The sequence below is a fragment of the Tateyamaria omphalii genome (genome assembly GCF_014651375.1).
GTDB classification, from domain to species: domain Bacteria; phylum Pseudomonadota; class Alphaproteobacteria; order Rhodobacterales; family Rhodobacteraceae; genus Tateyamaria; species Tateyamaria omphalii.
In genome coordinates this window covers 344,816-460,158 of record NZ_BMWT01000004.1, presented here as the reverse complement: position 1 = coordinate 460,158, position 115,343 = coordinate 344,816, and the positions used below count along the sequence as shown (strand labels likewise).

At 56.8% G+C, this 115,343-nt stretch carries 109 protein-coding genes, 2 tRNA genes and 2 pseudogenes (2 of these 113 running past the window's edge); 45 read left to right on the top strand and 68 right to left on the bottom strand.

Annotated features, from left to right (window positions below; all coding sequences use genetic code 11):
• From IE087_RS16190 to IE087_RS16180, 3 genes are all read left to right on the top strand, one after another.
• Positions 1-3,637, top strand: the 3' portion of a protein-coding gene (locus IE087_RS16190; protein WP_189370396.1) for a beta strand repeat-containing protein. Its footprint begins 74 nt before the window's first position; 3,637 of the gene's 3,711 nt are visible here — the last part of the coding sequence; the start codon falls outside the window, past its left edge; its stop codon occupies positions 3,635-3,637.
• 63 nt (positions 3,638-3,700) lie between these two features.
• Complete coding sequence (locus tag IE087_RS16185) at positions 3,701-5,449, top strand: type I secretion system permease/ATPase (protein ID WP_189370395.1); 1,749 nt, start codon at positions 3,701-3,703, stop codon at positions 5,447-5,449.
• Positions 5,446-6,816: an HlyD family type I secretion periplasmic adaptor subunit gene (locus IE087_RS16180; RefSeq protein ID WP_189370394.1), complete on the top strand. Its 1,371-nt coding sequence runs from the start codon at positions 5,446-5,448 to the stop codon at positions 6,814-6,816. The genes IE087_RS16185 and IE087_RS16180 overlap by 4 nt, the downstream gene beginning before the upstream one ends.
• A 12-nt stretch (positions 6,817-6,828) precedes the next feature.
• On the opposite strand, the gene IE087_RS16175 is transcribed toward IE087_RS16180, so the two are convergent.
• Positions 6,829-7,749: a LysR family transcriptional regulator gene (locus IE087_RS16175; protein WP_189370393.1), complete on the bottom strand. Its 921-nt coding sequence runs from the start codon at positions 7,747-7,749 to the stop codon at positions 6,829-6,831.
• Positions 7,750-8,006: 257 nt separating this feature from the next.
• On the opposite strand from IE087_RS16175, the gene IE087_RS16170 reads away from it, so the two are divergent.
• Together IE087_RS16170 and IE087_RS16165 are read left to right on the top strand one after the other, a co-directional pair.
• Positions 8,007-8,372: a MerR family transcriptional regulator gene (locus IE087_RS16170; protein ID WP_189370392.1), complete on the top strand. Its 366-nt coding sequence runs from the start codon at positions 8,007-8,009 to the stop codon at positions 8,370-8,372.
• Positions 8,369-9,079 (top strand): transporter substrate-binding domain-containing protein, encoded by a 711-nt coding sequence (locus IE087_RS16165; RefSeq protein ID WP_189370391.1) that lies wholly within the window; start codon positions 8,369-8,371, stop codon positions 9,077-9,079. The genes IE087_RS16170 and IE087_RS16165 overlap by 4 nt, the downstream gene beginning before the upstream one ends.
• A gap of 182 nt (positions 9,080-9,261) precedes the next feature.
• Here the strand turns inward: IE087_RS16165 and rplA are convergent, their stop codons facing one another.
• The 7 genes from rplA to IE087_RS16130 all read right to left on the bottom strand — a co-directional run bounded on the left by rplA (position 9,262) and on the right by IE087_RS16130 (position 14,305).
• Positions 9,262-9,960, bottom strand: coding sequence for a 50S ribosomal protein L1 (gene rplA / locus IE087_RS16160; RefSeq protein WP_189370390.1), 699 nt, complete (start codon positions 9,958-9,960; stop codon positions 9,262-9,264).
• A 1-nt stretch (position 9,961) separates the two neighbouring features.
• Positions 9,962-10,387: a 50S ribosomal protein L11 gene (gene rplK, locus IE087_RS16155; RefSeq protein WP_189370389.1), complete on the bottom strand. Its 426-nt coding sequence runs from the start codon at positions 10,385-10,387 to the stop codon at positions 9,962-9,964.
• A gap of 188 nt (positions 10,388-10,575) precedes the next feature.
• Positions 10,576-11,727, bottom strand: a complete 1,152-nt coding sequence (locus IE087_RS16150; protein WP_189370388.1) for an OmpA family protein — start codon at positions 11,725-11,727, stop codon at positions 10,576-10,578.
• 204 nt (positions 11,728-11,931) lie between these two features.
• Positions 11,932-12,432 (bottom strand): GNAT family N-acetyltransferase, encoded by a 501-nt coding sequence (locus tag IE087_RS16145; protein WP_189370387.1) that lies wholly within the window; start codon positions 12,430-12,432, stop codon positions 11,932-11,934.
• A complete protein-coding gene (locus IE087_RS16140; RefSeq protein ID WP_189370386.1) occupies positions 12,425-12,892 on the bottom strand; it encodes a DUF2948 family protein in 468 nt (155 codons plus the stop codon). The genes IE087_RS16145 and IE087_RS16140 overlap by 8 nt, the downstream gene beginning before the upstream one ends.
• The gene (murA, locus tag IE087_RS16135; RefSeq protein WP_189370385.1) at positions 12,892-14,163 is read right to left on the bottom strand and encodes a UDP-N-acetylglucosamine 1-carboxyvinyltransferase; all 1,272 of its coding nucleotides are present in this window, start codon (positions 14,161-14,163) and stop codon (positions 12,892-12,894) included. The genes IE087_RS16140 and murA overlap by 1 nt, the downstream gene beginning before the upstream one ends.
• Entirely contained in the window at positions 14,156-14,305 is a 150-nt protein-coding gene (locus tag IE087_RS16130; protein WP_189370384.1) for a hypothetical protein, read from the bottom strand. Before IE087_RS16130 ends, murA begins: the two co-directional genes overlap by 8 nt.
• Positions 14,306-14,389: 84 nt before the next feature.
• On the opposite strand from IE087_RS16130, the gene IE087_RS16125 reads away from it, so the two are divergent.
• Positions 14,390-14,464: transfer RNA gene (locus IE087_RS16125), tRNA-Thr, on the top strand.
• 484 nt (positions 14,465-14,948) lie between these two features.
• Here the strand turns inward: IE087_RS16125 and nusG are convergent.
• From nusG to cuyA, 8 genes are all read right to left on the bottom strand, one after another.
• On the bottom strand, positions 14,949-15,482 hold the full coding sequence (nusG, locus tag IE087_RS16120) for a transcription termination/antitermination protein NusG (protein WP_039689781.1): 534 nt from the start codon (positions 15,480-15,482) through the stop codon (positions 14,949-14,951).
• Positions 15,483-15,649: 167 nt separating this feature from the next.
• The gene (gene secE, locus IE087_RS16115) at positions 15,650-15,847 is read right to left on the bottom strand and encodes a preprotein translocase subunit SecE (RefSeq protein WP_189370383.1); all 198 of its coding nucleotides are present in this window, start codon (positions 15,845-15,847) and stop codon (positions 15,650-15,652) included.
• 103 nt (positions 15,848-15,950) lie between these two features.
• Positions 15,951-16,634 (bottom strand): hypothetical protein, encoded by a 684-nt coding sequence (locus IE087_RS16110; RefSeq protein ID WP_189370382.1) that lies wholly within the window; start codon positions 16,632-16,634, stop codon positions 15,951-15,953.
• A 391-nt stretch (positions 16,635-17,025) separates the two neighbouring features.
• Complete coding sequence (locus tag IE087_RS16105; protein WP_189370381.1) at positions 17,026-17,748, bottom strand: alpha/beta fold hydrolase; 723 nt, start codon at positions 17,746-17,748, stop codon at positions 17,026-17,028.
• The gene (locus tag IE087_RS16100; RefSeq protein ID WP_189370380.1) at positions 17,745-19,286 is read right to left on the bottom strand and encodes an ABC transporter permease; all 1,542 of its coding nucleotides are present in this window, start codon (positions 19,284-19,286) and stop codon (positions 17,745-17,747) included. Before IE087_RS16100 ends, IE087_RS16105 begins: the two co-directional genes overlap by 4 nt.
• Positions 19,283-20,338: a quaternary amine ABC transporter ATP-binding protein gene (locus IE087_RS16095; protein ID WP_189370379.1), complete on the bottom strand. Its 1,056-nt coding sequence runs from the start codon at positions 20,336-20,338 to the stop codon at positions 19,283-19,285. Before IE087_RS16095 ends, IE087_RS16100 begins: the two co-directional genes overlap by 4 nt.
• A 62-nt stretch (positions 20,339-20,400) precedes the next feature.
• Entirely contained in the window at positions 20,401-21,360 is a 960-nt protein-coding gene (locus IE087_RS16090; RefSeq protein ID WP_189370378.1) for an ABC transporter substrate-binding protein, read from the bottom strand.
• 21 nt (positions 21,361-21,381) lie between these two features.
• A complete protein-coding gene (gene cuyA, locus IE087_RS16085) occupies positions 21,382-22,407 on the bottom strand; it encodes a D-cysteate sulfo-lyase (protein WP_189370458.1) in 1,026 nt (341 codons plus the stop codon).
• A gap of 190 nt (positions 22,408-22,597) precedes the next feature.
• Here cuyA and IE087_RS16080 point away from each other — a divergent pair, with 190 nt between their 5' ends.
• A complete protein-coding gene (locus IE087_RS16080) occupies positions 22,598-23,557 on the top strand; it encodes a LysR family transcriptional regulator (protein ID WP_189370377.1) in 960 nt (319 codons plus the stop codon).
• A gap of 238 nt (positions 23,558-23,795) precedes the next feature.
• Positions 23,796-27,059 (top strand): serine hydrolase, encoded by a 3,264-nt coding sequence (locus IE087_RS16075; RefSeq protein ID WP_189370376.1) that lies wholly within the window; start codon positions 23,796-23,798, stop codon positions 27,057-27,059.
• 19 nt (positions 27,060-27,078) lie between these two features.
• On the opposite strand, the gene IE087_RS16070 is transcribed toward IE087_RS16075, so the two are convergent.
• From IE087_RS16070 to IE087_RS16060, 3 genes are read right to left on the bottom strand one after another with little or no spacing between them, the layout of a single operon-like run.
• Complete coding sequence (locus IE087_RS16070; protein ID WP_189370375.1) at positions 27,079-28,134, bottom strand: YeeE/YedE family protein; 1,056 nt, start codon at positions 28,132-28,134, stop codon at positions 27,079-27,081.
• A gap of 42 nt (positions 28,135-28,176) precedes the next feature.
• A complete protein-coding gene (locus IE087_RS16065; RefSeq protein WP_189370374.1) occupies positions 28,177-28,551 on the bottom strand; it encodes an ArsR/SmtB family transcription factor in 375 nt (124 codons plus the stop codon).
• An 18-nt stretch (positions 28,552-28,569) separates the two neighbouring features.
• Complete coding sequence (locus tag IE087_RS16060; protein WP_229801415.1) at positions 28,570-28,938, bottom strand: thioredoxin fold domain-containing protein; 369 nt, start codon at positions 28,936-28,938, stop codon at positions 28,570-28,572.
• 80 nt (positions 28,939-29,018) lie between these two features.
• Here IE087_RS16060 and IE087_RS16055 point away from each other — a divergent pair, with 80 nt between their 5' ends.
• The 13 genes from IE087_RS16055 to hemA all read left to right on the top strand — a co-directional run bounded on the left by IE087_RS16055 (position 29,019) and on the right by hemA (position 40,730).
• Positions 29,019-29,759 carry a cytochrome c biogenesis CcdA family protein gene (locus IE087_RS16055; RefSeq protein ID WP_189370373.1) on the top strand — a complete coding sequence of 247 codons (741 nt, stop codon included), beginning with the start codon at positions 29,019-29,021 and terminating at the stop codon, positions 29,757-29,759.
• A gap of 15 nt (positions 29,760-29,774) precedes the next feature.
• Positions 29,775-30,335 carry a thioredoxin family protein gene (locus tag IE087_RS16050; protein ID WP_189370372.1) on the top strand — a complete coding sequence of 187 codons (561 nt, stop codon included), beginning with the start codon at positions 29,775-29,777 and terminating at the stop codon, positions 30,333-30,335.
• A 154-nt stretch (positions 30,336-30,489) separates the two neighbouring features.
• Positions 30,490-30,945, top strand: coding sequence for a sulfur oxidation c-type cytochrome SoxX (soxX, locus tag IE087_RS16045; RefSeq protein WP_189370371.1), 456 nt, complete (start codon positions 30,490-30,492; stop codon positions 30,943-30,945).
• 24 nt (positions 30,946-30,969) lie between these two features.
• Entirely contained in the window at positions 30,970-31,392 is a 423-nt protein-coding gene (soxY, locus tag IE087_RS16040; RefSeq protein WP_189370370.1) for a thiosulfate oxidation carrier protein SoxY, read from the top strand.
• Positions 31,393-31,416: 24 nt separating this feature from the next.
• Positions 31,417-31,746, top strand: a complete 330-nt coding sequence (soxZ, locus tag IE087_RS16035; protein WP_189370369.1) for a thiosulfate oxidation carrier complex protein SoxZ — start codon at positions 31,417-31,419, stop codon at positions 31,744-31,746.
• A gap of 54 nt (positions 31,747-31,800) precedes the next feature.
• Positions 31,801-32,631: a sulfur oxidation c-type cytochrome SoxA gene (soxA, locus tag IE087_RS16030; RefSeq protein WP_189370368.1), complete on the top strand. Its 831-nt coding sequence runs from the start codon at positions 31,801-31,803 to the stop codon at positions 32,629-32,631.
• 91 nt (positions 32,632-32,722) lie between these two features.
• Positions 32,723-34,423 carry a thiosulfohydrolase SoxB gene (soxB, locus tag IE087_RS16025; protein WP_189370367.1) on the top strand — a complete coding sequence of 567 codons (1,701 nt, stop codon included), beginning with the start codon at positions 32,723-32,725 and terminating at the stop codon, positions 34,421-34,423.
• An 18-nt stretch (positions 34,424-34,441) separates the two neighbouring features.
• Entirely contained in the window at positions 34,442-35,704 is a 1,263-nt protein-coding gene (gene soxC, locus IE087_RS16020; protein ID WP_189370366.1) for a sulfite dehydrogenase, read from the top strand.
• Positions 35,688-36,998: a c-type cytochrome gene (locus IE087_RS16015; protein ID WP_189370365.1), complete on the top strand. Its 1,311-nt coding sequence runs from the start codon at positions 35,688-35,690 to the stop codon at positions 36,996-36,998. The genes soxC and IE087_RS16015 overlap by 17 nt, the downstream gene beginning before the upstream one ends.
• The gene (locus tag IE087_RS16010) at positions 36,995-37,699 is read left to right on the top strand and encodes a c-type cytochrome (protein WP_189370364.1); all 705 of its coding nucleotides are present in this window, start codon (positions 36,995-36,997) and stop codon (positions 37,697-37,699) included. The genes IE087_RS16015 and IE087_RS16010 overlap by 4 nt, the downstream gene beginning before the upstream one ends.
• 22 nt (positions 37,700-37,721) lie before the next feature.
• A complete protein-coding gene (locus IE087_RS16005) occupies positions 37,722-38,990 on the top strand; it encodes an NAD(P)/FAD-dependent oxidoreductase (RefSeq protein WP_189370363.1) in 1,269 nt (422 codons plus the stop codon).
• Positions 38,991-39,069: 79 nt separating this feature from the next.
• Complete coding sequence (locus tag IE087_RS16000) at positions 39,070-39,501, top strand: DUF302 domain-containing protein (RefSeq protein WP_189370362.1); 432 nt, start codon at positions 39,070-39,072, stop codon at positions 39,499-39,501.
• Positions 39,501-40,730 (top strand): 5-aminolevulinate synthase, encoded by a 1,230-nt coding sequence (hemA, locus tag IE087_RS15995; protein ID WP_189370361.1) that lies wholly within the window; start codon positions 39,501-39,503, stop codon positions 40,728-40,730. The genes IE087_RS16000 and hemA overlap by 1 nt, the downstream gene beginning before the upstream one ends.
• A gap of 4 nt (positions 40,731-40,734) precedes the next feature.
• On the opposite strand, the gene IE087_RS15990 is transcribed toward hemA, so the two are convergent.
• From IE087_RS15990 to IE087_RS15980, 3 genes are all read right to left on the bottom strand, one after another.
• Complete coding sequence (locus IE087_RS15990; protein WP_189370360.1) at positions 40,735-41,796, bottom strand: YeeE/YedE family protein; 1,062 nt, start codon at positions 41,794-41,796, stop codon at positions 40,735-40,737.
• Between the two features lie 83 nt (positions 41,797-41,879).
• Positions 41,880-42,824 (bottom strand): MBL fold metallo-hydrolase, encoded by a 945-nt coding sequence (locus tag IE087_RS15985; protein ID WP_189370359.1) that lies wholly within the window; start codon positions 42,822-42,824, stop codon positions 41,880-41,882.
• A complete protein-coding gene (locus IE087_RS15980; RefSeq protein ID WP_189370358.1) occupies positions 42,821-43,735 on the bottom strand; it encodes an MBL fold metallo-hydrolase in 915 nt (304 codons plus the stop codon). The genes IE087_RS15985 and IE087_RS15980 overlap by 4 nt, the downstream gene beginning before the upstream one ends.
• A gap of 418 nt (positions 43,736-44,153) precedes the next feature.
• On the opposite strand from IE087_RS15980, the gene IE087_RS15975 reads away from it, so the two are divergent.
• From IE087_RS15975 to IE087_RS15955, 5 genes are all read left to right on the top strand, one after another.
• Positions 44,154-44,555: a hypothetical protein gene (locus IE087_RS15975; protein WP_189370357.1), complete on the top strand. Its 402-nt coding sequence runs from the start codon at positions 44,154-44,156 to the stop codon at positions 44,553-44,555.
• Between the two features lie 167 nt (positions 44,556-44,722).
• Entirely contained in the window at positions 44,723-45,736 is a 1,014-nt protein-coding gene (locus tag IE087_RS15970; RefSeq protein ID WP_189370356.1) for a Hint domain-containing protein, read from the top strand.
• A gap of 333 nt (positions 45,737-46,069) precedes the next feature.
• On the top strand, positions 46,070-46,633 hold the full coding sequence (locus tag IE087_RS15965; RefSeq protein WP_229801426.1) for a GAF domain-containing protein: 564 nt from the start codon (positions 46,070-46,072) through the stop codon (positions 46,631-46,633).
• A 151-nt stretch (positions 46,634-46,784) separates the two neighbouring features.
• Entirely contained in the window at positions 46,785-49,154 is a 2,370-nt protein-coding gene (locus IE087_RS15960) for a sensor histidine kinase (RefSeq protein WP_189370354.1), read from the top strand.
• 70 nt (positions 49,155-49,224) lie between these two features.
• Positions 49,225-49,854, top strand: coding sequence for a response regulator transcription factor (locus IE087_RS15955; RefSeq protein WP_189370353.1), 630 nt, complete (start codon positions 49,225-49,227; stop codon positions 49,852-49,854).
• Positions 49,855-49,931: 77 nt separating this feature from the next.
• On the opposite strand, the gene IE087_RS15950 is transcribed toward IE087_RS15955, so the two are convergent.
• On the bottom strand, positions 49,932-51,281 hold the full coding sequence (locus IE087_RS15950; RefSeq protein ID WP_189370352.1) for an aminotransferase class III-fold pyridoxal phosphate-dependent enzyme: 1,350 nt from the start codon (positions 51,279-51,281) through the stop codon (positions 49,932-49,934).
• Positions 51,282-51,476: 195 nt separating this feature from the next.
• Between IE087_RS15950 and IE087_RS15945 the strand changes: the two genes are divergently transcribed.
• From IE087_RS15945 to IE087_RS15935, 3 genes are read left to right on the top strand one after another with little or no spacing between them, the layout of a single operon-like run.
• Positions 51,477-52,484, top strand: coding sequence for an ABC transporter substrate-binding protein (locus IE087_RS15945; protein WP_189370351.1), 1,008 nt, complete (start codon positions 51,477-51,479; stop codon positions 52,482-52,484).
• Positions 52,485-52,503: 19 nt separating this feature from the next.
• Entirely contained in the window at positions 52,504-53,286 is a 783-nt protein-coding gene (locus IE087_RS15940; RefSeq protein ID WP_189370350.1) for an ABC transporter ATP-binding protein, read from the top strand.
• The gene (locus tag IE087_RS15935) at positions 53,283-54,044 is read left to right on the top strand and encodes an ABC transporter permease (protein ID WP_189370349.1); all 762 of its coding nucleotides are present in this window, start codon (positions 53,283-53,285) and stop codon (positions 54,042-54,044) included. Before IE087_RS15940 ends, IE087_RS15935 begins: the two co-directional genes overlap by 4 nt.
• Positions 54,045-54,110: 66 nt before the next feature.
• Here IE087_RS15935 and IE087_RS15930 read toward each other — a convergent pair whose 3' ends face one another.
• Genes IE087_RS15930 through puuE form a run of 3 tightly spaced genes read right to left on the bottom strand, consistent with a single transcriptional unit; the run spans position 54,111 to position 56,816 of the window.
• Positions 54,111-54,602, bottom strand: a complete 492-nt coding sequence (locus IE087_RS15930; protein WP_189370348.1) for an ureidoglycolate lyase — start codon at positions 54,600-54,602, stop codon at positions 54,111-54,113.
• Complete coding sequence (locus IE087_RS15925) at positions 54,589-55,398, bottom strand: bifunctional allantoicase/(S)-ureidoglycine aminohydrolase (RefSeq protein ID WP_189370347.1); 810 nt, start codon at positions 55,396-55,398, stop codon at positions 54,589-54,591. Before IE087_RS15925 ends, IE087_RS15930 begins: the two co-directional genes overlap by 14 nt.
• On the bottom strand, positions 55,395-56,816 hold the full coding sequence (puuE, locus tag IE087_RS15920; RefSeq protein ID WP_189370346.1) for an allantoinase PuuE: 1,422 nt from the start codon (positions 56,814-56,816) through the stop codon (positions 55,395-55,397). Before puuE ends, IE087_RS15925 begins: the two co-directional genes overlap by 4 nt.
• 62 nt (positions 56,817-56,878) lie before the next feature.
• Here puuE and uraH point away from each other — a divergent pair, with 62 nt between their 5' ends.
• Positions 56,879-57,238 carry a hydroxyisourate hydrolase gene (uraH, locus tag IE087_RS15915; RefSeq protein WP_189370345.1) on the top strand — a complete coding sequence of 120 codons (360 nt, stop codon included), beginning with the start codon at positions 56,879-56,881 and terminating at the stop codon, positions 57,236-57,238.
• Between the two features lie 1,009 nt (positions 57,239-58,247).
• On the opposite strand, the gene IE087_RS15905 is transcribed toward uraH, so the two are convergent.
• Genes IE087_RS15905 through IE087_RS15875 form a run of 7 tightly spaced genes read right to left on the bottom strand, consistent with a single transcriptional unit; the run spans position 58,248 to position 67,014 of the window.
• Positions 58,248-58,985, bottom strand: a complete 738-nt coding sequence (locus IE087_RS15905; RefSeq protein ID WP_189370343.1) for an amino acid ABC transporter ATP-binding protein — start codon at positions 58,983-58,985, stop codon at positions 58,248-58,250.
• A gap of 16 nt (positions 58,986-59,001) precedes the next feature.
• The gene (locus IE087_RS15900) at positions 59,002-59,346 is read right to left on the bottom strand and encodes a RidA family protein (RefSeq protein WP_189370342.1); all 345 of its coding nucleotides are present in this window, start codon (positions 59,344-59,346) and stop codon (positions 59,002-59,004) included.
• Positions 59,347-59,349: 3 nt separating this feature from the next.
• On the bottom strand, positions 59,350-61,251 hold the full coding sequence (locus IE087_RS15895) for a propionyl-CoA synthetase (protein ID WP_189370341.1): 1,902 nt from the start codon (positions 61,249-61,251) through the stop codon (positions 59,350-59,352).
• Positions 61,248-61,994 carry an SDR family NAD(P)-dependent oxidoreductase gene (locus IE087_RS15890; protein WP_189370340.1) on the bottom strand — a complete coding sequence of 249 codons (747 nt, stop codon included), beginning with the start codon at positions 61,992-61,994 and terminating at the stop codon, positions 61,248-61,250. Before IE087_RS15890 ends, IE087_RS15895 begins: the two co-directional genes overlap by 4 nt.
• Before the next feature lie 11 nt (positions 61,995-62,005).
• Complete coding sequence (locus IE087_RS15885; protein WP_189370339.1) at positions 62,006-63,652, bottom strand: hydantoinase B/oxoprolinase family protein; 1,647 nt, start codon at positions 63,650-63,652, stop codon at positions 62,006-62,008.
• Complete coding sequence (locus tag IE087_RS15880) at positions 63,649-65,736, bottom strand: hydantoinase/oxoprolinase family protein (RefSeq protein ID WP_189370338.1); 2,088 nt, start codon at positions 65,734-65,736, stop codon at positions 63,649-63,651. Before IE087_RS15880 ends, IE087_RS15885 begins: the two co-directional genes overlap by 4 nt.
• A 3-nt stretch (positions 65,737-65,739) precedes the next feature.
• The gene (locus IE087_RS15875) at positions 65,740-67,014 is read right to left on the bottom strand and encodes an NAD(P)/FAD-dependent oxidoreductase (RefSeq protein ID WP_189370337.1); all 1,275 of its coding nucleotides are present in this window, start codon (positions 67,012-67,014) and stop codon (positions 65,740-65,742) included.
• 116 nt (positions 67,015-67,130) lie between these two features.
• On the opposite strand from IE087_RS15875, the gene IE087_RS15870 reads away from it, so the two are divergent.
• Complete coding sequence (locus IE087_RS15870) at positions 67,131-67,532, top strand: rhodanese-like domain-containing protein (RefSeq protein WP_189370336.1); 402 nt, start codon at positions 67,131-67,133, stop codon at positions 67,530-67,532.
• 3 nt (positions 67,533-67,535) lie between these two features.
• Here IE087_RS15870 and IE087_RS15865 read toward each other — a convergent pair whose 3' ends face one another.
• Positions 67,536-68,315: an IclR family transcriptional regulator gene (locus IE087_RS15865; RefSeq protein WP_268244650.1), complete on the bottom strand. Its 780-nt coding sequence runs from the start codon at positions 68,313-68,315 to the stop codon at positions 67,536-67,538.
• Positions 68,316-68,332: 17 nt separating this feature from the next.
• The gene (locus IE087_RS15860) at positions 68,333-70,612 is read right to left on the bottom strand and encodes a molybdopterin-dependent oxidoreductase (protein WP_189370335.1); all 2,280 of its coding nucleotides are present in this window, start codon (positions 70,610-70,612) and stop codon (positions 68,333-68,335) included.
• Positions 70,613-70,742: 130 nt separating this feature from the next.
• Here IE087_RS15860 and metC point away from each other — a divergent pair, with 130 nt between their 5' ends.
• The 4 genes from metC to IE087_RS23570 all read left to right on the top strand — a co-directional run bounded on the left by metC (position 70,743) and on the right by IE087_RS23570 (position 73,297).
• A complete protein-coding gene (metC, locus tag IE087_RS15855) occupies positions 70,743-71,918 on the top strand; it encodes a cystathionine beta-lyase (protein ID WP_189370334.1) in 1,176 nt (391 codons plus the stop codon).
• Positions 71,919-71,933: 15 nt separating this feature from the next.
• Positions 71,934-72,572, top strand: a complete 639-nt coding sequence (locus tag IE087_RS15850) for a VOC family protein (protein WP_189370333.1) — start codon at positions 71,934-71,936, stop codon at positions 72,570-72,572.
• Between the two features lie 18 nt (positions 72,573-72,590).
• Positions 72,591-72,821 (top strand): hypothetical protein, encoded by a 231-nt coding sequence (locus tag IE087_RS23575; RefSeq protein ID WP_229801413.1) that lies wholly within the window; start codon positions 72,591-72,593, stop codon positions 72,819-72,821.
• Between the two features lie 320 nt (positions 72,822-73,141).
• The gene (locus tag IE087_RS23570; protein ID WP_229801412.1) at positions 73,142-73,297 is read left to right on the top strand and encodes a hypothetical protein; all 156 of its coding nucleotides are present in this window, start codon (positions 73,142-73,144) and stop codon (positions 73,295-73,297) included.
• Positions 73,298-73,328: 31 nt separating this feature from the next.
• On the opposite strand, the gene IE087_RS15840 is transcribed toward IE087_RS23570, so the two are convergent.
• From IE087_RS15840 to IE087_RS23565, 4 genes and pseudogenes are all read right to left on the bottom strand, one after another.
• Positions 73,329-74,417, bottom strand: coding sequence for an amino acid ABC transporter permease (locus IE087_RS15840; RefSeq protein ID WP_189370332.1), 1,089 nt, complete (start codon positions 74,415-74,417; stop codon positions 73,329-73,331).
• A 1-nt stretch (position 74,418) separates the two neighbouring features.
• Positions 74,419-75,555, bottom strand: a complete 1,137-nt coding sequence (locus tag IE087_RS15835; protein ID WP_189370331.1) for an ABC transporter permease subunit — start codon at positions 75,553-75,555, stop codon at positions 74,419-74,421.
• A gap of 65 nt (positions 75,556-75,620) precedes the next feature.
• Complete coding sequence (locus IE087_RS15830) at positions 75,621-76,655, bottom strand: amino acid ABC transporter substrate-binding protein (RefSeq protein ID WP_189370330.1); 1,035 nt, start codon at positions 76,653-76,655, stop codon at positions 75,621-75,623.
• A gap of 173 nt (positions 76,656-76,828) precedes the next feature.
• Positions 76,829-77,511, bottom strand: a pseudogene (locus tag IE087_RS23565) (integrase core domain-containing protein); the annotation flags it as partial.
• Positions 77,512-77,634: 123 nt separating this feature from the next.
• Here IE087_RS23565 and IE087_RS15820 point away from each other — a divergent pair.
• Complete coding sequence (locus tag IE087_RS15820) at positions 77,635-77,826, top strand: hypothetical protein (protein ID WP_189370329.1); 192 nt, start codon at positions 77,635-77,637, stop codon at positions 77,824-77,826.
• A 97-nt stretch (positions 77,827-77,923) separates the two neighbouring features.
• Here IE087_RS15820 and IE087_RS15815 read toward each other — a convergent pair whose 3' ends face one another.
• The 5 genes from IE087_RS15815 to IE087_RS15795 all read right to left on the bottom strand — a co-directional run bounded on the left by IE087_RS15815 (position 77,924) and on the right by IE087_RS15795 (position 82,106).
• Entirely contained in the window at positions 77,924-78,379 is a 456-nt protein-coding gene (locus IE087_RS15815) for a carboxymuconolactone decarboxylase family protein (RefSeq protein WP_189370328.1), read from the bottom strand.
• Positions 78,380-78,504: 125 nt separating this feature from the next.
• Positions 78,505-79,290 carry an HD domain-containing protein gene (locus IE087_RS15810; protein ID WP_189370327.1) on the bottom strand — a complete coding sequence of 262 codons (786 nt, stop codon included), beginning with the start codon at positions 79,288-79,290 and terminating at the stop codon, positions 78,505-78,507.
• A 47-nt stretch (positions 79,291-79,337) separates the two neighbouring features.
• Positions 79,338-79,850, bottom strand: a complete 513-nt coding sequence (locus IE087_RS15805) for an RrF2 family transcriptional regulator (RefSeq protein WP_189370326.1) — start codon at positions 79,848-79,850, stop codon at positions 79,338-79,340.
• Positions 79,851-80,595: 745 nt separating this feature from the next.
• A complete protein-coding gene (locus IE087_RS15800; RefSeq protein ID WP_189370325.1) occupies positions 80,596-81,225 on the bottom strand; it encodes a LysE family translocator in 630 nt (209 codons plus the stop codon).
• 287 nt (positions 81,226-81,512) lie between these two features.
• Entirely contained in the window at positions 81,513-82,106 is a 594-nt protein-coding gene (locus IE087_RS15795; protein WP_189370324.1) for an NAD(P)H-dependent oxidoreductase, read from the bottom strand.
• Between the two features lie 97 nt (positions 82,107-82,203).
• Here IE087_RS15795 and IE087_RS15790 point away from each other — a divergent pair, with 97 nt between their 5' ends.
• The gene (locus tag IE087_RS15790) at positions 82,204-82,782 is read left to right on the top strand and encodes a TetR/AcrR family transcriptional regulator (protein WP_189370323.1); all 579 of its coding nucleotides are present in this window, start codon (positions 82,204-82,206) and stop codon (positions 82,780-82,782) included.
• 359 nt (positions 82,783-83,141) lie between these two features.
• On the opposite strand, the gene IE087_RS15785 is transcribed toward IE087_RS15790, so the two are convergent.
• Positions 83,142-83,597 (bottom strand): VOC family protein, encoded by a 456-nt coding sequence (locus tag IE087_RS15785; RefSeq protein WP_189370322.1) that lies wholly within the window; start codon positions 83,595-83,597, stop codon positions 83,142-83,144.
• Positions 83,598-84,092: 495 nt separating this feature from the next.
• Here IE087_RS15785 and IE087_RS15780 point away from each other — a divergent pair, with 495 nt between their 5' ends.
• Positions 84,093-88,067, top strand: a complete 3,975-nt coding sequence (locus IE087_RS15780; RefSeq protein ID WP_189370321.1) for an ExeM/NucH family extracellular endonuclease — start codon at positions 84,093-84,095, stop codon at positions 88,065-88,067.
• A gap of 506 nt (positions 88,068-88,573) precedes the next feature.
• On the opposite strand, the gene IE087_RS15775 is transcribed toward IE087_RS15780, so the two are convergent.
• The 10 genes from IE087_RS15775 to IE087_RS15730 all read right to left on the bottom strand — a co-directional run bounded on the left by IE087_RS15775 (position 88,574) and on the right by IE087_RS15730 (position 99,613).
• Positions 88,574-89,716 carry a PrpF domain-containing protein gene (locus IE087_RS15775; protein WP_189370320.1) on the bottom strand — a complete coding sequence of 381 codons (1,143 nt, stop codon included), beginning with the start codon at positions 89,714-89,716 and terminating at the stop codon, positions 88,574-88,576.
• A gap of 70 nt (positions 89,717-89,786) precedes the next feature.
• Positions 89,787-90,008, bottom strand: a complete 222-nt coding sequence (locus tag IE087_RS15770; RefSeq protein ID WP_189370319.1) for a hypothetical protein — start codon at positions 90,006-90,008, stop codon at positions 89,787-89,789.
• Positions 90,009-90,968, bottom strand: a complete 960-nt coding sequence (locus IE087_RS15765; protein ID WP_189370318.1) for a beta-ketoacyl-[acyl-carrier-protein] synthase family protein — start codon at positions 90,966-90,968, stop codon at positions 90,009-90,011. It lies immediately after the preceding gene.
• A gap of 23 nt (positions 90,969-90,991) precedes the next feature.
• The gene (locus tag IE087_RS15760; protein WP_229801425.1) at positions 90,992-93,157 is read right to left on the bottom strand and encodes an AMP-binding protein; all 2,166 of its coding nucleotides are present in this window, start codon (positions 93,155-93,157) and stop codon (positions 90,992-90,994) included.
• Positions 93,158-93,237: 80 nt separating this feature from the next.
• Positions 93,238-94,170, bottom strand: coding sequence for a DMT family transporter (locus tag IE087_RS15755; protein WP_268244649.1), 933 nt, complete (start codon positions 94,168-94,170; stop codon positions 93,238-93,240).
• A 54-nt stretch (positions 94,171-94,224) separates the two neighbouring features.
• Positions 94,225-95,199: a TauD/TfdA family dioxygenase gene (locus tag IE087_RS15750; protein WP_189370315.1), complete on the bottom strand. Its 975-nt coding sequence runs from the start codon at positions 95,197-95,199 to the stop codon at positions 94,225-94,227.
• Entirely contained in the window at positions 95,186-95,737 is a 552-nt protein-coding gene (locus tag IE087_RS23790; protein ID WP_373296521.1) for an alpha/beta hydrolase, read from the bottom strand. Before IE087_RS23790 ends, IE087_RS15750 begins: the two co-directional genes overlap by 14 nt.
• Before the next feature lie 58 nt (positions 95,738-95,795).
• Positions 95,796-96,557, bottom strand: coding sequence for a class I SAM-dependent methyltransferase (locus IE087_RS15740; RefSeq protein WP_189370313.1), 762 nt, complete (start codon positions 96,555-96,557; stop codon positions 95,796-95,798).
• Positions 96,541-98,229, bottom strand: coding sequence for an asparagine synthetase B family protein (locus IE087_RS15735; RefSeq protein ID WP_189370312.1), 1,689 nt, complete (start codon positions 98,227-98,229; stop codon positions 96,541-96,543). Before IE087_RS15735 ends, IE087_RS15740 begins: the two co-directional genes overlap by 17 nt.
• Before the next feature lie 4 nt (positions 98,230-98,233).
• Positions 98,234-99,613: a LeuA family protein gene (locus IE087_RS15730; protein WP_189370311.1), complete on the bottom strand. Its 1,380-nt coding sequence runs from the start codon at positions 99,611-99,613 to the stop codon at positions 98,234-98,236.
• Positions 99,614-99,842: 229 nt separating this feature from the next.
• Here IE087_RS15730 and IE087_RS23555 point away from each other — a divergent pair.
• The 3 genes and pseudogenes from IE087_RS23555 to IE087_RS15720 form a co-directional block, all read left to right on the top strand.
• A pseudogene (locus tag IE087_RS23555) lies at positions 99,843-100,502 on the top strand (IS3 family transposase); the annotation flags it as partial.
• 144 nt (positions 100,503-100,646) lie between these two features.
• Positions 100,647-100,967, top strand: a complete 321-nt coding sequence (locus IE087_RS15725) for a YciI family protein (protein WP_189370310.1) — start codon at positions 100,647-100,649, stop codon at positions 100,965-100,967.
• 156 nt (positions 100,968-101,123) lie between these two features.
• Entirely contained in the window at positions 101,124-101,270 is a 147-nt protein-coding gene (locus IE087_RS15720; RefSeq protein WP_189370309.1) for a hypothetical protein, read from the top strand.
• Between the two features lie 213 nt (positions 101,271-101,483).
• Here the strand turns inward: IE087_RS15720 and IE087_RS15715 are convergent.
• The 6 genes from IE087_RS15715 to IE087_RS15690 all read right to left on the bottom strand — a co-directional run bounded on the left by IE087_RS15715 (position 101,484) and on the right by IE087_RS15690 (position 104,586).
• A tRNA-Phe gene (locus tag IE087_RS15715) sits at positions 101,484-101,558 on the bottom strand.
• 81 nt (positions 101,559-101,639) lie between these two features.
• On the bottom strand, positions 101,640-101,810 hold the full coding sequence (locus tag IE087_RS15710) for a DNA gyrase inhibitor YacG (RefSeq protein WP_189370308.1): 171 nt from the start codon (positions 101,808-101,810) through the stop codon (positions 101,640-101,642).
• Positions 101,807-102,829 (bottom strand): ribonuclease E/G, encoded by a 1,023-nt coding sequence (locus IE087_RS15705; protein WP_189370307.1) that lies wholly within the window; start codon positions 102,827-102,829, stop codon positions 101,807-101,809. The genes IE087_RS15710 and IE087_RS15705 overlap by 4 nt, the downstream gene beginning before the upstream one ends.
• Positions 102,826-103,395: a Maf family protein gene (locus IE087_RS15700; protein ID WP_189370306.1), complete on the bottom strand. Its 570-nt coding sequence runs from the start codon at positions 103,393-103,395 to the stop codon at positions 102,826-102,828. The genes IE087_RS15705 and IE087_RS15700 overlap by 4 nt, the downstream gene beginning before the upstream one ends.
• A 9-nt stretch (positions 103,396-103,404) precedes the next feature.
• A complete protein-coding gene (gene infA / locus IE087_RS15695) occupies positions 103,405-103,623 on the bottom strand; it encodes a translation initiation factor IF-1 (RefSeq protein ID WP_005978431.1) in 219 nt (72 codons plus the stop codon).
• A gap of 81 nt (positions 103,624-103,704) precedes the next feature.
• Positions 103,705-104,586 carry a carbon-nitrogen hydrolase family protein gene (locus tag IE087_RS15690; RefSeq protein ID WP_189370305.1) on the bottom strand — a complete coding sequence of 294 codons (882 nt, stop codon included), beginning with the start codon at positions 104,584-104,586 and terminating at the stop codon, positions 103,705-103,707.
• Positions 104,587-104,733: 147 nt separating this feature from the next.
• Between IE087_RS15690 and IE087_RS15685 the strand changes: the two genes are divergently transcribed.
• Both IE087_RS15685 and IE087_RS15680 read left to right on the top strand, forming a co-directional pair.
• Complete coding sequence (locus IE087_RS15685; protein WP_189370304.1) at positions 104,734-105,696, top strand: LysR family transcriptional regulator; 963 nt, start codon at positions 104,734-104,736, stop codon at positions 105,694-105,696.
• A gap of 60 nt (positions 105,697-105,756) precedes the next feature.
• Positions 105,757-106,455 (top strand): NAD-dependent deacylase, encoded by a 699-nt coding sequence (locus tag IE087_RS15680; RefSeq protein ID WP_189370303.1) that lies wholly within the window; start codon positions 105,757-105,759, stop codon positions 106,453-106,455.
• A 23-nt stretch (positions 106,456-106,478) separates the two neighbouring features.
• On the opposite strand, the gene IE087_RS15675 is transcribed toward IE087_RS15680, so the two are convergent.
• The 4 genes from IE087_RS15675 to meaB all read right to left on the bottom strand — a co-directional run bounded on the left by IE087_RS15675 (position 106,479) and on the right by meaB (position 108,886).
• Positions 106,479-106,952 (bottom strand): copper chaperone PCu(A)C, encoded by a 474-nt coding sequence (locus IE087_RS15675; RefSeq protein ID WP_189370302.1) that lies wholly within the window; start codon positions 106,950-106,952, stop codon positions 106,479-106,481.
• 15 nt (positions 106,953-106,967) lie between these two features.
• The gene (locus tag IE087_RS15670; RefSeq protein WP_189370301.1) at positions 106,968-107,336 is read right to left on the bottom strand and encodes a hypothetical protein; all 369 of its coding nucleotides are present in this window, start codon (positions 107,334-107,336) and stop codon (positions 106,968-106,970) included.
• A gap of 144 nt (positions 107,337-107,480) precedes the next feature.
• Positions 107,481-107,768, bottom strand: coding sequence for a 50S ribosomal protein L28 (rpmB, locus tag IE087_RS15665; protein ID WP_189370300.1), 288 nt, complete (start codon positions 107,766-107,768; stop codon positions 107,481-107,483).
• A 104-nt stretch (positions 107,769-107,872) separates the two neighbouring features.
• Positions 107,873-108,886: a methylmalonyl Co-A mutase-associated GTPase MeaB gene (gene meaB, locus IE087_RS15660; protein ID WP_189370299.1), complete on the bottom strand. Its 1,014-nt coding sequence runs from the start codon at positions 108,884-108,886 to the stop codon at positions 107,873-107,875.
• Positions 108,887-108,961: 75 nt separating this feature from the next.
• Between meaB and hrpB the strand changes: the two genes are divergently transcribed.
• Positions 108,962-111,361 (top strand): ATP-dependent helicase HrpB, encoded by a 2,400-nt coding sequence (hrpB, locus tag IE087_RS15655; protein ID WP_189370298.1) that lies wholly within the window; start codon positions 108,962-108,964, stop codon positions 111,359-111,361.
• 12 nt (positions 111,362-111,373) lie between these two features.
• Here hrpB and IE087_RS15650 read toward each other — a convergent pair whose 3' ends face one another.
• The 3 genes from IE087_RS15650 to IE087_RS15640 all read right to left on the bottom strand — a co-directional run bounded on the left by IE087_RS15650 (position 111,374) and on the right by IE087_RS15640 (position 114,515).
• The gene (locus tag IE087_RS15650) at positions 111,374-112,357 is read right to left on the bottom strand and encodes a 2-dehydropantoate 2-reductase (RefSeq protein ID WP_189370297.1); all 984 of its coding nucleotides are present in this window, start codon (positions 112,355-112,357) and stop codon (positions 111,374-111,376) included.
• Between the two features lie 4 nt (positions 112,358-112,361).
• Complete coding sequence (argF, locus tag IE087_RS15645) at positions 112,362-113,267, bottom strand: ornithine carbamoyltransferase (RefSeq protein WP_189370296.1); 906 nt, start codon at positions 113,265-113,267, stop codon at positions 112,362-112,364.
• A 75-nt stretch (positions 113,268-113,342) separates the two neighbouring features.
• Positions 113,343-114,515 carry an aspartate aminotransferase family protein gene (locus IE087_RS15640; protein WP_189370295.1) on the bottom strand — a complete coding sequence of 391 codons (1,173 nt, stop codon included), beginning with the start codon at positions 114,513-114,515 and terminating at the stop codon, positions 113,343-113,345.
• A gap of 248 nt (positions 114,516-114,763) precedes the next feature.
• Here IE087_RS15640 and IE087_RS15635 point away from each other — a divergent pair, with 248 nt between their 5' ends.
• Positions 114,764-115,343, top strand: partial view of a DMT family transporter gene (locus IE087_RS15635; RefSeq protein WP_189370294.1) — the 5' portion only. Its footprint extends 326 nt past the window's final position; only the first 580 of its 906 coding nucleotides appear in the window; it begins with the start codon at positions 114,764-114,766; its stop codon lies beyond the right edge, outside the window.

Below are 115,343 nucleotides of genomic sequence, written 5' to 3'. Positions count from 1 at the left end.
CGACGGACAGACACTGACCAACGGCTTTTTCCAAAGTACGGTTGTCGACAACACCCCGGCTTTCGTTCTGAACAACGACCTTTCCCGGTTCCTGAACTTTGGCGAGGTCGAAACCAATGGCGCACCGTCCGCCGTTTCGGTCGAGGCCGAGGACGTGTCGGTCTTCAACTTCCGTACAGGCAGCATTGAGGCCAACGGCCCAGACGCCACGGGCATTGAAGTGACTGATGGATCCAGCGCCGACATTCGCAACTTTGGCAGCATTGCGGGCGAGCTGAATGGTGTTGAATTCAGCGGTCCAAACAGTTCGGGCACGCTCGACAACTTCCGCGGCGGTGTCATTTCGTCCGACAGCCGCGCGGTGGAGATCGAAGGCGAAGGGATCAGTGTTCGTAATTTTGGCGACATTGTCGGCACCGATAACCAGCGCAACGGTACCATCTACACCAACGCGACAGCGGAAGACGTCGGCATTTCGAACTTCACGGGCGGTACAATTGATGCGGGCGAAGGTAACGACGGCGCTGGCATTTCGTTCCAGGTGGGTGACGAAGTGGGCGACGTGGTATCGAACTCCGTTTTCAACGGCTTTGGCGCCACCATTCAAGGACGCGGCCAAGCGGCCTCGAACACCGGCGGCGCGGGCGACGGCATCCGCATCAACAACGGCGCGGAAGGCACAGTGTCTGACACGGACATCGTGAACTCGGGTCTCATCTCGTCCGAAAGCAATAACGGCACAGCGGCAGGTATCCGGATCGCCGATGGTGCCGCTGCCGAAGGTCGTATCCTGAACACATCCACCGGTGTGATCGAAGGGGTGCGCAATGGTCTGTATATCGGCGAGGCCGAGCACGATCTTGACGTTCTGAACTTCGGGACAATCCAGTCGGAAAGCCGCGCCGTGAACATCGATGGGACCGGCGTTGATCTGACCAACGCAGGCGACATTCTGGGCACAGACGACCAGCGCAACGGCACCGTCTACGCCGATGGTACGGCGGATGACTTCAGCGTCCGCAACCTCGCAAGCGGAACAATCGATGCCGGTGAAGGCAACCAAGGCTCCGGCTTTGGGGCCGAGATCGGCGGTGCCGCGGATGGTGCCAACACGTTCACGCTGGACAATGATGGTGTCATTCAGGGCCGTGGCAACGCGCCAGCGGGCAACAACCCGGCAGGCGACGGTGTGCGGATCGGCAATGTTGGCAACACTGGCACGACCGACGCCACCATCACCAACTCGGGCGAGATTCTTTCCGAAGGTGCCAATGGAACGGTCGCAGGTGTTCGCGTCGTCAATGGCATCAACTTCCAGGGCGAGCTGTCGAACTCAGGCTTGATCGCTGGTGTTCAAAACGGTGTCTACTTCGGGACGGGCGACCACTCGGGCGGTTCGTTCGTGAACGAAGCAGGCGGCGTGGTGTCTTCGGACAGCCGCGCACTGAACATCGATGGCACGGGCCTGAGCGTCGAAAACTCCGGTTCGATCCTTGGCACAGCGGACCAGCGCAATGGTACTGCCTATGCCGATGGCACCGCAGATGACTTTTCCGTCGTCAACAGCGGCTCCATCGACGCGGGTGCCGATAACCAAGGCTCCGGCTTTGGCGCCGAGATTGGTGGCGCCGCTGACGGGGTGAACAGTTTCACGCTCGACAACTCCGGAACGATCCAAGGCCGTGGAAACGCAGCTGCGGGCACACCGCTGGCTGGCGATGGCATACGGATCGGCAACGTTGGCAATGTCGGCGTCACCGATGCCATCATCAACAACTCCGGTGCCATCACGTCCGAAGGTGCCAACGGGACTGTTGCTGGTGTGCGTGTCGTAAACGGCATCGACTTCAAAGGTGAGTTGAACAACGCTGGGACAATCTCCGGTGTACAGAACGGTGTCTACTTCGGCACAGGTGATCACACGGGCGGGTCCTTTGTGAACTCCGGTGTGGTGTCGTCGGACAGCCGTGCGGTCAACATCGATGGTGAAGGTCTGGACGTTGTGAACTCCGGCACGATCTTGGGCACCGGCGATCAACGCAACGGCACGGTCTATGCCGACGGTACAGCCGACAACTACACCTTCACCAACACCGGTGTTGTAGATGCCGGACTGGGCAACAACGGTTCCGCCGTGTCGCTGCAAACCGGCGACGTGGACGGTGATGTTGTGTCAGCCGCCATCTTCAACGAAGGTATCCTGCAAGGTCGCGGTGACGCGGTCGAAGGCAACACTGTCGGTGACGGCCTGCGTCTCTTCAGCAACCAGGAAGACGCGAACTTTGCCGGTCTGGTGCAGAACGAAGGCGTTATCGCCGGGTCCGAAGACAGCGACGCCGCAGCCGGTATCCGCATCGACGGTGGTCTGAACCTGCTGGGTGCGATCCTGAACGAAGGTGAAATCACCGGTACGGTCAACGCCATCGACGCAACCGAAGCGGGCGACGTTACCTTCGTCAACGATGACGACGGTGTGGTGAACGGCAACGTGCTCTTGGGCGCCGGAGAAGACATTGTTGTCGATCTTGGTCAAATCAACGGTGTTCTCGACGGTGGTACAGGCGATGACGTTCTGATTGCCGGACAAGGCGACAACGTGATTGTCGGCGGTCTTGGCAACGACTTCATCGAAGGTGGCGAAGGCATCGACACGGCGGATTTCTCCGATCAGGACGTGGCGGTGACCGTGAACCTTGGGGCCAACGGAAACGGAACCGCCACTCGCGAAACCGGGTTCACGGTCTCAGTCGAAAATGTTGCGGTCGGTGCCTCTTTGCAGCCCACCCAAAACATCGACGACGCGGCCGGATTTGTAGCAGAAGCCGTTGCCGGGAACCTGTACTACAACATCCACACCTCGGACTTCCCCGGCGGTGAAATCCGTGGCCAGTTCGAAGTTGTCAGCGATGAGGGCGACGGGCACGGGCGTGTCATCGAACTGGTGGCGACACTCGACGCAAGCCAGGAACCGGGTCCGACCTCCGACAGCGATGCGACAGGCACGGCGACACTGACCATCTCGGTCGACGAAGCCACCGGCCAGGTTGTCTATTCTTCGGAATTGACCGTGACGGGCCTGAACGAAGCAGACCTGCAGACCCCGGTTCCGGGTGTCGTGTCGGCCATCCACCTGCACAATGCACCTGCCGGGATCAACGGTCCTATTGCGCAGGACACGCTGGTGGACGCTGGTGCAACCATTGACGCAGATGCCCCCACGGGTGTGTCCGGTCTGGATGCCATCGACGAAGTGGTCGAAATCGACATCCTCAGCTCGATCGAGAACGTGATCGGGTCGGACGATGGCGACGTCATCATCGGGTCCAATGCCGACAACACCCTGTCGGGTGAAGACGGTGATGACCTGCTGAACGGTGGCCAAGGGGACGACCTGCTGCTCGGCGGCGAAGGCTCCGACACCTTCACCTTCGAAGGATTGTTCGGCAACGACACGGTCGGCGACTTTGAAGTTGGCGTTGACCGGTTGGACTTCTCTGACTTCGGCCCGGACTTCGCCGAGAGCCTCGTTGTGTCGCAAGACGGCGTCGACGCCCTGCTGACCTTCTCTTCGGACGCCTCCGTGCGCCTCGAAGGGGTCAACAGCAGCGACTTCTCCGACGACGACTTCATCGCCTGATCAAAGCACACCGAGGTGGCGGCCCATGTCGCCACCTCTTCACGCTGAAAAGAGATCACCCAAATGTTTCAGAAAAAATCCACCGTCAAATCCGCATGGGGCAAGCTGCGCAGCGGCTTTGTCGCCATCGGCTTCTTCAGCATGATCCTGAACCTGCTGATGCTCGCTGGCCCCCTTTACATGTTGCAAGTCTATGATCGCGTGCTGACCAGCCAGAACATGGACACCCTGATTGCCCTCAGTATTCTCCTGGGTGGTGTTTTCCTGGTCACCGGCCTTCTGGACCTGATCCGTATGCGTATCCTCAGCCGTCTTGGCGCGCGTTTTGAGTTGGAGATTGGCGCGCCGATCCTGCAGGCCTCGATCCGCCGCCGGGTTCAAGGCAAGGCCAGTGGCGACAACCCCGCCGCTGATGTGAACGGGATGCGCGACTTCATTTCGGGGCCCACTCTGGTCGCATTTTTCGATGCACCGTGGATCCCGCTTTATCTGGGTGTGCTTTATGTCCTGCACCCCTATCTTGGCGCGCTTGGTCTTGCCGGTGCGTTGTTCCTGACAGTCATGGCCCTGATCAACAACGCCCGTTCTGCCGAAGTTATGCAAGACGCAGGTCAAGCGCGCGCCAGATCCGACAGTTTGTTCACCTCCAGTGAACAGAACGCAGAGCTTGTCCACGCGATGGGTATGACTGGTGATCTCGCCCGGCGTTGGACAGCTCTGCAACACAATGCGCATCACCTGAAATCCCGTGTGTCTGACCGGCTGGCCAGCTTTTCGGTGATGTCCAAGACGACCCGCATGGCCTTGCAATCGGGCATGTTGGGTTTGGGCGCCGCCCTTGCCGTCAGCGGTCAGGCCACCGCCGGTGTGATGATTGCCGCCACCATCGTACTTGCCCGCGCGCTTGCGCCTATCGACCAACTGATCGGTCAGTGGCGCACCTTCCTGGCCGCACGTGGCTCGTACAAGACCTTGCGCGCTCTGTCCGAAACCTACCCCGAGCCGCCCAAGCGGTTAGCACTGCCGCGTCCGCAAATCTCTCTGAATGCAGCCATCGCGCAGGCGGGCCCGCCCTTGGCGCAAAACGCCACCATCGGTGGGATCGAGTTTGCCCTTTCGGCTGGCGATGTTTTGGCCGTGATCGGTCACAGCGGGTCCGGCAAGTCGACGCTGGCAAAGATGCTGGCCGGGATCTGGACACCGCAACGCGGCGCCATTCGCCTCGATGGCACCCCGATGGCCAAATGGGATCCCGAAGAGCTGGGACGTTTGGTGGGCTACTTGCCGCAGGATGTGCATTTGTTCGATGGGACCATTCGCGAAAACATTGCGCGGTTTTCAACCTCGATCGACGACAGCAAGGTGCTGGCCGCAGCCGTCGCCGCCGATGTGCACGGTCTGATCAGCAGCTTGCCCGACGGCTACGCGACCGAGATCGGCGACGGCTTCCATCTGTCCGGCGGTCAACGTCAACGGATCGCGCTGGCACGCGCGCTCTATGATGATCCGTTCATTCTAGTGTTGGATGAGCCGAACTCCGATCTGGACGCCCAAGGTGAGGCGGCACTGCGCAACGCCATTCGCGGCGCCAGTGCACGCGGGGCCATCACATTCGTGATGACGCATCGCCCCAGCACGTTGGAGGCCGTCAACAAGGTTCTGACACTCAACAAAGGCACGCAAACCGGTTTTGGCGACAAGCAGGATATACTGCGCCCACGTCAGCAAGAGACAGCCGTGGCGCAGACCGCCGCCGCACAATTGGCCGCTCGCCGCGCGCAAACGGCCGCTGTGAAAGGAGCAGCACAATGACAACCGCACTTACACCCGCCCGCAACACCGGCGTTCTGCGCCTTGAAGACTACAACCGCGTTCAACCCAAGGATTCAGGCGCTGGCATCACTGGCTTCGTGGTCTTCGGACTGTTGGCCGTAATCAGTTTCCTTGGCGGAGCCACCTATTGGGCGACGGCGTCGAAACTGGATGGCGCAGTTGTGGCCCAGGCGAGTTTTGTGGTCGAAGGCAATCGCAAGACGGTTGAGCATCTGGATGGCGGCATCGTCAGCAGTATTCTCGTCAGCAACGGCGACCTGGTCGAAGCGGGCCAGACCCTTTTGGAACTGGACAGTACAGATCTGGGTGTCGATCTGGATGTGATCGAAAGCCAACTCAGCGATCTGTCGGTACGCCGTGCGCGACTGATGGCCCAACTGCAAGACACAGACACATTCGATCAAACGTCCGTTGCGCAGATGATGCGTGTCGAACTGGACCCCGCAACGTGGGCCACGGCATTCACCACTCAGAAGCTGCTGTTTGATGCAGAACGCAGGTCGCGCGATGCCGAAGAGGCCCTGACAGCGCAACGCATCACCAATCTCGAGGATCAAGTGAGCGGCCTGCAATCGCAACGCGCCTCCAACACTCGGCAGCTGGACATCACACGCCAGGAGCTTGGCAATCTGCAAACCTTGCTGGACAAAGGCCTTGTTGCAGCGGCCCGCGTGAATGCGCGCCGGGTCGAGGTCGAGCGCCTGATCGGTGTGGACGCGGCACTGCTGACCCAAGTGGCACAGGCCCGCAACCAGATCAGCGAGTTGCAACTGGCCAGAATCGGCGCACGCACCTTGCGGGACGAGGCAGCTTCGACCGAACTGGCGCAGATCGATGCGTCACTTGCTACGCTTGAGCCGCAGTTTATTGGGGCCTCGGAACGGTTGAAGCGTGTGGCAATCACTGCGCCCGTCAGTGGCCGTGTGGTCGAGATGACGGTGTTCACCGCTGGCGGCGTTGTCCGCCCGGGGGCACCCATTCTGGACATCGTGCCGATTGACCAACCGCTGGTGGTCGAGGCGCGGGTGAATACCGCCGACATCGAAAAACTCTATGTCGGTCAGTCCACGCGCGTGCGTCTGTCTGCCTTTGATCAGGGCGATGTGCCCGAGGCAGAGGGCCGCATCATCGACATCTCTGCCGACAGCCTCGAAGACGAACGCACCGGAGACTATTACTACACCGCGCGCGTCAAACTGGATGACGTCCAATCCCAAGAGGTGGCCGCACTGGATCTTGTGCCGGGTATGCCCGCCGACCTGTTCGTGAACACGGGCGAACGCACGGCCCTCAGCTACCTGACCCAACCGCTGAGCGACCGGTTGGCACGCACCTTTATCGAGTAGGAAAAAGACGCGTCACGCCACAAATGTTGGCGTGACGCCTTTGGGTGGGTTTTCCTGGATATAGGCCCCGATCTTGGCAAGCAGCGGTTTTCGAGGGCAGTTCAATCGCGACGCCGCACCGAGATTGCGCAGGTTCCCGGGGGCTTCAAACGGGATGAAGGACAAAGGCCAATTGTCTTGGCGGAACTGCTCGGCAGCAAGGGCAGAGACAATGGTACAATCGTCCGAATGACAGATGTGTCGGCAGATGGTTTCGAAACGCAGGGCGGTCAGGTCGAACTTCTTTGAGCCGCGTGATGCCTGATCAGGTGTTGGCAACCGTTCTTCAAGTTCGTATCCGAACGAATGCGGAAGACGGATGAAGTCATGTACTGGAACGTCTTCTGGCCGGATGGATGGCAGGGGCGCAAGCGGGTGGCCTTCGTGAACCGCCAAATACAAAGGTTCTTCCCAGATCGACGTGAACTCGAGCGTCGGATTGTGATTGAGTTTCGCCACCAAGGCAACGTCTAGGCTGTGATCCTCGACCATCTTCAACATGTTCTGCGGCAGGTCTTCGATCATCGTGACCCGCATGCGTGGAAAAAGGACGCTGAATAGATTTGAGAAGTAATCCGTCAGATACGGGGCGAGCGTCGGGGTCAGGCCGATGTTAAAAGGCACCGCTTCGGGGTCGCGAAACTCGGTTGCCGTGTCTTTGATCCGCTGCGCGCTGATCAACATCTCTTCGGCAATTTTTACGATGCGTTGACCGCAGGTGGTTGGTCTGACTTCGCCGCTGAGGCGGAGGAACAGATCGGTGCCCAGCTCTTTCTCCAGCTTCTTGATCTGATTTGACAGAGCGGGCTGTGAGACGTTGCAATACTCCGCCGCGAAGCTGAAGTTACCACATTTCGCAACTGCGACGACGTATTCCAAATCTCGTAAGTTCATGACATTCCGCAATATCCGTATGGTTTCCTTCTAGTGGACCTTTCTTGTTATAGAAAGAACCGTCGGGCTGAGCACAGCGGACTGTATTGGGTGACAGTACACAGCCGGGCATGGTTTGGAGACAGGCATTTGGTTGCTTCGGGCTTTCTGTGACCGATGCCGCAACCCATTTGAAGGCCGGCATTTTTTTCGGAAATCACTATTGACTTGGAGCTACTCTAACCCGCTACCAAAAGGTCAGAGGAACACTTGCCAAGATGAGAATTGCTGAAGCAGCGAAAGCCTGTGGGCTGTCCGCACATACGATAAGGTTCTACGAAAAGTCGGGTATGTTGCCAGAGATTGAGCGGGGCACCGATGGGCATCGTCGGTTCACGCCCCGTTTGATCGAATGGCTGACCCTGCTCTACTGGTTGCGCGAAACGGGCATGTCTCTCAAGCAAATGCGTCGGTTCACGGCGCTAGCCAAAACAGGCGATGCAGGGATCGAAGAGCGGCGGCAAATCCTTGCGGATCACGCAGCGACCCTGAAGGCCAAACGCGCCACTCTCGAAAAATGCGAAAGCATCCTCGCCATCAAAATTGCCAGCTATGGCCCAGACACCAAAGAGGATGACCCATGAAGTTTGCCTATCTGATCGAACCGCCCTTTAACTACGTTGATGCAACAGGCCAAGTCACGGGTTGCGATGTGGAACTCGCCCGGCATGTGTTTGCGGAGCTTGGTATTGCGGAATTTGAAGCTGTTGAGACGGAATTTGCTGAACTTCTGCCAGGTCTTCAAGACAGTCGGTGGCGTATGACGACCGGACTATTTGCAACCGATGAACGCAGGAGAAGTGCATTGTTCAGCCGCCCGATCTGGGCGCTGCCGGACGGATTACTGGTGGCAAAGGGAAATCCGTTGGGACTGAGCGGCTATCAGTCGGTGGCCGATAACTCCAACGTCCGACTGGCTGTAATCCGTAGTCAGGTTCAGCATCGTTCAGCGCTCGAGTTGGGCGTCGATGCAGATCAAGTTGCGATATTCGAAACATATGCCGCCGCCGCGCGGGCCGTACGCGAAGGCATTGCTGACGCCTATACCAGCGTAGGCCGCGCGCATAGCGGGTTTATCGAGCAGAACCCGGAATGGGGTCTAGAACTGATCATGGTACCAAACTCAGAAAAACCACCTGCTTTCGGGTCGTTCGCTTTCGGTTCGAATGACCCAGAACTGTTGAAGGATGTCGATGCAGTTCTCTCAAACTTTATTGGGACGGACGCTCATCGGAATATGGTGGCTTCCTTCGGCTTTTCACCATCCGAAGTGGACATGGTGGCAGCCTGACATATCGCAAGCAGATATTGTTGGTGCAACAAACAGAGGCCGCTGTTTCTGCGGGCCATCCTTCCAGACCTCGACCGCTTTGATGGAGGTCGTACCGCTCGATGTCCCAGATCAGTACCACGCCACAAAAAAGGCGCGCATCCTTTCGGATGCGCGCCCCTCAAAGATCCTTTGTCGCCCGATTACTCGGTGACAGCGTTATCCACGTCAACGCTCACGCCTGGGCCCATGGTCGAGCTCAGTGACACCTTTTTCATGTAGGTGCCTTTCGCGCCAGCAGGCTTGGCCTTGGCAACAGCACCCACGAAGGCGCGGATGTTTTCGACCAGCTTGGCTTCGTCAAAGGACGCTTTGCCAACGCCAGCGTGTACAACGCCAGCCTTCTCGGCCTTGAACTGAACTTCGCCGCCCTTGGCCGCTTTCACGGCATCAGCGACGTCCATGGTCACAGTGCCAACTTTGGGGTTCGGCATCAGGTTGCGGGGGCCAAGCACTTTACCCAGACGGCCCACGATCGGCATCATGTCGGGGGTGGCGATGCAGCGGTCAAAGTCGATGGTGCCGCCCTGGACGGTTTCCATCAGATCTTCAGCGCCAACAATGTCCGCACCAGCGGCTTGCGCTTCTTCGGCCTTGGGGCCGCGGGCGAAGACAGCGACGCGGACGTCCTTGCCGGTGCCGTTGGGCAGGCCAACCACGCCGCGCACCATTTGGTCCGCGTGGCGGGGATCAACGCCGAGGTTCATCGAGATTTCGACGGTTTCGTCGAACTTGGCCGAAGCATTGCCTTTGACCAGTGCCACGGCTTCCTCGACGGTCAGGTTCTCTTTACCGGCGAAGGCTTCGCGGGCCGCTTTTGTGCGTTTTCCAAGCTTTGCCATCTTACTTCACCTCGATGCCCATGGAGCGGGCGGAGCCCAGGATGATCTGCATTGCGCCTTCGATGTCGTTGGCGTTCAGATCTTTCATTTTCGCTTCGGCGATTTCCTTGACCTGGGCCGCTGTCACGGTGCCCACGGTTTCACGCGACGGGTTGTTCGCACCAGATTTCACCTTGGCCGCCTTTTTCAGATAGTAGGACGCCGGGGGCGTCTTGATATCCATGGCGAAGGATTTGTCCTGGTAGTAGGTGATCACGGTGGGGCACGGCGCACCGGGCTCCATGTCTGCGGTCTTGGCGTTGAACGCCTTGCAGAATTCCATGATGTTGATGCCGCGCTGACCCAGGGCCGGACCAACCGGCGGGGATGGGTTTGCCTGACCGGCGGGCACCTGCAATTTCATGGTGCCGGCAAGTTTCTTGGCCATGTGCCAATCTCCTTTTCAAACAGCCGCGGGACGCGCCCCTTGGCCTATGTTGATGTGGTCTGGTCTGGCGGTCGCGACCGCCGCGCCTCCCACATGGGATGCTGCAAATGCAACAGGAGCGCCGGTTACAGCGCTCCTGTCCAAATTACAAGCATGTTTTACAGCTTTGTCCCCGCGGGGACAGGCTGTCAGCCCTCTTCGAGGATCACGTCAAAGCGGACGCGGCTACCTGGAAGGCCCGCGTCGTTCAGCGGGCGCGACGGGGCGGCGATGATGATCTCTTCGGACGCAACACCACGACCGACCAGCATCGCCATAAGCGCCTTGGCCCGCAGAAGGCCGGTTGCAACGCCCTCTCCTGCCTGCAGGTCACCTGCATGGTGGCCGATCACGCGCAGACGGGCATGTGGGCATTCCATCGCCAAGGTGGCCAGCCCCATGGCGGTGTCCAGATCGCCCGCCCCAAGCGACACGGAGCGCGGAGCATAGAACAGTGTGGTGCTGTCAACGGCGCGCTGCAGTTCGGTCACGCATGCGGCTGTGGCCCATGGCTTTGCAACCGTGGGTGCGCGCACGGCAACGCGCGTGATTTTGTCAACGATCGAGAACTCGACCCGGCGATCATAGTACGAAGCAGGCTCTGGCCCTACAATGCCCGACGGCTGGCGGTCGCCCAAACCTTCCGCAAAGAACATGCTCGTGTCGAGGCCCGACGCGCCAATACGTTTGATCACCTCTTCTGCACGCGCTTGGCTGAGGCGGAGGTTGGCACTTGGATCGCCGGATGGGTCCGAATGGCCTTCCACCCGAATCTGCACATCTGGGCAGGTTTGCGCGATCAAGCCAAGAAGACGGCCTTGTTCAATGCCGCCCTGATCCGCATTCAGACCGCCGCTTGGGAAGTAAACACGTGCTTGGTCCGCCATGGTGCGTAGATCTTCGAGGCATTGCTGCTGAGCGGCTGCACCAAAGCTGCTGGTGTCGAAGAACGGGGCCGCAGGTGGTGTCGACAATGCGGCAGTTCGTTGCAGTTCCGGGGCGGGTGTGGGCTGCGGCAACGGAGCGGCGGCCAGAGGCAGCGCCTGCGCAGATGATGTACCCACCGTTGTCAGTGTGGTTTCGGGACCAGCCTGTCGGGCAACCACCTCTTCGTGCACGGTTTCGGTCGGTACCGATTGAGCCGCTACAACTTGCGTTGCAGTTGTATTTGAAAATGTCTGTTCACCTGCCGGTGCGGCGTCTTCTCCACCGCCAAGCTCCAGAAAACCAGATGCTGCAAACACAATTGCGGCCGATGGGACCAGCCAAGGAAGGCTGTCCCGCAAATACTTCAATGCCATAGAATATCCCCCAGATACGCTGCTCGGTTTTCCGTCGCACATCTACATCGTGTGCCTATATCAACCAGTAGGCGATAATCCGCCGTATTCGTCAACAGCTCTTGTGGATTATTCTGAGGATAAATCCCGCTTATATTTTCGGGGCCGTGGTCGCATATCTGATCCTGCCCAGCTGACTACCCAGAAATCGGCCCGCCTTGAGGCCTACCCGATTGCATGGATCATGATCAGGTCGGTCTCGGCATGACCATCGCTCAGGGTCGCGTTGGGTATCCTTCCGACCTCGCGAAAACCCGTGCGTGTATAAAACGCGATGGCACGGGCATTGCTGGCAGCAACGAACAGCTCCAACTGACTGATACCTGATTGCCTGGCTGCTTCTGTGATGCCTTGAACAAGTGCGCTTGCAGCACCACTGCCTTGCGCGCCGGGTTGGACAAAGAACGCACCGAGTTCTGCCCTGTGCTTTGTTTGCGTCTTTGTCAGTTGGATCAGGCTGCCGATGCCCACAATGTCTGACGCGACAAACACACCAAATGTCTGGCCGTTGTCCAAACGGTCCGCGATGGTGTCCAACGACTCCGCTGCAGCCTCGTCATAGGTGGTCAGAAATGCCTCCGGATACGTCGACAACGCCTCAAGCCGTAGCGCGCGCCAGTCTCCTACATCCGCGCCGACAAGACGGCGCACGGACAAGTCAGTCATTGTGTTTGGGCACGGATTTCGACGGAGCAACGTAAGGTCTGGTCACGTCCTTGAGCGTTACGTCGATCGCCTCAACCGACAGACGCAGCGCGCCGTCACCCGCAAGTGTCAGCAGGATGTCCCCTGCGCCGTCCGCGCCCGCCTCGAACGTGACGGACAGAAGCGATAGGATCACGTCCTTGTCCGAGCGGTCCACGCCCTGGCTGGCGACCCGCAAGACATCGTTGAAGGCCAGCAGGGATTGCACCCGCTCGGGCGCATGACGCGCGCGGCCCTCATCTTCCCAACGGAACCGGTTCAATAGCAGAGCAAAGCACCGCCCCTTGGCATCCCAGCGCATTTCCGTGATCGGAAACACCGCGTCCTGCACCAGCGACGACACCACTTGCAGATCATCTGCATCCAGCGCGCCAAGGTTCAGAGGCGCCTCGCGCCCATCTTCAAACCGTGCGTCTTGCATCAGTCCCCCGCAATCCGTTCGATATCTGCACCCACACCTGACAGCTTGCGCACCACGTGTTCATAGCCCCGGTCGAGGTGGTAGACCCGCGCAACTCGCGTTTCCCCTTCGGCGGCAAGACCCGCGAGGATCAGGCTAACGCTCGCCCGCAGATCTGTCGCCATGACGGGCGCGCCTTTCAGCTTCTCGACCCCCTTTACAGTGGCCGTGCCGCCATGCACTTCGATGTCAGCGCCCATGCGTACCAGTTCCGGCGCGTGCATGAAGCGGTTCTCGAATATCTTTTCTTCCAGCACCGAAGTCCCCTCAGCTGTGCACAGCAGCGCCATCATCTGTGCCTGCAGGTCCGTCGGGAAACCCGGGAAGGGTTCGGTTGTCACATCTACCGCGCGGATGCGTCCGTTCTTGCGTGCCACCTTCAGGCCCACATCCGTTTGTTCGACACTGATCCCGGCCGCATCCAGCTTCTCACAGAAGGCGCCGACAAGATCGACTTTGCCGCCCAGCAGCTCAACCTCGCCTCCGCAGATGGCGGGGGCCAGCATGTAAGTGCCCAACTCGATCCGATCGGTGACAACGCGATGGGTCGCACCGTGCAACTTGTCCACCCCCTGGATGGTGATCGTCGAGGTTCCATCCCCTTCGATTTGCGCCCCCATGGCCCGCAGACAGGTGGCAAGGTCTACGATCTCGGGTTCGCGTGCAGCGTTGTTGATGACCGTGGTGCCCTTGGCAAGCGTCGCGGCCATCATGATGTTTTCTGTGGCACCGACAGAGGCGAAGGGGAAGTCGATCACGGCGCCCTTGAGCTTGCCGCCGTCCGCCTTGGCATGCAGGTAGCCATCGCGCAGATCAATTTCGGCCCCCATCTTGGCCAGACCATCAGTGTGAATATCCATGGGACGCGCGCCGATGGCGCAGCCACCGGGCAAAGAGACCTCGGCATGCCCTTCGCGTGCGAGCAGCGGGCCAAGCACCAGGTTCGAGGCGCGCATCTTGCGCACGATGTCATATTCGGCACGGGTGTTGATCGCACCATGGCACGACATCGCCTGCACCTGGCCGTCCTGCATCGACGTGACCTCGGCCCCGAGCGATTGCAGCAGTTGCGTCATGGTGCGGATATCCGATAGGCGCGGCGCATTGGTCAGCGTCAGCGGCTCGTCACTGAGCAAGGTCGCCGGCATCAGCGTCAGGCAGGCGTTCTTGGCACCCGCAATCGGGATCTGCCCATTGAGAGCGCCGCCGCCCTTGACCAGAATACTATCCATTGTCTTGCTCCTGTTTGTTGCCTACCTGTGCCCGTGCCTTGGCTTGTGCCTTGCGCTTTGCCATATTGGATTTGAGCGCCTGTTTGAGCCGCGCTTCGCGGTCGTCTTTTGCCTTGGGCTTGGGTGGGGATTTGTCTGCCATGCCGCTTCTGTACCGCAGGGTGCATTTGGCGTCCAGAATGGGCTTGCATGGGGGGGCATTTGGGTCTATCCCGCCGCGCACGGCGCTGCTGTAGCTCAGAGGTAGAGCACTCCCTTGGTAAGGGAGAGGTCGAGAGTTCAATTCTCTCCAGCAGCACCATCTTATCCCGTTGATTTGCAAAAGTTCCCTTGACCCAAGGGGTTTGCAGCGCCCAATTTTTGAACAGTGCGACTCGCAGTGCCGAGCCCAGTGGAGCGCAGAAATACGTATTGCGCCCACATCAGAGCGCCTTCTGACCTTTTTGAAAGCTCAGCGGAATAGTAATAACGGGTCGGGTCGGGCGAACTCTTCAGCAGTCAGGCTAACAGTGCATCTGGTCCATCCATTCGACCGAAGAGCGTGGCAAGAACAAAGTACAGATTCGCCCCCGAAACCGCCATTTGTAAGTTCAAGAAAGTCGACTTCGCCCACAAGTCAGCCAGTCGCTGAACAAGTTTTGGCCGCTTCCGGCGACCGCGATCCGGTGTGGGCGTCTGTAGTTCCCAAACTGTGCATGCAGTTCGCAGAAGAACAGTCCACGCCCATTCCAAAACAAAGAAAGGCGCACAAAAGCGCGCCTTTTCATCATACCGATGTCATACGATCAAATCTGTTTGGTGACCTGCGTGTATTCCAGCTCGACGGGCGTTTCGCGACCAAAGATGGATACGGTCACTTTCAGGCGCTGGTTGTCCTCGTCGACCTCTTCGACCATGCCGTCGAAATCCTCGAACGGGCCGTCGTTGACCTTGACCTTTTCGCCGACCTCGAAGCTGATCATCAGCTTAGGTGCTTCCTCTCCTTCCTGAACGCGGTTCAGGATCTGGTTTACCTCGGCATCGCGCATCGGCATCGGACGACCCTGTGGCCCAAGGAAGCCGGTGACGCGGTTGATGGAGTTGATCAGGTGATAACCCTGGTCGGACATTTCCATGTGCACCAGCACGTAGCCGGGCATAAAGCGGCGTTCGGTTGTCACTTTCTTGCCGCGACGGACCTCGATCACTTCTTCGGTCGGGACCAACACTTCGTCGATCTGGTCCTCAAGGCCGTTTTCTTCGACCGAGGTTCGGATTTGCTCGGCAATCTTCTTTTCGAAATTCGAAAGAACGCTGACCGAATACCACCGTTTCGCCATGTTTTTCTGGCCCCTCGCCTGCTTTGTTGCGCCTTGTGCAGCGGCGTGTGCCACCGCCCTGAATAAAAAGCGGCGCGGGGCTCGAATCGCCGCGCGCCTGTTTCAGATCAGGATCGGGAAATACTCCGCGCTATGTCAAAGTGCAAGAGGGTCGCGCTCGTTGCGTGTCATCCGAAGGTCGTCAGCACCATCTCAAGACCGCCGCGGATCACGATGTCGACCAAGGCAAAGAATACAGCGGTCAACGCGGCCAGGATAAACACCATGACTGTCGTGAGGAACACCTCTCGCCGGGTCGGCCACACCACTTTCGCGACTTCCGAGCGCACCTGCTGGATGAACTGAAGTGGGTTTGTTGTGGCCATGGATCATGTCCTTTTCTGCGGATGGACCGGATGTAACGGCAGTCTGGGACGAATTCAAGGCGGGATTGCGCCCGCCTTGAACACCTTCAGGGCCGAACGCAGATCAGGTTTCCTGCACCATCCGGCTCAGACGCTCTGCCACGACCTCTTGGTGTTCTACTTCGGCCATCCGCAGGGATTGGAAATCGGGCATGTACAGGCCATCGACCATGCCATCCGGGAACAAGTCCAAAACGCTGTCCCACCGATAGGCAAATGTATCGAGCTTCGCACGCAGGTCTTCGGCGCGAGCACTGTCTTTCATCTCGACCCGGTCCAGCCAGCCCAGCACAGCGGTCCAGATGCGATCCGCGCCGAAGGTCAGGAAGATCGCGACGACCAGAGCAAAGACAATAACAGCTGCAATGACAAACCAATGCGGGCGAACAACGAACAGCAGCGCAGCGCAGGCCAGCGCAAGGTGACGTGTTTTGGGTTCAAACCGGCGAACTCGCATGATCGTATTTGCCAACTCATGAAACCGGTCGGGACGCTTCTGAACGTATGTGTCTTTTTCAAGTTCAGGCAGGTCGTCTGCCCGGCGACGCGGTGCTGGTGGAGGCGTGCGCTCGGTAAACGCACGGAGCGATTCCTGCGGATCACCGGCCGTGTCCATGTCTGCCACTTTCGCTTTGCGACGGTGTGGTTTGAGTGTTTCCGCATCATCCGTCAGGACCGAGCGGATCATCGACATTGTTTCTTCCTCACTCGCGGTGTGAGGCTGACCGGGGATCAACGTATATTTCATCGACAGCTTCCTTGCCCCGACACCAAACGGAGCTTTGATTATCCACCCGTGCAGATCGGGCGTACTTGTTACTCCGCGCGTGGCGGATAAGGCGAAGCTAGGGCCAGAATGTGCGGCATAGGTGTCAGGGATGTGGCGAAAATGGGGCACTGAGGCCGATGACGAAACAGTTCGTGGGGTATCAACACGACTGTTTCGCAGTATGGCCGGTTGGTACGGATGTTTTCAGAAAGCCACCACAGTTTAGGCGCAATTAGGTGAGTCGGTTTTGACGGCCACGGAACATCGCAATGATGCGCCGATCCACATTTTGGTCCGCATGGCCATGCCTGTGGTTGGATTGTCGTTTGAGAACCGGACTGGTATTGGTCGGCAATGATACCGTTCCCGTTCAAGCCGTCAGGAAATCAACCAGTATCTGGCAGAAGGTCGACGGGTTTTCCATGTGCACCGCATGGGCACAAGCCGGAATGACAGCAAGGCGCGCCTTGGGAATGTGGGACCACAAGATGTGAATTTGGTCCCAGGAATATGTGCGGTCCCCGTCACCCCAAAGGATCAACGTATCATTGTCCAGATCCGCAAGACCGTCGCGGCCAGACCATCCTTCCATTGCATCCAGTCCGGCGAGGATCGCCGGAAGCTGGGCCTGCTCGGCAATTACTGAACAATCGGGATATCCGGCGCCTTGCTCTTCGTCCTCAAACCACGTCGCCGAGATACGGCGAGCGGTTGCCAAAGCGCCATCGGTCCCTGCGCGCGCCTTGCTTTGCGCTATGGTCTCGAACCTCCCCGGGATAACCCCCACAGCCCCTGTGGAGTAAAGGACGAGTTTGTTCACGGCGTTGCCGTGGCGACGCGCGATCTCTTGCGCGATCATTCCGCCCATGGAATGGCCCAGGAGGTTATAGTGATGAATGCCTCGCTCCCGCAGGCCCTGGATCACCCAATCGGCAAGGCCTGTGATCGTGTCGACCGGAGGAAGCGCCGCGTTCTTTCCAAAGCCCGGAAGGTCAACCGCGATGGTGGTGACGCGATCCGACAGAAACGGATCGAGGCAATCCCATTGTGCACTGCCGCCCATGAACCCATGGACGAGGACCAGTGGGATCACTTCCGCTGGCCCTGAACAATCCGGTCAAGGATCATGGCGCAGAACAGGATGGAGAAGCCCGCCAGGATCCCCTGCCCCACATTGGCGTATTGCAGCGCTTCAAGCACGTCTTCGCCCAGACCCTTCGCCCCGATCAGAGACGCAACAACAACCATCGCCAGAGACAACATGATCGTCTGGTTGATCCCGGCCCGGATCGACGGACTGGCCAGCGGCAGGTCGACCTTGGTCAGGAGATACCACTTGTTTGCTCCGAAACTGATGGCAGCCTCGCGTACGCTTTCCGGTACACCACGCAGGCCAAGCACCGTTAACCGCACAACAGGTGTGCCACCAAAGATCATCGTCGTGACCACCGCCGCTGGCTTGCCTGTCCCAAAGAAGGCAATCACCGGGATCATGAAGACGAAAGCGGGCATGGTTTGCATGAAATCCATGATCGGCTGAATGAATGCATAAAACCGTGGGCGCCGCGCCGCAAACATGCCCAAAGGAATACCAATGAGGATGGACAGGCACGCCGCTGTCCCCAACAAGGCGAGAGTTGTCATCGCTTTTTCCCAGAACCCCAGCAGGCCCATATAAGCCAGGAAAGCGCCGGAATAGATCGCCATGCGCACACCGGCAGTCAGCCATGTCAACAAGATGATCAGTGCCGCAATGACGATCCAAGGGGTTGAGACGAACACCAGTTCCAGCGCGTCCAGAACAAGCCGGATGGCGTAAGTGATACCGTCAAAGAGCGCCTCGCCATTGAGCACTGCCCAATTGAAAAAGGCTTCGACCCCGTCGATGCTAACCAGCCGTATGTCTGGGTCTGTTGGGAAATCGCTAAGCAGCGAAAAGCGCCCCGGAAAGCTGTAGTGAACCATGGCGACAGCGACGACCAGCGCCATGAACACCGCGCTAAAGACAATCTGCTGGACCGGCATACCGGACCGGATGCTGTTGTCGGACAGCCAGTCGGAAAAACGCGCCTCAAGCGCCCAATTTGCGACAACGGCTTGCGCGATCTTCACTACAACAAGAATGATCAGACCCGTCAAAGCGATCATGGGACCTTCGGCGGCGAGCGCTTCGGCCTCGGCGCGTATACCCCCGATATTCGCCTCAAGCCCATCTACGGCACGTTGGAATGCATCCACCCGGTCCGAGCCGCTTTCGATGGCGGCGGCCAATTGCTGCTTGCGCAATTCCAGCGTCCCTTCGATGGATGCGATCCGTGCCATCGCGTCGGCAGCCAGATCACCGAACAGCCCCCGCGCGATTTGCACAAATGCGATCGCCTCGATGATCAGGAAGCTGAGCGCCCAGGACCACAGGCCACGCGCGCCAAACCAGATTGGGCCGAACAGTCCAGCCATCAGGTTAAATGTCGCGGTAAAGCGAGCCGATGCACCCACCCGGTCAAAATTGGCGATGTAATAGTCGGGACTGGTACGCACGAAGGTGCGGATGTTGTCCCTGCGCTCTTCTGCATAGGCAAGTGCCGCAGCGCTTTCGGTGTCTTCCAGCGGGTTGAAGTTTTCGTCCTTCATGACACTTCCGTCCCTTCTATGACCGTGCGCAACAGATCGGCGCGGGTGATCACACCGATATCTTTCCCCGCATCCTCGACAAGGATCGGGCTGTCGTCGTCAATGGCCAGATTGATCAGGTTGCTCAGAGTTTCCGCCTCGTTCACGCGTGGCGCGTCCGCAGTGATGGGCCCCTGGGCCGCGACAAAGGCATCAACGGGCTGCATGACCGCGTGGGCATGCACCACCTTGAGGCGCGAGATGCCTGCCACGAAATCCGCCACGTAGTCGTCAGCAGGGTTCATGACGATGTCTTCGGCGGTGCCGATCTGCACCATTTTACCGTCGCGCATGATGGCAATACGGTCCCCGATCCGCACTGCTTCGTCCAGATCGTGTGTGATGAACACCGTCGTCTTCTTCAGAATCTTTGACAGCCGGATGAATTCGTCCTGCAACTGGCGTCGGATCAGCGGGTCAAGCGCCGAAAAAGGTTCGTCCATCAGCAAAACATCCGGATTGGCCGCCAAAGCACGGGCCAGACCGACCCGCTGCTGCATGCCACCGGACAATTCGTGGGCGAACTTTGAGCCCCACGCCCCCAATTCGACAATGTCCAGAATGGCCGCCGCCTGACGCATCCGCTCATTCTTGGCCACCTGCCGAATTTCCAAGGGCATGGCGACGTTGTCGAGAACAGACCGGTGGGGCATCAGTGCAAAGTTCTGAAACACCATCCCAATCTTCTGGTTGCGAAAGCGCTGCAACTCTTTCGTGCCCAGCGCCGTGACGTCGGTGCCTTCGATCTCGATCTTGCCATCGGTGGGTTCAAGCAGGCGATTGAAGTGACGGACAAGGGTGGATTTGCCACTGCCAGACAGGCCCATGATACAAAAAATTTCGCCACGCTGCACATCAAGGCTGACGTCGGCCACGCCGACGACTGCATTGAATTCTGCCAATACTTCGGCTTTGGAAAGTCCCCGTTCGCGTATGGCGTTCAACGCATCCCGGGGATGGGCGCCAAAGATTTTCCATACGTGTTCGATCTGAATGACTGTGTCGGTGCCCATGACGCCCCCACCGTGTATTAAGCGGGCACCGGCATCAATACCGGCGCCCGACATTGCTTTGCCTAGAGTCCTAGCATTGCGTCGACGCGGTCCGAGTTGGCCTCGACCCAGATCTTGGCAGCTTCTGCCGGATCTTTGCCTTGCGCGCTGATTTCGAAGGCCAACGCACTCACATCATCCGCAGTCACTGCGAAATTGGAGAAGAACTCCGCGATGGCCGGAGATCTGTCAGCCAGTGAATTTGACCAGGCAATTTGAACCTCTTTCAGAGCGTCTTTCGAGGCCACGTTGGACTTTTCGTACCAATCGGCATCATCCGAAGGCTGGATCATGACGTATTTGGCGGGATCGTAGGTTGGCTCGGTCAGCATCTGGACGTCGAACATGAACCAGACGGCGTGCGGCTTGTAGCAATAGAAAGCGTATCCTTCGCCCTTGGCGATGCTATCCTTGATGCGCGCTGTCTTGACGCTTTCCTCGGCGCGGATCGGTTCAACGAAATCAAGAAGTCCGTAGTCACGCGTTTTGACTTCGTTCACGTTGGCCGACGCCCAGCCCGGTGCGCCGATCCACATCTCGCCAAGACCATTGCCGTCACTGTCCATCAGCGCGGCCACGTCCGGGCGGCCCAGATCCGCGATATCGGTGATGTTGTTCGCTTCACCAAAGTCTTTCGTCACGCAGAAGCCCTGGTTGCCCTCATATGGGTTGGAGGACAGTGTCACGGTTCCGGCTTCGTCAACGTATTTCTTGGTGAAGCTTTCCTGGTTCGGGAGCCAAACATCCGGATGGACGTCAATGTCACCTTTGCCCTGATCCATTGCCTGGAAGATGGTTGCGTTGTTGCCGGGCACGTATTCAACGGTCCCGCCGATTCGGGACATGACAATCTCGCCAAGCACGTGGGCAATCGCCTGAGCGCCTGTCCAAGACGGCACGCCGATCTTCACGTCCTCGGCATAGGCCGGAACGGAAAGGGCGACGGTGATCGCAGTCCCGATAAGATAGTTCTTCAACAACATTTCTGAGGTCTCCTTGTTGGTTCAGGTGTCATCCTGGTCTTGATAGCCAGGTAGATCGAATGTGGTGGGGTAGCCGAAAAGCGCGGCGCTGCCGCCAGTATGCAGAAAGACAATGTTATTCATGCCATCAAAGTAACCTTTGCGAATTTGATCAATCAACCCGTCAAGACCTTTTCCTGAATAAACGGGATCGAACAAAAGCCCTTCGGTTTCAGCCAGCAGTTTGATTGCGTCCACCATTCCCGGCGTTGGCAGGCCATAACCTGGACCAACATAATCACAATTCGCACGCACATCGCTGCGCTCTATCGACAGCCCGGTTCCGAGAAAGTCCGCCGTGCGCTGAGCCAGATCAAAAACCATCTGTTCCTGCTTGTCTTGCGGTGCACGCACACCGACCCCCAGGAGGTGGACGCTGCTTTTAAGCGCCGCGAGCCCGACAACCAGCCCCGCCTGTGTGCCGGAACTTCCGGTAGCGTGGACAAGTGCATCGATGCCCAAACCCGCCTTGGCAGCTTGTTCGGTCAGTTCGCGCGCACAGTTCACATATCCCAATGCGCCGATCGGGTTGGAACCTCCGCCGGGTACGACGTAGGGGATCTTGCCATCGCGCAGCACCTGCTCGGCCAGAGTTGTCATCTCGGCGTTCATGTCCGCGCCGCCAGGACGCTTGGATACGGTTGCCCCGTGGAGCCTGTCCAACAAGACATTCCCGTTCAGCACATAGTTTTCGTCCTTCGACCCAGTCCGGTCTTCCAGCAGGATATGACATGCCATTCCCAGTTTGGCGGCCGCAGCTGCGGTCTGCCGAGCGTGGTTGGATTGTGTCGCACCCTGAGTGATGATCGTGTCTGCGCCCTGACGTTGTGCATCGGCCATCAGGAATTCCAGTTTGCGGGTCTTGTTGCCGCCTGAAGACAATCCGGTGCAATCATCGCGTTTGACCCAAATACGTGGCCCCCCGAGATGTTCGCTCAGCCGGTCCATCGGTTCCAGCGGCGTCGGCAAGTGACCCAGCGACACGCGCGGAAACTTGGCCAGTGTGATCGAAAGCTCTTTGCACAGGCTTAGAGACAGGTCTGCACGCACATGTGCGCCGTGTTGTGCAAGATCATCAGTCTGCGTCACGTTTTTCCTCCATGCAAGATCACCCCAAGCGTTTCGGAAGGTGGGAGCAAAAAATAATGCTTTTTGCTTAGCCTACCCATATAAAATGTTTTGGCAGGGGGAGATTTTCATGGATTTGCGATGGATCGACGACGTTCTGACGCTGCTTGAGGAAGGCAATCTGACCCGCGCAGCAGAACGCAGGAATGTAACGCAGCCGGCGTTTTCACGCCGTATTCGGGCGTTTGAGCATTGGCTGGGTGCAGTGATCATTGAGCGTCAGACCAATCGGATCGAGACCAGTGACGCGCTGAAAGCCAGCGAACCGGAAATTCGCGCAATTGCATCGCAACTCAGAGAGTTGCGCACAAAAGTGGCACAGTATGAACCCATGCGAACGACCGTTTCACTTGCGGCACAGCATGCACCGATCCAATCGGTGTTTCCCGATCTTGCGCTTCGAGCGCGGGAAACCTTTCCAAAAGTGAGTTTCCGTCTGCGGGCTGGCAATCTGAGTGATTGTGTGTCTCACTTTTTACGCGGCGACGTGTCGCTTTTGCTTTGCTACGAAGCCGAGAAGACGCAGCCAATGGCCTTTGGCGACCATGTCAGACGCGGTCTGTGTGGCGCGGAAGTTTTGGTGCCGGTCGTCGGTGGTGCGCTTCGGTTTGCCGTGAAGGACAACGGCAGTGTGCCCAGCGACACGCCCGCCATTGCGTATCCTCCTGACAGCTTCTTTGGCGAGGTTCTTCGAACAGCGGACCGCCCATTCGCCACAGCAGATATGTCAGAAAACACGGCCTGTCTGACAGCCTTTTCCAGCGGAATCCTTGAGATGGCTGCCAAAGGCTACGGTGTTGGTTGGGTGCCGTTCAGCATGGCCTATCGAGAACTGGAGGCAGGCAACCTAATCTCACTGGCCAACAGGCTTGGGCAGGTTCAACTGGATGTCGTGCTATATGCTGACGTCAAGTCGGACACCGCAGCCGCCTTGTTGAATTTCTGGACAAGGTATGCCACCGCAGCCCGGTTGCCGGACCAGATTTTCGGGACCGTTTCACCTGCCAGGGCCGGGTTTTACGACGCTTGAACGACAAGATTGGCCTCCGGCGTTTTGCGAGCCTCCTGCACCGGACCTCTGCCACTTTCCGCCGAAGCACGCCCCTGTGCAGCACGACCACAGATTTTTGCCCGCAGTTATGGTATGGTTCAGAATATTTTATTTTTAGGTGCAAGTTATGTTTTCAATCCATTTTCCAGCGGTTTCGCTGTCTATTACCTGTTGTTTGATTGCCTTTTCGTTTCGCGCATCTGCGCAAGAAGGCCTGTTGCTTCCCGGAAGTTTCCCGCCGCCAGCCGCCGTCACTGCGGGATGTGCGACATTCGGCAACAGGATCGTTTACCCAAATGTCTCGGAATCCGACCTGAGCGAAGTACGCAGTACGCTTGAAGCCAATGCGACGCGCCCGGTGTCGATCAGTGCCGTAACCGATCCGGATACCGGCGAACCCGTATTTGACATTATTGCCGTCGCAGACGAATTCGGGGCCGCGTTTCTGTGGGGATTTTCCACAGGGCTCACCCGCGCTGATGTGACATCGACGATTTCAATCGTTCCCGGGCGGCGCCTGTCTGCCATCGATGCCTATCTTGGGACAGATGGGACGACGCGCTATGCAATCACCTGGGTGAACGACGGGCTCACTGCTGAATTCTCTGTCGGTGTGACCAGATCCACCTTGCAGGATGACGATGAAACACACCGGAATGCAGGGCACCGTCCAGTCTGGATTGACGGATTCCACAATGGCGACAACACGCGTTACTCTGCGATCTGGGTTGATGATGGCATCACCGCAGAGATGGATCTGCGACCGCTTGATCCCGATGCGGCCACAGATGCGTGGGAAGATCGAACGGACGAAGGGCAGCGCATGCTGCGCATGACGCAGTTCGAAGTGAACATAGACGGCGACAGCAACAATACCGAAACCCGACGCATGTCGGTCTGGCAAACGGACAACCCAACTTGCGATGGTCGCCCATGGGCCGCGTTTACGGCAGACAGCCCGGTGACGTTCGAAACAACACTGGTGGCGCAAATGGTGAGACCCACCCGCCATTTCATAAATGACCGTGAGATCGAAGTGGATCTCGATGATCTTCCCGGGCTGTTGTCGGTGGGGCATCTTCAGGCAAGCGACAACGCGGACTTGTTACGCATCATACCGCAAGGCACGCCTGCTGATGGCACAATTGCTATACTACAGCTTGCGGCACCCGGCAGGGTGTCCCTGCTGGACGTTCATTTGCCGACATTCGAACCCGAGAACCCGCCGCCGGGGCTGGCGGACATTCTGGACGGGAACATCAGGCTGCGTCGCTGGAACGTGGGCGGAGGTGTCTCCAACACGGATGTCGACAACGACGATGCCTGTCGCTTTAACGCCCTGTTGTCGGGGTGCACCGGTCAGACCATGCGACTGACCCAGTTTCACAATCGCATTGCCCTTGCATGGGACGCGACCGAAGAGGTGTGGCGAGAGATAAAACGCGAGGGCTTTCTTCCGGATCGGTACGCACCACTGGCCACGGATGCGCACCTCGACAACGGGAACAAACGGATCAGCAGCACATGGGTGGGTCAGGACGCACGGTTTTCCAGAACAGAAGACTTGGAGCCCGAGAACGGCGGAAGCGCCAGCGACGTTGCTCTGCATAACGCCCTTCCTGATTTTGACTCTGCGATCCTCGCGCATATGCGCGGGCGGCGGATTCCGCATGCGACCCTTGCCATTGCCGTTGACGGGCGTGTTTTGACCGCACGGCGGTATTCGATGGTTCCGGAAAACTTCCTTGCAGACACGACAGTGCGCCCGGACACCCCTTTTCACATTGCAAGCATTTCAAAACCCATCACCGCGTTGGCTATCATACGTTTGGTTGACACTGGGGCGCTTGATCTGGAAATGCCGCTCACCGACGTGCCGGGTGTGTCTGACCTGATTGGCACCAATTGGGCGAATATCGACATCTCGCAACTTACGACGCGGATGCTGTTGTATCACATTGGGGGATGGGACCGAGGCATTGATCAGGAAATCAGCCTGAGCCGCGATTTCGAGATTTGCGATCTCATGTCCTCTGAACTTCCTGCCGACATGGCGGGGATGTTCGCGCTTGCCCAGCAAGAACCGGTGGCATGGGAACCGGGTGTCAAACACGCTTACTCCAATTTCGGCTACACCATTCTAGGCCGTGTGATCGAAGCCGTAACCGGGCAAAGCTATGAAGAATTCGTGCTTGAGCACATTCTGCCGCCGGAAATCAGCGCCCGCTACGCAATGGCACCCAGCCGCTTTCCACTTGCCAACGAGGAACCGGTTGACGTGTTTCTGGGCTACGATGTGCGCAACCCGCTGGTCACCTCGGTCATGGGGGTACCGCCGCTTCAGACACATCCCCTGAGAGAGGGGTGCAACAGCACTCATGCGGATCGCCATCTTCGAACCAGCGGGCTTTACAACACCGGTTTGATGGACTCGCACGGAGGCTGGATCGCCGATACGCTTGCGACGGCGCGCCTGTTTTCCCAAGTCCCGAATTTGATGAGCGAGAACGCCTTTCGACAGATGGTTGCCCGCCCGGTGGGGCGCGAAACCCGCATCTATCAGCAAACCGAACCGGGCAATCCAAACATTGACCACACTTATCAACTGGCGCGCGGTCGACATCCAAGCGGCACCTCGGGGCTGGACCTGTCCACCATTCCAACCGGCACGCGCGTTTTTGTCGGACTGGGGTACAACACGTTCGACAGCATCGACATTGAACTTGCCGCTCCGGCGACCGGAGGGCCCATCCCGATCACGGCCAGCTATTCCGGTCCCGGAAACGCGCTGCTGTCGCTCGAGATCACAGATGATGGCACCCAAGGGTTGACCCAGAACGGCACCATAACGTTCGACATGCCGTCCGACTGGTCAGCACAAGCCCGTGACGGCGAAACCCAGTCCCGGTTCTGGGTCATCCTCCGGTTCGGCGATGTGCCGGGCACAACACCTGTACTCGATCGGGTGTCGGTGGGCGGCCATGTCCGGCGGGCGATGGCGTTTGCCACGTCACCCAGCACATGGACATTGGACGTAACGAACCTGTCTGCCCCGATCCCACTGTTCGAAATTGTGGGCGCGGTCAGTCAGGCCTCTGCCAATGTCACGGCGTTGACCAGTGCGTCCGGCAGCTCGACCCTGACACTCCAAGGAAAGGGACAAGGGTCGTTCCTGCCGGGTGAAGCGCTAGGCACAGTCGGACCAAATGATCCCGCCTTTGTCGAAATCGGGCGTGTTGGCGACAGTCGGGAATGGCCCGTGGTCGTTGATTTGGAACATGGTGGTGCCTTGCCCGGCGTCGATACGTTGGCACGCCGTCGTGGCGACGGAATCTCCTGGGCGCTGTTCTTTGCGCAGGGCGCGTCCTCTACGCCATTTTATATCCCGCGCGGGCGCGACCTGCTAGAAGAGGTAATTGATGATTTGATCGACATGGTGCCGCCAAACGCGTGGCCGGGCTGGGACATCGCACCTGACTGAGTTCGGACCAGACCGGCACTCATTCGGCGGGAGAAAAGCCGGCGATGAGCTGCTTCAGGCCGATGCTTGCGCCCAGGAAGATCGCGATAAACGCAACGGGCGCGCTGAATGCAAGCGTTGAAAACGCGGAAATACCCTGTCCAACGCTGCATCCAACGGCAAGAATTGCACCGGGCCCCATGATGGCGGCCCCGGCGATCTGCCGTTTTAACTCTCGCGGGTCTTCGCACGCCTCCCAGCGAAAGTGACCCTTCGAGTATGACCCGAGGGCTGCGCCGATCATCACGCCGACGACCGAGCCAACACTGAATGAGAGCGTGTTTCCAGACGCTGTCATCACGTAAATGATCGTGTCACCAATGGGGGCCACGAAACTGTGCGTTTCAATCGGTTCCGGTTCGAACCCTGTCATGGCCACCCAATACGTGCCGATCCAACCCGAAAGGATCGCCAGACCGACAACGCAGCCCCACAGAATGTGTTTTGCAGATCGGCGCATGTCAGCGCTGCCCAAGCCGACAGCAACAATCAGCGCGCCGATCACCAGACCGGTCACAAGTGGCGAAACGCCAAAATATGCATCTGCCAACTGACTGAAACCTTGGGGCTTGGTGGCACCTGTTTCGACCGGGAAAACCCATACGCGCGCGTGCGCCAACGGGCCCGACATAACAAAATAAGCGGATAACCCCATAACGATGACAATTACAAAAGACCGCAGGTCTCCGCCCCCAAGCCGGGCCAATGCGCCATAGCCACAATTCCCGCTAAGGGCCATGCCGTAGCCAAACATAAGGCCCCCGACAATTGTGCCAGCCGGGTTCCAGACCCTGTCCAGATAAGCCGACTGCGATGCATCAAACCCGTCCAGTGCCATGGTCACATGGGTGCCGATGATGGCCACGCCAATGGCCAGAGCCCACATACGCATGCGTCTATCGTCAGACCCGTAAAGAACATCTTCGATCGCGCCAAGCGTACAAAACCGACCAATGCGCGCGGCAAGACCAAGGGCGATACCGCCCAATAGACCAATCAGCGCAACAGTGTTGGCTTCACCAAGCAGTTCCAGCATATCGGCTTCCTCTCGAAGACCGATTGTTGGCGAGGCAACCGGTCAGTCTTCGTCCCTGCAAAACAGGTCGTAGACGACTTCCATGATTTGCCTGGGCCGGTCATCTGTCAAGCTGTAGTAGATCGCCTTGCCATCACGGCGGGGTTTGACCAGCCCTTCGAGGCGCAAGCGGGACAGCTGTTGGGACACGGCGGCTTGGCGCGCAGATAGCAGATCTTCAAGCTCGGTCACCGATTTCTCACCGGAGGCCAGATGACACAGGATCATCAAACGCCCCTCGTGGCTGATCGCCTTGAGAAAATTGGATGCGGCTTGCGCATTGCGCATCATCTTGTCCATGTCTTCCTGACACATATCCGCGTCGAAGACTGGAAGTCGTGAAGGCGTGCTCGCCTGTGTGTCCGTTTCCGTTGACATATCCAGCGACTTATCGATTTATCCACTTTTTTCCAAGGGGATGTTCGCGCGCTCGAACATCATTGTGAGAAGGCTCCAGAAGAATTCATCTCCCGGATAACCTTCGATCCGGCCGACTTCGGCGCCGTCTTGCACCAGCACGAACGTCGGGGTGAAATGCACGCGCTTCTCAAACACAACATCAGGTGTTTCGCTATGCAGATCATAGCGTTGCAGCGGGGCGACCTGCCCTTCGGTTGTCTTGGGGTAAATGTGCGCGATTTCTTCATTCCATTTGGCGCACCAGTAACAGCCATCTTCTTCCGCCATGAGCAGATAGGTCTGGGCCGATGCCCCCAAGGACAGCCATGACAATGCCAGGACACACAGAATGCGCAGTCGCGTCACGCCACTACTCCGATTGACGTCGTTTCACATCTTATCATAATCTAATTCTTGAATATCTCAAGACAAGGAGCCGCCTGAACATGTTCGATGTGACTATTTTGGGCGCCTTGGTCGCGGGACTGCTGTCTTTTCTGTCACCATGTATACTGCCGATTGTGCCCTTCTATCTCAGCTACCTCGCAGGTGTCGGGATGAACCAGATCTCGGCAGAGGCAGAGATTTCGCACGACGTTAGGATTCGTGCGTTTTTGGCAGCCTGCTGCTTTTCGTTAGGTGTCATTACGGTTTTCATGGGTCTTGGTGCAACAGCAACTGCATTCGGACAGATGGTGCGCGAGTATTTTGATCTGCTGCGGTGGATTGCGGCCGCCATCATCATCGCGATGGGGTTGCATTTCCTTGGTGTGATCCGCATCGGCTTTCTCTACCGTCAATTCCGTGCAGATGCTGGGAACACATCGAATGTCGGTTTGATCGGCGCGTTTGTCATTGGTCTTGCCTTTGCCTTTGGATGGACGCCCTGTGTTGGTCCCGTACTTGCCGCCATACTGTTCACTGCGGCGGGTCAGGACACCGCCAGCCAGGGGGCGAGCCTGTTGTTTGTCTACGGTTTGGGCATGACCCTGCCCTTTATCGCGGCGGCATTGTTCATTGGACCCTTTATGGCATGGATGGCCCGGTTCCGCCGTCATCTTGGCCTGATCGAAAAGGCGATGGGCGCCCTGCTGATCCTGTTCGGCGTTCTGATCGCCACCAATTCCATCAATTACATCGCGCAATGGATGCTGGAGCACATCCCGTGGTTCAGCACCGTTGGGTAATTTCGGGAGGATACAATGCTTCGACTGATTACTTTATTGACTGCATTTTGGCTGGTGTTGCCAGCAACTGCCGCTGAACTTGGCGACGATGGATTGCACAAGACACCGTGGATGCGTGACACGTTCAAGGACCTGACCGAAGATCTTGAAGAAGCCAATTCTGAAGGCAAGCGCCTGATGATCATGGTCGAGCAACGCGGCTGCATTTATTGCACCAAGATGCATGAAGAAGTGTTCGTGATCCCTGAAATCGAGCAATTCATCCAGGATAACTTCTTTGTCGTTCAGATCAACATGTTCGGTGACATCGAGGTAACCGATTTTGATGGCACCGCCTTGCCCGAAAAGGACATGGTCAAACGGTGGGGAGCCTTGTTCACACCAAGCATCTACTTTTTTCCGGAAGAGGTTAGCGACGACGTCATGGCGACCCAGGCCGCGGTCGCCAATATGCCCGGGGCGTTTGGGCGCTGGACCACTTTCAATATGCTCAACTGGGTGGTTGAGAAGGGATATGACGGCGATGAGCCTTTCCAGAAGTACCACGCTCGAAAATTTGAAGAACAAAAGGGGTGACCCTTCCTCCGCGTGTGCGAAGCAATCCTGCCAAGCTTTCTGCAGTTCCGAACAAATACAAAAATTCAAGTAGTTGAATTTGATATTGCGTGATTGCGAATGTGTACAGTAGTGTGCCGTCAACCAAGGTAAAGAATCGACCTAGGGAGGGCACATGAAATACGTACTGGGAGGAGCGTTCGCCGTGGCAATGACTGCGTCGGCTGCTTTTGCGGAAGAAATCAAACCAACGGCTGTATCTTTTGTGGATGGTACGGTTGAGCAGTCCTTGACGGGGCAAGCCGGCGATCCAGCAGAGGGGCGCAAGGTTTTTGCAAACCGTAAGCAGGGGAATTGCCTTGCGTGCCACACGAACGCCGATCTGGCCGAAGAAAGCTTTCACGGTGAGGTCGGCCCGCCCATGGACGGCGTCGCCGATCGTTGGAACGAAGCCGAACTGCGTGGCATCGTGACCAACTCGAAAATGATGTTCGAAGGGACAATCATGCCAGCCTTCTATGTCGACAAAGGCTACGAGCGCCCGCTCGAAGACTTTGCAGGCAAGAGTATCCTGACCGCTCAGCAGGTCGAAGACGTGGTCGCGTATCTGCTGACGCTCAAAGAGCAATAATTTCCTGATCCGAGGAGACGAAAAATGAAACTGACAAGGCGCAATCTGCTGATCCTCAGCTCGGCAAGCGCAGCGGCAACGGCAATGGGGTCGCTGCCCGCTTTTGCCTCGCTGACCGATGATGCAATCGCGGAACTGACCGGTGGCGCGGAACTTGGCGAGGGTGCCATCACCCTTACTGCCCCCGAGATCGCGGAGAACGGCAACACGGTTCCAATCGAAGTGAGCGCACCCGGCGCGGTTGCCATCACGCTTTTTGCGGATGGAAACCCAGTTCCAAACGTGGCGACCTTCAACTTCGGCCCGCTCAGCGCATCGCGCAGCGCCTCCACCCGCATTCGTCTGGCCACCACCCAGAACGTCGTCGCCATCGCAAAGATGGAAGACGGCTCGTTCCAGAAGGCATCGGCCAATGTGAAAGTGACCATCGGCGGCTGCGGCGGCTGATCAGACAAGACGAGGAGAGAAAACATGGCATCCGGTGTAAAACCCCGCGTCAAGGTCCCCAAAACCGCAGCAACCGGCGATACGATCACGATCAAGACCCTGATCAGCCACAAGATGGAAAGCGGTCAGCGCAAGGACGATGACGGCAACGTCATTCCCCGGTCGATCATCAATCGTTTTACGGCAGACTTTAACGGTCAGAACGTCATCGACGTGACGTTGGAGCCTGCGATTTCGACCAACCCCTACTTCCAGTTCGAGGCCGTTGTGCCCGAGTCCGGAGAGTTCACATTCACATGGTACGATGACGACGGCGACGTCTACGAAACCAGCAAGAAGATCGAAGCCTCCTGAAAAAGGAGGCACGATCCAGCCAGGCCCCAACGGGGTCACCCAGGGAGGGATAATATGAACTTGAAACCTTGGATTGCAGTTCTTGTTGCTGGCGTCGCAGGCGCGGCGTCTGCACAGGACAGCAACACACTCAGTATCGATGGTGAACCCATGGTGACCGAAGTCGCGGCTCCGGCACATGTCGAAAACCTCGACACGATCTACTCCGGTTGGCGGTTCCGTTCTGCCGAAACCCAGGCGTTGGAGACAGACGATTTCGACAACCCCGCCTTCGTGTTTGTCGACCAGGGCATTGACCTTTTCGACAAGGTGGACGGCACCGAGAACAAGGCCTGTTCGTCATGCCATGAAAACGTTGAGGATTTTGCCGGTCTGCGCACCCAACTTCCGCGTGTTCAGGATGGTGAATTGGTCACCATGGAAAACCTGATCAACGATTGCCGGACCGAGCGCATGGGCGCAGAGCCGTGGAAATGGTCAAAGGGTCCGATGACGGCAATGACGGCGCTGATCGGATTGCAATCCCGCGGTATGCCGATGAACGTGACCATTGATGGTGAAGCCGCTCCGTTCTGGGAGCAGGGCAAAGAGCTTTATTACACTCGCGTGGGCCAACTAGACATGTCGTGCTCGAATTGTCACGAGGACAACTACGGCGTGATGATCCGGGCGGACCACCTGAGCCAGGGCCAGATCAACGGCTTTCCGACATACCGCCTGAAAAACGCCAAGCTGAACTCGATCCACGGGCGCTTTAAGGGCTGCATGAAGAACATCCGCGCCACCCCGTTTGCCGAGGGCGGCGACGAGTTCAAGGCACTTGAACTGTATCTCGCATCGCGTGGCGAAGGCCTGTCGGTCGAAACACCGTCGGTGCGCAACTAATCCAGTCTTGGGCCTGGCGTCTCGCGGCGCGGGGCTTTTTCTTAGCGTATAAATTCAAACATACGCATATGTATATAGGGATAGATCACAGATGATCTCGCGGCGTGATTTTCTGCAGGTGGGCATGGCGGCCGCCGCCCTTTTGGGCACATCGGGCTTCGGCAACTGGGCGCGACTGGCGGCACAACAAAAGCTGACGCAGAACCAGCTTTTGCAGTTCGACACCTTCGGCAACGTGTCCCTCATCCACGTCACGGACATCCACGCGCAGCTGAAGCCCATCTATTTCCGCGAACCGTCTATCAACATCGGCGTAGGCGGCAACAAGGGTGCTGTACCGCACGTGACAGGCACCGACTTCCGCAAGCTCTACGGCATCGAAGACGGCAGCCCTAGCCACTACGCGCTGTCTTCCGGCGACTTCTCTGCCCTCGCGCAAGGCTACGGCCGCGTCGGCGGCATGGACCGGGTCGCCACGGTGATCAAGGCGATCCGCGCCGACCGCCCCGACGCGATCCTGCTCGACGGCGGCGACACGTGGCACGGCTCCTACACCTGCCTCAAGACGCAAGGGCAAGACATGGTCAATGTCATGAACGCACTCGAACCCGACGCCATGACCTTCCACTGGGAATTCACCCTCGGCTCCGACCGTGTGAACGAGTTGGTCGAAAACCTGCCCTTCGCCGCCCTCGGCCAAAACATCTTTGACGTCGAATGGGACGAACCGACCGACCTCTTCCCGCCCTACAAAATGTTCGAACGCGGCGGCACCAAGATCGCGGTCATTGGCCAAGCGTTCCCTTACATGCCCATCGCCAACCCCGGCTGGATGTTCCCCGAATACGCTTTTGGTATCCGGGACGAGAACATGCAGGCCATGGTGGACGAGGTGCGTGCCGCGGGCGCGGAATGCGTCGTTGTGCTCAGCCACAACGGCTTTGACGTCGACAAGAAAATGGCCACGGTCGTGACGGGCATAGACGTGATCCTGTCGGGCCACACCCATGACGCGCTGCCCGAACCCGTGGTGTCGGGCGAGACGCTGATCTTCCCGTCAGGCTCCAACGGCAAGTTTGTCACCCGCATAGACCTTGATATCCGCGATGGGCGCGTGCTGGGCTACAAGTCCAAGCTGATCCCGATCTTTTCCGACGTGATCACGCCCGACGAGGACATGACCACACTGATCGACGCCCAGCGCGCACCGTTTGAGGCGGAATTGTCCGAAGTGATCGGCCAGACCGACAGCCTGCTCTACCGGCGCGGCAACTTCAACGGTACATGGGACGACCTGATCTGCGATGCGCTGCTCAGCGAACGGGATGCCGAGATCGCGCTGAGCCCTGGCGTGCGTTGGGGGCCGTCTCTGATCCCGGGTCAGGACATCACGCGCGAAGACATCTTCAATGTGACCTCCATGACCTACGGCAAAGCCTATCGCACGGAAATGACCGGCGAATTCCTGAAGGTTGTGCTGGAAGACGTCGCTGACAACATCTTCAACCCCGACCCCTATTACCAGCAAGGCGGCGACATGGTGCGCACCGGTGGGCTTGGCTACCACATTGATGTGAGCCAACCGCAAGGCAGCCGGATCAGCAACATGACATTGCTCAGGACGGGCGAGGCGATTGATCCGGCGCGGTCTTACGTGGTCGCCGGCTGGGCATCCGTCAACGAGGACACCGAGGGCCCGCAGATCTGGGACGTGGTTGAAAACCACATCGCCAAAATGGGCACCGTCTCGGTCAATCAAGACAACAACAGTGTCGTCGTCACAGGCGTTTAACGAGGAGACACCGAACCCATGGATGACATGTTCAAACCATCCCGCCGGGCTTTCCTTCGCGGCTCTGCTGCAGTAGCGGCGGGCAGTGTCGCGGGGGGCGCATCTGCGAGCGGACCCGATCCATTGATCACCGAATTGCAGGACTGGGCCAGTTATACAGGCGTGGGTGTCGATGAAACACCCTATGGCATGCCGATCAGCTTCGAGAGCCACGTGGTGCGCCGCAATGTGGAATGGCTGACCGCCTCCCCCATCTCGTCCATCAACTTCACGCCCATCCACGCGCTCGACGGCACGATCACGCCGCAAGGTTGCGCGTTCGAACGGCACCATTCGGGCGCGATCGAGCTGTCGAAACCCGACTACCGTCTGATGATCAACGGTCTTGTCGATCAGCCCTTGGTCTTCACCTATGACGACCTGATGCGTTTCCCACGCGAAAACCACATCTATTTTTGCGAATGCGCGGCGAACACCGGCATGGAGTGGGCAGGCGCGCAGCTCAACGGCGTACAGTTCACCCATGGCATGATCCACAACATGGAATACACCGGCGTTCCCCTGCGGTCCCTGCTGCAAGAGGCGGGCACGGACATCAGCGCCGACAAATGGGTTTACGTGGAGGGTGCCGACGCCTCCTCAAACGGCCGCTCGATCCCGATGGAGAAAGCGCTCGACGACGTGCTTGTCGCCTTCAAGGCCAATGGCGAGGCGCTGCGCATGGAACACGGCTACCCCGTCCGCCTCGTCGTGCCGGGTTGGGAAGGCAACATGTGGGTCAAGTGGCTGCGCCGCATCGAAGTGACTGACATGGCCGTGGAAAGCCGCGAGGAGACTTCGAAATACACCGATGTGCTGGAAGACGGTACCGCCCGCAAATGGACATGGGAGATGGACGCCAAATCCGTCATCACCTCCCCCAGCCCCCAAATGCCAATCACCCATGGCAAAGGACCTCTCGTTATCTCGGGCCTCGCGTGGTCCGGCCATGGTAAGATCACGCGTGTAGACGTGTCGAAAGACGGCGGCATCACGTGGGAAACCGCCCGTCTGGGTAAGCAGGGCGACACCAAGGCGCTCACCCGCTTCTACCTCGATATGGATTGGGACGGCGCGCCGATGCTGCTGCAATCCCGTGCCATGGACGACACCGGATATGTCCAGCCGACCAAGGCGCAGCTGCGCGAAAAGCGGGGCGAGAACTCCGTCTATCACAACAACTGTATCCAGACCTGGTACGTGAACGCTGAAGGGATCGCCGAGAATGTCGAAGTCTCCTAACCTCCTCCTCCCCGCGCTCGGGGCCACGGCACTGGTTCTGGGCGTCGCCTTTGGCGTGATGAACCGCGACTATGCTGCCGACAAGATCGAGATGCTGGAAACCCGCGTGGCGCAAAGCACGGAAAACGCCAGCACCGCAGCGGACAAGGCAACAGCCGCAGCGACCCGCGCCGCCGAACTGGAGGCAAAGGTAGCCGAAATCCAAGCCAAAGCAAAGGAACAGCTTCTGACCGCCAATGCCACCCAACCAGCGCCGCAGATGGATGAGCGCTATGGCCTTGGTCGGGCCGCGCACCCCGAGGAAATCGCAGCCTGGGATGTTGACGTCCTGCCCGACGGGCGTGGTTTGCCCGAAGGCAGCGGCAATGTCTGGACAGGCGAGGAGGTCTATGTCGAAAACTGCGCTTCCTGCCACGGTGATTTTGCCGAGGGGGTCGACAACTGGCCCGTACTTGCGGGTGGTTTCGACACGCTGGGCGACAAGGACCCGGTCAAGACAGTGGGCAGCTATTGGCCGTACCTGTCGACCGTGTGGGATTACGTCCACCGCTCCATGCCCTTCGGCGCGGCGGGCACGCTGACGCCCGACGACACCTACGCCATCGTCGCCTACATTCTCTATTCCAACGACCTCGTGGACGATGATTTCGTGCTCAGCCGCGAAACGTTCCTTGATGTGCCCATGCACAACGCCGATGGCTTCATCGTCGATGACCGGGTCGAACAAGAATACGCCAAATGGCGGACTGAACCCTGTATGGAAAACTGCAAGGAAGAGGTTGCAGTCACCATGCGCTCGGTTTTCCTCGTCGAAACCCCGCCGGAGGGTGGCTCCAACTCCGTCATGAACCACGCGAGAACGGTTGACGACCTGCCGACCTTTTCGGCAAGCGGCCCATCCTTCATCCCCGAAGCAGCCCCCAAACCCGCCGCCCCTGCCCCGACGGTCACCAAGGCAGCTGTAAATGACGACGACGCGCTGTTGGCGCACGGTAAAAAGGTCTTCCGCAAATGCTCTGCCTGCCACGCGGTCGGCGACGGGGCCAAACACAAGTCCGGGCCCCAACTCAACGGCGTTATGGGCCGTGCCATCGGCTCGGCCGACGGCTTCAAGTATTCGAGCGTTTTCCAAGAGGCCAATGCCGAAGGCCGCACATGGACCGCCGAAGAACTCGCCGCCTTCCTCGCCAAACCCAAGGCGTACATGAAAGGCACCAAGATGGCCTTTGCCGGTCTGAAAAAGGAAGAAGACCTGACGGCCATCACCGCCTATCTTGAAAGCTTTGCTGAGTGAAGACGGTCGCCACATATCTCGCAGCGGCGACCCTGGCCGCCCTGCCCGCCCCCGCCCTAGCCGAAGCCGGTGACGTGGAAAAAGGCGAAAAACTGTTCCAGCAGTGCAAAGGCTGCCACCAGATCGGCGCCGGGGCCACGAACCGCAGCGGCCCGCATCTCAATGGGCTGTTCGGGCGCAAGGCGGCTGGTCTGGACGACTTCCGCTACTCCAAAAGTTTCCAGCGCGCAGGGGTCGGTGGCCTCGAATGGCACGCCGAAACGTTGGACACCTTCCTCGAAAACCCGCGCGCAATGACCAGCGGCACACGGATGAGTTTTCGTGGTGTGAAGAAGGCCGAAGATCGCACTCACCTGATTGCATTCCTGAGACAGTTTTCCGACGACCCGGCAAACATCCCGGAGGCAGACCCAACAGCACAAGGCATCGACCACGATCTTGACCCGGCCATCCTCGCCCTCGTGGGCGACCCGGAATACGGCGCGTATCTCAGCGGCGAATGCACCACCTGCCACCAGGCGGCGGGCAGCGATGACGGCATCCCGTCTATCACGCTCTGGCCCGAGGATCAGTTCGTCGTCGCCATGCACGCCTACAAAAGCAAAAAGCGCAACCACCCGGTCATGCAAATGATTGCGGGGCGGCTGGGCGACGAAGAGATCGCGGCGCTGGCCGCGTATTTTAAAGACCTCGAAAACTGAGGCGCATTGGGAGGAGACTAAAATGACATTGAACAGAAGGACATTCCTGGGCACATCCGCCATCGCGGCTGCGACGCTCGCCGCCCCCATGGTTCGCGCGCAAGGAAAACCACGCGTGGTGGTCATTGGCGGCGGCGCAGGCGGGGCGACGGCGGCCCGCTACATCGCCAAGGACAGCAAGGGCAGCATCGACGTCACACTGATTGAACCCACGCGTACCTACTACACCTGCTTTTTCTCGAATCTTTACCTTGGTGGGTTCAAGAAGATTGACGACATCGGCCACAGTTATGGCGGGCTTGCCGCAGGTGGCGTGAACGTTGTGCACGACTGGGCCGTCGACGTAGACCGCGAGGCTAAGACGGTGACGCTCGCAGGTGGCGCAAACCTGCCTTACGACAAACTGATCCTGTCACCCGGTATCGACTTTGTCGAAGGGGCGGTCGAGGGCTGGGACCTATCCGCGCAAAACGCGATGCCGCACGCCTACAAGGCAGGCTCACAGACCGAACTGCTCAGGGCACAGTTGGCGGCGATGCCCGAAGGCGGGACCTTTGCAATGGTCGCCCCACCGAACCCCTATCGCTGCCCACCCGGACCATACGAACGTGTATCTATGGTCGCGCACTACCTTAAGAACAACAATCCGACCGCCAAGATCATAGTCGCCGACCCCAAGCCGAAATTCTCGAAAATGGCGCTGTTCCAAGAAGGTTGGAACAACCACTACGCTGGCATGGTCGATTGGATTGGTGACGACTTTGGCGGCGGTAACGTGTCGGTCGATCCGGCGGCCATGACGGTGACCATTGATGGCGAAGAAACAAGCGTCGATGTCTGCAACGTCATCCCCGCTATGAAGGCGGGCCGCATTGCAGAGATTGCGGGTGTAACAGACGGTAACTGGGCTCCTGTAAACGCGGCTGACATGTCGACGAAGGCGGACCCGGATGTCTACGTGCTGGGCGATGCCAGCCAACAAGGCGACATGCCAAAATCCGGCTTCTCGGCCAACAGTCAGGCCAAGGTCTGCGCCAACGCCGTGCGCGGCGCGTTGACAGGGTCCAAGGTCTTCCCCGCCAAGTTCTCGAACACGTGCTGGTCGCTGATAGACACCAATGACGGCGTCAAGGTCGGCGCAACCTACGAGGCGACGGAAGAGAAGATCTCAAAGGTCGACGGATTCATCTCGCAAACGGGCGAGAACGCGGATGTGCGCAAGGCCACCTACGAGGAATCCGAGGGCTGGTACGCGGGCATCACCGCCGACATGTTCGGCGCAAAAGCCTGAAAGTAAGGGTCTGGCGTTGACACATCTCAGTGCCCTGCCCCCACATCGGGCGACACGGCAGCATTGTCAGGAAGATAAGATGAAACAGACCATTCTTGCCATCTCACTCGGCCTTGCCGGTGCCGCAGCTCATGCCGAAGGCCCCATCGTTGTACCTTTCGACGGCAGCTTTGATGACGCCACCTTTGCGGTCGAAAGCGCCATCGTCGATCGCGGACTGGTCATCGATTATGTCAGCCATGTGGGCGACATGCTGAACCGGACGGGCACGGATGTCGGCAGCAACACGAAGCTGTTTGATGCCGCCGACATCTTCATCTTCTGCTCAGCCGTCATCTCCCGCGAGGTGATGGAGGCTGACCCGATGAACATCGCGCATTGCCCCTATGGCATCTTCGTGGCCGAACGCGAGGGCGAGGTCCTAGTGGGATACCGTGACTATCCAGAAGGGGAGATGTCCAAGGTCGAGGACCTGCTTCAAAGCATTGTCGCCGAGGCTGTCGAAAACTGATGAATTACCAAGACTTCTTCCAGTCCGCGCTAGACCAGTTGCGCGATGCCGGAAACTACCGCGAATTTGCCGAACTTGAGCGTCATCGTGGCGCCTTTCCCACCGCCCTCTGCCACAACGGACCCAACGACACGCCTGGCGACGTCACCATCTGGTGTTCGAACGACTATCTGGGCATGGGTCAGCATCCCAAGGTACTTGCCGCGATGCACAACGCCCTCGATCGCACTGGTGCAGGAGCGGGCGGCACGCGCAACATCTCTGGCACCACGCATGATCACGTGCTCCTCGAAGCCGAACTTGCCAACTTGCACGGCAAAGAGGCAGCCCTGCTCTTCACGTCCGGCTATGTATCGAACTTGGCAACGCTGGGCACCCTCGGCGCGCGCATTCCGGGCCTGACGATCCTGTCTGACGCGCTCAACCACGCGTCGATGATCGAAGGTATCCGCCAATCCAGGGCGGCGCGGCAGATCTGGAAGCACAACGACCTCGTCGATCTCGAGGCCAAACTTGCGGCCCTGCCCCTAAACGCGCCCAAACTCATCGCCTTTGAATCCGTCTATTCCATGGACGGGGACATCGCCCCCATTGCCGAGATTTGCGATCTCGCCGACCGCTATAATGCGATGACCTATCTTGACGAGGTGCACGCCGTCGGACTCTACGGCCCGCGCGGCGGCGGCATTGCCGAACGCGAGCGGCTGATGGATCGCCTGACGGTGATCGAAGGCACCCTTGGCAAAGCCTTTGGCGTTATGGGCGGCTATATCGCAGCCAGCGCGGAACTGTGCGACTTCGTCCGCTCCTTTGCCTCTGGCTTCATCTTCACCACCGCCATTCCCCCTGCCGTTGCTGCGGGCGCTGCGGCCGCTGTCAGGCACTTGAAAACCAGCATCGCCGAGCGCGCCGAACACAAGGCACGCGTGGCTGATGTCCGCGCCCAGCTCGACGCCATCGGCCTGCCGCATATCGATAATCCCAGCCACATCATCCCGGTGATGGTGGGCGATCCGGTCAAATGCAAATTCATCTCGGACACGCTCTTGCGCGATCATGGGATCTATATCCAGCCGATCAACTACCCAACTGTCCCCGCGGGGACAGAGCGGCTACGCATCACGCCTTCGCCCGTACATTCGGCTGCAGATGTCGATCACCTCGTCGCGGCTCTCGAAAGCCTGTGGACCCAGTGCCAACTGGCGCGGCGGTCCATCGCGGCACAGTAGACGGTCAGGCCGCTTCCACTTGCGCGCCCCGCTTCATAAATCGGTGGGTCAGCATCGCGCCCACCCACATGCAGAACACGGCAATCCAGGCGGTCAGGGCCATGATTGACCCGCCCGCCATGCCTGCCCCCACCGCGCAACCACCAGCAAGCATGCTGCCAAAGCCCATCATCGCGCCGCCCAGCAGATATCGTTCCATCGGCGTGTCCGCCTCGAACCGCTGAATACGGGCCTGCCCCTTGATCAGCGAGACGACCAGCGCACCCACGAACACCCCCGGCACAAGACCAAGGCCAAAGCTGGGGCGCACATCGGCGGAAGTGACCAACGCCATAAGCGTGTCGGTTGACGGACCAGTAAACGTGACCGACTGCACCGGGGTCACCTCGAACGACACTTGGGCGACGGCATGGGTCAGCAACCACCCGGCGAATACAGCAACCCCAACAAGAGCCGCGGCTGCAAGCTCAGAGACCGGCACCCGCTGATGCCGCCCGAACAGGATCGCCGCCAGAAACGCAAGCGCCGCAACACCGACCAACACGCGGACATCTAGCCCCATCACCGCCATTACACTGCGCCCCACCCCGCCCGGAACGGTCCAGATCAGCGCCAGGTTCTCACGCACGGGCGACAGCACACCGCTCAGCGCCGCCTGCGCCACGATGGTTACAACCAGACCTGTCACAATGGCGCGCAAATTCCCGGTGGCGGACAGGACAAGCAGGCGGCTGACGCATCCACGGGCCAAGATCATGCCCGCACCAAACATCAGCCCGCCGATGATTGCCCCCGACAGGCTGCCTGTCGCCGCCAATTGTCGGGCCTCACCGGTGTCCAGTACGCCGCCCATTGTGGCGAGTTGCACCGTGACAAGCGCTGCAAAGAACGCAACCTGCCAGATGGCAAGACGCGGCCCGGGCCGACCATCGGCCACCTCGACAGCCGCTGCACGCAGGCAAAACTGTGACTGAAGCGCTGCCACACCAAAGATCAGCCCGACCACCAATCCCGCAGCGCATATCACCGCAGGATCTCCTATCCGATCAATCACGGCTTCCAACACGTTGCGCTCCTGTCAGGCGAATCTGCCGACACTCTGGCAGGGCTGGCGCAGCGCCGCTTTGACGCAGGGCAAACTTGGAGCCTTCACTCAAACTCCATCTGCTCGTATACGCGGCCCGCATTGCGGGTGGCGAGTTGTTCAAACGTATCCAGTTGGACATAGGCGGACTGGTCGACATAATACGCCTCCGCCAAGTCACCTCCCTCCTCCAGATGTACGCCCACCACCTCGCGCAGATGGAGCAGGTAGTCGCGCGTATAGCGACGCACCTGCGCCATGTTGGTCGGATGGCCATGGCCGGGAATCACGTAGGTGGCATTCAACGCTTCGAAACAGCACTCCCACGTCTCGATCCAATCAAGCACGATGGTGTCCTCGAAGATCGGCAACATCCGCTCGTGAAAGGCCATGTCGCCCGCGATCACCATCCCCTGCTCGGGCAACCACACTTGCGTATCGCCGGGGCCATGGGCCGGACCGAGGTGCAGGACCTCGATCCGGAAATCCCCCATCTCGATGACCTCCTTATCTTCGAAGGTCCGCGTGGGCGGCGCGACGAACGTGCCCTCGGCCTTGTCACGATTGTACTGTTTCATGTTCTCGAGAATGCGGTTGCCCCGCTCCTCGATCTCATGGGCCGCATCCACATGGGCCAGGATCGGCACGCTCTGCTCAGCCCAATAGGAATTGCCAAGCATTGCATGGCCCTGCCCGTTTTCGTCAATCACCAGCTTTACTGGCTGATCGGTGATCACCTTGATCTCGTCATGCAGCGCCTTGGCCAGAAGGTACGCGGCACCGCCATTGATCACGACCACCCCGTCGCCTGTCACGATGAAGCTCAGGTTGTTGTTGTGCCCGCTGTTTTCATAGGTCGGCGGCGCGGTGGCCCCGATGGCGGACCAGACATGCGGGATGACTTCGATAGGTTTGGAATACAGAACCGAGCCCGGATATTGATCGGCGATGTCTTCGCTTGCGATTGCTGGACCAGCGATAAATGCGCATGCAGCCAAGGCCCACTTCATCCTGCGTCTGGCACGAACACGTACCCCTCCGTCGCACGATCAACACGTCCGATCCCACCTTGCGGCAGATGAAAACCGACAATTTGCATCTGGTCGGCGATGATCCGGTCAAACAAGGTTTTGCGCGTATCCGCAGCGCGTGCACCATCCTGATCCGAACCGCTTATCCATTCAGGTTTTCGGAAGGCGACGTGATGATTTCCAATGGCGTCGCCCAGAATAAGTGCGCTTTGTGATCCATTGCGGATTTCAAAACTCATATGTCCCGGAGTGTGCCCATGGGTCCCAATCGCAGCAATGCCCGGCAATATTTCCTGGCCATCGTTGAAGAATTCGACGCTGTCTTCTATCATTTCCATGCGTCGCTTGGCCCCCACGGCGAACGCCGCCCTTGCATCACCGATTGTGTCCACGGTTTCCGGGTTCCACCAATAATCCCACTCGGCTCGGCCCATCAAATATGTCGCATTCAGAAATAGCGGGTCATCAAATTCATCCAACAGGCCCCAAATGTGATCTGGGTGTGCATGTGTAAAAACAACATGGGTGATATCGTCTGGTGACAGCCCTGCCGCATCCAGGCTTTCGAGCACCGCGCCAGCGGTCGGCATGAAATCAGGCCCGGACCCAACGTCGAACAACACTGTCAGCTCTTCATCACGATAAAGCGCGAGATTGCATTCGGGCTCAAGGCGATCTGGCGCCACGCCAAACTCGCCCAGAACTGGTGCCAACTTGTCTTGGGGCATTGGTTCAAACACGAAACTGCCCGGCAAGACCAAACTGCCATCACTCACTGTTGTGAGCGTCCCGGAGCCCAACCGCGTTTCGGCCAGAACAGGTGAACCCGTCAGAGTCACCGCTGAAAACGCACCACATCGCGTAAGAAACGCGCGTCGGTCGAAATTCATTGCTCTCTCCATCATCAAATTCTTATATACGAATTTGTTATATCTTTGGAACGGGTACAAGTCCAATAATCTGGTATGTCTGCAAAAGATTCGAAGAACACCGGCCTTGGCTGGCAACTTGCCAAATGATTTTCGTAGGCAACGACACGCATATCGCTGCCACGTGATCACGAATATGCAGCACAACAACTAAATCACTCTTGGGTTTTGTGCGAGGTCCCATGCCCTGCGCAATCCATGTTTCACTCTGCCCACTTGGACTTGTGAAGGAGTGCCTGAATGCACGGGACGTAAAAAATACGAGGGGAACGGGCGATATGGGCTTCCACCCCCAACAGAAACCGAACCAGGCTGCAAAAGCTTGATTGGATTGAGTTGGCTGATCGCGAGTGGTCGCTAAAACGGAGTTTGACACTCAATGGAACATTGGCCGAGCACACTGAAAGGCAATCTCGTGGGTCACTCCCATCTGATCCGGGCTCAGGATGTCCGCGTTGTCGATGGCTTGATGGTTAACTGCGAGCTATCTCAAGAAGATTGCCTGCACCTTGGCGACACTTACGTTTTTCCGCAGCTTCCCCCGGACAACTATGCATCTTTCATCTTCGACGGTCAGTGCTTTCGCCTCATCGAAACGGCGGAACAATTGCTTTGCCTGACCGAACGGATTCTGCTTTTGAACGATCGGGCGGAATTGGTGACTGCTTTTGTCTTGGCGTCTTTGAATGAAGACATCCCAGACATGTATTTCGGACTGCCGCAGCTGTTTGATTCCAAGGTGCATTACACTCTCATCGCGCGCCATAGAATCGAAAACTAGTGGGGGGCCATCCTGGTCACGCAATTGAAGAAAGAAGTCTCGGTCTGCGGAACACCCAAGTTTACTGAATCGTAATGGTAAACTCGTCGATTGTCACAGTGGCTGCCACACAGAACAGGTAGAGCACTGTTGTTTCCAGCAAGCCCCCAAGGGAGAGGAACGCCCCCATGCCAGACAGAACAATCCTTGTTTACTCCCTTTCAGACCTTGGCATTACTGCTGCCAACTACAATTTCGGAACCATTGCGACAGGGGGCACGTTCACGGCATCTGCGGCGGCTGCACCAACTGCGGCGACAGTTACAGACACAGATTCTCAGGACAACATTTTCAATGACGGTGTGCCAGGCAACTTCGCTGCGGCACCAACCCAACTTTTGAACGGCACCATAGATGGGACCGTGTTCACAAATGCACCTACAAACCCGGAAAACGAGTTTGAAGTTTTCGATTCCTCGGGTGCGTCAGTTGGCTTCATCTACGATTTACACAACGCAAACTCGGCAGCTTTTTCATCTCTTCAGGGTTACGTCACAACCTTCGAACTGGTCCCCGGCGAAACATACTCGGTCACACGGACCACCGGGCTTCCAACAACAAGCTACGACGACTTTCTGACGTGTTTTGTTCAAGGCACACGAATTGAAACCGTTGATGGTCCGGTGGCAATTGAAGAGTTACGCGAAGGCGACCTGATCATGACACGTGACGACGGCGCACAACCACTTCGCTGGCTTGGTCAGACCAAAACCGTCGGTAAAGACCGGTTTGCACCCATCATGATAAAGGAAGGGGCTTTGGGAAACTCGCGCGATTTGCGTGTGTCGCCGCTGCATAGAATGCTGATCTGCGGGTTGCGGGCAGAGTTGATGTTTGGAGAATCCGAGGTGCTTGTTTGCGCCAAGCACCTTGTCGATGGCGACACCATATTCTCCGAGCCTTGCGACGAGATCACGTATTTTCATCTGATGTTTGATCAACACCAGATCGTTATGGCGGAAGGGTGTCCAAGCGAAAGCTACTACCCCGGCGCGACAACGATGAATTCGATAGAAGAAGACATCAGGGAGGAAGTGCTGGCACTGTTTCCCGAACTTGAACACAGGACGGGCAGCTATGGTCCAACCGTGCGGATGTGCCTGCGTCGCCGCGAGGCCGCCCTGCTTCGGTCACCCAACTAGCGGTCAATACCGCCGTAACTGCCAGCTTGTTTTCTAATGCAGGCAACCCTTGATCGAGCTGCAGAATACGAAGGCGAAGGCTCGGATATTTGGGCGCGCCATGGCGGACATAGGTGAATTTACTTAGGTGATCACGCGAATTTACAGGCGGTCTCGTTCTAACGTAGCGTGCCGTTGTTAAGATGTTTAATCACCGGTCTGGTGATTGCTGCCAGACACAGTTCGTTACCAGTCACGACGTTCCATGCTGGCGGCTTTGGCCGCCTGCATGTGCCGGTGGTTATGCGTCAGTATCTTGGCCCCATGTCAGCCCGTTCGATGGTAAGGAACTTGATGATTGCTGCTCCAAACCACGATCTTCCAGTCGATTTGCTGTCGACCATCCCCAATGAAAAAGCTGGTTCCAGTATCAGTCCTGGTGACCGAACCAGCCTCGACGGCAATGACCTTGAACGAAATATGCATGGCGGCCAAGATACTTCTAACAGGGTGCTTGCGGCACACAACACCGGCACGAGCGGCTTAGTGTATCCGCACAGTTCTGGTCTTCAATACTACTTTCCGGGTGGGGCGGCTCCGTCTGCGATGGAGGAAGTGTGCGCCCATGTTGTTGGGTTGAAAAAGACCCTCATAATCTGTGACGCATTCTATCATCCGCTTGTCAGCGGAAGCGCAGCTGTTCGGCAATACGGTTTGGCTTCATTCGTCGGCGCACCTGTTTTCGGCACAAGCAACAGGGTCGTTGGAGTTGTTTATGCGACCAAACTCAGGATGCATCGCTGGACAGATGAAGAGGTCGAGGACATCAATGCTGCAGCGTCTAGAATTGAAGAAATGCTGAAATCAACGACAGCATACCTCAGTGCGACGCAACGTTCAGGCAACGATACATCATAATTGTTTGAGCCAAGCGGGCACTATGCCTGTACATCGGACGGGTCACGCGTCGTCGCCTAGGGGTAAGAACAATGATCACAAGTGCACGTTGCAGGGATGCATGCGCAAGATGTGACTTTGCGTCGCTTGGGAGCAAAAGCAGGGGTCGCGAATGAGGATCTCTCTTGGTGCCATACTGGCCATTTGCCTGGCCGGGTTACAATTCATCGCGATCATGACCGTCGTTTTCTCGTCATACCTGACATCTGAAAAAGCGCTTCTAAATCACGCCCATGACCTGCTGAGTGATGTGGGCACCAACACCATCGAGCATTCAAAGGGGTTTCTTGAGCCTGCATACGTCGCCGCAGATCTTGCGACCCGCCTTGCCGAAAACAGGATTGTTGCAAGCGACAATCGTGAAATGCTTGAAGCGTTGCTGTTCCAGCAACTGCACATCGCGCCCCAGTTCGCCGGCATTTTTTTCGGCGATCAGAACGGCAACTTCGTCTACGTTATGCGCACAGAGGAATCCGGCACATATCGTTCAAAGATCATCGTAAGAGACGGCGACGCACGCAGTACGGAGTTAATCTGGCGTGCGGATGATTATGCCATTGTCGACCAAGCCAATGACCCCAATGATAACTTTGACCCCCGAACGCGTCCTTGGTTCAAACGGGCCAGCGCAGGATGGGACAGTATATGGACCGATCCATACATCTTTTTTTCTTCTCGCCAGCCCGGGATTACCGTCGCATCCCCCGTGGTGAACGGCTCCGGCGTCATTCAAGGTGTCATTGGCGTTGACATCGAAATCAGTGCTATCTCCAGCTTTCTGGCACAACTATCCATCGGCCAGAACGGCGTCGCGTTCATTCTCAACAGGAACGGTGATGTCATCGCCCACCCAGATGCCCAGCTGATCAAAACCATGGACGAAGACGGTACGCTGCGATTTGCAAGTATCGACGAACTGGGTGACCCGATCGCTCGATCCGCCTTTGCCGGCCTTGCGGAAGGTGGCACAATTTCTGTCGAGGAAGAAACTTCATCAAAGTTTCAGCATGATGGCAAAACCTATGTGTCGACCCTGATGCCGGCGATCAGCGAAGATCTGCCCTGGACAATTGCAGTTTACGCACCCGAAGACGACTTCATTGGCGGCATCAAAGAAAACCGGCTGCAAAACATTTGGATTGCGACGGCAATCACTCTTGCTGCAGCTGGCATTGGTCTTCTTCTGGCAAATCGTATCCACAAGCCCGTGCGCGCCTTTGCCGTGCGTGCAGCACTGGTGTCTCAGGGCGAGGTGTCGGCATCCGACCCCTTGCCGAAAACCTATCAAGAGCTTGAGGCAACGAACGAAGCGCTAGTTCAGGAAATCGCAAGGCGGCGGAAATCCGAACGGGAATATGGCCGAACCTTCGAACTTGCTTCGCGTGGAATGGCACAGATCATGCCGGAAACGGGCGAATTCATCCGTGTAAACGCTCAGTTTGCAGATATGTTGGGTCATTCAACAGAAGACATGCAAAAGTTGACCATCCACGATGTCCTGCACCCGGATGATGCAAATGCATTCCCGGTATTCGCAGAAATGGCACACGACGACTACGAATACTCCCAGGATATGAGGTACATCCGCAGCGACGGAAAAGTTGTTTGGCTCCGCGTCAATGCAATCATGGTACGGGATGATCAAGGAAACCCGATCCACGCCGTCGCAACTATGGATGATGTGACACAAAGGCGGGATACTGAAGAAAAAATACGAGACCTGAACCGCGATCTGTCTCACTACGCCAGAGTGAACGTGATGGGCCAAATGGCCACCGGGTTGGCCCATGAACTGAACCAGCCACTGACTGCGATCACGCAGAATGTAGATGCCGCCATTTCAACCATAAACGAAACAGAAAGCAGCGATCCTGCTCTTGTCGAGATTCTGTCGGAACTGGACCAACAGGCACATCGGGCCGGCGACATCATCCGCGCTCTGCGCAGTTTCGTCAGAAAAGATGATGGCGCGGCGACGGTGTTCAATCTGGACGAGCTCATCCAACAATCCCTGAGGTTGATACAACCCGAAGCCACGTCGAACAAAATCGATATTTCTTGTTCCATTGACGATGTCCCCTCGGTGATTGCGATCCGCATTCACGTGGCTCAGGTTCTCGTCAACCTGCTGAACAATGCCATTGAAGCCATCGCCGAACACGCACCTGACAGGAGGCAAATCACGGTGTATGCCAAGCGTGCCGGTGACTTTGCAGAGATTTCGGTGCGCGACAGCGGCCCTGGGATTTCACCTGACTTCGATGCATTTGCACAATTCGAAACGACAAAAACCGGCGGCATGGGCCTCGGCCTCAACATCAGCAGATCAATTGTAGAGGACAACGGCGGTCAGCTCTGGCTCAAAGACACAGATGATGGCGGGGCATGCTTTGCGTTTTCTCTCAAACTGGCCCAGGCTCTGGACGACCCCCAAGAGGCTGATAAGCCAGACAACAGTCAACTGACGACGGCACACGTGTGAAGCTACATGGGACAACAATACTTTCTTCAACTCACCGAAAGCTCCGAATTAGCTGTATGGGAACAGATGGATGAGTGAACAGGATCAAATTGTATTCATTGTAGATGACGACGAAGACATTCGTTCGTCTCTGTCACGTGCGCTGACCAAGCGCGGCTACAATGTGAAATCATTTGAATCCGCGGATGTTTTCTTGAACGCATATGACCCGGATCAATCCGGTTGCCTTGTCCTTGACTACGGAATGCCGGGTATGAATGGCCTCCAGTTGCAAGAACGGTTAGCGCAAAAAGACTATTTGCTTCCGATCATCTTCATAACTGGGCATGGAGGCGTTCCGGAATCCGTTCAAGCCATCAAGGCCGGAGCAATCGACTTTCTGGAAAAACCGTTTCGACAATCGTTGCTGCTTGAACACATCGATGCCGCACTCAAGGAGGACCAAAAAGCACGGGCTTCTCGGGCAAGGATGAACAGTGTTCACGCGCGAGTTGACACGCTGACAAAGCGCGAATGGGAAATCGCGCACATGATGGCACAGGATTCATCCAACACTTCAAGCAAGCAAATCGGCCTTAGTTTGAACATCAGTCCGCGAACAGTGGATCATCACCGCGCCCGCATTCTCGAGAAGATGCAAGTCGCGTCGGTCGCGGAACTCGTTCACCTGCTCATCACCGCTGGTCTGGTTTCAAAGTAGCAAAATTTGCGCGACAGGTGCCAACCACCAACCAGCTTCAGCACTGTCTCAAGTGCCCAGCACATCACTCACTTTTTTCATACCGCCGCCAATCCAGCATCCAACGCACTCAGTACGCGGGCAATCTCATCTTCCGTCACCACCAGCGGCGGCGACATCATGATGTTATTGCCTCCGATCCGCACCATTGCACCAGCCTCGTAAGTGGCCTTGTGCATGCGCTTCATCGCCTCGGTATCCAGCGGGGTTTTGGACGCCCGATCACTGACCAGTTCCACACCCGTCATCAACCCGTGCCCGCCACGGACATCCCCGACAATGTCATACTTCTCCATCAAGGACACACAGCCATCATAAAGCTGAGTGCCGCGCGGAACCGCATTGGCTTTGGTGTCCAACCGCAACGTTTCCTCCAGACAGGCCGTCACAGCTGCCGCTCCCACCGGATGCGCCGAATAGGTGTAGCCGTGGAAAATCGCGCCATCGGCATCCGCTTTCTCAAACACCTCGGCCACCGCTTCGCTCATCAGCGCGGCCCCAACGGGGAAATAACCCGAGGTGATGCCCTTGGCACAGCTCATCATGTCCGGCTGCACGCCCCAATGGCGTGACCCACTCCAATCACCCGTGCGGCCAAAGCCTGTGATCACTTCATCCGCGATCATCAGGATACCATGCCGGTCGCAAATTTCACGCATCAGCGGCATGAAGGTGTCATGCGGAACGATGACACCGCCCGCCCCCTGAATAGGCTCCATGATAAAGGCGGCAATGCTGCCCGGCCCCTGAAACTGGATCTCGTCCTCCATCGCCGCAGCAACATGCTGGGCCAGCAGCGCCGGGTCCGTTTCATCAAACGGATTGCGATAGGGATACGGCGAGGGCAGGTGAAAACAGCCCGGCATCAGCGGCTCGTAAGCGATGCGAAACCGATTGTTCCCGTTGACCGACGCTCCGCCGAAATGCGTGCCGTGATAGCCTTTCTTCAGCGACAGGAACTTCGTCCGCCCCGGCTCCCCCTTGATGCGATGGTATTGCCGCGCAAGACGCAGGCATGTCTCCACCGAATCCGACCCGCCCGAGGTAAAGAACACCCGCGCCATGCCGTCATCCTCAAAGAACGAACGGACAGCATAAGACGCCTCGATCGCTGTCGGGTTCGACGTGCCAAAGAAGGCGGAATAGTAGGGCAGATCATAAAGTTGCTTGGCAATCGCGTCTTTCACGGCATCGTTGGAATAGCCAAGGTTCACGCACCACAGCCCCCCAACTGCGTCGACCGTTTTATGACCGTCAATATCCTCAATCACCGAGCCTTCAGCCCCTGTGATGATGGTCGGTGCATGGGCCGTCGCCTCGCCCGGATGCCCCATCGGGTGCCACATGTGGCGGGCATTGTTGGCGCGTAGGAAATTGTCGTCTTTCATCTCGGGCCTCCCTCTGGGTTCACCACCACAAGGCCACGAACCGAACGCCCACACAATGCTGATCGAAAGCAATTGCATAATTTTTCAGCACGCCGCACATTCTCGACCCAGAGAAAGCGACGTGGCGGGGGGCCATCCGTTCCGTCCCGGAACAACAGCCCCTAACGTCACGCGGTCACCACCTGGGAGAAACCTATGCTCAAACGTACCCTCGCCGCCTTTGCTGCGACCGCCGCGCTGGCCGGTGCCGCCATGGCCGAAACGCAAGTGCCCTTTGCACTCGACTGGAAATTCGAAGGGCCAGCCGCACCCTATTTCGCCGCCATCGACAACGGTCATTTCGGTGCAGCCGACCTGAATGTTGAAATCTCTGCGGGCCAGGGCTCGCTCGACGCGATACCGAAAGTGGCCTCCGGTGCGTTCCCGATGGGCTTTGCCGACATCAACAGCCTCGTAAAATTCCTGGATCAGAACCCCGGCGCACCAGTGACCGCCGTGATGATGGTCTATGGCAAGCCGCCCTTCGCCATCGTAGGCCGCAAGTCGCTGGGCGTATCCGAGCCCAAAGATCTCGAAGGCCGCGTGCTGGGCGCCCCGCCCCCCGATGGCGCATGGGCACAGTTCCCGGCCTTTGCCACCGCCAACAATCTCGACGTGGACAAGATCACGGTGGAACCCGTAGGCTTCCCCACACGCGAGCCGATGCTGGCAGAAGGCAACGTGGCGGCTGTCACCGGTTTTTCGTTCTCGTCCTTCCTGAACCTCGTGCGCCTGGGCGTGCCCGAAGAAGACATCTCGACCATCCTCATGGCCGACTATGGGCTTGAGCTTTACGGTAACGCGATCATCGCCAACACCGACTTCGCTGCTGAGAATCCCGAGATCGTCACCGGCTTCCTGACGGCCGTCGCTGCCGGTTGGAAAGACGCCATCGCAGACCCGGCCAAGGCCATCGAAAGCCTGGTCGAGCGCAACCCTGCCGCCGACGCAGCATTGGAACAACGCCGCCTGCAACTGGCCATCGATGCCAACGTGCTGACGGATGCGGTTGAGGCAAACGGCATGGGCGCAGTGGATTCCGCACGCATGGCAACGGCGCTGGAGCAATTGGCTGAAACCTACGAGTTCCAGAACGCACCTGACGCCAGCCTGTACTTCACCGACGCGTACCTGCCCGCCGCGGACGCGCGGAAACTCCAGTAAGAAGACAGCGCACGCCCCTATGAGCAATCTCATCAACATCAAGGGCGTGCGCCACGCCTACAAAACACCCTCTGGCCCGTTGCCCGTGCTGGACGGGCTGGAACTGTCCGTGCCCGAAGGCGGCTTTGCCGCCGTCGTCGGCCCCTCTGGCTGCGGCAAGTCCACTCTGACACGGCTGGTCGCCGGACTGATGAAGCCGGACGAGGGCGAGGTCTGGCTCCACGGCGATCTGGTCAAAGGCCCCAAATCCACTGTTGGCATGGCCTTTCAGAACCCCGTCCTACTTGAATGGCGGACCATTCTGCAAAACGTCATGCTGCCGCTTGAAATCGTTTCGACCGGCATGTCCAAACGCCAACAGGAGGCCCGCGCGCGGCACCTTCTCGATCTCGTGGGCTTGTCCGGTTTCGAAGACAAACGCCCGTCAGAGCTGTCCGGCGGGATGCGCCAACGCGCCTCGCTTTGCCGATCTATCGTGCACAAACCCGAAGTGCTGATCCTGGATGAGCCCTTCGGTGCGCTTGACGCCTTCACGCGCGAAGACCTCTGGCAGACCATGCACAAGGTCAAAGCCGAGGAGCCGTTTACTGGCGTCCTGATCACCCACGACCTTCGCGAGAGCATCTTCCTCGCCGATCAGGTGATCGTGCTGTCAGGCCGCCCCGCCAAAACGCAATACGTGATGGACGTTCACCTAACAGGCGAACGTGACATCGAAATGCTCTACACCGCTGAGTCCGCAGACGCGCTGAACATCCTGCGCCAGCAAATCCGCATCGCCCAAGGAAGGGACGCCGCATGACCCTCCGCCAGATTGGCGTGCCGCTCGCCGCCCTCATCCTCTTTGGCCTTTTCTGGGAATGGCTTGTCTGGGTCAACGGCTGGCCCAACTACAAGATGGCCTCGCCTTCCGACATCTGGCCCGCCTTTTGGAAATTCCGGGGCCTGTTCCTCGAATACGGCTGGGACACGCTATGGCGGACCGTTGTGGGCCTGCTGTTGTCGGTGGTCTTCGGCGTCTTCCTAGGCATGATCATGGGCCTGTCACGCACCATGCGCGAGGCGCTCTACCCTTTGTTGGTGGGCTTCAACGCAATCCCCAAGGCGACTGTCGTGCCGATCATTGCCCTGATGTTCGTGGGCCAGCACGACATGAACACGATCCTGATCGCTTTCCTGATCAGCTTTTTCCCCATCGCCGTGTCGGTCAGCATCGGCCTGTCAACGCTGGAGCCGGAATACCGCGACATCCTCGCCTCACTGGGGGCGTCCAAGTTCACGATCTTCTGGAAAATCGCCCTGCCAAAAACTCTGCCCGAGTTCTTCGGTGCGTTGAAAGTGGCCGTCACCCTCGCTTTCATCGGCACCAACCTGATGGAGATTGTAGAACCCCACGGCCGCGGCCTGGGTCACCTGTTCGACAGCGGCAAGATCAGTGCAGACTACCCCCTGATGTTCGCGGTTCTCATTGCTTTGGCGCTGATGGGCATCGTCCTGTATTATGTGGTGGTGGCGCTGGAAAAGGTCTTTGCCGGCTGGGCGGAGCGCAATCCGACGTGATCCAAAGGCCGCCTAGCGGCGACGACATTTTTTGCTTGGGGCTCTGCCCCAAACCCCGAGGTATTTTCAGCCAGAAGAAATGGTGTAGGGCGGATCGAGGTGCACTTCTTCGAGGTTGGCGCCCTCACAGATGCGGTCAATCACCGCAAACAAGCCCGGTGCGTGCAATGGCGTGAGAACACCGTGCCAGGTCCCACGATGAAAGTTGATCGCCTGGCCGGGGGCCGTGAGGAAGGCCAGTGGGGTGCCGGGTGTACCGCCTTGGTCCGGGGCCACAATGACCAAAAACGGGTGTTCCGACATAGGCACGAAGCATTGCGATCCGTCCGGGTGCCGTTCCAGCAGGTCTAGCGTGTAAGGCAGGCTGCGCGGTTCAGCGTTGAACAGGTTGATCCCTGCCCGACCATCGCCAAAGTCCACTTGCGCCCGGTCGTGATACCGCCCGCATTTGCCCGCATTGATGATCTTGTCGGGCTCACCCGCGCAGTCCAGCACGTCGCCGAAGGGGGCAAAAGCCTCTGCCGTCAGGGGCAGCGCCTTGATCTCAAAGCGGGACATGCCGGTTCACGTCCTTGTAGAGCAGATAGCGGAACGGCCCATCGCCGGTGGCGATGCAGGCCTGCGGGCAGAAGGCGCGCAGCCACATGAAGTCGCCGGGGCCGACAGTGACCCACTCCTTGTTCAGCAGGTAGTCCGCCGTGCCCTCCAGCACATACAGCCCATGTTCCATCACATGCGTCTCGGCAAAGGGGATGCGCCCGCCCGGCTGGAAGTTCACGATGTTCACGTGGCAGTCGTAGCGCAGATCCAGCGGGTCCAGAAACCGCTGCGTGGCCCACAGATCGCCACAGTCGGGCATCGGTGCCGGGGGTACATCGAGGTCGTGAGTCACCACGGGTTCGGGCAGGCTCAGCCCCTCGGCCCCGACATATTTCTTGCGGATCCAATGCACGCCGCAGGCCTGGTTCGATCGGTTCCACAGCGTCCACCGCGCCCCCGGCGGGATATAGGCAAAACTACCGGAGCGCAGTTCATGCAGGTCCGCACCGAGCGTCAGGTGGACCGTGCCGTGGGCCACGAACAGAATGGCCTGCGCATCCATGTCCGGCTCCGGGGCGTTGCTGCCACCTTCTGGGGCCAGCTCCACCGCGTATTGGGCAAAGGTCTCTGCAAACCCGCTCAGAGGCCGGGCGAGGATCCAGGCCCGCGTGCCGTCCCATCCAGGCAGAAATGACGTGACGATGTCCCGCTGAACCGAGGCAGGGATCACGGCATAGGCTTCGGTGAAGATGGCCGTGCTTTCGGGGTGTTCGTTCTGGCTGGGCAAGCCGCCCGGGGGAAAGGCGTAGGTCATTCCATCGCCTCCAGCCGTATCCGGGCAATGCGTTCAACCTGACGGCAGGCCTCAGCCATCTCAACATCCGTTTCATTGCCAATACGCCGCTCAAAGGCGCGCAAAATGCCCGCCTTGTCGTGATCCTTGACCGCGATGATGAAGGGAAAGCCGTGCTTTTCTGTATAGCTGGCATTGAGCCGCTCGAAACTGCTGCGTTCCTCGTCTGTCAGCGCATCCAGACCCGCACTCGCCTGTTCTTCGGTGCTCTCAGCCGTCAAACGCTTGGCCGCAGCCAGCTTGCCCGCCAGATCGGGATGCGCCCGCAAGACATCCAACCGCTTGTCTTGTGTTGCTGCGCGAAACACCCGGCAGAGCGCATTGTGCAGCCCCTGCGGGGTGTCATGCGCAGGCCCCAATTCAAGCGCATAGGCGCCTTCGGCAATCCAGGGCGAATGCTCAAACACGCCACCAAACGCCTCGACAAAAGCGGTACGATCCAGATGAATCCACCCGCGCTCAGGCTTGGGCGGATGAACCTCGGCCCAATGCGCCGCAATATCCTGCCGCCGGGCACACCACACGCCCTCATGCCCCTGAACATATTCGATGAAGCGGCGCAGCGCCTGCACACGACCGGGCCGCCCGACAAGGCGACAGTGCAGACCAATGGACATCATCGCGGGCCGTCCCGCCGCCCCCTCGGCATAGAGCGCATCAAACGTATCCCGCAGATAGGCAAAGAACTGATCGCCCGCATTAAATCCCTGCGGCGTGGCAAAGCGCATGTCGTTGCAATCAAGCGTGTAGGGCAAAATCAGCTGATCCCGCGCACCCAACCGCGCCCAATAAGGCAGATCATCGTCATAGGTGTCGCTGATCCAGTCCATGCCCCGCTCGGCCGCCAACCAGACCGTATTTTCGGAACACCGACCCGTGTACCAGCCGCGCGGGCGGTGCCCTGTCACCTGCGTGTGCAGCGCAATGGCGGCATCCATGTCCGCCGCCTCATCCTCAACCGAATGATCCTTGTAGTCGATCCACTTCAGCCCGTGTGACGCGATCTCCCACTCGGCCTCCTGCATCGCCTCCACCTGCGCAGGCGAACGCGCCAGGGCCGTCGCCACGCCATAAACGGTCACCGGCACGCGCGCCTCGGTGAAAAAACGATGCAACCGCCAGAACCCGGCACGCGCGCCGTAGTCGTAAATGGATTCCATGTTCCAATGCCGCTGCCCGGGCCAGGGTGCTGCCCCCACAATCTCTGACAGAAACGCCTCAGAGGCCGCATCACCATGCAGCAGGCAATTCTCGCCGCCCTCCTCGTAGTTCAGAACAAAGGACACCGCGATGCGCGCACCACCCGGCCACGCCGCATCCGGTCTATCGGCCCCATGGCCATGAAAATCGCGCGGATAGCGCGGTGGCAACTCGGCCATGGACTTCCCCAGACAATCAAGGTGAGATGCCACCAATCTGCGACCAAACAAGGGGATATGCAATGGCCACCGGATACCTCACCACCCATGTCCTCGACACCGCGAGAGGCTTGCCCGCAGCGGGCATCAAGATCGCGCTCTACCGCGTGTCCGGCAACAGCCACAAAAAGATCGCCGAGGCTGAGACAAATGCAGATGGCCGCACCGATGGGCCCATCCTGCCGCAAGGCAAGCTCAAGCAGGGACATTACGAGCTGATCTTTTTTTGCAACGACTATCTCGATCGGCACAACCTCAGCACGGACACGATCAAATTTCTCGACCAGGTACCGATCAGGTTCGGCGTGGCTGATGATGACGCGCACTACCACGTTCCGCTGTTGCTGTCCCCTTACGGGTATTCGACCTATCGGGGCAGTTGAGTATTGCACTTGGAGCAGAGCATTCTGCGTTCAGTTGCGGGCATTCAGGGGGCGACAACGGCCATCTATCCCCGTGTTTCTGTGCCAGCGATTTGGCGTGCCTCTCGCAACGCTTCAGGCGCTGGTGGACGCATTCAGAGCGCATTGTTGAATTCGGCAATTCCGCCACTCTGGGTGGCACAATTGGGGACCCTTGAACCGTGCATGGGCTCCCAAAGGAGTATGGCGATGTGGCATAAAGAGCGACCGGAGAATTGTTTTGGTGCAGGATGCCGGGCGTTCGGTTGGTTGACAGAAATTTCACTGCTCAGAACGAGCCTAGGCGGCAACGTCGAAACAAGGGTGGCCCCACGATGCTCGTCGATTAGAGTTGGTAAACAAGCGTTTGAAGCCTGTGCTCACAGGAGGACGCTCATCGATATCTCCACCAAACAAGCGCAACCAACTACCACATTTTGCGCATCCGAAATGACGGTCAAGTTGGCGCATTACATGTGGACCGAGAAAGACAGGTTTTTTTGCATGGGACGATCCACATCGTTGGGATGTCACCTTGCTGAGGTCTACAACTGTCGATGCACCACAAAACCATAGCCTCCTGAAAAATCATGGTTTTTTCACCCATCCATCGATGAAGTGGGCACAAAGTCTGGTTGGTCTAGTACAGACTTCGTAAATCACTATGTCCTGCGATCTGGAACACCACTCGGTTTGGCATCGGTTTGGACGCCAAATCCACCGAGAACACTGTCTCTTTATTTCGCCCAGCGAGAGCGCCACCGAACCCGAAAAGAACCAATATCAGACCGACTGGCATCACGATGGACGCAGCTTTGACAAACGCGCCCTTTACCGTACAAGCCGCCGTCGACAGCAGCACCTGCAGGCTCCTATAACATCGGCAATGGTTCTTCCGAATATTGGTTTGGATCGCCATGTCCAATGTTTGGGCTTCAAAAGACATCTAAGTGAGATGGGTGGTGTTCTCACTTATGGTAAACCTCGCACACTAGTGACTGAGAACCTGATCCAAGAAAACCTTCGTCCGCTCGCTTTTCGGACTATTGAAAAAGCTCTCGGGGTCACCTTCTTCGATGATTTCGCCAGCGTCCATGAAGATTACGCGGTCCGCAACTTTGCGGGCAAACCCCATTTCATGTGTGACGCAGATCATCGTCATACCTTCCTGTGCCAGCGTCACCATCACGTCGAGCACTTCACCAATCATTTCCGGATCAAGCGCCGAGGTCGGTTCATCAAACAGCAGGATTTCCGGCTTCATGCACAACGCTCTGGCGATGGCCACACGCTGTTGCTGACCGCCTGACAATTGTCCGGGGTATTTTTCCGCCTGATTGGCGATCTGCACCTTGGTCAGAAATTCCATAGCCGTTTCCTCGGCCTCTTCTTTGGAAATCTTTCGTGCAAGCATCGGCGCCAGAGTGCAATTCTCCATGATGCTGAGATGCGGGAACAAGTTGAAGTGTTGGAAGCACATACCAACCTCTCTACGCATTTCTTCGATGTTAGGGGCGTCCGCACTGATTTCCTCGCCATTGATCAAGATGGCGCCGGACTGATGCTCCTCCAACTGATTGATGGTGCGGATCATAGTAGACTTTCCGGAACCTGACGGTCCGCAAACAACGAGCACTTCACCTTTGGCGACGGAGAGGTTCACATCGCGCAGCGCGTGATATGTCCCATACCACTTGTTGACCAGTTGCATTTCTACCGCTGACTGCATGATACTCTCCCTATCGCTATGGCTTGATGGCCGCGGTTACGATGATTTCAACTTTCAATATGTCTCTGGCGAGTTTCGCTTCACCGCAGGCCCGCGCTGGGGCATGTTCGGAAGGAATCCAGGCATCCCAAACAGCGTTCATTTCCTGGAAATCCGCCATATTGGCGAGCCAGATGGTCGCTTGCAGGATGTGAGAGCGGTCAGACCCGGCCTCCCCCAACAAGGCGTCAACGCGGGCAAGGCAGTCTTGGGTCTGTTCGGTCACATTGTCCCCGACCCCAACCTGCCCGCAGAGATAGACGACACCGTTGTGTTTGACGATTTTGCTCATCCGGTCGGATGTGTGAAGGCGTTCAATCATATTTTATCCAATTAACTCACGGGCGCCGAGCGCCTCAGTGATTTCATCAAGAATAGCGGGGTCATCAATCGCCGCCGGCGTCTTGTATTCCGCACCATCCGCGATCTTTTGCATGGTGCCACGTAGCACTTTGCCCGAACGGGTTTTGGGCAGGCGCTTTACCCGCAACGCGGTCTTAAATGCAGCAACGGCGCCAATCTTGCTGCGGACCAGTTGAACCAGCTCTTTTTCAAGCTCTGGCGCGGGCATCGTTACCCCGTCGTTGGTGACATAGAATCCAAGAGGCATCTGGCCTTTCAACGGATCCGCCTTGCCGACCACGGCGCATTCGGCGATGTCAGGGTGGCTGGCCAGCACCTCCTCCATGGCGCCGGTGGACAGGCGGTGCCCCGCCACATTGATGATGTCATCGGTGCGCGCCATGATGAAGACATAGCCATCCTCATCAATGATCCCGGCATCCGAGGTGGCGTAGTAGCCCGGAAACTCTTCCATATAGGACGACAGAAAGCGCTCCGGCGCATTCCAGAGCGTCGGAAAGCCGGAGGGCGGCAAGGGCAGTTTGCAAACGATGTTACCAAGGGTGCCCGGCGGAACCGGGTTGCCCTCATCATCAAGCACTTGAACATCATAGCCCGGCATAGGCTTGCCCGGAGAACCGACCCTGATCGGAAAGGCGCCAAGACCCACAGGGTTGCCGGACATGGCCCATCCAGTTTCCGTTTGCCACCAATGGTCGATTACCGGACGGTCCAGCTTCTGCTGCGCCCATTCAATGGTCGCCGGGTCTGACCGTTCGCCCGCAAGAAACAGCGTGCGGAAATGGCAGAGGTCGTAGTCGCCGATCAGCTTGCCGTGCGGGTCTTCTTTCTTAATTGCCCGAAACGCGGTCGGCGCGGTAAACAATGCCGTGACCTTGTGATCCTGAATGACCCGCCAGAATGCGCCGGCGTCGGGGGTCCCGACAGGTTTGCCTTCATACATGACCGTGGCGCAACCATGAAGCAGCGGGCCATAGCAGATGTAGGAATGCCCCACGACCCAGCCCACATCGGAAGCGGCCCAGAACACCTCGCCAGGCTTCAGGCCGTAGTGATGCTCCATCGTCCATTTCAACGCCACCATATGCCCGCCGGTATCGCGGACAACACCCTTGGGCTGCCCCGTGGTGCCGGAGGTATAGAGAATATAGGCCGGGTCCGTTGCCAGAACCGGGACACATTCGGTGCCCTGCCCTGCTGCCACTGCAGCATCGACATGCTCCGCATAGTCCAGATCACGGCCTTCGATCAGGTCGCACGGGTGGACATCGCGTTGAAGGATCAAACAGCCACTTGGCTTTTCATCAACGATGTCAATTGCCTCGTCCAATAGCGGTTTATAGGCAATCACGCGTCCCGGTTCGATCCCGCAAGAGGCAGAGATAATGACCTTGGGCGCAGCATCATCAATACGAGTGGCCAGTTCGTTGGCGGCAAAGCCCCCAAAAACCACCGAATGGATCGCGCCGAGACGAGCACAGGCCAGCATGGCAAAAACCGCCTCTGGCACCATCGGCATATAGATGATGACCCGGTCTCCGTGCCCCACACCCATGCCCCTCAGTACATGGGCCAACGCACTCACATGGGCCGTGGCCTCGGCAAAGGTGAACCGGCTCACGCTGTCGGTGACCGGGCTGTCATGGATCAGGGCGATACGGTCGCCATGTCCGGCCCCGACATGTCGGTCAAGGCAATTGTAGCAGGTGTTGCAGGTCGCGCCGTCGAACCAGCGACCATACACGCCTTTTTCTGCATTGAAGACGGATGTGGCGGGCGTAAACCAATCGATCTGCTGGCCTGCCTCTTCCCAAAAGCTGACAGGGTTCGATTGCCAAGCGGAATATGCGTCTTCGTAGCTCATGACATCACGTAGTTGAGCCCAAGTCGGCCGCCATCGACATAGATCGTCTCGCCCGTCACATAGCTGGACTTGGACGAACAAAGAAATGCTACGACATCGGCGATTTCGCGCGCGCTGCCAGCCCGGCCCAGTGGGGTGCGCGACATGGCCATTTTGTAGGCTTGCGGGTTGGCGTTTACGCCTGCCATCATCTCGGTATCAATCGAACCAGGGCCAACAGCGTTTACGCGGATGTTATTCTTGGCGAGTGCAAGTGCAGCCACTTTGGTCAGTTGCATGACCCCGCCTTTGGAGGCGCAATAGGCCGGGATCGCCGGGATTGCGACTTGTGCGTTGATCGAAGACATATTGACGATGGCGCCTTCGATGCCCTCGTCTACCATTGTTTTCGCAGCCCGCTGAGTGGCCACAAAAACCCCACGTAGATTGACACCCAAAACGGCGTCAAAGGCAGCCAGATCGTAAGACAGGAAATCACCGGGTATCGCAATGCCTGCATTGTTGACCAGCGCACTGACCGGGCCATGGTCGGCCTCGATGGCGTCAAAAAGTGTACCAATCGCATCCACATCGCCAAAATCACAAACATAGCCTGCACCACCCAGACGCGTGCCTTCGGCTTCGACTTCTGGCTTGATGTCAGCCAGAATAACCTTGTAGCCATCTTCGGCCAGAGCCTCGGCGCAGGCCAGCCCGATGCCTTGTGCCGCACCGGAAATCAATGCAATTGGCGTGTCACTCATGCGTCTTTTCCTCATTCATATCCGTAATTTGATTTGGCCTGTTCGGGCGTGATGAACCCAGCTTTCAAATCTGCTACCACTTGGTCTTTGGGCCGTTCGGACGCGGCACCAAACCCACCACCACCGGGCAGGCTGAGGCGCAGGCGTTGGCCATTCTTCACCAGCTGCCGCCCCTTGGATGGCAGTTCGGTTCCGTCTGACAATTCAACTTTGCCTGCAGCACCCGGACTGCCGCCATCGCGCCCACGGGCCGCATTCTTGACCCGGTCAAACATAGCATTGAAGTAGAAATCATACCCCTCACGCGCTTCAATCTCGATTGTTTGGCCAAGCCCGCCCCTCTGTGCACCAGCCCCGCCAGATCCTGCCCGCAAATCCTTGCGCCAGACGGTGATCGGCCCAACATGCTCTGTGGCCTCAACGCTCATCGTGGATACGCCAGAGGGAAACGCCGTCGCGGACAACCCGTCGTGGGACGGCCGCGCACCGGTACCGCCTGAATTGAACATCAGGATCTCCCTGCGGGGTAGATTACTGGCTGGATCACTGGCGCGCGCCGATATCTGGATATTCCACAAGGCCGACGCCCCTTCGGCAGGCACGGTATTCGGCAACGCTTTATGTAGGGCTCCCAAAACCACGTCGGGCACCAAATGCCCCATGACGTGGCGCACGGAAACGGGTGCGGGCCGTTTGGCCGCCAGTATGCAGCCTTCGGGTGCGGTGATCTGGAACGGTTCGAGCGAGCCGGTGTTGTTGGGCACCTGCGGCGCAATTGCGCATTTCAGCCCGTAGCAGGCATAGGCACGGGTATAAACTTCGGGGCAGTTGACGCCGAATTTACTCATTCCCGATGTGCCCGCAAAATCCGCAATCAGACTGTCGCCTTTGATGTCCAGCCGCACCTGCATGTCCACCGGCGCATCGTAACCATCGACCTGCATGGCGTGGTCAAAGCTGCCATCCGGCACTTTGGCGATGGCCGCTAGCGTGGCTTTGCGGCTGGTCTCGATGATGAACTCCGACAGCGCATCAATGTCATCACTGCCAAACTCATCCAGCATCGCCTGCAGGCGTCGGTCACCGGCTTCGTTACACGCCGCAAGCGAATAGATGTCTCCTACTGTTTGATCCGGTGTCCGCACATTGGCCCGGATCAGGCGGACCAAGTCCTTTGACACCTGCCCCCGTTCGGCAAATTTCATGATCGGGATCAGCAGACCTTCTTCAAAAACCTCATTCCCGTCCGGCCCAAAACCGCGCCCACCGATGTCGACCACATGGGCCGTGCAGGCGAAATAGCCGATATGGGTGCCTTTGCGGAACACCGGACTAACAATGGTGATATCGTGCAGATGCCCTGTACCCATCCATGGGTCGTTGGTGATCAGGACATCGCCTTCGAAAATATCCTGCACACCAATTTCGGCGACGAAGTGCGTCACACTTTCGGCCATGGCATTCACATGGCCCGGCGTTCCTGTCACAGCTTGCGCGATCATCCGACCTTGACGATCAAAAAGACCTGCCGAAAGATCGCCTGCCTCACGGACCGAGGTTGAGAAGGCGGTTCGGATCAGTGTTGTGGCCTGTTCTTCGACAACCGCGATCAGGCGGTTCCACATGATCTGAAGGTCGATGCTGCTAGGGGTACTCATGCCGCCGTCTCCTTACGCAAGAGCAATAAGCTGCCGTCGCCTTGCCCCACCACGCGGAAAGCAGACGTTACAATTGTGGTCGTTTCACGCTCTACGACAATGGCCGGCCCGTCGACTGCGGTGCCAGGAGTCAATGCTTCGCGGGCAACCTCCTGAGCGGTGACCGTGCGACGCAGGGCTGCGTCGTAAAACTCACGCTCGCGCAAAATAGCAATGGGTGTTCCGCTGCGGTGCCCATCGGCCTTTGAAACGTCTTCCAAAACCGTCGACACGATCAAGGACCAGTTGGTAATTTCGCAGGCCAACCCATCAATGGTGCGTCCGAACAGTACACGGTAGGCATCTTCAAAAGCCGCCAAGATCGTGGCGCTATCACTGTCTTCAAACGTCTTGTGCGATAGAGAGACTGGGATTTCCCAACCCTGACCTGAATAGCGCATGAAGGCGGTGAGTTTCGTCTTGATCGGCTGCCCCGTAGCGCCCGCCTCGACAAAGGTGCGGGCCTCGGCCTCGAGCTCAGTCAGTAATCTGTTTACGGCGCCCGCATCAAAGGCCGACAACCGCTGGAACATCCCGCGCGAGGCCTCATAGCTGAATGGCGCTTTCAAAAACCCAATGGCAGAACCCACGCCCGCGCCTGGCGGGATCAGCAAAGCGTTAATCCCCAGCTTTTCGCACAGCCTGCAGGCATGCAATGGCGCGCCTCCGCCAAAACCCACCAAAGTGAAGTGCTCGATGTCACGACCATTCTCGACGGTGTGAACACGCGCGGCATTGGCCATGTTTTCATCGACCATCTCAGTCACACCAAAGGCAGCGTCTTGCACGCTAAGCCCCGTCAGTTCCGTCAGTCGCGCGGTGACTGCAGCGTTTGAGGCAGAGGGGTGCAGCGGGATCGCGCCGCCCGCAAAAAAAGTCGGATCAAGTCGGCCCAGTAACAGGTTCGAATCTGTGACTGTCGGCTCTTTTCCACCGCGCCCATAGCAGGCGGGACCGGGTTCTGAGGCGGCTGACTTTGGACCCACCTGAATGCGCCCCATGGCATCAATGGAAGCAATTGACCCACCACCGGCGCCAATTTCCACCATCTCGACCACTGGAGTCGAAACGGTCATGCCCGACCCTTTCTTGAACCGATAGGTGCGCGCAACTTCAAAGGTGTTTGCTGTCTTGGGCGTGCCTTCCTCGATTAAGCAAATCTTGGCAGTGGTGCCGCCCATATCAAAGCTCAGCACCTTATTCAGTCCATGCGCACGAGCGAAGTCTGCAGCAAATATCGCCCCCCCCGCCGGCCCGGACTCCAGCAAGCGGACAGGTTGCTCGGACGCATCTTGTACAGACATCAACCCGCCTCCCGAATGCAGCATGTAGACCGGCGCAGACACGCCCTTGTCACGCAGACGGCTCACGAGGCGACCCAAGTAGTCGGCAACTTGTGGCTGTACATAGGCGTTCGCGATCACCGTATTGAACCGGGGTAACTCGCGCATCTGTGGCGAGATAACTGAGGAGATCGAGACAGAAAGCTCCGGTGCTTCGGCCTGCAAAGCTTCCGCCATTGCAACTTCATGGACGTCATTGGCGTAGGAATGCATCAACCCGATGGCGACGGCCTCATACCCGCCATCCAAAACTTGCTGCACCATCTGCTGAACTTCACCGGCATCAAGCGGAAGTAAAACTTCGCCCGACGGCCCCATACGTTCATTCAGCGTAAATCGATCCTGTCGCGGAACCAGCGGCGTGGGCAACGTCAGGTTCAGGTCATATTGCTCAAACCGGTTTTCAGACCGCATCTCGATCACATCCCGAAACCCTTCGGTCGTGATAAAAGCCAGCTTCGCCCCACGGCGTTCGATCAACGCGTTGGTCACAAGCGTTGTACCATGAATGACTTGTTCAATCTCCCCCAAACCAACTCCCGCCTGAGAGGCAGCAAGCGCGATCCCATCCAAAATGGCCTGTTCTGGTTGACTGTAGTTGGTAAGCACCTTGCAGGTGGACAAATTCCCCCCATGATCCAGAGCCACATCGGTGAAAGTTCCGCCGATATCCACACCGACACGGGTCTTGAAATACGTCATATCCTAGATCGCCTTGAGTACTTGGTTGGCTGTAAACGCTGATTGATAGATGCGCGAAAAGATCGGCGCTGAGCGTACAGTCCTCATATCGGTCATAGGCAAAGGCAGATCAGTGCGATCCATGCCCGTCAAAAGCCCGGCCATCGTTTCACCAAACATCGTTCCGGTTGTTATGCCGCGCCCGTTGTATCCAATTGGCGTGAACAGGTTGGTTTCAAGTTCGTAGATACGCGGCAGGTGATCCGGTGTCATAGCAATCTGACCATGCCAGGCCTCGTCAAATTCAACCGGTCCCAGATCCGGGAAAATCCGCTCGATCTGCCTCTTCGCCCAACGGTGGGACAGACCGCGATCCTTGCTGCCCACAACCTTTCCCATTGATCCGACAAGCAAACGATCGAACGCATCGCGGCGGATATTGAACATGATTTGTCCGGTATCCCAAAGGCCCTGCTTACCCGGCAGAATATGATCCGCTTCCGGTCCCATGGGCTTTGTCGCCAGTTGAAAGTAATGGATCATGGTGAAAATGCGGTTGAGATCAGGCCAAAGCTCGTCGGTGTAGGCGTTTGTGCCCAAAACCACTGCCTTGGCGGTCAACGTTCCTTTATCGGTTTCTACTCTCCACAAATCACCATCCCGAACGAGCTTCTTAGCCCGTATTCCTGTGCTGATCTTTGCCCCGGCACCCAAGGCTGCACGTGCAAGGCCCCGGCAGTACCCCATTGGATTGATCGTGCCACATCGGTGGTCCAAGAGACCGCCAAAAAAACGCTTGGTCCCGATCATCTCCGAGACTTCGGAGCGGGTAAGCAGATCGACCGGTTCTCCCAATCGAACCCACTCCTTGTGTCGCTCCTTTAAATCAACAAAGCCGCTTGGACCGTGCGCCGCATGGATTGTTCCGGTGCGTGTGACTTCACACCGAATCTGATGCTTCTCGATCAGCGAAAAGACATATTCTGGGCCGCTACCAAACTTCTTGATGAACCGGGGGCCGTAAGTTGTGCCTAACTTCTCACGGACCTTTTGTGGCGGCAACCAAAGGGCAGCATTGACCAGCCCACAGTTCCGTCCAGACCCACCAAAACCGATCTGCTTGGCTTCAATGACGTGCGCAGAGAGCCCTGTTTCCGCGCAGTGCAACGCTGTCGAAAGGCCGGTGAAACCGCCACCAACAATGGCAACGTCGACAGTCACATCACCGAGGTCTTCATTCGAGTAATCTTCCTCGGCCGAAGAGGAATCCCACAACGAAATAGCAGCTTCTTTGGTCATGGAGGCACCCTATTAAAAGTAATGACTGTCAGAACGGGCAGTATTCCAAGAGGTTGCAACAGAGGTGCAGTCGTGTCAATATGTGAAATATCTGTTCTAAATAATGGCACATTGACATGAAGAAGCTAAAAACCACTGCGGCGGAAATGGTGAAAGCGGCGCGTAGCCGCATCGCTGAGATTGAAACCGCAGACCTCATTGGAATGTTGCAGGACCCGAATGTCGTCATCGTTGACATCCGCGACATCCGAGAGCGGCAGCGCAGCGGCGCGATTCCGGGATCTGTCCACGCGCCGCGTGGCATGATCGAGTTCTGGGTTGATCCCGATAGCCCCTACTTCAAGGAAGTCTTTGGCCAGGAGGGCAAGAAATACGTGTTCCACTGCGCATCAGGCTGGCGCTCTGCGCTGACGGTGGCCACCCTTAAGGACATGGGTTTTGAAGCCGCGCACCTCAAAGAAGGCTTTTCGACCTGGGCGGAAAAGGGCGGCCCTATCGAGGAAATCAAAAAGAAGTAGCGCTCAGGTCTTTGCGACCTTACTCGAAACACTTGTGGCGGCATGCGCCACAAGTGACCCCAGCCAGTCGATGCCTTTGTCCGGCATGTTCACAATCGGGAGCGATATACCAAGTGCCGCAATCGGTTTGCCATTTGGCAAGCAAACAGCAGCACCGACACTCAATATTTTGTCGCGAAACTCGCCCTTGTCATAAGCGTAGCCGCGACGCCGAGTTTCTTCCATATCTGCATCGAGATCGGTGAGGTTGGTCAGGGTCAGCTCTGTATGCCGGGTCAGTCGCCCGCTGATCTGAGGTCGCAATTCCTTGTAGTCCTGCGCCAAGATCGCCTTGCCCGTGCCGACACAGTGCAACGGTGCCGATCCACCAACCGGGTTCCATGACCTGATGGGCTTCAGGCTGTCGCGCTTGTCGATATAGATGACTGACAAATCCTCCAGAACGGCGAGATAAATCGCCTCTCCGGTCTCCGAAGACAAATACTTCATCTCGGGAGCCGCCAATTCCCTAAGATTGAGGTTATCCAGTAGAATTCGTCCGACCTGCCATGTCTTTAAAGTTGCGGCATAGGTCTTATCAGGGTTCTGGCGCACATATCCCAGCACCGAGAGCGATTGCAAAAGCCGGAACGTGTTGGATTTTGTCAGTTCCAAGGACTTGGCAAGTTCCGTTACACCCATACTCGAAGATGACCCTGCAAGCGTTTCCAAAATAGAAAGGCCTTTTGACAGGGTTGAGTCTACTTTCGGCTCTTTTACTTCGGCGATGGGATCATCCTCCAACTCATTCGCTGCTGCGATTAATCTGTTTCACTATACAGCACAGGCGGCGCGTGAACAGTGATCTCAGGGACAGTGCCTTCGAAACGACGCAGCGATACGCGCGCAGAATGAGATGCCGGAGACTGCGACAAATTGGAGGTGCGTTCGTCATGGGTCAGTGCGTTGGGATTGCCGTGCCGGTCACGGGCTTGAGGCGCATCAAAATCAGGATCCCACCAGGCACCGGTCCAGAGAAACACACACCCTTCAAGCACCTCATCCGTGACGCGCGCACCAGCCAGACAGCGCCCGCGTGCGTTGAACAACTCCACAACATCCCCGTCCGATATGCCCCTCACCTCGGCATCATACGGGTGGATCAAAACCGGTTCGCGCCCCTTGATTTTGCGGCTTAGACTGTAGGCCCCATTATCCAACTGACTATGCAGCCGTGTCTTTGGTTGGCCGGACAACAAGAACAGCTCGCCTTCGTCCGCCGAAAGGTCGCGCGGCGCAAAGTAGCTTGCGTGGCCTTTGCAATCCGGCAGGCCAAAACCCGCCAGCGTTTCTGAATAGATCTCGATTAAGCCACTGGGCGTCGGCAACGGATGCGCAACTGGATCAGCGCGGAAATCAGACAGAAAGACCTGATGGGGGGATGGGTCCGGCAGTTTGATCACATCGCCAGCATGGAACGTCTCCCAGTCCGGCAGGGCCACGCCATTGCGCTGTCCAACCTCGCGGGTTTCCTCCCAAATATGGCGCAACCATTCATCTGCCGATCTACCCTCGGCAAACAATTCTTCCGTGCCCAGTCGTGCTGCCAAGTCGTGAAAAATCTCAAATTCAACACGCGCTTCACCCGGCGGGTCGGCAAGCTTTTGCATCGGCACAAGGGCGTTGTCTGATTTGCCTGCTCCAAAGTCATCGCGTTCCTGAGCGGCGGCAACAGGCAATACTATGTCGGCGTGCCGGGCCATCGATGTCCAATTCAAGTCGTTGACAATCACCGTCTCCGGAGACTGAAAGGCGTGGTGCAAGCGCAGCAAGTCTTGGTGGTGATGAAAGGGATTCCCCCCGGCCCACCAGACAAGACGGGCATCGGGAAATTGCCGCGTCTCTCCCTTGTAGGTGTAGTTGCCGCGCGGATTTCGCAGCATTTCGCCAATCATGGCAACCGGGATGACGTTGGCAACCGGGTTCTTTCCTTGTGGCAGCGTCCCCCATCGGAACAAGCGTTCCATATTGCCCACGTTGGCATTCACGCCGTACCCAATCGTGTAGCCGCCCCCTGGCAAACCAATCTGACCCAACATCGCGGCCAACGTCACCGCCATCCACAAAGCCTGTTCACCATAATCTGTACGCTGGACACCTGCCGCGACCGAAATCATGCATCGGTTCGCCGCCATCTTGCGTGCCAGATCTGTGACATCATCGGCGGCCCACCCGGTATGGGTGGCAGCCCATTCGGGCGTTTTCGGCGTGCCATCTGCATCGCCGGAAAGGTATTTCTCGAACTGATCAAACCCGACGCTGTACCTCGCCAAGAACGCTTCATCCATTAACCCCTCGGACCAAAGGACATAACTCAAACCCAGCATCAGTGCCGTGTCGCTGCCCGGATGCACGGGTTTCCATTCCGCCTCCAGAAATGCATCCGTATCCGTGCGAAGTGGACTGATGTTGACAAATTTGACCCCAGCATCGGCACATTTGCGCAAATTGTCCCGCATACGATGCGTCCCGACTCCGCCGTCACTGACCTGAGTGTTGCGCATAGCCATGCCACCAAACATCACCACAAGCTCGCTGTGTTCGGCAATCACCGTCCACCGGGTCGCTTGTGCAATGTGTTGCCGAAACGGGCCGACGATGTATGGCATCATCACAAGTGCCGCGTTGTAGCTGTAGTTTCCCTCCGAATAAGAGAACCCACCGATGGTGTTCAGGAAGCGCTTGAGCTGGCTTTGCGCGTGATGAAAACGACCTGCGCTTGACCAGCCATATGACCCCGCAAAAATGCCCTCATTGCCATGGGTTGACCTGACGCGATTCAGTTCATCCGCAACCAGATCGAGCGCACGATCCCAAGACACCTCAACAAACGCATCCCGACCGCGCGCCACGGCTGTCGGGTTTCCGTCCAACCAGCTTTTGCGGATCGCTGGACGCAAGATCCGCGCACGTCCGTTCAGGCTATCAGCAACATTGCCATTGATAGGTGACGGGTCTGGGTCGTCGTGATGTCCATCAATCGAGACGATACGGCCGTCCTGCACCTCGGCAGTTCCAACCCCCCAATGATTGGCAGTCAATTTCGTTGTCTTTGTCGCCAAGAGAGCCTCGCCATGGGATTGATTGTTCCGCTATAAAGAACATATATGCCAAATATTGACACACTTACACAAGACTGTCAGGCTAAAACTTAGCATATGGAAGGCACAAATGTCATCTCAACACAAATCCGTTCAGGATCAACTTGTACATGCTGGTCGCCCTGCCAAAATTGATGGTCGCCATGTCAACCTGCCGATTGAGCTCGGATCGACGATTGTCTTCGACTCACTCGCCAAGTTTGAAGCGGCACGCGACGCCCGCTATCAAACCGGCACCATGTATTATGGGCGCTATGGCAACGAAGCGAGCTTTCAGCTCGAATGCGCTTTGGCCGATTTGGACCATGCCGACGGCGTCACACTGACGTCTTCCGGTGTCGCGGCTATTTCGCTGACATTGCTGACCTTTGCCCTTCCGGGAACCCATTTGCTTGTAGCGGACAATGTCTATGCCAACACCCGAGCATTTTGTGACAAGGTACTGTCGCGGCAGAATGTTACCATCGAATACTTTGATCCGATGATCGGTTCGGGCCTGTCTGATTTGATCACGCATGAAACCTGCGCCATCATGGTTGAAGCCCCGGGATCTGGTACATTAGAAGTGCCCGACATCCCGGCCATTGCGCAAGTGGCACGCACCGCTGGGGTCCCATCGGTCATCGACAGCACATGGGCCACACCGATTTTTTGCCAGCCGCTGACGTTGGATGTGGATGTGGTTGTTGCATCCTGTTCCAAATATCTGAGCGGTCACTCTGACTGCATGCTGGGCATGATCGCCAGTACGCAAGCATATCATGACCAAATTCGCGGCACTGTCATGGCGGTAGGCGACAAAACCGGCGGGCAAGAGATATTCTTGTTACTGCGCGGTTTGCGCACCCTCAAGGTGCGGATGGAAGCCATCGACAAGGCCGGGCGTGGCATAGCCGCGTGGCTTGACGCGCAACCGCAGGTTAAACGCCTTCTACACCCCGCTTTTGACAGCTGCCCGGGCCACGCGCATTGGAAACGGGATTTCACGGGTGCCGCTGGTTTGTTTGGCGTGGTATTTCAACCCTGTTCTGACGATCAAATCCGCGCCTTTGTTGACGCATTACACCACTTTGGTATCGGCGTCAGTTGGGGTGGATATGAAAGTCTGGTGCTGCCCGTCACCCCCACACGCACCAGTACACGCTGGGACGAAGACGGACAATTGGTCCGCTTCAATATCGGGTTGGACGACCCCGACACGCTGAAGGCAGATCTTGCCGCAGCACTCCCCCTTTTGAACTCTTGAACGGATACGCATCCTATGCCCAACAACAAAATTGACCACTTTGCCATCGGGGCCGAAACACTGGAACAGGGCGTCACGGCAATGAAGGATGCCCTCGGTGTCGAGGTGCCACGCGGCGGCAAACATGACGCCATGAGCACCCACAATTGCGTTATGCAGTCAGGCAACGAAAGCTTCTTTGAACTGATCGCCATTGATCCAGATGCTCCAGACCCCGGCCGGACCCGTTGGTTCACACTGGATGACCCTGCAACGCAAACCCGCCTCGCGAACCGCCCACGTGCTCTGTGCTGGGTTGTCGGCACCGATGATCTGGACGCAGTGATCGCGGCGAGCCCCGTTGATCTGGGCGAGGTCGTTTTGTTCACCCGAGGCGATCGGTCGTGGCGGCTGACCGTACCCAAGGATGGCGGCCTGCCCATGGGCGGGCTATTGCCTGCGTTCATTGAATGGTCCCCCGGCCCGCACCCGTCGACCGGCCAACAAGATCTTGGCGTCAAACTGACCAATGTAAACCTGCACCATCCGGACCCCGCAGCCCTGTCTGAGACGCTTGCCAAAATCGGCGTGGATCATCTGGCCACAGTCTACAAAGGCCGCGCCGCATTGTCGTTTGAACTGGATTGCCCCAACGGGCTTGTCACTCTCGACTAGACAAAAGGGCCTGGGCGAATGACCATCCTTCGCCCCATCCAGATGCAAGCCAAAGCCGAGGTTGCGTTATTCTTCAGCGCGCAATCCAATAGCATCAGCTATGTGGTGTTGGATCTCGTTGGCCTCGCATGTGCCGTTTTTGATGCTATGATGAATTTGACCCTGCGGCAGGTTATCCAAGCTTTCAGTGCCCGGATGAGATCATTCGGGTCACCAAGAAGCGCAAGCCGCCTCTGGAACAAATCATAGAGATTCATGTTCACACAAGTGTGGTTCATGTCTTGAAAGACGGGGCCGTCTTGGGTGACACACTGTTCATTCCAGATGGCGGATCTGCGCCAGCGAACTACCCGGTGGAATGCCGGGCAATTGCACGCTTCCATCCAGCGTGTGCTGGAACTACACCAGAACATGCGTCTGTTTGTCAGCCACGGTCGTAAGCCGGGGGGATGCCGCATTGAATGGCAAATTACGATCGGTGCACGAGGAGACGTGAATGTCCACGTCGGAAACTGTGCCAGCCGGGTGCCTTTGTCAGGATGCACACCAAACGGGAAGCACAGCTTGCCATGCAAAAGCTGATCAACCCAGCTTTACAGGTCAACATGAGTGCAGTCGAAGTTCCAAAAGACAGAGGCGGCAACATGACGTTGAAAATACCCGTCAACAAACCTTTGGAGTCAAAAATGCGCTACGAAAAGGGCTGCCATGGGACAGCCCTTTGAAGTTTCAGGGAGAGGTGATTTACAAAACGTCTTAGCGCTCTGAGATTGCCATACGACCTTTGAGATACTCACCATATTGGCCAAGTGAGAAAATGAAGGCCCAGTAGATAAATGCGACAAAGACGTACACTTCAAGGTAGTGGGGTGCCCACTCACCAGTACCGAAGGCGGCTTTCGCCGACGCCATGATGTCGAAGAACCCGATGATGATCACCAGCGCGGTCTCCTTGAAGGTGATCACCACCATATTGATCGTTGACGGCAGGGCATGACGGAACACCTGAGGTAGAACGATCCGCCCCAGCGTCTGCCAATAGGTGAGGCCAAGCGCAGCACCCGCCTCAAACTGACCCTTCGGAATAGCCTGGAAGCCGCCCCGGAAAACTTCCGCCTGATAGCAGGCAAAGAACAGGGCGAAGGCGACAATGACACGCCAGATCTTATCCCCTTCCAGCCAACTGGGCAGAATGATTGGTATGACAACAGCGGCGGTAAACAGTGTCACCAGCAACGGCAAGGACCGTACGAAATCGATGAGGATGACTGCAAAGCCTCGAACAAACGGCATTTCTGATCGGCGCATTAGCGCGAGGCCCAAACCAATGGGCATTCCAAGCAGAACGACCGACGAGAAAAGGAACAAGGTGAGAGACAATCCGCCCCAGCCATCCGTGGTCACCTGTTGCAGCCCCAGCAGACTGCCTTCCATCAGCAGATAATAAGTCGTGAAGCCAAGAATCCAAAGCGTGATGATCCGCTTTGCTGTCCACATCAGAGGGATGCACGACAGCACGACCGTCGCAACGATTGCCACCGCTGCAAGTGTCGAGCGCCAATGCTGATCAAACGGGTAAAGCCCAAAAAGGATCAGCCTGTGACGGGCGTCAATGACTGCCCAACAGGCACCCGCGCTCGTTTCTTTACCACATTGTGCGACGTTTTCTGCCGACCATACTGCCCGCAGGATCGCCCAATCGAACAAGCTCCAGGCCAACCAGGCGAGCGCACCGAACACGACAAACGTCAGCACCGAGTCTGTTGGTGTAGAGAAAGCGCGTTTCTTGAGAATTTGACGAACAGAAGCCAGGGAAATGGGCGTATTTACAGATTTATCTGTCATATCAATGCGCCTTCAATTTCATGCGTGCGTTGAGCCAGTTGGTAAAGATAGCAAGGCCTCCGTTCACCAGAAGGAATGCGCCGGCCAGAATGGCAATCAGTTCAAGCGTCTGGCCCGATTGCGTGATTGAGATGGACACAATGTAGAAAAGGTCGCTGAAGCCGATCGCCACACCAATGGTTGTCGCCTTCATCATGAATATCCACTGATTGCCCAAAGGTGGAATGATGGAACGCAGCGCCATGGGCATCTTGATCCGGGACCAAATGGCCCCCTTGGTCAACCCAAGTGCCTGACCTGCCTCGGTCAGTCCTTTCGGCACTTGCGCTAGGCCACCACGCACAACCTCGGCAATGTAAGCACTGCCATAAAGGGTGATCGCAACGATCATACCTAACAACTCAATTGGGATCGTTATGCCACCCCGAAACCGCAAGCCTTTGAGCTCCGGTACTGAAACCAGGCTTGCGCCTTCGGGACGTACCGCAATGGCTGCAATGACACACATCAGGATGGACCCAATGCCCCACGTCAGCAGGCCTCGTAGTAGATCGGACTTTCGCCAGATCAGGAAGACACCAAAAGCAAGCGAGACCAGCAACAGCGCTACCGCAACGCCCGGAGTTACGCTCAAGCCCGGCAACATCAGCCCTCGGTTCGATAGGAAAACCGTGTCTGCTATCGACATCGCTTGGCGTGGGCCGGGCATGTTGATCAGCACAGAATACAGGAAAACAAGCTGCAAGATCAGCGGTATGTTCCGGAAAATCTGGACATAAACCGTAGCGGCTGTCTTGATGGCAATGTTCGACGCGTCCCGTGCTGTACCGATTATGAAGCCAAAGAGAGTGGTAAGAAAAATCGCAATGAAGCCGACGAAGAGGGTATTCAAGAACCCAACAAACAACGTCTGCGAGTAAGGGTCCATGATCGTTTTGGGTACAAGCGAAAAGCTGTAATCCCAACCAGTGCTACGTGCAAGAAAGCCAAAACCGCTCGTTAGTCCGAGCGATTGAAGGTTTGTGCGGGCGGTAACAACTGCACCGAAAATTACTACAATTGATAAACCGATCAGCCCGGTCTGAATGAGTATTTTGCGTCGCTTCGCCTTCAGGCGCAGCTCATCAGCTTTGGACATCTCGTTTCCCCGCAAGGATAGAATTTTGGGTCGACCTATGGGCCGACCCAATTTGCTGTTGTGGACTAGTCCAGAATGGGCGCGTACAGCACGCCGCCATGGCTCCAAAGGTTGTTCAGGCCACGATCCAGATTGTAGGGGCTCTCTGCGCCCAAGTTGCGGTCATAGACCTCAGCAAAGTTGCCGACGGCTGCAATCATCTCGCGGGCCCAGGTGTCACGAAGGCCCAGACGTTCGCCCATACCAGGCTCTGACCCAAGCAGTCGCGCAACGCGCGGGTTGGGTGGATTTGCGGCCATCTCTTCGACGTTGGCGGATGTGATACCTTCTTCTTCGGCGATCAGCATCGCAGCCAACATCCAATTGACAACGTCTACGAACTCTTCGTCGCCTTGGCGCATAGCCGCAGAGATCGGCTCCGAAGACAGCTGGTCGCTCAGAATCACATGTGCATCCGGATTGTCGATTTCGGTGGCACGCAGCACCGCGAGGTTCGGGCCCCATCCCGCAAAGGCATCGCAGCGGTTCGCTACATAAGCGGCACGCAGCTCGGCTGCGCTTTCGTAGGACACCATAGTGTGCTCGACACCGATGGTGGATAGATAGTTTGCTGCAATGCGTTCGATCGTCGTACCAGCCTCAACGCAGATTGTGCCACCATCCAAGTCTTTGGCTTCTGTAATGCCAAGTTCACCATGGGCCATGAACTGTGTACCACCAAAGAAGTAAGGCAGACTAAATTGCAGGCCAAGCTCTGTGTCGCGGCCCATTGTCCAACCGGTCGCCTTGATGATCAGATCGACATCGCCAGACTGAAGCGCGGGGAAACGCTGTGCCCATGAAAGCGGCACAATCTGGTTCGCGTCAGGGTCGCCCAGAATCGCAGTTGTCAGCGCGCGGCAAAGGTCGATGTCGAGGCCTTTCCATTCATTTTTGTCATTCACTTCAACAAAGCCAAAGTAGCTTCCGTTGTGGCCTGAGCAAAGCAAGGTGCCTCGCTCTTTGATTTGTTGAACGGTTGGACTCTCGGCCATCGCTATGGCTGGGAGCAATGAGAGTGCAGCTGCCGCTACACCCGAAAGAGTCATTTTCTTGATCATCTTTTCTACCCTGTTGTTCTGTATAACGGCACATTTGTGCTAATATACAGCATTGTGGGATTTTTTAAATGAGTCAAGCCATATTCCCAACGGGGTAGTGCCAGTGAATTACCCCGCACGCATAGTTTCAGTGATTGGTCATTTTGTTGCGGCTCTTTCGCCGCGGCCAATGATCAATCACACTGCGTGTTCCAGTTTAGATGTCGGTGCATGATTGGCTTGAGAGCCATCTGGACGATGGTTTCAGAAGCTGACGGGCGTAATTGTGTTGGCGTTTTCGTATTGTCGTGTTTCCTCCAGCTTTCGGCGAAGATTTGAGCTTTGGGCAGCGAGCAGAAGGCCCCGCCGTTCAATTGCTCATCTCTGAACCGTGCATTGAAGCCTTCACAACTTCCATTCTTCCAAGGAGATCCTGGTTCAATGTGGGCTGTCTTTGCACAAACGGCCGCAAGCCAATCCCTGACAGCTTGATCAACGAACTCTGAGCCGTGGTAGGACCCGGCCTAGGTAGGAGCGCCTCACAGGATGAACAGGTTCGTCAGGCGTCGATGCCCTCGGTCGGGTTCAACCTTCGCTTCACCCGGATCGTCAGACATTCGCGACTATATTCGCCCAAGATATTCATTGTCCGGAACGTCTTCCCGTCATCCGTTTGATGATGCACGAAGTCATAAGACCAGACATGTTTACGGTATTTCGGACGCAATTAAATGCACGAACCACCGTTCAGCCAGAGCCACCCTTTCTCAACCTGTTTCATGGGCGGTTTGTGCCCTGCGCGTCACCACAGCCGTTCGACACGCGTGTCGTTGATCTACCGCCCAGCCTCTCTGAGTAGAGCTACGATCAGGCAGTAACGGGGTTCTGGATCGAGTCAAACCTCCACTCGCTTCTTTGCCTGAAGATCATTCTCCACCATGCAGGTTGGCGCAATGGCAACGGGCGGGCAGATGCCTATGGCGACATCGACCTCGTTCTGGTGTCAGATGACGGGCCAGCCAGCGAGATTGCCAGAGCGTGGAAGGCGACTGTCGCACGCACCGGCGAAATCGTGATGTGGTGGGATCGAATTGCCCGACCGGCACTTACTGACGCTATCCTGGCAGACTGGACGCGCACGGATGTGACCCTCCTCACGAAAGAGCCGCTCGCGGACCATGCGACATCTTGAGCGGCTCCATGTATAGTTCTGCCCGAAGACGAAGCTGTTTCATCAGTAGATGCGATGCCCCGCCCGGAGGAGGAGCTTCTGTTTCGTGAGTGGGGTGTTAATTCGTCGGATCAACCTCATGCTGGGAGCGGAAGCCCAGGGCCATACGGTTCCAGATATTGATGGTGCCAATGGCAACGGTGAGCTTTGTAATTTCCTCTTCCGTGAAATGCGGTTCCAGCGCTGAGAAAACCCCGTCAGGTGCGCCAGTTTGCGCGACATTGGTCAGAGATTCGGTCCAAGCCAGAACTGCGCGTTCTTTTTCATTGTAGACAGGCGACTCTTTCCATGCCGAGATGAGTGAAAGCCACTGGTCCCCCATGCCATCCTTACGCGCTTCTTTAACATGCATATCGATGCAGAAGGCACAGCCATTGATCTGGGAAGCTCGGATTTTAACAAGGTGCAGCAAACGTGGTTCGATGCCGGCCTTCTGCGACACAAACTGTTCAAGACCCCAGACTGCCTGGAAGGATTCGGGTGAGACTTTCATATAGTCGATACGTGGTTCCATTGTGCGTTCCTTTTCTTTCTGACGTGTACGGAATTTCGTTTTGGCTTCGTGAGCGTCTTCGTGCCATTTGAGATCGGCCAAAATGCGAAGACGCGGAGCATGGCATTTGAAGCACCCGACTTTCTCTACAGATGCCCATGGCATTCGACCTGGTGTTTGTTGAGGGGGTTGCTACTGGCGAGCCTAGAAAAACCTATGCCATTCAACATCATTGCCCGTGTCATTGGGTGGTGAGGAGTGTCGATCTGGCCCTTGATGTCGTCGACAAATCCATCCCGTGGAAAACGCCGAATGACGGCATCGATGGTTTGACAGGACAGGCGGCGATAGTGCGATCCAACGACGTCGAGGTGAGCCCCATTTGCAAGCATTTGGGCTTCTGCGAAGTGTATCTCTGCACGAACATCAAGGTTCAGATGCAGGCTTATCGATTCAAACACCTTGCTGATCTTCGCTCTGTCCCAATCAGCTGCCAGAAGAAATTCTTCAGCTTTTTGCGCCCCGGTTACAGCAAAACAGGCACAGCTTGATTTCCGGATATGCGGCTCGACCAGACCAAGATCATGAAGGATGCTCGCGACATAAAACAACTCCGGGTCGAAGTTTAGGGCCGCCTCTTTTCCCAGTAGATAGCCCCATACATAGGTTCTGACGCAGTGGCTGTGCAAAGGCGCGCTGGACAAATCCCTAACTAGTTCATCAGCCTGGCTAGCGATGCTTGAATCCGGAATGACAATGGAATCCACATCAAAGTCGAGCGGCCTGGATCGGCCAAAACCCTTGGACGAAAACCATGCGCGCAGTTCTTTGAGCTGCAGAGTGACAAGTTGTTTGTGCAGGCCCAGATACTCGCCACGTGACAAAATACCGTTGGTTTTCGTTGCCCAAGCCAGTGTTCCGACTTTCGACATGCGGTCTCGTTTCCTTTTTTGAGCAATCGCACCGTTACCGGGCGCGGCTAGCGTTGGCCGCCTTGGTTTGTGATGCGGACATTGGCGTCCAGAAATTCGCAGCTGCGGGCGGCAAGTGTTCCGTCGTCATCCTCTCGGACCTCAGCCAGCAGAGCCGCGATTGTCACCTTCTTGAGCTCAGCTCGATAGGACCGCTCGGCGCGCAGCATTGCCGCGTTGATCTGACATGGTGCCTTGAAGAAACCTTCAGGCACCGGGTTCGGACCATTGCGCCGGATTTCCTTGCACCGGAATGCAGGTTCAGCGCCTTCAACGGCAAGGACGACATCCAACAGCGAAATGTCTTCCGGTGTCTGTGCAAGATGATAACCACCCTTCGGACCGGGAACGGTTCCCAGAATGCCGGACCGGGACAGTGCTTGCAGGTGCTTCAGCAGATAACTTGGTGAGACACCATGGAACTCGGCAAGTGCCGCCGCCGAGAGAACCTGTTCAGCCTCCAGTGACGCCAGCATCGCAACTGAATGGATCGCCTGTTCCACACCATCGCTTAATTTCATCTTGATCTCCGTGATTCGTGGATAATTTTTATCCATGAACTTGGCCTTCGTCAATGAAAGCGATGGCACAATGTTTGAGGCAAAGATGGAAAGCAGTCTAAGGACAGGCCGGGGAATCTGGCTCATCGAGACGCGGGTGACACAAAAAGCCATCCCGTGGTGCCAATTCGCGCAATGTTTTTGATAAGGACATCGGGAAGGGTGTATTGTCGCAGGCACCCGACGAATATCGGTTCGTCACTTTGGACCCGAGAGCACACCGTAAGTCGGACACGCTTCCTCTGCCGAGCGACTTGGAAAAGGAGGCACAGCTTTCGTACACCTCCTCGAGCAGCATCACTTAAAGGATCGTGGCCTTGTCGGAGTTTCACGCAGTGGAATGGTTGCGCAGGCGGTGACGTCCTTCGCCCTGATATGAGTAAGCATCTTGTGCTTTCCAACACGGCCAACACTGGGCAAGAGGAAAGGGGTCCACGTTGCTCCACGTGACCCACAGGGACGAAACAGGGTCGTGCGAACGACCAGCGCCGTGGTGAGAGTTGGCTCTGGAAGAGAGGGATTGCGGCGCATATGGCTAAAGGGAGACTCTGCCGACCTGGCTCCAAGAGAGCGTTGCCGGTGTTCGAGTTGAGACCGGTCGAGTGACGAATGCGCGGGACTTGCGCCAGTCGATCTGGTCTTACGACGACAGCCACGCGGGACAAAGCGGTCCCACTCGCCGGCCAGATGAATGCATGCTTTTCTACTACTGGCGTGAAATGGATTTGAGCCCAAGAAGCACCGCCGCCCCGATCATGAAGCCGCCGCCGATGCGCTCGATCCAGACCCGCGCACTGCCCTTAAAGCGTCGTGCAATCCAACTTGAACTCAGGCCGTATGCCGACAGAAAAAGCCCATCCATCACAATGTAGGTTGCGGATAGTATCAAGAACTGCGGCCAGAAAGTTGCGTCGGGCGCTATAAACAGTGGAAAAAATGCTGCAAAGAAAACGACTGCCTTAGGGTTGGCGGCAGAGGTCAGGAAGCCCTGAAGCCAGAGCGTTTTGAACGAAGCCTTCTTGTGGTGTGCCGGCGCGCCCGGGTGATCTGGTTTGGCGCGGCGGATCATCCGTATGCCCAACCAGACCAGATATGCAACGCCCGCCCATTTGATCATCGCCAAGGCAGTCGCAGAGGCCGCGATGATTGCCGCAAGCCCCAAACCCGCTGCCAGCATTTGCAAGGCGTTAGCCGACAGATCACCTGCAGCAGTCGAAAGTGAACGCCTAAACCCGTGCACACCACTGTTGGTCAACATCAGCAACTGACTGGGCCCCGGCGTGCTCATCAGTGCAAACACGGTAAGTACGTATAGCGTCCAAGTCTCTATTGGCATTTCGCTCAACCTACTGTTGCAAACATCTTGCTGCAAAACGAGCAACACGCAAGTCAGATTTGGATTCTCGCCCATCCATGTGGGAGAGTCGACATTCGGGCCGAGTGCAGCAATCAGTGAGTTGGGCTCGTTGCGGACTTATGTCGGTGCGGCGGCGTAAAGCATGCGTTCCAAGACTGCTACGCGAACCTGAACAGGCCTTCGCTGCACCAAACATAAATGGCCGCTTCACCTGTCATTCACTGGCGACAATTGTCAGTGAACCCGAGCGGTGCGGCAGCGGCGCCTCAGACAGCGTTCCGTGCGAGCCGCTTCATTTCTGCGGTCCAGGCATCGACCATCCCTGCATCGGCATGGCTTGCGCCCGCAAAATGGGTCACTTCGACGGGGTTGATCCCAACAAAGTTGAAGATTTGGCCCTTCAACTGCCGGATCATCGCGCTGCCGTAATAGTCCTCGAAATATGGATCGGGCGTATCCGAGGTGATGACAATACGAGCACACTTGCCGACAAAAAGCGGCTTTGGCATTCCCAATGGGTCGCGCTTTTTGGGGTCGAACGCCCGGCCCGGCAGAAGCATTCGGTCGAATAGCCCCTTCAGCTTTCCGGGAACACCGCCCCACCACATTGGTGTCGTAAGAACAATCTGGTCTGCCCACTCCACTCTCTGGAGCAGTTCTTCCAAGTCCGGTTCCAAGGGCTTGACGTCTGTGTAGCCCGCGCGCCCGAAATCCTGGTCGAAGGCCAGATCCGAGAGATGGACCTCTTGAACGACGGCCCGGTGTCGCGCTGCTTCATCGGCGTAAGCCTGTGCAAGCGTCCTATTCAGAGACTGGGCGGCAGGGTGCCCGTTCAAGACAAGTATGCGTGGATTGTTCATGTTAGCTCCTTAAATTGACCGCGGTCATTTTTAATGCATTCCACTACCAGTCAACCGCTAAATTGACCATGGTCATATTTATTCCTATGATGAGCCGATGCCCAGACGTCCTCAACAACGCACCCTTGAAACGCGCGCCAATCTTCTTGCGTGCGCGCGTGCTTCGGTCTTGAAGGTTGGCTATGCCGGGCTGCGCGTCGATGATGTCGTCACACGCGCGGGCGTGGCCAAGGGAACCTTCTTCGCGCATTTCAAGGACAAAGATGGCATTCTTGAATGTCTGGTCGGTGACGAGATGGACCGCTTGCTCGCAGAGATGGAGCGACTGCCGCCGCCAACGTCGGTTGCGGATCTCGCAGACTGCATTTGGCCGTTTCTGTTGTTCCTCAGACAGGACAGGTACACCTTCGATTTTATCATCCGCCATTCCGGCGCCACCGCTTCCGATCAGATCGGCCCCATAGCGCAGGCCTTCCATCGTCACGCGGCCATCAGCAGAGTATGGATGGATCAGGGGAGGTTCCGCGTCGACGTTCCGCCTGCGATCCTCGCGCATGGGATACAGGCGTTCATGATTCACTCAGTCGGCCTAGAGTTCTGCGCACTCCACAGCGGCGATGGCCTGCGAGCGCGCCTTTGCGAGTACCTCGAAGCCTGGCTTAACGTCCCTGGTTGAGCCGTGCACATCTCACGGCGGGGAGGGTCGGACGTTTTTCTTTCTCGTGTAACCCCAGCATCTCCCACTTCAGTGCCGTCGCAAAGGGTACTAAGCCTTGCCTCTCGCCTTGGTCGCACTGCGCCGACAAGACAAGTGTGCGAAATTGTCGGCCCGTAATGTTTGGGGTCTTTCATGTCTTCTGAAACACTTCACTGAGCTAAGGTGAGCACATCCGCAACTCCGCATTCGTCGAAATGAGGTTCATTGCAGCCTCGTGACGGTGCAGCAGGGCAAAACATGCATTCCAAGACTGCTATGCGGGACAAAGCTGGCATTGAAATGGCTCGGGTGAACAGCAGCTTTTCAGTGTGTCACGATCACTGTTCTTGAACCAACAGATGCACCCCGCTCGGACCGGCCAGTGTCTCACGCGGATGTATATCGGCGTAAATCTCGATGATGTTGTACTCTGGATCGTGAAAAAATAGGGTCCGATGAGCCCAGTCTTGGTTCATTGGACCTTCGATGACTTTGACGCCCTTCGCCGACAGTTCTTCATATGCTGCATCAACATCAGCGGGTGGAACACGGAAGCTGATTTGTACTCCTGATGACTTTTCAGGAATGCGCTTACCGTCGTAGGATCGCCCCCGAGGTCGAAGGCCAAGGTAAAGTGTGCCAACTCGAAATCCGACCCATGTGCCTACCGCTTCATCTTCAATCTCAAAGCCGAGAACGTCGCGATAGAACTGCTTCATTCGTTCAACATCGTCACAGAGCAAGATCACGTAATCTATGCTTCGAATTGCGCCCAAACCAGTCATTGCTTCCATCAATTTCTCCCAACAGAGATGCTAAGCCGACCTTCGCTGCGAAGTAGAAAACTTGCACCATTGGGCGCGTTCGCTGAATCCGCTATGCAGGGAATACGTGACGGCTTTCGCTTGTAGCAAGATTCCACACACTCCCGCGATGGGTCCCTAGATGGCATTCAACCGGTACCAACCTGAAAAGCCAACCCACATCGGGGCCCAGACCGCGCCCAGACAGTACCGAACACCAATGGATGAAGGTTGGTTTCCTGTTGAATGGGCCCCACGAGTCGCGAGCAATTCCTTACGCTGTGCCGCCTGCTTCAATTGCCCTGCATTGGTTAAAAAGACAGCTGCCATTCTCAAACGTATGCCGAAAATCGCCGACCACGCTTTGTACGACATGCAACCCATTGGCGAAAACATGGCCCGCACGTATTGTGATTCATCTGTTCAAAAACTTTCACAGTTTGATGAGAACACGTCACCCACGCGCCTACCAAAAAGGGAATCGAGATGAGCCGTCACTACCGCAATTTTGAATTTGGATCATGGAACGCTGATACACTGACAGGGACCGATGGACGAGACTACATCTTCGCATTTGGTGGAAACGACACCATCACTTCCGGCGCTGGCAATGACGTCATCTTTGCCGGGTCTGGAGATGATGTCATCGATGGTGGTGCCGGAAATGATACTATCTTTGGTGGCTTTGGGTTTGATACCGCGCAATACAGTGGTTCGATTGAAGACTACTCGATCAGTGTCCGGAGTTGGTGGGGTCCGACGGTTGTGACGGCCGTCGATCCGAGCGTCGAAGATGCCGGACGGGATAAGCTCTATAGCGTCGAGGCACTCTACTTTGCCGCAGATGACTACACCCTTTTTCTGAACGGCATGAACAACGCCGTACTCGCAGGCGACGACACAGCCTCGACATCCGAGAACGCCGCTCTGACCATCACGGCAGATACACTATTGGCCAATGATCGCGAGTTTGATGGGGATACGATCGCGATCACTTCGGTCTCTGCAACAAGCGCAGCAGGCGCAAACGTGACATTTGAAAATGGTGAAGTCAGCTATGACCCCGGTGCGCTTTTTGAGCATCTGGGAGCGGGCGAAACAGCCACCGACACATTCACCTATGTCGTGGATGACGGGAACGGCGGCACTGACACTGCTACTGTGACTGTCACGATCACCGGGGAAAATGACGCTCCCAACCTGCTGACCGTTGATCAGGTCTGCCTGATCGAAGGCAACAGCACGTTTCAAACGGTCATCAGTGCAGATGATCCCGATGGCGACACGTTGACGTTTTCCTTGTCGGGTGACGATGCCGCGTTGTTCACTGTTGATGCGGAGACCGGCGCCATCAGCTTCATCGATGCACCCGATGTGTCCAACCCGCTCGATACGGGTGGCGACAACACATATGATCTCGAACTAACAGTTTCGGATGGAACCGAAAGCACAACACGCAGCGTGGCCGTACAAGTTGTGCCAACACCAAACACTGGCAACTTAAATGTCGTCGCCTTTGACATGGTCGGTAGCGCATCGCAGGGCGTGCTGAACTTTGTCAACACAGCCCCGGACTTTTCCAGTGCCGGAGATGGGTTTGGCTTTTTCCAGGTTGGTGCCGGTTCAGTACCATTCAGCCTAGTAGACGATAGTGCTGGTTCTTTCCCAAGCGACGATCAGGGCATCATCGACGGCAACAGCAACACCGATGTTTTCTTTGGCGTCACAGATACGCAGAACAACGACAACGACGGCGATGTTTCGGCAACTTGGTCATTCGATATCTCTGGCGCTGATGACCTTAGCCTCAGTGTCGATGTCGGCGCCATGGGCGATTTCGAAACCAGTGATAGCTTCAGCTTTACCTACAATATCGACGATGGCGCCGAGATTTCGTTGTTCGACTTCGTGGTGGATGAGGCGGCAAGCCTTGACTACACCTTGGCAGGTGGGAGCGTAGAAACACTGAACGATCCGCTCACCCTGGCTGGGTCGGGCGAAACCCTGTCCAATATCTTGCAAACCTTGACCGGATCGATTGAAGGCACAGGCTCAACATTGAACCTGACGTTCACCGCAAATGCAGATGGTGGCGCAGAGGCGTTTGCCTTCCAAAACCTGATCATTGAAGGCACGGGTGGCACTGATGAGCCTGAACCACCCACCTATGAGGTTGAAGCCTTGAGCGGCGATGTGTTCGAAGGCGATGATGGTGTGACCGAAATCAGCTTTGAAATCACACGTGATGGGGACATCTCGGAAGCTGGCAGCGTTGAATTTACCGTTGGCGGAGATGTCGATGCGGACGATTTTGGCGGTGTTCTGCCAACAGGCACCGTAGAATTTGCCGCCGGTCAAACCTGCGCCACGATCACGTTCGAGGTAAACGGCGACACGGTGATTGAGGACGATGAAGCCTTTACTGTCACACTGAGCAACCCGGTCGGTGGCGAAATTGTAACCGAAAGCGCGTCTGTCGAAGTACTGGACGACGACGATCTGGTACTGATCTCTGACATTCAGGGCGAAGGCGCGGCAAGCGAACTCGTCGACCAGGTTGTCACGGTCGAAGCCGTTGTCACCTACGTGACCTCGAACGGGTACTTCCTGCAGGAAGAGGACACCGACAGCGATGGCAATGCGCAAACCTCGGAAGGAATTTTCGTCTTCTCCGGCGGAGCAAACCAACCCGCAGTGGGTGATCTGGTCGTGACACGTGGCGTGGTCGGCGAGTTTTTTGGCCAGACACAACTATCGCAAGATCAGGTACGGATTGTGTCCTCTGGCAATGAGTTGCCGACTGCAGCCACCGTCCTTCTGAGCGGCGCAGCACAAAATTTCGAAGCGATCGAAGGGATGCGCTTTACACTCGATAGCGGTGTAGAAGGCGAAAACATCACTGTTATTGAAAACTTTAACCTTGACCGTTTTGGGGAAATCACGGTTTCGGCTGGGGTTCAAACTCAGCCAACCCAGATTTTCGATGCGCAGACTGAAGCCGAAGATGTTGCGGCTCTGCGGGAAGAGAATGAAAACAACCGGCTTATCATCGACGATGGCAACTCCGAAGAAAACCCCGACGAATTCCAGTACATCCCGAATACGACCTCCGGCGACAATGGCAATGGTTTCCTTGACGCCGAAGATACCTTTACGGAGGAGGGTCCAACTCTCCGCCTCGGGGCGGAACTTGACGGTCCGACAACGGGTGTCATGAGTTTTGGGTTTGGCGAATACCGGATGTTGGTCGAAGGGACGCTTGACATCGACGAAAGCACCAACTCCGGCGCACGTGAAGAAACGGCGCCAGACGTCGGAGGCGATATCCAAGTCGCGTCGGTCAACGTGTTGAACTATTTCTCGACCCTACGGGGCGAAGGAGGTTCAGGGCCAAACGGCTTGGATCCACGTGGTGCAGGAAGTGAAACAGACCTCGAACGCCAAACCGACAAACTGGTCGACGCGATGACCGGTACAGGGGCCGAAGTTTTTGCACTGCAAGAGATTGAAAATGCAGGATTTGGCGCGGACTCCGCCATTGCCACGCTCGTCGATGCACTGAATGAAGAAGCAACAACCACCGGATCGGGCGCCAACTATGCTTTTGTCGACCCAACAACCGACGCTGGTTTCATCGGAACAGACGCGATTACAACGGGCATTGTCTATGATGCCAACGCAGTATCGGTTGTGCACTCCGAATTTCTTGTGTTCGATGAAAGCTCTGCCGCTACAACGTTTGCGCTGGCGGAAGTCTTGAATGCCGTGGTGCCATCCGATCTCCAGGTCGGCGATTTCCAGAGAAACCGCCCTGCAGTGGCCGCAACTTTTGAAGACAACGAAACAGGTGAAACCTTCACAATCGTTTCTAATCACTTCAAATCAAAAGGGCCAAGCGGTCTGGACGAGCTGGTTGAAGCCGCACAAGAGTACTTGGATGGTGGCGGCACCGACATCACCCAGGCTGATATCGACGCGCTGATCAATGATCCGAACTACGATCAGGGTGATGGCCAAGCGTTTTGGAACCAAGTGCGCGCCGATGCGGCGGTCGAGATCCAGAACTGGATCGAAAATGACTATATGGGTGGCGGGGTGACCAACTTCATCATCATGGGCGATCTCAACGCCTATGCGCAGGAAGACCCGGTGCAATCGCTGACTGATGATCCAGGTCTGGTGGACCTCATTGATCAGTTCATCGGCCAAGACGAAGCGTATAGTTTTGTCTTTGATGGCCAACGCGGCGCTCTCGATCATGCCATCGCGTCCGATGACATGGCTGAGCTGATCACCGGGGCCGCGGAATGGCACATAAATGCGGACGAACCGGATCTGCTGAACTACAATTCGGCCTTCAACAACGCAAACTTCTTCGAAGACAGCCGCTTTGCCTCATCTGATCATGACCCATTGATTATTGGGATCGACACCGGTCGGGATGACATTCTGGTTGGCTGATCCGATGTTTGGAAGTGCGCCGCATTCTTTTAAGGATGTGGCGCACGTGACTTGTCAGTTATGCCGCTCCGATATAGCCACGAGAACTTGCCAGTCAGTCCTAGCCATTTGCGTTCAGGCACCAAGATAAGAGTATGAAAATCTACCACTTCTCCTTATCAGCCCAGCCATGTCATCGGACGCTTACAAGGCTGCCGCGCTGACAGAAGCATATCTCGGACGCGCAAGGTATCTACCTGCGCCCCAGCGGCGGATCAGTACGGCTATCGCTATCGCAAGATCACCGGGTTGTTTACATCGAAGGCTGGACGGCCAATCACAAGAAGATCGAGTTGCTCTGCTGCCAAGAAGAGGGATCGCAGCTTCCACAAAGGCACAAGACGCAACAACGGCCCTGTCATGACAACAGCTCGATCATACGGTTAAGGCCGCCCCATCCGAACCATGTTTGGGCGATCGACTTCGCGCACGGCAAGCTAAGCCAGTCAATAATGTCCGCACATCCCTCATATGTAGCTGACACCATCAAGGATATGCCGCGCGGTGCGGCCAATTTCCGCCCGGTAAACGTGTATGTCATCCCCAGCATCAGCGACGTCCATTTGCGTGGACAAAATTCCGCCAGGGTGGCCGATCCGCGCCACATCAGTCGATGACATCCCTCGTAACGCTTCGGACACAACAGTACCCGAAACCGCCGCGGCCAAACCGGTACCAATTGCACCCGACGCCGGATATGCCTTCGAAAAATCACCTCGGGAGTATGAAATTGACCGAAGATTATAAGCCTTGTCCGTCACGTGTTCGCCGTTTAGCGAAACATAGGGAACAGGCGAAGCCACGATGTAGACCAGCGGGTTCATGTCACGCCTGACCGCATCCGTGACGGTGTTACCTGTGGCTAAGCCTAACATGAGCATGACATCCCGCCGAAGCGCGTCCAGATCATCCCTGAGGTCCGAATTGGACTGAAACGCTTCATACGGTTGTGCAAGATCAATGCGCAGATCCTCGGCCCGGGCAAAAATATGTAGATTTGACATATCGACAATTGAAACACTGGAAAAAGCGCCACTGCCAAGCCGCATTCTGGTTTGTTTTTCACCAGTTGGAAACACACCTCTGTTTAAACAGCTACCCTGGAAGTCACTGAAATCAAGTTCAATTTTCGGCCCCTTACCCGGCACTCCCCCGATTGAGAACGCTCCTTGCGTGGCAGGTTGACCGCCTTCCATAGGAACACGCGCGCGCAGAATACGTCCGGTGTTCACCTGATGGATGGCAATATGCTGGTGGTCATCAATACGCTGTCCAACCCCTTCAAGAGCCGCGAACAGAGCTGCGCCGGCGCTGATGTTGCCGCAATTGGCGCTCCAATCAACATCGGAATACATCGTACCCACTTGGGCAAACAGATAGTCGATGTCGCACTCAGGGCGATCCGATGGCCCCATGACGGCAAGTTTGCTGCTCAGCTTGTCACCACCGCCCAGCCCGTCAATCTGGCGCGCGTCCGGGGTGCCAAACAACCGCAAAATCACATCATCACGCGCCTTCTCCTCCACCGGCAGACAATCGGACTTGAGGAAGATACCTTTCGACGACCCGCCACGTATGATGCGAACTGGGATTTCTAAAGAACAACACACTCGACCGCCCCTTTCCCTGGAAACCGGCACATATCCGACTGTCAGATGGACATGTGCGAAGATTGAAATGCTACATCAACGCCGCACAGATCTTCCGGACCGTGTTCAGTTCCGCGATCTCAACGTTTTCAAGGTCGAGAGTTGACCCCTTCAAATCCTCGATAAAGAATACGATTTCGACCATTAAGAGAGAGTCATAACTTTCTCCTTGCAACTCGGTATCAGCTTCGATGGGTTTTACGCCAATTCGCTCCTCGAGAAATTCAATCAGCGCACCCTCTGCACAGTCCATCTATTCGTCCCCTTTATATGTCAATAGTACAAAGGCCCACATAAACGGTCCCATAAGCATCACGAGTCTTTCGACATCGCCGTTCCCTCCATGCGGCACCCGCATGTTTCTTAGTGTGACAAACGGATCTGCAGAAGTTGCATGGGCAATTTCTGCCTTGCTATCCATATTCAACATATCAACACACGATCTAACGCTCGAATATTGCAACCGCATGTAGTCCATTGTGAAGTTTGGCGTAAGAAGTTCGGAAAAATCCGCCAAACTCCGCTTGGACTCCTCAAGAAAATGGTCGACAGCTTTTTTCGTAGATCGAGCATAGTTGACCAGATACTTCTCAAGACTGTCGCGCTCCCTCACACGCATGAGCGACAAATCGCTATAGGGCACAACCAGAGACAGTTCTGGCCCCTTGCCAACATTTCCTGCAAGGATCAGAGCAAGGCAAATATCGCTGGCAACCGTAATTCCCTTATGAATAATGCGAGTTTCATGCGCGGGGTGACGATCAATATAAACGACCAGTACTGACTTTGACCGCTCTGTTTGGATCAAGGCAGAAGCAGTTTGAAGCGCTAGGCCAATATTGGCGCAACCGTTTGCCCAATACCCCATGAGATTGGCGTTCCCAAGACCGTTCAACTCCAAAGCGTTGTAAATGTTCGCCCGAAACAACTGATGTTCGAGTGGAAAAGTTTGCTTGGAATAGGTTTGGTCTACATCCCAGAAGGATTCGGAGCCAAACAGAACGGTGTCAATTTCTTCAACAGGCACCGTACTATTTGCAAGTGCTTTGGCAATTGCCTTTTCCGCAAGCCGACAAGAGCCTTCCTCCGCGACACTATATTGCTTGAAACCATCTGCCAACAATTTTTTGACCTGTTCATCTTCCTCTGCGCCAGAGGTCACAATGTCTGCGACCTCTCGCATGGTGCCCTTCTGATATTCAACAGTTTCCAAAATGACAGGATGCAAGACTGACCTCACTGCTTTCTGAGAATGTTATATTTTTCGCAGCCATGAGACCTAGTAAACCCGGACTTGTCGAACAATGCACCAATGGATTCGTCCCGCCATAGCCTATAAAGGCATGTTTGTGAGTTTATAACCTCGCCATCGTTTTCAAGAATGTATTCCTTGATCGAATTGGTTTGAAAAATCTTTACCCGTTCGCGGAAAAAAAGATTCTCTTCGAGGTGGGTGTACGAGCTTTTATGCATTGGCTGGATATTAATCGCAAAGGTGCCATCATCTTCAATATTATCGAACAGATTATTCAGGGCAGTGATGTTTATACCTTCATTGTTGATGTGACTGAGCAATATGTTTTCTAGAAACACCCAAACACCCCCGTGCGAAAAGGCAAAGTTGAATTTTTCATCTGCTTGAAAATCACATATATCCGCGCACCTTAGCTCAACATTATCAAAATCCTTGAAACGCTCTTGGGCGACATCGATCATTTCCTGCGTATGATCAACACCAAGGAATTTAACACCGGGCGGAGCAATTTTGGCGAGGCGCTCAAGTAACAAACCGGTGCCAACGCCAATCTCCAGAACACGACCCTCCTCCGGAAGATGTTTCAAAAGATGTCGCGCTGCGCCTTCGTAATCATAGTAGCCACTGCGATTCATCGCCAGGTCATAGAAAGAAGAATAGTCGTTGTACTTGTTCCCTTCTACGTGATTCAGCACTTTCAAGGCGGGTCCCGCCTTGGGTGCGGAAACACGAGATTGGTGCTGCAATACGATATCCTTCACCTTTCCTCGCAGAAGTTTACCGGCGGCATTGGTCGGAATCGCATCCGGCGTAATGACGATCCGCGCGGGGGTTCGTGTTTTTCCAAGGCAAATGCGACACCAGTCAAGTAGATCGGTTTCGGAGGCAGTCAGCTGGTCTCTCACATAGGCCAAGGCATAGATTTCTTCTCCGACAGCCGGGTTTTCAACAGCGACCGAACATCCGGTGATGACATCCGGGTGTTGCGAAATAATCTGATCGACCTCCTCGAGATGGATATTGAAACCTGATCGTATCGCGACGTCCTTGGCCCGGCCGGTGATGTAATGATTGCCCCGCTTGTCGCGATAAGCGATGTCTCCAGTGCTCAACCAACCAGATTTGAACGCATTTTCGGTTTCAAACGGATTGTTCCAGTACCCAGCGGAGACAGTTGGTCCACTGACTTCGAGAATGCCTGTACCCGCGCCCGACACGATATCGCCAGCATCCGTGACCAACCGCGCATCGAAATCCAGGCTTGGGCCGATTGTATGCAGCCCACGGCCATCGTCCCCGGCCTTGCCCAAAAAGATGGCAAAGGACGCTTCGGTCAGCCCATAGATGTTGAACAGTGTTCGCTCAAATTTCTTTTGGAAATAAGTGAAGTCTTGAAGGGAAATCGGGGCAGCCGCCGTCGCAAACAACTGTCGTCCATTCTGGGCTTGGTCCAGAGGTCGGGAGAACTTGTTCAGCAATTGGACAATGCTTGGGACAAGATAGATGAAGTCAATGCTGTGCGCGTTCAAGTCTTCCCAAAACCCTCTCACGGTTGAGGGCAAGGCTTCTGGCAACACCACAACGGTCGCACCCGACACAACGCCAAGCAAGTAGTGAATGCCGAGAATCCCGAGGCCCGTTAACTTAAAGACACATCCGATTTTTGAACCAAAGCTCAAGCCGAACTGTGCCCGTGCCGGTTCGTATGCGTGTCGGAAATTGGGATGGCTGATCATGACGCCCTTGGGGTTGCCGGTTGTTCCCGATGTGAAAGCAAGCATGGCCAGCCTTTCGGCAGGCAGTGTCAGGCCCGGGTCCAAGGGCTTCTGACGCCGCTTTGCATCCCTGAAGCTTGTCGTTCCGGGAACGCTGTCATCACCCGATAGAACGATGGCGGGGCTCGCACTTTCAATGATTGACGCTTGCGAGGATTGACCCCAGCCCTTGTCTATGGGCACGACAATTGCGCCTACGCGGAACGCACCGAAAATGGCTGCCACACAGTCGATACTATCCTGCATTACAATGGCGACGCGATCGCCAAGTTCGACGCCGCGAAAGTTTAGCGCCTCCGCATAAAGCTGCGCCAACTCATTCATTTCACGATAGCTGACCGTGACGGCGTCTTGCCCGTCACGCACATTCATGATGAATGCCGTTTCGGGTGCGACCTTGGCATTCCAGGACAAGACTTCGTCAAGGCTTAGATCTAGTGGCGCAAAGTTGGTCATCGGGTTTCTCCAGTTCTTTTCCTTGCCGTTGGAAAACGTGCTCTCCAGAATTTTCGACCGCTGAGGAAGTCCGTATCCGTGGCGAGATACGCGCTGCTCAGAACCAGCAATGCCGCGCCAAAAATGGCGGTCGGACCCGGCACAATGTCAAAGGCCACCATGTCATAAAAGGTCAGCCAGATGACGGGGAGGTTCTGCAGTCCGGATACATGACTCACGGTTGCATATCGGTATGCTGCAGCACCAAACCACATCGTCGCCAGGTAAAAGATACCGACAGCCAGAAGGATGGCGCCGTCAAACACATCCGGGACTTTGGCCGCACCCGTGAACGGTACACTCACCCCTGCAAGCACCAGCAAAAACACCAGAGCGTTTATTGTAAATATATTGGCCCCAATCCCAACTTTCGCTTTGCGAACAAGGACGATACCGATGGCTTGAAACAAGCTGGATGCCGTCGCTGCGATGATGCCAAGTACGTGCACTTCGTAACTTTTTAGTGCGACGATGGCGAACCCGACAAACCCCAGTATGATCACAAGGACACGCGACGGTTTGAACGGTTCATCCCGGATCATCATCGCGATGCAAGTCGCAAAGATCGAGCACGTTGCATAGATCGTAACTGCTTGATTCAAAGGCAATAATTTGATCGACAAGATGCCCGTTACCCATGACGCAACAGACAAGAGCGATCTGATATGGACGATGGGCGGATGTTTTCTGAAGTTCAGGACTTCTTTGGCGACAAAGTACATTATCGCGGCAAAAACGAGACTTGAGAACAGGTTGCGGTAGAATAGGACCTCGGCAATCGAATACCCTTCGACCACGAACTTTATCAGCACGTTATGCACGGATAACGCAATCGTACTGATGATCATCGCAGTGACGCCAAGAGCGATGCTATTGCCTCGTTGTTCCAAACCCGGTCCCTTAATTTGCCTTGTCCAAAGTCATCAAGTGCTACTGGCTTTGCGTCAGATACCGCCCCGCACGGCTCCGGCGGACACGTTGCGATACAAAGGGATAAACGCTTCTGGTAGCGGCCGACTTTGCTTGTTTGCCAACCAGACTCGAACAAGTGTTCGTTTCTTGTCGGCCTTGTCTTTGAAATGCGACCGGCCGTGCAACAAGACATGGTTGTTGAGGATAAGAACCTGACCTTCCCGCAATTTGAACCGGAAGTGGTTGTCGGGATCCTCAATAACCTGCTCCATGAAATCCAGGGCTTCTATCTGTTTTGCGGTCAGGCGTGGGGCATCCGGCAACGTTTGGCTGTCTATGATGAAGCGTTTGACGAAACGGCACACAAATTCACCGTTCACGCTCGCAAACACAGGCAGACTGCACCACGGGTCCTCGCCTTCGCGTTCCTCTCCTCGCCGGTGATTGGGGAATACGCCGTATAACTGGGCCAACAAATCAGGGCGTGCAGCCCCGATGATGTCGTGCACATACTTGGCGGAAACGAGTGTACTTTCCCCGCCGATATCTGACTGAGCATAGCATGCCAGACCGATGATATCACACCGGTCATTGTGAAAGCCCAATCCGTCGCTGCTTTTGTGACCCCGGTTGTTGGGGTTTTCCGTGGTATGGCCGTCATCACGGACCAACACGATCTTATCACCAGCCAGATTTTGCTGAACCAGCGTACCCAGCATTTCGCCCAGACACTCCGTGACCCGAACGTACTCATCAAGGTCAACACAGAATTTCTCCAGTCCGTCGACAATGCAAAATCCCGATTCCCAATCGAGTTGGTTGTGAACAACATCAGCAAAATCGGACACTGGGCCATCCGCAGCAAACTGTTCGTCTTGCAGGACTTTCTTCAGGGCTTCTTCCAATTCCTGCGGCAGTACAAAACGTGATCGTTGAAGGGACAGGTTGTCGCCCTTCCAGCAAACAGGTTCGTTTACATAGGGTTCCGTAAAGCTAAGCTCTTTCATGTTGATGGCTCCCTTGATTTGAAAGGATTGCGGCTGCGCACTGCACATACCGATCCTCGATGTCATGCCGACCACGCTCAAAGACGTTCAGGGTGATCTGAATGTTCCGCTCTCGCGCTGCCGCGACCTGACCCGCAAGCTGCTCCGCGCAAATGAATGGGTCGTCGCGTCCATGCAGAAACGCAAGCTGCGCCCGGGGCAGCGGCTGACCTGTTGCAAGTTCGGACAGGAAGGGCATTTCTGACGAAATACAGATCGCAGTTTTGACGAGACTGGGCCGTGTCAGGCAAAGATACGATGCGATCATTCCACCTTGCGAATGCCCAACAAGGCATACGGGCACACCGGCATTGGATTGTCGCTCAATCTTTACGGCAACAGCTGTTGCAGCCGACTTCACAGCCTGGGACAGATAGTCTCTTCTGCGGGAAATTGAAAACCATTGCCTCTTGCCTTCGACAAGCGGACATCTCTGAGGCGCATCCATATACACACAGGCATCCGAGCGTTTGAAATGCGGCGACACCGCTCGTGCCATGTCGTCGGCCGTACTTCCAAAGCCATGCAGCAGAAAAACAGGCGCCACCAACACCACCTTATCCCTTTGAACTTTTGGCTAAAATCATGTGTATGTCGAAATTCACATCCAACATGTCTGCGCCGTTCGCGTCCGCCAGCGCCACGGACAATTCGTGAAGATAGTTTTCGGCGCCATCACCGATTTCTTCCAGGTATTTCGACACATATGACGTCGAGCGCAGGAATCCGACAAAGCGGTCAACAGATAGGTTCCAGATGTTTTCGACAGGAAAGCGCTCAATATCCGAAAACAAACCAGAAGCGGCCAGTAGTTTGTCAGAATCATCTTCACACACCAGACGCGGATCGCGGTACTTGTCCCAGTACTTCTCACAATGCTGAACCAAAACAGCGTTCGCGTCGGACATGATCTTGGGAAACAAATATCGGTACAACGCCAAGATGCCTTTCGGCTTCACGATCCGCGATATCTCATGGATCGTTTTCTGGCGGTCCATCCAATAAAACGCAGTCGCAACTGTGATCAGATCCGCATAGTCGTCCGGAAGCGTCGTGTTCTCACCGCTTCCGCTGATGAACTGGTAGTCCGTAAATTTGTTGATGGCTTCAAGCCGCAACTGATCGCCAGGTTCGACGCCCGTAATTTGGTTCGAGATCAACTCGAGCCCAACCGTCGAATGCCCGGCACCACTGCCAATGTCCACAGCCTGTTGGAAGCGGACGTTTCCATTGCGTTCAAGAATTTCAACATAGACCTGACGCGGGTAGGTAGGGCGGACATTGGCATAAAGTTCCGCGACCTTATTGAATTGCTTCATTTGCTTCTCTCACCGCTTCCTTGGTTGTTAGAATGAGGAATAGGAGCTCGGACAGATCGCTTTGAACTGATGTGTCACCAGCGGAATAGGCCGTGTAAATTTCGTTGATCAGATCATCGCTCAGGTTCAGCCACGGTATGTGCACAGGTCGGAACACACGCTCTTTGATCTGGGGATCATCAAAGACATCGCCAAAGAGCCGTTCGGGTGCCTTGAACCTTTTTTTCCTTGTGTCCGACAAACTGGGAATCTCTGGCGCATAGATTTCGCGCAGTATCCGTTTACCGGGATGAGCAGCGAGCTGTGCATGGTTCAAGGTCATCGCGATATCAGGGATACCAGCATGCAAGAATGGCACGCGGCCCTCAATACTCTGATCCATCAGGATGACATCAGTGCGCAACAGAAGTTTTCTCAACCGGCCAGCGATTTCTATACTTCTGATGCCGCCCCAAAAGTCATCAGTCGCAAAGCCAGCACCCCGCTGCAGCCCCGCATTCACAGTCCCGTCGGGGAAAATGCGGCGAATATAAGCGCCTTTCAAACCGTCCAGATAATAGTCACTGATGTGCGTTGGGCCTTGGTATTTACCATATTTCTCGTAGCCATAGAACAACTCGTCCGCACCTTCACCGGTCAACAAGACCCGCAAACCGGCATCCGCCACCAACTTGGCCAAGGCCGAGTATAGTGGCAGACTGTGCATATCTGTCGGATAGGCAAAGCTCTTTATTGACGACAGGGTGTGAGCGACGAAAGCGTCCTTGGTGATCTCGACATAATGATGATCCCAGCCTTTCCAGGCATCACCGCCTTGTAGTTGAAGCTGCGATAGATCCTGTATGCCGTCTTCCGTCTCACTTAGGACGACACTGAAGGTACTGACATTCGTGACACCCAATTGGTTCAGCTCATGGGCGATGATTGTGGAATCCACACCACCACTCACAGCCAAGCCAATCTTGTACTCTCCAAGACAGCAGCTTTCAACCGACCGTCGGATTGCACTGCGCAAATCGTCATGCAGGTTCCCGACTTCCACCTGCGGCGTCAAACTCATCCGCGACGATGTGCCAACCTGACTAACTTTCCGCACTTCTCCCGGCGCGACCTCGGTGATGTGTTCGAACGCGGTCTGATCCCGCAGACTGTAGCCGTACGTAAATACATCGAACAATGCATCGATATTCAGATCAATCTGCCCCGTTCCAGGGGTCCTGAAGAACGAACGGATACAGCTACAAAAAACCAGAGCGTCATCCGAGGCATTCACAAAGAGCGGCTTGATCCCAAAACGATCACGCTGCAGCTCAATGGACTGATCTTCAGGATCAAAAGAAACAACAGCGAACATCCCCTCGGCGCACTCGTCTGGTTGCAGTCCGCCAAGATACTCCAGCTCCCCAACACCACCATCCGTATTGACGTCGAATTCAAATTCACCGGTCAACTTGCCGTAAATTTCACCGTTGTAACCCGAAACACCTTCACCGGTTCGAAAAGGGACTTCGGATTGGGTAGAGCCCCAAAGATGCAGCCGGTTCATCCCGATAGAGACATTTTGCCCTCGAAATACACCCTGGCTGTCAGGCCCGCGGCCAATGGTGTCATGCTGCATGACCTCCACGAGCGACGCATCTTGAGCGCCGTAGATACCGTATATGCTGCACATTGCCCTAGCCCTGTTCCACTAGTGCCGACAGCGGTTGGGTGTCGAAATCAATGTGCGGCTTTCTCAAATTCATCAGACTTCGCGTCTTCTTGGCGTTCAAAACATGGTTGATCACCAGCCCTGCCCCGCTAAAGCTCTCGAAACAGTATTCGACGCCAGAAGGGACAAACAAGCTAGCCGGGCTTTGCAACTCGAATCTCTCTCCATTCAGGAAGACCGCGGCATTCAATCCACTCTTTCCATCTTCACATCCGAATAATAGAAAAAGGCTGTCACAATTAAGCGACTTCAGATCTGAGAACGGGTGCATATCGTTGGCGCTAGGCTTTATTTGCGTGACAGTGCAAGTCTGCCCAATGCTGTAATAGCTATCAGTTGTAAGATGATTTTCAATACCCGGTTCAATCTCAACATCGGTTTTTACAAGCTCGCCAAGGTCGAGTGGTACATTCTCATGACCCGCCTGACCTTCGAAATCCGGAAGCCAACAATACGCCCTATTACTCTTTTTATAAGCAGATCGATGAAGTTTAGAGCAGTGTGTGAACGCAAACTCACCTACAATTGGGGCCCGATCTATCACAGAATTCCGCCCAAACGCGTGGACAATTTGACTTAAACTACGCGACTTCGCGATCTCTTCGCTCGAAACGGTTCCACGTTCATTGAACGAAAGGTTGGACATATAGGCAATGGTGTCTGTTATCCCGCAGCGTTCACCGATGCCGTTCACCGACGTTGAAACCCAGTCTGCATAATTTTCGACGGCGAGCGCGTTGGCCAACGCAAGGCCACGGTCATTGTGAAAATGAACTTCGATCGATGAGGTCGGAAAAAAGTTTCTTAACTTTGCCAGAGCGCTAGCGGCTTGATAAGGCTGTAAGATTCCAACAGTATCCGAGTAACAGATTCGATCTGCACCCGCGCGCAGCGCGCGCTCGTAAGCTTTGATCTGAAGATCAAGATCTGTGCGCGACGTGTCTTCGAGGGTAAAACGCACCTGTAACTGCAGCAGCTTCGCGTAGCGAATTGATGCCTCAATCTGATCAAGAATATCGTCAGTTGACTTGTTTCTGAACTTGAAACTGCGCGCAATTTTATTGGTAGCCATAAAGATACCAACCCAGTTTGCACCACTTTCCTTGACCGCCGTAATGTCACTTTCCACAGCCCTGGCGTGTGCCAAAATTGACATATTCGGATTTGCCGCTGTTACAATCCCCACATTTTCTCTGTCCAATTTGGACGCGTAAGGATGTCCAACTTCGATACAGTCTACACCATAATCCACCAAACCCTGCGATATATGGTAACTCTCTCTATTTCCCCAAATTACATTTGGGCTTTGGTTACCCTCACGAAGGGTACAGTCAATTACCTTCATTTAGCTTCCAATCGGCTGTCAGAGTTACGTAAATCGCTTCCGATTTGCGCAACGGTGGCAGTTTCAGCAGACACCACCATAACGAGATTCGGCAACCCTTGGTAGTATCAATTTAGCAGCAGTCAAAATTCCGCCGATTGCCGCTCACAAAACACAAGGTGATTTTCACCAAAACAGACGAGGAATCAGATTTGATGGCCCGCAGAATGTCCAAATCCATGCTCATAACAAAAAGTTGAAACAGCTAGGTTTGAACATTGGCCACCGCCGCAGCGGCCGGTGAATGCGTGAGAACGGCATACGGGTTGAAAGGTCGAGAAAGGATAAAATGACAACCTACAGCAACCACGCCTTCAACACCGCATCCAACCTGTTGAACCGGGACTTCCATGCAGATCAGCCAAATCAGAAATGGGCCGGCGACATCAGCTGTGTGTGAACCTGAGACGGTTGGCTTTACCTTGAGGTTATCCCCGATCTATATTCACGCCGTGTGATCGCCTGGGCCGTCGGCAATCGTATGAAACGCGACTTAGCGTTCGAGGCATTGCAGACGGCCGTGGCGCTCGAGTAACCGCCCAGAGGCAGCATTCATCATACAGACCGCGGGTCGCAATACTGCACACGACTACCAAAAGCTGCTGCACCGGCACGAGTTTCAGTTGCCGGTGTCGAGCAAGGGAAAGTACAGTGACAATTCCGCCGCTGAGATGTTCTTCAAAGCGATCAAAGCAGAGCTGATCTAGCAACGATCATGGCAAACGCGGGAGGCCGAGCTGGCCCTCTTCCAGTACATCGATGGCTTCAAGAATCCACAGCGTCGGCACTCAGCACTGGAATGAAAAACCCGGTAGCTTTCGAACAGGAAGTGTCCCAAACGACCACTTGAGGCGGCGGAAAAAGTAACAGATCCGTGTCGACTTCTGCTAACGCTCTAACCGTTCCCAAGTGTCATATGAAATCAGGTCTGGGCCTCTCTTGGTCCCCTCGCCTGTCTGTCCTAGTGTGCGACAAACACAATGGAGAGCAATGGATGCCGTTCTTGATCACTGCGTACGATCACCCAAACAAGGAAACTGAACGCGAAGCGGTGAGACAAGCCCATCGCGACTATCTTGCCTCGTTTGGTAAAAGGCTGCTTGGGTCCGGCGCCCTGCTTGACGACACCGGAACCCACATCGTTGGTGGCGCTTCTCTTCTCGACACGGATGACTTGGATGAAGCGCGTCGCTTTGAAGCCGAAGACCCATATGCAAAAGCCGGAATTCGAGCTGAAGTAAAGATAGTGCCGTGGCGACTGCGCTGGTGGGTTGGCGCGTTTGATGCAGAAGGGCATCGACCTTCGGAAGTGTAGGTACGTGTGGCTGTGCGGCCCAAGCCATTCTGGCTTCCGTGCTTCGAAGCCAATCCGAACCTCAAGGTTGATCAGGTAAGATCGATGCCCGCTTCGGGCTGAGCTATGTGAACACTCCGAATAACTTACACTTTTTGATCAAAGACTGGAGCGTGCATGTCTGGATACATTGAGAGTGTAGAGCGGGGCCAGGCGGCGCTTTTTCCAGACAAGCTTAAGGATTGGATCTATGGGGGCAATCTCGTCCATGTGACCGCTCTCTCTATTGAGCAGATTGATCTCGAACAGATGTGGTTCCGGTGATGGACCATTCGAGTAGGTCGAAGTGCGCATCTTCGCGGCGTTGGCAAATCTCGCCTTTCCAGCGCATACGTGGCGGTTAAGGCTCGAACCTCATTTTAAGTAACAGAGCATTTTCCGACTGTACCAACACTGCGATAGGGTATTTTGGGATTTCAAGCGATTTATTCTGCAGCGCGGAAATCCAGCAAGCTATTGTTCCCGCATTATTCTAAATGGTGCCCGGGGGCGGAATCGAACCACCGACACGAGGATTTTCAATCCACTGCTCTACCCCTGAGCTACCCGGGCACGGGTGAAGCCTGACGCTTCGGGTGGGCGCGTGATAAGCGTATCGTCAGGCACTGTCCATAGCAAAATCACACCAAATGCTTAGTGTGGCAAAGGACCATCGTCATCCGTGACATCGCCCTCTTCTTCACGCTGAGAAGGAACAGAATAAGCACCGTTCATCCATCGCGCCAAGTCGATGTCAGCGCAGCGGCGCGAACAGAAAGGGCGATACTTTTGCACCGTGTCTTCACTGCAGATCGGGCACGTCACGACAGCACCTCGGCCAGTGGCAAGCGCGCGCGTTTACGTTGCAATTCGAAATGGCCAAGCGGGGTCCATCCGGCCATCACGGTATCTACGTCATCTTTGCGCAAGGCTGCACGCAACGCCGCTTCAAACGTCTTGCGTTCCTTTTTCGGCATGGGCGCAAGATCGATTGTGATCTGCCCCCCCAAACCGCGCACACGCAGGGCAGACGGCAACATGCGCGCACAGGTCAAATTCGCCTTCAACCCCGCAGCAAAGGAGCCATCAGCGCCGGTATTCACATCCACGGCGACCAGCGCCCGTGTCGCTTCGACAAACATGCTGGCATCTGCGCCCAAACTCACCCGTGCCCCACTCGCACTGTCCAGCAAATCAAGAACACCATGCTCTTCGAAACACCCCGGCTCCGTCACAACCTCTCCTGTATCGGTCCAGTCCCGCCATGCCAGGACATGGGGGCCATCGCCTTCGGTCAGAGCCTCGGGACCCGACCCCTGATCCTCCATCACCGTTTCCGCCAGATCACGCATTGCGACAATGTCATCCGACACGGCATCCGCATCTGCGCCAGCAGCCGCGGACCTGAGGATCAGACCCATCTGGCTTCCATCCATCCCCTCATGCGCAAGCGCCATCAACTCATCGCGAACATCATCATCCCGAATGCTGCGGGACAGGTTGAGACCGGGAGCATCTGGGGTGACGATAGCATAGCGGCTTTTGAACAGAATCTTGTGACTGACCGGGATGGCCTTGCCCGGCTCGGCGTAACCAGTGACCTGCACCAAAAGTGTTTCGCCTTGCCCGATCCCTTTGACACCGCGCAGGTACGCCGCGCCATCCGGGGTCTTCAGGAAAAGCCCCCCCTGCCCTTTAACAGGTCTGTCCGTGACCGCACGGTAAACGGTGCCTGGGCGCGGAGCATCGGAGTCGATCAGCAGATCATCCAGATGTCCGTCCACAAGCAGTGCTGCTGCCTCGCGGCCGTTCAGATGGTCCAAACATATCTGGCGACCCTTCATGCCCAAACCTTCATGCCTGCGGCCTGCAAAAGCCCCGCTGTCTCAGATAGGGGCAAACCGACAATCGCGGAAAACGACCCTGAGATCCAAGGGATCAAGGCACCGGCTGGGCCCTGTATTCCATAGCCCCCTGCCTTGCCCTGCCAATCGTTCATCGCCAGATAGCCGCTGATTTCATCTGCAGACAGTGCCTTCATGCGCACGTTGCTGACAACATCGCGCTCCCAAACCTTGTCACCCTTTTTTACCGCGACCGCGGTTATAACCCGATGGCGCCGCCCCGACATCTGGTTCAGGAATGCCCGCGCTTCCGCCTCATCCTCGGGCTTGCCCAAAATGCGGCGCCCCAATGCGACGGTTGTGTCGGCGCACAGAACGACATCATCGGCACCGGCGACCACCGCGTTCACCTTCTCGCGGGCCATTCGCGCGCAGTAGGGGCGCGGCAGTTCAGCGTTTCGGGGCGTTTCGTCAATGTCAGGCGGGCGAACGTCATCAGGCGCAACACCAAGCTGCCCGAGCAGCTCAAGCCGCCTCGGACTTCCGGATCCCAGAATAAACGCCACGAACGGGGTTTATTTGAAGCGGTAGTTGATCCGACCCTTGGTCAGATCATAGGGGGTCATTTCGACCTGCACCTTGTCGCCTGCCAGAACGCGGATGCGGTTCTTGCGCATTTTTCCTGCCGTATGTGCGATGATCTCATGGCCATTCTCAAGCTCGACCCGAAACGTCGCATTGGGCAGGAGTTCCTTCACGACACCGGGAAATTCGAGCGTATCTTCCTTGGCCATGGTCTCTCCTTCATTGCATTGCCCGCCAATATGCGGACGCGCCACTAAATGCGCCTCTGCGGCCCATAATTCAAGGGCTAATCAGGCGAGTGTCACGACTGTGACAGGATCGGCACGACCGCTTTGCGCCTCCCAGTCCCTGCGGTTCAGGACCGTGCCATTTGCCCGCACCTCTGCAATGTGGGCCAAATCAATTTCGCCATAGACCCATCCCGGCGCGTTCAGCGTGCCCATCGCGATCACGCCCGTGTCAGGAAAGCCGCGATCCGGCGGCCCAAAAATGCCGCCTGCCCCTGTCGAGATATCGACGGCCTCGGACCAGGATGCTTCCCCAACAACGGAAGACATCACAGTAACGCATTGATTTTCCAAGGCACGCGCCTGGGCACCGATCCGAACGCGAGAATAGCCCGACACGGCTTCGGTCACGGACGGCACCAAAATGATATCGGCATCGGCCAGGGCCCGCCCCAGAAGTGGAAATTCGCTGTCGTAGCATATCAGGATGCCGATCCGCCCCAGCGCAGTATCGAAGAGTTGCAGGGGATCGCCAGGAACGACATTCCATGTCTCCGCCTCGAACCGGGTCATGATCTGTTTGTCTTGCACACCAACCGCACCGCCCGGAGCAAACAAGCGCGCACGGTTCACAGGACGGGCGATGTCATCGTGCCGCGCGGGGCCGGAGGCGGCGAGGATATGCACATCGAACTGGGCAGCAAGGTGAGCATGTAACGCATCCGCATCGGGCAACCGATCCGCCACGGCGAAAAGGGAAGTCTCCAGATCGCGGGCGATGTCCAGCCCCGCAAGCGTGGCCAATTCCATCGCGCCATATTCGGGGAAAACCAGCAACTCCGCACCGGCTTCCGCCGCTTCAGAGACCCATGCCGTCAACTTATCCTCATAGGCCACCCAATCGGGCAGCACATCAAGGGGATACGAGGCTGTTGCAATCTTCATACCCTTTTTGTGCCTTACTCTGATCACTTGATGCAAGACGCGGCATGCCTTTCAAAAAACCAAAAGCAATACGACGGGAATGCCGATTTTTCTTGACCGATCCACACCTGAACATTCAAAGAATACAAAACTGTGTAAAGGTATCCCATGTTAAGCAAGGGTGTCACCCTGCGTGGTCTTGAAGTGTTCGAGGCGCTCGCCGCAACCGGTTCGGTTGCCCAAGCCGCGTCAGTGACAGGCCTCAGCCAACCTGCCGTGAGTCAGCAATTGCGGAACCTCGAAACGGCTTTGGCCACTGATCTGGTCGATCACGGAAAACGCCCCATGCGGCTGACCCCTGCCGGCACCAGCTTTCTGGCACGGGCCGAGGCCGCTTTGTCGCAACTGCGTCTTGCGCAATCCGAATTAACGGTAATGGACCTGGCGCATTTGTCGGCCCTTTCCATTGGGGTCATTGATGATTTCGAGAACGACCTGACCCCAAGGCTGGTGACAATCCTGGCTGACAGCCTGACGCGCTGCAAATTCACGCTTGCGACCGCCCCTAGCCACGAGATCCTGCAAGCGATTGCCGACAAGAGCCTGCACATCGCAATCTCGGCCAGTGACGGCACGATGCGCGATGGCGTTCTGGAATACCCTCTGGCGCGTGACCCGTTCATTCTGGTTGCCCCGCGCGGCGTGGTCCGCGATGGCGATCCCATGTCCATCCTGCCCGATCTGCCATTTCTCCGGTACGAGCGGGAACAATTGATCTCGCGTCAGATTGAGGCGCACCTGGCGCGTCAAAAGCTGGATTTCGCGGACCGGTTCGAAATCGGCAGTCACTTGGCCTTGATGGCAATGGTGGCACGCCGCATCGGGTGGGCCGTGACAACACCGCTGGGGTACATGAGGGCCGGGCGCTTCCATGATCAGGTTGATGCGTTCCCGCTGCCCTTCAAGCCTTTCTCCCGCACTATATCGCTGTATGCGAGCGCAGATTGGGCGGGCGAGGTCCCAACGGACGTGGCCAACACGATGCGACGTCTGATCAAGACACATATGATGGATCCGGCCCTGATACAGTTGCCATGGCTCGCCGGAGAACTGCGTTTGCTCGATGGTTGAGCGCTTGCTCTTTTTGTTTAGACCAGTCCAAGTATTTTCTCAGCAGCGAGGAGATACACCATGACCGCCCCTTCTATCGTGATCCTGACCGGCGCCGGAATTTCAGCCGAAAGCGGTCTTGGAACATTTCGCGACGAAGGTGGCCTGTGGGCGCAGCATCGGATCGAAGACGTTGCGACTCCCGAAGGCTTCGCCCGCAATCCACAGCTTGTTGTCGATTTCTACAACGCACGCCGTGCGCAAGCAGCCGAAGCCAGCCCGAATGCCGCGCACCGGGCGTTGGCGCAATTGCAAGCGGAACATGCCGGGTCCGTCACCTTGGTGACTCAGAATGTCGACGACCTGCACGAAAAGGGTGGCAGCACAGATGTGATCCACATGCACGGCGCATTGAATTCCGCACTGTGCGCGACGTGTGAACATCGCTGGCCCGCGCCGCTCGCGATGTCCGTGGGACAGGACTGCCCGAACTGCGCAGGACCAACTGCTCGTCCGGACATCGTATGGTTTGGCGAAATTCCCTATCATATGGAAAGGATCGAACGCACGTTGGCAAATGCAGACGTATTTGTCGCCATCGGTACGTCGGGCAATGTGTATCCGGCAGCCGGGTTCGTGCAGATGGCCCGACATGTCGGCGCAGAAACGATCGAGATGAACCTGGAACCGGGCGAAAATGTCGGCCTGTTCGATGACGTTCGCCCAGGCAAAGCATCAGAAACAGTACCAAACTGGGTGGCCGAAATTCTGGCCGGGTAAGGCGGATCTTGATCCGCCAGCCTTCAGTGCGAGTGGTCGCCGTGCGCACCGGCTTCGGGCTTGCGGGCATTGTCGACTGGTATCGTAACGACGATATCGCCCGCTTTCTCGAGTGTCAGGGTCACTTCGATAGTGGCGTCCTGCTCCAATGGGCCGGTCAGCCCCATTAGCATGACATGGTCCCCACCCCGCATCATGTGGTGCGTGCCACCGGCAGGAAGCGGAATACCGCCCTGGATTTCAGTCATTTGCATCACGCCATCGCTCACCTCGATATGGGTGTGCAATTCAACACGGGCAGCGGCCTCCGTGCTCGCAGAAATCAGGGTGTCGTCTTGTCCTGTTTCATTGTGGATCATCATGAAGGCTGCACCCGATTTTGCAGCTGGGCTGGCCGCGCGGGCATATGGATCCATGACCATGATGCCGTCAGCAAATGCCGGAACAGTAAGGAGCGTCGCCGCAACAGCGGCGGAAAGAGTATTTCGAAGGGACATAGTGTCCTCCTGGAGTTAAGGCGTCTGTGCTTGGGAAATCCGGATCACGTCAACAGGAGGGGACCGCGCAGATGCCCGCAGCTTGCACATAACAGAATGCTGCTCAACCGCCGGTGCCGCCCGCAGCATTGTGACGTTGTCCAGCCATTTTGAAATGGTGTTGGACGGCGCCAAAGCCGCAAACAGATGTAAAGCGCAATCGGGACACACATGCGGTGCCGTGGTGGGTTGCCCATCCGCATCGACAAAGATGACAGCCACCGTAGTGCCCGAACATATCACGATTTTGTCCTCGGCTTGTGGCGCTCCACGCGCCACAGCAGTGCCGAGGCTAGCCAACAGTAGAGCAAGGCTTAGAACTATGGGCATAATGGTGCGGAACATATTGCACAGTTAGAACGTGTCAGCGGCCATAACAACTGCGGCACATTCATTGGCCAAGGGTGCGTACTTCTGTGTGCGGGCGCCACACAAAAGAAAACCCCGCTTCCTAGTGAAAGCGGGGCAAAAAGCTCAAAAGCCTTCCGATCAAGCGGTGGCTTGCGCCTTGGCGATCTCTTTTTTGACTTTCAGGGCACGGTCCGACAGCTCAACGTCCTTGGCTTTGGCCAAGTACGCGTCCAGACCTCCACGGTGGTCCACCGACCGCAGTGCAGCAGCCGAGATGCGCAGTTTTACACCACGGCCCAATGTCTCGGACTGAAGGGTTACGTCATTCAGGTTCGGCAGGAAGCGCCGACGTGTTTTGTTGTTGGCGTGGCTGACATTGTTGCCAGTCATCGGGCCCTTACCGGTCAGTTCGCATACGCGCGACATCAGTCTATCCTTTTCTCCGCTCTGCCGCTCAATCCAACGCTCAGGGCCTGAAACGACACAGGCACCGCACGCTGGGCGGCGCCATCGAAATTCGTTCGGTGGCTTTAGGGGGAATCGCGTTCAGGGTCAACCCGGCCATCACCGAAATTGGCGTCCAGGGTCGAAAGCATGTCCAAAGCAGCCGTGGCAGGATCAAGCGCACCCTCGGCAACAGCCGTACCAAACCGTTGCATCGCAGCTTTGGCGGTTCGCGTTTCCAGCTTTGACAAAAGGACCGCCCGTACGTCTTCCTCGAACCAGTAGCGTGCTTGTGCAGCGCGGGTCGCAGCAAAAAAGCTGTTCTGCCGTCGCCAATCCATCAAAGCCTGCATGTCGGCCCACGCGACATCCAGACCTTCTCCGGTCATCGCCGACACCATCATCGCCTTGGGAAAGCCATCCGGGTCCTGCGGACGTTTGCGCAACAGGCGCAGCGCACCCGCATAATCTGCGCAGGTCCGGGTCGCCGCAGGCTTCAGATCACCATCTGCCTTGTTGATGAGGATCATGTCGGCCATCTCCATGATCCCGCGCTTGACCCCCTGCAGCTCGTCCCCACCTGCCGGGGCCAGCAGCAACAGAAACAGGTCAGACATCTGCGCAACAACCGTTTCGGACTGCCCGACACCAACCGTTTCGATCAGGACCACGTCGAACCCGGCGCCTTCGCACAAGGCGACCGCTTCGCGTGTCCGCCGGGCCACGCCGCCCAGATGAGTCTGGCTCGGTGATGGACGAATGAAGGCAGCAGGCTCGCGGCTCAACCGGTCCATACGGGTCTTGTCACCCAAGATCGACCCACCGGACCGCGCAGACGACGGATCAACGGCCAGAACCGCAACGCGCAACCCGGCCTGCACAAGCGTCATTCCAAACGCCTCGATAAAGGTTGATTTGCCGACGCCCGGTGTACCGGACAATCCGATCCGTAGCGCCTGCCGATCTCGTGGCAATGCAGCCAAGACCTCGGTCGCCTGCGCCCGGTGATCGGCCCGTCCGCTTTCTACCAGCGTGATACCGCGTGCCAGCGCACGGCGCTCACCAGCCGCAATCCGTTCAGCAAGATCCTTAGTGTCCATGGCCGCTTTTCTGCGGGGGCGTGTACAGAATGTCCAGTGTTGGCGGGCCATGACGGTTGCGCCATAAGGCAACCTATGACCCGGTTGCCCATTGATGACATTCTACCTGATTTGATGGACGCATTGCGCCAGCACGGGCGCGCTGTGCTTCAGGCGCCGCCGGGTGCGGGCAAAACCACGCGGGTGCCCTTGGCCATACTTGATGAAGGGTTGACCGACGGACACATTCTCATGCTGGAACCCCGTCGCTTGGCCGCGCGGACGGCCGCAGACCGAATGGCAAAAACACTTGGCGAACAAACCGGACAAACTGTCGGGTATCGCATCCGCGGCGACAGCACTGTTGGGTCCGCCACTCGCATTGAGGTGGTGACCGAGGGGATCCTGACAAGGATGCTGCAGGACGCCCCGGATCTGCCGGGCGTGGGCGCGGTGATCTTTGACGAATTCCACGAACGGTCCCTGAACGCCGATCTGGGTCTTGCCCTGTGCCTCGAGGTGGCCGAAGCCCTGCGCGATGATCTGATCCTGCTGGCCATGTCCGCCACGCTAGATGCTGCACCGGTGGCCGATGTGATGCAGGCGCCGATCCTGACGTCTGAAGGTAAGAGCTATGATGTCGCAGCGCATTGGCTGGACCGTCCGGTGGCAAAAACGACCCGCTTCGAAAACGCGATGGCGGAGTTGATCCGAGAGGCATACACGAAGGAACCCGGCGGCCTGCTGGCCTTTCTGCCGGGAGAAGGAGAAATCCGGCGCACCGCAGCGCTTCTGTCCGATCTGCCCAACGTGCAGCCACTTTTCGGCGCCATGGACTTCAAAGCACAGCGCGCCGCTATTTCCCCGTCTGACCAACGCAAGATCGTGCTGGCCACGGCAATTGCGGAAACCTCGCTGACCATTCCGGACATCCGCATCGTTGTTGATGGTGGCCGTGCCCGTCGCGCGCAATTCGATCCGTCATCGGGTATGTCACGCCTGATCACAGAAAAAGTAACACGAGCCGAAGCCACCCAACGTGCGGGCCGTGCGGGCCGCGTCGCCCCCGGTGTCGCCTACAAACTTTGGACCAGGGGGGAAGATGGCGCCCTTGCCGCCTTCCCGCCGCCCGAGATCAGTGCAGGCGATCTAGCCAGCTTTGCACTTGAACTCGCCATTTGGGGCGGAGGTGAGAATGACCTGCAATTTGTCAGGCCACCCCACGAGGGGCGCTTGGCCGAGGCGCGTGCCGTCCTACAAATGCTGGGCGCCCTCGACGCTCAAAACCGGATCACCGACCATGGGCGACTGCTTGCTCGGCAACCACTGCATCCTAGGCTGGCGCATATGCTGGTGACGGCTGGCAAACAGGCGGCACCGCTGGCCGCTTTGCTGAGTGATCGTGACCCGCTGCGTGGGCGCGGCACAGACCTTGGACTAAGGCTGCGCGCGCTCAGAAACCCCGGCGGCTTTGGCGAAAGTGTCCATCGCGGGGCCATCGCCCGGATCAAGGACGAGGCCAAAAGGCTGGCTGCAAAACAGAAGGAAACTGCACCGCTTTCAGCGGCAGCAATGGCTAGTCTCGCGTATCCTGACCGCATCGGGCTGAGGCGTTCTGGTGACCAACCGCGCTATGTCCTGTCAGGCGGTAAGGGCGCCGTCATGCCCGAAGGTGACGGCCTTGCTGGTCAGAAATTGATCGTGGCGACGGACCTTGATGGCAACCCACGCGAAGCGCGGATCAGGCAAGCAGCGGCTTTGACACTGCCCGAGCTGGAAGCTCTTTTCGCAGACCAAATCGGATGGAACCACGTCTGCGTATGGTCCAAACGAAACGGTGCAGTTCAGGCCCGCACACAACGTCAGTTTGGAGCGCTGATCCTCGAAGACAAACCATGGCACGCGGCACCTGATGAGGCGGTGGCGACAGCAATGATAGACGGTGTTCGTCAGATAGGTCTTCGACCGTCCAAAGGAGCAAAACGGCTGATGGCGCGTGCGCGTCTGATGGGAAACGAATTTCCCGATCTGAGTGAAGAAGCACTGCTCCGCTCCCTCGAAACATGGTTACTTCCGCACCTTGCGGGAACCCGCACAGCGTCGGACTGGAAAGCGTTCGACATCTTGCCTGCATTGCAGGCGCATCTTGGCTGGGACATGCTACAAAAACTTGACCGTGCAGTGCCGGGGCATTTTGAAACACCCCTCGGTCGGCGCATTCCCATTGATTATGACGAAGAGGTGCCAGGCATCTCTGTGCGCCTGCAGGAAATGTTCGGGGTCATCCGACACCCGATGGTGGGCACTGTGCCATTGCAAGTCACCCTACTTTCCCCTGCCCAACGACCCGTGCAGGTGACGTCGGACCTGCCTGGTTTCTGGGCGACTTCCTATGCCGATGTGCGCAAGGACATGCGGGGGCAATATCCGAAACACCCTTGGCCCGAAGATCCAACACAAGCAGACCCCACGCTCAGAGCAAAGCCAAGGCGCTGAGCGCGTCCACAGCTACAACCGAATATCAACCGGGGTCAGCCCAGGAGGCCCCTTGCCAGCCGCTTCCGCGTCACGGATCAGTTGGCGCAAACGTGCATTCAGCGGAGCCTGCCGCCCATACCGTTCGGCAAGTGCAATGATAGCCCCCTGCAAAGCATCGATTTCGGTACGACGCCCCTGTTTCAAATCATCCCACATGGATGAGCGGGCCTGCGCGTCGATGGTCAGCATTTGCGCCGCAATACGACGAAACAGTGGCGTGGGCAGACGCAGGATATGAGGGATCAGGCCGGGTGGTGCAGCGGTCGTCTTGGCGGGTTTGATCCCCGCAGCAGACAATATCCGCAGTGCTTCGGCCATTTGATCGGCCATGAGGCGCCGCCACGCGCGATCCTGCAACTGTGTCAACAACGGCAGGTCAGACAGCGCGTTGATTGCATTGCCCAGATTGATCAGCAGCTTGCCCCATTGCACTGCTTCGATGTTTTCGACCTGCTGCCAAGAAAGGGTGGGCGTATCAAATGCGGGCAATGGCCCCGCTTCGACCAGAATGTCGCCGGACGTCGCCCGGTGGTAGTGCGCAGCTCCTTCGGGCACGACATTGAATGGGACCATCGCAGCGCGAACATCGGCCCCCGGCACTGCGCCGCGCAGGTTGGAGGCATTGTCGACCCCGTTCTGCAAGCTGACAATCTGTGCCGAAGGCGCGTGTGCTGCGATTTCTCGTCCCATTGCAGCAGTGTCGCCCGACTTTGTGCACACAAGGATCACATCCGCACCGGCGAATGCGGCCTCGGCTGTTTCAACCATCTGCGGCTTTGGCAGGTGCACATCATTCCCAGCATAGTCTGTCATGCGCAGACCACGCTGCGCACAGGCATGGGCGATCCGTGGACGCGCCAAAAAACATACGTCGTAACCGGCCGCCGCCAGCAAACCGCCAACATAGCAGCCGATGCTGCCTGCGCCCGCGACTGCTATGCGTGCGTCCGCCATCAGATCAGACCCCAAGACACCAGCGCATGATGGCCTTCTGGGCATGCATACGGTTCTCAGCCTCATCAAAAATGACCGAATGCGGGCCATCCATCACTTCGGACGTGGCCTCGTCATCGCGGTGGGCTGGTAGGCAGTGCATGAATACGCTGTCCGGCTTGGCTTGTGCCATAAGGTCCGCGTTCACCTGGTATCCACGCAACTGATTGTGACGTCTCTCACGCGCGGATTGTGGATCGTGCATGCTGACCCATGTGTCCGTCACAACGAGATCAGCATCTTTCACCGCAGAATGGGGATCGCGCTCGATCGTGTAAAGACCGTCCAGTGCGCCTTCCGGGTCCAGGGGCTCTGGCCCTGTAAAGGTCAGATCAAACTCGAACTGCTTGGCCGCGTGGGCAAAGCTGGCAAAGACATTGTTGCCATCGCCAGACCAAACAACCTTCTTGCCCTTGATCGGACCGCGATGCTCTTCGAAGGTCATGACATCGGCCATGATCTGGCAAGGGTGAGTGCGGTTGGTCAGGCCATTGATCACGGGAACACTGGCATACTCCGCCATCTCAAGCAGCGTGGCCTCTTCAAAGGTGCGGATCATGATCAGATCCACATAGCGGCTCAGCACGCGCGCAGTATCAGCAATGGTCTCTCCATGGCCAAGCTGCATGTCACTGCCGGAGAGCACCATGGTCTGCCCACCCATTTGACGCACACCAACATCAAAGGACACGCGCGTCCGGGTCGAGGGCTTTTCAAAGATCAGGGCGACCATATGGCCCGCCAATGGCTGATCGTCGTCCTGGGTGCCCTTGGGGCGCCCGGCACGCGCTGTTTTCATGGCTTGGGCATTGTCGATGATATGCCGAAGATCTGCTTGGCTGGTGGTGTGGATGTCCAGGAAATGGGTCATGTCGTTGTCTCTTGGATCGAAGGAGTTGAGAGCCAAAGGCCCTCAACCTTCTAGGTTTATTCAGATAAGGAATGATCAGGCCGCGACCGTTTGTGCTGCTGCATCAAGGCGTTCAACAGCAGTGGCAAGTTCTTCATCAGTTATGGTCAAGGGCGGCAGAAGGCGGATGGTGTTGTCTGCTGCGGGCACTGTAATAACTTCTTTTTCGTAGCCGGCAGCAACGACGTCCCCGCATGGAACCTTGCACTTGATGCCGAGCATGAGCCCTGATCCACGCACCAGCTCGAACACATCGGGATGCGCCGCGACCAAGCCTTCCAGTTTTTGGCGCAGAAGGCCCGCTTTGCGATTCACATCATCCAGAAATTTGGGATCCGCAACGATGTCCAACACCGCGCACCCCACAGCGCATCCCAGTGGGTTCCCGCCATAGGTCGATCCGTGTGTCCCGGCTGTCATGCCGCTGGCTGCGTCTTCGGTGGCGAGCACGGCACCAAGTGGGAATCCACCGCCGATGCCTTTGGCCACCATCATGATGTCGGGCTCAATTCCAGCCCATTCATGGGCAAAGAGTTTACCGGTGCGACCCACACCGCACTGCACCTCGTCTAGGATCAGGAGGATACCTTTTTCGTCGCAAAGGTCGCGTAGCCCCTTGAGGCATTGGTCAGGTATTGGGATGATGCCGCCCTCGCCCTGCACGGGTTCGACCAGGATAGCGGCAGTCGTTTCTGTGATGGCAGGCTCAATCGCATCATGATCGCCAAATGCCAGATGGGTGAAGCCAGGCAGCAGGGGACCAAAACCTTTTGTCATCTTCTCGGACCCGGAGGCGGCGATGCCTGCGGAGGAGCGGCCATGGAAGCTACCGGAGAATGTGATGATGTCCACCTTTTCCGGATGCCCTTTGTCATACCAGTATTTGCGCGCCATCTTTACGGCCAGTTCGCACGCCTCAGTTCCGGAATTGGTAAAGAAGACGGTGTCGGCAAAGGTCGCGGCGACCAACTTGTCGGCCAGCGCCTGCTGCTGTGGGATGTGATACAGGTTGGATGTGTGCCACAGCGTGCCGGCCTGATCGGTCAACGCTTGCGTCAGCGCGGGATGAGCGTGACCCAGGGCGTTCACGGCAATGCCAGCCCCAAGATCAAGAAAACGTCGACCGTCCGCCTCGATCAGCCAAGTGCCTTCGCCTTTGACGAACGTCAAAGGGGCACGGTTGTAGGTTGGCAGAACGGACGTGATCATGCGGATCATCCTTTTTGGAAGGCCAATACATCAAAGCACGTTGGTGCATGAGGCATGAGGCAGGGTCAACAGATTTGAGGAAAAGCGTGCCATCGCGGCACATCGGGATCAGGCGCAGCGGTCAGCTGCGTCGCAAGGCTCGTCGGAGATGTGCGAATGTGATCATGCGGACCGTTTAGGTCAGTTGCGACGCCTTTACCAGTAAAAATACACTTGCACTTGGCGGCACACGGACGCAGGGACGCGACATGTACAAGCCCAAAGCCGAGAACCCCGTTTTTGCCGCACTGCTGATCATCGTGGCTTGTGCCTTTATCGCGGCCTCGACCTTGTTTGCGAAGGCACTGGGGACCGACCAGTTTGGTGAACCACTGCATCCCTTCCAGATCAGCTTTGGCAGGTTTCTTTTTGCGTTTATCGTCCTTGGCATGGCGGCACTGGCTCTGAAACCGGAACTGCAGCGACCCCATCTTGGGTTCCATCTGGCCCGAACAACATGCGGCTGGGCAGGTGTTACACTGATGTTTGCATCTGTTGCATACATTCCGCTGGCCGACGCCACTGCAATTTCGTTTCTGAACCCGGTCTTCGGCATGATTTTGGCCATCCCATTGCTGGGCGAGCGGGTGGGAAAGTGGCGCTGGCTGGCTGCTTTGATTGCCTTTTTAGGCGCCATGATCCTGCTGCGACCAACACCGGAAAGCTTTCAACCGGCCGCGCTTCTGGCTCTTGGGGCCGCTCTCGCCCTGGGTTTCGAGCTGAGCTTCATTAAGAAACTGACCGGCCGTGAAGGGCCATTTTCGATTCTGCTGGCCAACAACGCGCTCG

Bases quoted from the DNA above. Each gene is read 5' to 3' on its own strand.
- IE087_RS15685 (WP_189370304.1), top strand. From the start codon at position 104,734: ATGTTAAGCAAGGGTGTCACCCTGCGTGGTCTTGAAGTGTTCGAGGCG.
- IE087_RS16015 (WP_189370365.1), top strand. From the start codon at position 35,688: ATGTCGAAGTCTCCTAACCTCCTCCTCCCCGCGCTCGGGGCCACGGCA.
- IE087_RS16095 (WP_189370379.1), bottom strand. From the start codon at position 20,338: ATGGGCACCGACACAGTCATTCAGATCGAACACGTATGGAAAATCTTT.
- IE087_RS15985 (WP_189370359.1), bottom strand. From the start codon at position 42,824: ATGAAGTGGGCCTTGGCTGCATGCGCATTTATCGCTGGTCCAGCAATC.
- IE087_RS16185 (WP_189370395.1), top strand. From the start codon at position 3,701: ATGTTTCAGAAAAAATCCACCGTCAAATCCGCATGGGGCAAGCTGCGC.
- IE087_RS15955 (WP_189370353.1), top strand. From the start codon at position 49,225: ATGAGTGAACAGGATCAAATTGTATTCATTGTAGATGACGACGAAGAC.
- IE087_RS16000 (WP_189370362.1), top strand. From the start codon at position 39,070: ATGAAACAGACCATTCTTGCCATCTCACTCGGCCTTGCCGGTGCCGCA.
- IE087_RS16150 (WP_189370388.1), bottom strand. From the start codon at position 11,727: ATGGCATTGAAGTATTTGCGGGACAGCCTTCCTTGGCTGGTCCCATCG.
- IE087_RS16055 (WP_189370373.1), top strand. From the start codon at position 29,019: ATGTTCGATGTGACTATTTTGGGCGCCTTGGTCGCGGGACTGCTGTCT.
- IE087_RS15640 (WP_189370295.1), bottom strand. From the start codon at position 114,515: ATGATCACGTCCGTTCTGCCAACCTACAACCGTGCCCCTTTGACGTTC.
- rplA (WP_189370390.1), bottom strand. From the start codon at position 9,960: ATGGCAAAGCTTGGAAAACGCACAAAAGCGGCCCGCGAAGCCTTCGCC.
- IE087_RS15975 (WP_189370357.1), top strand. From the start codon at position 44,154: ATGGAACATTGGCCGAGCACACTGAAAGGCAATCTCGTGGGTCACTCC.
- meaB (WP_189370299.1), bottom strand. From the start codon at position 108,886: ATGGACACTAAGGATCTTGCTGAACGGATTGCGGCTGGTGAGCGCCGT.
- IE087_RS15785 (WP_189370322.1), bottom strand. From the start codon at position 83,597: ATGGAAGCAATGACTGGTTTGGGCGCAATTCGAAGCATAGATTACGTG.
- soxA (WP_189370368.1), top strand. From the start codon at position 31,801: ATGAACTTGAAACCTTGGATTGCAGTTCTTGTTGCTGGCGTCGCAGGC.
- IE087_RS15750 (WP_189370315.1), bottom strand. From the start codon at position 95,199: ATGAAAGAGCTTAGCTTTACGGAACCCTATGTAAACGAACCTGTTTGC.
- IE087_RS15735 (WP_189370312.1), bottom strand. From the start codon at position 98,229: ATGTGCAGCATATACGGTATCTACGGCGCTCAAGATGCGTCGCTCGTG.
- IE087_RS15980 (WP_189370358.1), bottom strand. From the start codon at position 43,735: ATGAATTTCGACCGACGCGCGTTTCTTACGCGATGTGGTGCGTTTTCA.
- IE087_RS15670 (WP_189370301.1), bottom strand. From the start codon at position 107,336: ATGTTCCGCACCATTATGCCCATAGTTCTAAGCCTTGCTCTACTGTTG.
- IE087_RS15900 (WP_189370342.1), bottom strand. From the start codon at position 59,346: ATGATTGAACGCCTTCACACATCCGACCGGATGAGCAAAATCGTCAAA.
- IE087_RS15895 (WP_189370341.1), bottom strand. From the start codon at position 61,251: ATGAGCTACGAAGACGCATATTCCGCTTGGCAATCGAACCCTGTCAGC.
- IE087_RS15675 (WP_189370302.1), bottom strand. From the start codon at position 106,952: ATGTCCCTTCGAAATACTCTTTCCGCCGCTGTTGCGGCGACGCTCCTT.
- IE087_RS16180 (WP_189370394.1), top strand. From the start codon at position 5,446: ATGACAACCGCACTTACACCCGCCCGCAACACCGGCGTTCTGCGCCTT.
- IE087_RS16070 (WP_189370375.1), bottom strand. From the start codon at position 28,134: ATGCTGGAACTGCTTGGTGAAGCCAACACTGTTGCGCTGATTGGTCTA.
- IE087_RS15950 (WP_189370352.1), bottom strand. From the start codon at position 51,281: ATGAAAGACGACAATTTCCTACGCGCCAACAATGCCCGCCACATGTGG.
- IE087_RS16145 (WP_189370387.1), bottom strand. From the start codon at position 12,432: ATGACTGACTTGTCCGTGCGCCGTCTTGTCGGCGCGGATGTAGGAGAC.
- IE087_RS15730 (WP_189370311.1), bottom strand. From the start codon at position 99,613: ATGAAGGTAATTGACTGTACCCTTCGTGAGGGTAACCAAAGCCCAAAT.
- nusG (WP_039689781.1), bottom strand. From the start codon at position 15,482: ATGGCGAAACGGTGGTATTCGGTCAGCGTTCTTTCGAATTTCGAAAAG.
- IE087_RS15795 (WP_189370324.1), bottom strand. From the start codon at position 82,106: ATGAACAATCCACGCATACTTGTCTTGAACGGGCACCCTGCCGCCCAG.
- IE087_RS15815 (WP_189370328.1), bottom strand. From the start codon at position 78,379: ATGGAACCACGTATCGACTATATGAAAGTCTCACCCGAATCCTTCCAG.
- IE087_RS15885 (WP_189370339.1), bottom strand. From the start codon at position 63,652: ATGAGTACCCCTAGCAGCATCGACCTTCAGATCATGTGGAACCGCCTG.
- IE087_RS15650 (WP_189370297.1), bottom strand. From the start codon at position 112,357: ATGGCGGACGCACGCATAGCAGTCGCGGGCGCAGGCAGCATCGGCTGC.
- IE087_RS15790 (WP_189370323.1), top strand. From the start codon at position 82,204: ATGCCCAGACGTCCTCAACAACGCACCCTTGAAACGCGCGCCAATCTT.
- IE087_RS16170 (WP_189370392.1), top strand. From the start codon at position 8,007: ATGAGAATTGCTGAAGCAGCGAAAGCCTGTGGGCTGTCCGCACATACG.
- hrpB (WP_189370298.1), top strand. From the start codon at position 108,962: ATGACCCGGTTGCCCATTGATGACATTCTACCTGATTTGATGGACGCA.
- IE087_RS15690 (WP_189370305.1), bottom strand. From the start codon at position 104,586: ATGAAGATTGCAACAGCCTCGTATCCCCTTGATGTGCTGCCCGATTGG.
- uraH (WP_189370345.1), top strand. From the start codon at position 56,879: ATGGCCACCGGATACCTCACCACCCATGTCCTCGACACCGCGAGAGGC.
- IE087_RS16165 (WP_189370391.1), top strand. From the start codon at position 8,369: ATGAAGTTTGCCTATCTGATCGAACCGCCCTTTAACTACGTTGATGCA.
- IE087_RS15940 (WP_189370350.1), top strand. From the start codon at position 52,504: ATGAGCAATCTCATCAACATCAAGGGCGTGCGCCACGCCTACAAAACA.
- IE087_RS15760 (WP_229801425.1), bottom strand. From the start codon at position 93,157: ATGAATGTGCGTGACGGGCAAGACGCCGTCACGGTCAGCTATCGTGAA.
- IE087_RS15740 (WP_189370313.1), bottom strand. From the start codon at position 96,557: ATGAAGCAATTCAATAAGGTCGCGGAACTTTATGCCAATGTCCGCCCT.
- IE087_RS15870 (WP_189370336.1), top strand. From the start codon at position 67,131: ATGAAGAAGCTAAAAACCACTGCGGCGGAAATGGTGAAAGCGGCGCGT.
- IE087_RS15970 (WP_189370356.1), top strand. From the start codon at position 44,723: ATGCCAGACAGAACAATCCTTGTTTACTCCCTTTCAGACCTTGGCATT.
- soxB (WP_189370367.1), top strand. From the start codon at position 32,723: ATGATCTCGCGGCGTGATTTTCTGCAGGTGGGCATGGCGGCCGCCGCC.
- soxZ (WP_189370369.1), top strand. From the start codon at position 31,417: ATGGCATCCGGTGTAAAACCCCGCGTCAAGGTCCCCAAAACCGCAGCA.
- IE087_RS15830 (WP_189370330.1), bottom strand. From the start codon at position 76,655: ATGATCAAGAAAATGACTCTTTCGGGTGTAGCGGCAGCTGCACTCTCA.
- IE087_RS15840 (WP_189370332.1), bottom strand. From the start codon at position 74,417: ATGACAGATAAATCTGTAAATACGCCCATTTCCCTGGCTTCTGTTCGT.
- IE087_RS15800 (WP_189370325.1), bottom strand. From the start codon at position 81,225: ATGCCAATAGAGACTTGGACGCTATACGTACTTACCGTGTTTGCACTG.
- IE087_RS15875 (WP_189370337.1), bottom strand. From the start codon at position 67,014: ATGACCAAAGAAGCTGCTATTTCGTTGTGGGATTCCTCTTCGGCCGAG.
- IE087_RS15780 (WP_189370321.1), top strand. From the start codon at position 84,093: ATGAGCCGTCACTACCGCAATTTTGAATTTGGATCATGGAACGCTGAT.
- rpmB (WP_189370300.1), bottom strand. From the start codon at position 107,768: ATGTCGCGCGTATGCGAACTGACCGGTAAGGGCCCGATGACTGGCAAC.
- IE087_RS15770 (WP_189370319.1), bottom strand. From the start codon at position 90,008: ATGGACTGTGCAGAGGGTGCGCTGATTGAATTTCTCGAGGAGCGAATT.
- IE087_RS15930 (WP_189370348.1), bottom strand. From the start codon at position 54,602: ATGTCCCGCTTTGAGATCAAGGCGCTGCCCCTGACGGCAGAGGCTTTT.
- IE087_RS15835 (WP_189370331.1), bottom strand. From the start codon at position 75,555: ATGTCCAAAGCTGATGAGCTGCGCCTGAAGGCGAAGCGACGCAAAATA.
- IE087_RS15945 (WP_189370351.1), top strand. From the start codon at position 51,477: ATGCTCAAACGTACCCTCGCCGCCTTTGCTGCGACCGCCGCGCTGGCC.
- IE087_RS16110 (WP_189370382.1), bottom strand. From the start codon at position 16,634: ATGAAATATACGTTGATCCCCGGTCAGCCTCACACCGCGAGTGAGGAA.
- IE087_RS15965 (WP_229801426.1), top strand. From the start codon at position 46,070: ATGATTGCTGCTCCAAACCACGATCTTCCAGTCGATTTGCTGTCGACC.
- IE087_RS15720 (WP_189370309.1), top strand. From the start codon at position 101,124: ATGTCTGGATACATTGAGAGTGTAGAGCGGGGCCAGGCGGCGCTTTTT.
- secE (WP_189370383.1), bottom strand. From the start codon at position 15,847: ATGGCCACAACAAACCCACTTCAGTTCATCCAGCAGGTGCGCTCGGAA.
- hemA (WP_189370361.1), top strand. From the start codon at position 39,501: ATGAATTACCAAGACTTCTTCCAGTCCGCGCTAGACCAGTTGCGCGAT.
- IE087_RS15890 (WP_189370340.1), bottom strand. From the start codon at position 61,994: ATGAGTGACACGCCAATTGCATTGATTTCCGGTGCGGCACAAGGCATC.
- soxY (WP_189370370.1), top strand. From the start codon at position 30,970: ATGAAACTGACAAGGCGCAATCTGCTGATCCTCAGCTCGGCAAGCGCA.
- IE087_RS16140 (WP_189370386.1), bottom strand. From the start codon at position 12,892: ATGCAAGACGCACGGTTTGAAGATGGGCGCGAGGCGCCTCTGAACCTT.
- IE087_RS15905 (WP_189370343.1), bottom strand. From the start codon at position 58,985: ATGCAGTCAGCGGTAGAAATGCAACTGGTCAACAAGTGGTATGGGACA.
- murA (WP_189370385.1), bottom strand. From the start codon at position 14,163: ATGGATAGTATTCTGGTCAAGGGCGGCGGCGCTCTCAATGGGCAGATC.
- IE087_RS15925 (WP_189370347.1), bottom strand. From the start codon at position 55,398: ATGACCTACGCCTTTCCCCCGGGCGGCTTGCCCAGCCAGAACGAACAC.
- IE087_RS15705 (WP_189370307.1), bottom strand. From the start codon at position 102,829: ATGAAGGGTCGCCAGATATGTTTGGACCATCTGAACGGCCGCGAGGCA.
- IE087_RS16050 (WP_189370372.1), top strand. From the start codon at position 29,775: ATGCTTCGACTGATTACTTTATTGACTGCATTTTGGCTGGTGTTGCCA.
- soxX (WP_189370371.1), top strand. From the start codon at position 30,490: ATGAAATACGTACTGGGAGGAGCGTTCGCCGTGGCAATGACTGCGTCG.
- IE087_RS15960 (WP_189370354.1), top strand. From the start codon at position 46,785: ATGAGGATCTCTCTTGGTGCCATACTGGCCATTTGCCTGGCCGGGTTA.
- rplK (WP_189370389.1), bottom strand. From the start codon at position 10,387: ATGGCCAAGAAACTTGCCGGCACCATGAAATTGCAGGTGCCCGCCGGT.
- IE087_RS16130 (WP_189370384.1), bottom strand. From the start codon at position 14,305: ATGGCAGACAAATCCCCACCCAAGCCCAAGGCAAAAGACGACCGCGAA.
- IE087_RS16175 (WP_189370393.1), bottom strand. From the start codon at position 7,749: ATGAACTTACGAGATTTGGAATACGTCGTCGCAGTTGCGAAATGTGGT.
- puuE (WP_189370346.1), bottom strand. From the start codon at position 56,816: ATGGCCGAGTTGCCACCGCGCTATCCGCGCGATTTTCATGGCCATGGG.
- IE087_RS15725 (WP_189370310.1), top strand. From the start codon at position 100,647: ATGCCGTTCTTGATCACTGCGTACGATCACCCAAACAAGGAAACTGAA.
- infA (WP_005978431.1), bottom strand. From the start codon at position 103,623: ATGGCCAAGGAAGATACGCTCGAATTTCCCGGTGTCGTGAAGGAACTC.
- argF (WP_189370296.1), bottom strand. From the start codon at position 113,267: ATGACCCATTTCCTGGACATCCACACCACCAGCCAAGCAGATCTTCGG.
- IE087_RS15935 (WP_189370349.1), top strand. From the start codon at position 53,283: ATGACCCTCCGCCAGATTGGCGTGCCGCTCGCCGCCCTCATCCTCTTT.
- IE087_RS23570 (WP_229801412.1), top strand. From the start codon at position 73,142: ATGCAAAAGCTGATCAACCCAGCTTTACAGGTCAACATGAGTGCAGTC.
- IE087_RS15680 (WP_189370303.1), top strand. From the start codon at position 105,757: ATGACCGCCCCTTCTATCGTGATCCTGACCGGCGCCGGAATTTCAGCC.
- IE087_RS16005 (WP_189370363.1), top strand. From the start codon at position 37,722: ATGACATTGAACAGAAGGACATTCCTGGGCACATCCGCCATCGCGGCT.
- IE087_RS15805 (WP_189370326.1), bottom strand. From the start codon at position 79,850: ATGAAATTAAGCGATGGTGTGGAACAGGCGATCCATTCAGTTGCGATG.
- IE087_RS15850 (WP_189370333.1), top strand. From the start codon at position 71,934: ATGCCCAACAACAAAATTGACCACTTTGCCATCGGGGCCGAAACACTG.
- IE087_RS23575 (WP_229801413.1), top strand. From the start codon at position 72,591: ATGACCATCCTTCGCCCCATCCAGATGCAAGCCAAAGCCGAGGTTGCG.
- metC (WP_189370334.1), top strand. From the start codon at position 70,743: ATGTCATCTCAACACAAATCCGTTCAGGATCAACTTGTACATGCTGGT.
- IE087_RS15880 (WP_189370338.1), bottom strand. From the start codon at position 65,736: ATGACGTATTTCAAGACCCGTGTCGGTGTGGATATCGGCGGAACTTTC.
- IE087_RS15810 (WP_189370327.1), bottom strand. From the start codon at position 79,290: ATGTCGAAAGTCGGAACACTGGCTTGGGCAACGAAAACCAACGGTATT.
- IE087_RS23790 (WP_373296521.1), bottom strand. From the start codon at position 95,737: ATGGCACGAGCGGTGTCGCCGCATTTCAAACGCTCGGATGCCTGTGTG.
- soxC (WP_189370366.1), top strand. From the start codon at position 34,442: ATGGATGACATGTTCAAACCATCCCGCCGGGCTTTCCTTCGCGGCTCT.
- IE087_RS16090 (WP_189370378.1), bottom strand. From the start codon at position 21,360: ATGTTGTTGAAGAACTATCTTATCGGGACTGCGATCACCGTCGCCCTT.
- IE087_RS16065 (WP_189370374.1), bottom strand. From the start codon at position 28,551: ATGTCAACGGAAACGGACACACAGGCGAGCACGCCTTCACGACTTCCA.
- IE087_RS16100 (WP_189370380.1), bottom strand. From the start codon at position 19,286: ATGAAGGACGAAAACTTCAACCCGCTGGAAGACACCGAAAGCGCTGCG.
- IE087_RS16080 (WP_189370377.1), top strand. From the start codon at position 22,598: ATGGATTTGCGATGGATCGACGACGTTCTGACGCTGCTTGAGGAAGGC.